At 48.4% G+C, this 115,343-nt stretch carries 102 protein-coding genes (2 of these 102 only partly in view); 58 read left to right on the top strand and 44 right to left on the bottom strand.

The window, feature by feature from the left end:
- Both MHB49_RS32400 and MHB49_RS32395 read left to right on the top strand, forming a co-directional pair.
- On the top strand, positions 1 to 913 hold the 3' portion of the coding sequence (locus MHB49_RS32400) for a winged helix-turn-helix domain-containing protein (RefSeq protein WP_405154333.1). Its footprint begins 269 nt before the window's first position; only the last 913 of its 1,182 coding nucleotides appear in the window; its start codon lies off the left edge, out of view; its stop codon occupies positions 911 to 913.
- Between the two features lie 72 nt (positions 914 to 985).
- Positions 986 to 2,326 carry an MFS transporter gene (locus MHB49_RS32395; RefSeq protein WP_405154332.1) on the top strand — a complete coding sequence of 447 codons (1,341 nt, stop codon included), beginning with the start codon at positions 986 to 988 and terminating at the stop codon, positions 2,324 to 2,326.
- A 161-nt stretch (positions 2,327 to 2,487) separates the two neighbouring features.
- Here MHB49_RS32395 and MHB49_RS32390 read toward each other — a convergent pair whose 3' ends face one another.
- Genes MHB49_RS32390 through MHB49_RS32375 form a run of 4 tightly spaced genes read right to left on the bottom strand, consistent with a single transcriptional unit; the run spans position 2,488 to position 6,764 of the window.
- Complete coding sequence (locus tag MHB49_RS32390) at positions 2,488 to 3,168, bottom strand: class I SAM-dependent methyltransferase (RefSeq protein ID WP_405154331.1); 681 nt, start codon at positions 3,166 to 3,168, stop codon at positions 2,488 to 2,490.
- A complete protein-coding gene (locus MHB49_RS32385; protein ID WP_405154330.1) occupies positions 3,165 to 4,592 on the bottom strand; it encodes a glycosyltransferase in 1,428 nt (475 codons plus the stop codon). The genes MHB49_RS32390 and MHB49_RS32385 overlap by 4 nt, the downstream gene beginning before the upstream one ends.
- Position 4,593: 1 nt before the next feature.
- Complete coding sequence (locus MHB49_RS32380) at positions 4,594 to 5,469, bottom strand: glycosyltransferase (RefSeq protein ID WP_405154329.1); 876 nt, start codon at positions 5,467 to 5,469, stop codon at positions 4,594 to 4,596.
- The gene (locus MHB49_RS32375; RefSeq protein ID WP_405154328.1) at positions 5,466 to 6,764 is read right to left on the bottom strand and encodes a tetratricopeptide repeat protein; all 1,299 of its coding nucleotides are present in this window, start codon (positions 6,762 to 6,764) and stop codon (positions 5,466 to 5,468) included. The genes MHB49_RS32380 and MHB49_RS32375 overlap by 4 nt, the downstream gene beginning before the upstream one ends.
- 430 nt (positions 6,765 to 7,194) lie before the next feature.
- Here MHB49_RS32375 and MHB49_RS32370 point away from each other — a divergent pair, with 430 nt between their 5' ends.
- From MHB49_RS32370 to MHB49_RS32355, 4 genes are read left to right on the top strand one after another with little or no spacing between them, the layout of a single operon-like run.
- Positions 7,195 to 8,610, top strand: a complete 1,416-nt coding sequence (locus MHB49_RS32370; protein WP_247899803.1) for a cytochrome ubiquinol oxidase subunit I — start codon at positions 7,195 to 7,197, stop codon at positions 8,608 to 8,610.
- Positions 8,594 to 9,610, top strand: coding sequence for a cytochrome d ubiquinol oxidase subunit II (gene cydB / locus MHB49_RS32365; protein WP_405157293.1), 1,017 nt, complete (start codon positions 8,594 to 8,596; stop codon positions 9,608 to 9,610). Before MHB49_RS32370 ends, cydB begins: the two co-directional genes overlap by 17 nt.
- 1 nt (position 9,611) lies before the next feature.
- Positions 9,612 to 11,483: a thiol reductant ABC exporter subunit CydD gene (cydD, locus tag MHB49_RS32360; protein WP_405154327.1), complete on the top strand. Its 1,872-nt coding sequence runs from the start codon at positions 9,612 to 9,614 to the stop codon at positions 11,481 to 11,483.
- A 1-nt stretch (position 11,484) separates the two neighbouring features.
- Entirely contained in the window at positions 11,485 to 13,443 is a 1,959-nt protein-coding gene (locus MHB49_RS32355; protein WP_405154326.1) for an amino acid ABC transporter ATP-binding/permease protein, read from the top strand.
- A gap of 197 nt (positions 13,444 to 13,640) precedes the next feature.
- Here the strand turns inward: MHB49_RS32355 and MHB49_RS32350 are convergent, their stop codons facing one another.
- The 4 genes from MHB49_RS32350 to MHB49_RS32335 all read right to left on the bottom strand — a co-directional run bounded on the left by MHB49_RS32350 (position 13,641) and on the right by MHB49_RS32335 (position 16,648).
- Complete coding sequence (locus MHB49_RS32350) at positions 13,641 to 14,600, bottom strand: MraY family glycosyltransferase (RefSeq protein ID WP_247899800.1); 960 nt, start codon at positions 14,598 to 14,600, stop codon at positions 13,641 to 13,643.
- Positions 14,601 to 14,705: 105 nt separating this feature from the next.
- Positions 14,706 to 15,323, bottom strand: coding sequence for a hypothetical protein (locus MHB49_RS32345; protein WP_405154325.1), 618 nt, complete (start codon positions 15,321 to 15,323; stop codon positions 14,706 to 14,708).
- Positions 15,324 to 15,384: 61 nt separating this feature from the next.
- Complete coding sequence (locus MHB49_RS32340) at positions 15,385 to 16,254, bottom strand: ATP-binding cassette domain-containing protein (protein ID WP_405154324.1); 870 nt, start codon at positions 16,252 to 16,254, stop codon at positions 15,385 to 15,387.
- Positions 16,255 to 16,261: 7 nt separating this feature from the next.
- Complete coding sequence (locus MHB49_RS32335) at positions 16,262 to 16,648, bottom strand: GntR family transcriptional regulator (protein ID WP_405154323.1); 387 nt, start codon at positions 16,646 to 16,648, stop codon at positions 16,262 to 16,264.
- Between the two features lie 250 nt (positions 16,649 to 16,898).
- Here MHB49_RS32335 and MHB49_RS32330 point away from each other — a divergent pair, with 250 nt between their 5' ends.
- Entirely contained in the window at positions 16,899 to 17,603 is a 705-nt protein-coding gene (locus tag MHB49_RS32330) for an ABC transporter ATP-binding protein (RefSeq protein ID WP_076287422.1), read from the top strand.
- Complete coding sequence (locus tag MHB49_RS32325; RefSeq protein ID WP_405157292.1) at positions 17,603 to 19,927, top strand: ABC transporter permease; 2,325 nt, start codon at positions 17,603 to 17,605, stop codon at positions 19,925 to 19,927. The genes MHB49_RS32330 and MHB49_RS32325 overlap by 1 nt, the downstream gene beginning before the upstream one ends.
- Before the next feature lie 316 nt (positions 19,928 to 20,243).
- Here MHB49_RS32325 and MHB49_RS32320 read toward each other — a convergent pair whose 3' ends face one another.
- The gene (locus MHB49_RS32320; RefSeq protein WP_405154322.1) at positions 20,244 to 21,059 is read right to left on the bottom strand and encodes a hypothetical protein; all 816 of its coding nucleotides are present in this window, start codon (positions 21,057 to 21,059) and stop codon (positions 20,244 to 20,246) included.
- 63 nt (positions 21,060 to 21,122) lie between these two features.
- Positions 21,123 to 21,440, bottom strand: coding sequence for an ArsR/SmtB family transcription factor (locus MHB49_RS32315; protein ID WP_405157291.1), 318 nt, complete (start codon positions 21,438 to 21,440; stop codon positions 21,123 to 21,125).
- A gap of 169 nt (positions 21,441 to 21,609) precedes the next feature.
- On the opposite strand from MHB49_RS32315, the gene MHB49_RS32310 reads away from it, so the two are divergent.
- Positions 21,610 to 21,738, top strand: a complete 129-nt coding sequence (locus tag MHB49_RS32310; protein ID WP_405154321.1) for a hypothetical protein — start codon at positions 21,610 to 21,612, stop codon at positions 21,736 to 21,738.
- Positions 21,739 to 22,002: 264 nt separating this feature from the next.
- On the opposite strand, the gene gntK is transcribed toward MHB49_RS32310, so the two are convergent.
- From gntK to MHB49_RS32290, 4 genes are all read right to left on the bottom strand, one after another.
- Positions 22,003 to 23,553: a gluconokinase gene (gene gntK / locus MHB49_RS32305; RefSeq protein WP_405154320.1), complete on the bottom strand. Its 1,551-nt coding sequence runs from the start codon at positions 23,551 to 23,553 to the stop codon at positions 22,003 to 22,005.
- 280 nt (positions 23,554 to 23,833) lie between these two features.
- Positions 23,834 to 24,661: a carbohydrate ABC transporter permease gene (locus MHB49_RS32300; RefSeq protein ID WP_405154319.1), complete on the bottom strand. Its 828-nt coding sequence runs from the start codon at positions 24,659 to 24,661 to the stop codon at positions 23,834 to 23,836.
- Positions 24,662 to 24,682: 21 nt separating this feature from the next.
- Positions 24,683 to 25,549, bottom strand: a complete 867-nt coding sequence (locus MHB49_RS32295) for a carbohydrate ABC transporter permease (protein ID WP_405157290.1) — start codon at positions 25,547 to 25,549, stop codon at positions 24,683 to 24,685.
- 129 nt (positions 25,550 to 25,678) lie between these two features.
- On the bottom strand, positions 25,679 to 26,953 hold the full coding sequence (locus MHB49_RS32290) for an ABC transporter substrate-binding protein (RefSeq protein WP_405154318.1): 1,275 nt from the start codon (positions 26,951 to 26,953) through the stop codon (positions 25,679 to 25,681).
- 443 nt (positions 26,954 to 27,396) lie between these two features.
- Here MHB49_RS32290 and MHB49_RS32285 point away from each other — a divergent pair, with 443 nt between their 5' ends.
- The 5 genes from MHB49_RS32285 to MHB49_RS32265 all read left to right on the top strand — a co-directional run bounded on the left by MHB49_RS32285 (position 27,397) and on the right by MHB49_RS32265 (position 33,629).
- The gene (locus tag MHB49_RS32285; protein WP_405154317.1) at positions 27,397 to 28,164 is read left to right on the top strand and encodes a GTP cyclohydrolase II; all 768 of its coding nucleotides are present in this window, start codon (positions 27,397 to 27,399) and stop codon (positions 28,162 to 28,164) included.
- 252 nt (positions 28,165 to 28,416) lie between these two features.
- A complete protein-coding gene (locus MHB49_RS32280) occupies positions 28,417 to 28,995 on the top strand; it encodes a glycerol-3-phosphate responsive antiterminator (RefSeq protein ID WP_405154316.1) in 579 nt (192 codons plus the stop codon).
- A 23-nt stretch (positions 28,996 to 29,018) separates the two neighbouring features.
- On the top strand, positions 29,019 to 30,506 hold the full coding sequence (glpK, locus tag MHB49_RS32275) for a glycerol kinase GlpK (RefSeq protein ID WP_405154315.1): 1,488 nt from the start codon (positions 29,019 to 29,021) through the stop codon (positions 30,504 to 30,506).
- Between the two features lie 391 nt (positions 30,507 to 30,897).
- A complete protein-coding gene (locus tag MHB49_RS32270) occupies positions 30,898 to 32,556 on the top strand; it encodes a glycerol-3-phosphate dehydrogenase/oxidase (RefSeq protein ID WP_405154314.1) in 1,659 nt (552 codons plus the stop codon).
- 68 nt (positions 32,557 to 32,624) lie between these two features.
- On the top strand, positions 32,625 to 33,629 hold the full coding sequence (locus MHB49_RS32265) for a Gfo/Idh/MocA family protein (protein ID WP_405154313.1): 1,005 nt from the start codon (positions 32,625 to 32,627) through the stop codon (positions 33,627 to 33,629).
- Positions 33,630 to 33,744: 115 nt separating this feature from the next.
- Here MHB49_RS32265 and MHB49_RS32260 read toward each other — a convergent pair whose 3' ends face one another.
- Positions 33,745 to 34,032 carry a helix-turn-helix domain-containing protein gene (locus MHB49_RS32260; RefSeq protein ID WP_247903338.1) on the bottom strand — a complete coding sequence of 96 codons (288 nt, stop codon included), beginning with the start codon at positions 34,030 to 34,032 and terminating at the stop codon, positions 33,745 to 33,747.
- A 416-nt stretch (positions 34,033 to 34,448) separates the two neighbouring features.
- Here MHB49_RS32260 and MHB49_RS32255 point away from each other — a divergent pair, with 416 nt between their 5' ends.
- The gene (locus MHB49_RS32255) at positions 34,449 to 34,835 is read left to right on the top strand and encodes a DoxX family protein (protein WP_405154312.1); all 387 of its coding nucleotides are present in this window, start codon (positions 34,449 to 34,451) and stop codon (positions 34,833 to 34,835) included.
- Positions 34,836 to 34,959: 124 nt separating this feature from the next.
- On the opposite strand, the gene MHB49_RS32250 is transcribed toward MHB49_RS32255, so the two are convergent.
- The 6 genes from MHB49_RS32250 to MHB49_RS32225 form a co-directional block, all read right to left on the bottom strand.
- A complete protein-coding gene (locus MHB49_RS32250) occupies positions 34,960 to 35,814 on the bottom strand; it encodes a DNA alkylation repair protein (protein ID WP_247899787.1) in 855 nt (284 codons plus the stop codon).
- 125 nt (positions 35,815 to 35,939) lie between these two features.
- Positions 35,940 to 36,230, bottom strand: a complete 291-nt coding sequence (locus tag MHB49_RS32245) for a helix-turn-helix domain-containing protein (RefSeq protein ID WP_405154311.1) — start codon at positions 36,228 to 36,230, stop codon at positions 35,940 to 35,942.
- Positions 36,227 to 36,475, bottom strand: a complete 249-nt coding sequence (locus MHB49_RS32240) for a Crp/Fnr family transcriptional regulator (RefSeq protein ID WP_405154310.1) — start codon at positions 36,473 to 36,475, stop codon at positions 36,227 to 36,229. The genes MHB49_RS32245 and MHB49_RS32240 overlap by 4 nt, the downstream gene beginning before the upstream one ends.
- A gap of 162 nt (positions 36,476 to 36,637) precedes the next feature.
- Positions 36,638 to 37,156, bottom strand: coding sequence for an AbrB/MazE/SpoVT family DNA-binding domain-containing protein (locus MHB49_RS32235; protein WP_315793927.1), 519 nt, complete (start codon positions 37,154 to 37,156; stop codon positions 36,638 to 36,640).
- A 105-nt stretch (positions 37,157 to 37,261) separates the two neighbouring features.
- Positions 37,262 to 37,942 carry a CidB/LrgB family autolysis modulator gene (locus MHB49_RS32230; RefSeq protein ID WP_405154309.1) on the bottom strand — a complete coding sequence of 227 codons (681 nt, stop codon included), beginning with the start codon at positions 37,940 to 37,942 and terminating at the stop codon, positions 37,262 to 37,264.
- Positions 37,939 to 38,310: a CidA/LrgA family protein gene (locus MHB49_RS32225; protein WP_405154308.1), complete on the bottom strand. Its 372-nt coding sequence runs from the start codon at positions 38,308 to 38,310 to the stop codon at positions 37,939 to 37,941. Before MHB49_RS32225 ends, MHB49_RS32230 begins: the two co-directional genes overlap by 4 nt.
- Positions 38,311 to 38,467: 157 nt before the next feature.
- Between MHB49_RS32225 and cidR the strand changes: the two genes are divergently transcribed.
- From cidR to MHB49_RS32205, 4 genes are all read left to right on the top strand, one after another.
- Positions 38,468 to 39,352, top strand: coding sequence for a cidABC operon transcriptional activator CidR (gene cidR, locus MHB49_RS32220; protein ID WP_405157289.1), 885 nt, complete (start codon positions 38,468 to 38,470; stop codon positions 39,350 to 39,352).
- 64 nt (positions 39,353 to 39,416) lie between these two features.
- Positions 39,417 to 40,274: a carbon-nitrogen hydrolase family protein gene (locus tag MHB49_RS32215; protein ID WP_405154307.1), complete on the top strand. Its 858-nt coding sequence runs from the start codon at positions 39,417 to 39,419 to the stop codon at positions 40,272 to 40,274.
- 73 nt (positions 40,275 to 40,347) lie between these two features.
- Positions 40,348 to 41,022 carry a GNAT family N-acetyltransferase gene (locus tag MHB49_RS32210; protein WP_405154306.1) on the top strand — a complete coding sequence of 225 codons (675 nt, stop codon included), beginning with the start codon at positions 40,348 to 40,350 and terminating at the stop codon, positions 41,020 to 41,022.
- A 45-nt stretch (positions 41,023 to 41,067) separates the two neighbouring features.
- Positions 41,068 to 41,739, top strand: a complete 672-nt coding sequence (locus MHB49_RS32205) for a GNAT family N-acetyltransferase (protein WP_405154305.1) — start codon at positions 41,068 to 41,070, stop codon at positions 41,737 to 41,739.
- Between the two features lie 503 nt (positions 41,740 to 42,242).
- Here the strand turns inward: MHB49_RS32205 and MHB49_RS32200 are convergent.
- Both MHB49_RS32200 and MHB49_RS32195 read right to left on the bottom strand, forming a co-directional pair.
- Entirely contained in the window at positions 42,243 to 44,231 is a 1,989-nt protein-coding gene (locus MHB49_RS32200) for an LTA synthase family protein (protein WP_405154304.1), read from the bottom strand.
- 312 nt (positions 44,232 to 44,543) lie between these two features.
- Positions 44,544 to 45,041: an antibiotic biosynthesis monooxygenase family protein gene (locus MHB49_RS32195; RefSeq protein WP_405154303.1), complete on the bottom strand. Its 498-nt coding sequence runs from the start codon at positions 45,039 to 45,041 to the stop codon at positions 44,544 to 44,546.
- Between the two features lie 138 nt (positions 45,042 to 45,179).
- Between MHB49_RS32195 and MHB49_RS32190 the strand changes: the two genes are divergently transcribed.
- The 3 genes from MHB49_RS32190 (at position 45,180) to MHB49_RS32180 (ending at position 49,963) form a co-directional block, all read left to right on the top strand.
- On the top strand, positions 45,180 to 47,501 hold the full coding sequence (locus tag MHB49_RS32190) for a helicase C-terminal domain-containing protein (RefSeq protein ID WP_405154302.1): 2,322 nt from the start codon (positions 45,180 to 45,182) through the stop codon (positions 47,499 to 47,501).
- Between the two features lie 166 nt (positions 47,502 to 47,667).
- Complete coding sequence (locus tag MHB49_RS32185) at positions 47,668 to 49,146, top strand: alpha-amylase (protein ID WP_405154301.1); 1,479 nt, start codon at positions 47,668 to 47,670, stop codon at positions 49,144 to 49,146.
- A gap of 202 nt (positions 49,147 to 49,348) precedes the next feature.
- On the top strand, positions 49,349 to 49,963 hold the full coding sequence (locus MHB49_RS32180; protein WP_405154300.1) for a hypothetical protein: 615 nt from the start codon (positions 49,349 to 49,351) through the stop codon (positions 49,961 to 49,963).
- Positions 49,964 to 50,050: 87 nt separating this feature from the next.
- Here MHB49_RS32180 and MHB49_RS32175 read toward each other — a convergent pair whose 3' ends face one another.
- Complete coding sequence (locus tag MHB49_RS32175) at positions 50,051 to 50,797, bottom strand: MBL fold metallo-hydrolase (RefSeq protein ID WP_405154299.1); 747 nt, start codon at positions 50,795 to 50,797, stop codon at positions 50,051 to 50,053.
- Between the two features lie 205 nt (positions 50,798 to 51,002).
- Here MHB49_RS32175 and uxaC point away from each other — a divergent pair, with 205 nt between their 5' ends.
- The 4 genes from uxaC to MHB49_RS32155 all read left to right on the top strand — a co-directional run bounded on the left by uxaC (position 51,003) and on the right by MHB49_RS32155 (position 56,798).
- Positions 51,003 to 52,445 (top strand): glucuronate isomerase, encoded by a 1,443-nt coding sequence (uxaC, locus tag MHB49_RS32170; RefSeq protein ID WP_405154298.1) that lies wholly within the window; start codon positions 51,003 to 51,005, stop codon positions 52,443 to 52,445.
- A 209-nt stretch (positions 52,446 to 52,654) separates the two neighbouring features.
- Positions 52,655 to 53,197 carry a MarR family winged helix-turn-helix transcriptional regulator gene (locus MHB49_RS32165; RefSeq protein ID WP_247899772.1) on the top strand — a complete coding sequence of 181 codons (543 nt, stop codon included), beginning with the start codon at positions 52,655 to 52,657 and terminating at the stop codon, positions 53,195 to 53,197.
- Positions 53,194 to 54,921 (top strand): ABC transporter ATP-binding protein, encoded by a 1,728-nt coding sequence (locus tag MHB49_RS32160; RefSeq protein ID WP_405154297.1) that lies wholly within the window; start codon positions 53,194 to 53,196, stop codon positions 54,919 to 54,921. The genes MHB49_RS32165 and MHB49_RS32160 overlap by 4 nt, the downstream gene beginning before the upstream one ends.
- A complete protein-coding gene (locus MHB49_RS32155) occupies positions 54,918 to 56,798 on the top strand; it encodes an ABC transporter ATP-binding protein (RefSeq protein WP_405154296.1) in 1,881 nt (626 codons plus the stop codon). Before MHB49_RS32160 ends, MHB49_RS32155 begins: the two co-directional genes overlap by 4 nt.
- Before the next feature lie 686 nt (positions 56,799 to 57,484).
- Here MHB49_RS32155 and MHB49_RS32150 read toward each other — a convergent pair.
- Positions 57,485 to 58,075 carry a hypothetical protein gene (locus MHB49_RS32150; RefSeq protein ID WP_405154295.1) on the bottom strand — a complete coding sequence of 197 codons (591 nt, stop codon included), beginning with the start codon at positions 58,073 to 58,075 and terminating at the stop codon, positions 57,485 to 57,487.
- A gap of 289 nt (positions 58,076 to 58,364) precedes the next feature.
- On the opposite strand from MHB49_RS32150, the gene MHB49_RS32145 reads away from it, so the two are divergent.
- The gene (locus MHB49_RS32145) at positions 58,365 to 59,576 is read left to right on the top strand and encodes a serpin family protein (RefSeq protein ID WP_405154294.1); all 1,212 of its coding nucleotides are present in this window, start codon (positions 58,365 to 58,367) and stop codon (positions 59,574 to 59,576) included.
- A 192-nt stretch (positions 59,577 to 59,768) separates the two neighbouring features.
- Here the strand turns inward: MHB49_RS32145 and MHB49_RS32140 are convergent, their stop codons facing one another.
- The gene (locus MHB49_RS32140; protein ID WP_405154293.1) at positions 59,769 to 60,368 is read right to left on the bottom strand and encodes a GNAT family N-acetyltransferase; all 600 of its coding nucleotides are present in this window, start codon (positions 60,366 to 60,368) and stop codon (positions 59,769 to 59,771) included.
- Between the two features lie 111 nt (positions 60,369 to 60,479).
- Here MHB49_RS32140 and MHB49_RS32135 point away from each other — a divergent pair, with 111 nt between their 5' ends.
- On the top strand, positions 60,480 to 61,961 hold the full coding sequence (locus tag MHB49_RS32135) for a PLP-dependent aminotransferase family protein (protein WP_405154292.1): 1,482 nt from the start codon (positions 60,480 to 60,482) through the stop codon (positions 61,959 to 61,961).
- Here the strand turns inward: MHB49_RS32135 and MHB49_RS32130 are convergent.
- A complete protein-coding gene (locus MHB49_RS32130; RefSeq protein ID WP_405154291.1) occupies positions 61,949 to 62,572 on the bottom strand; it encodes a TetR/AcrR family transcriptional regulator in 624 nt (207 codons plus the stop codon). The genes MHB49_RS32135 and MHB49_RS32130 overlap by 13 nt on opposite strands.
- Before the next feature lie 180 nt (positions 62,573 to 62,752).
- Here MHB49_RS32130 and MHB49_RS32125 point away from each other — a divergent pair, with 180 nt between their 5' ends.
- Both MHB49_RS32125 and MHB49_RS32120 read left to right on the top strand, forming a co-directional pair.
- Entirely contained in the window at positions 62,753 to 64,984 is a 2,232-nt protein-coding gene (locus MHB49_RS32125) for an MMPL family transporter (RefSeq protein ID WP_405154290.1), read from the top strand.
- A gap of 279 nt (positions 64,985 to 65,263) precedes the next feature.
- Positions 65,264 to 66,217: a nucleoside hydrolase gene (locus MHB49_RS32120; RefSeq protein WP_405154289.1), complete on the top strand. Its 954-nt coding sequence runs from the start codon at positions 65,264 to 65,266 to the stop codon at positions 66,215 to 66,217.
- A gap of 162 nt (positions 66,218 to 66,379) precedes the next feature.
- Here MHB49_RS32120 and MHB49_RS32115 read toward each other — a convergent pair whose 3' ends face one another.
- The 4 genes from MHB49_RS32115 to MHB49_RS32100 form a co-directional block, all read right to left on the bottom strand.
- Positions 66,380 to 68,098, bottom strand: a complete 1,719-nt coding sequence (locus MHB49_RS32115; RefSeq protein WP_405154288.1) for a methyl-accepting chemotaxis protein — start codon at positions 68,096 to 68,098, stop codon at positions 66,380 to 66,382.
- A gap of 195 nt (positions 68,099 to 68,293) precedes the next feature.
- Positions 68,294 to 69,052 carry a hypothetical protein gene (locus MHB49_RS32110; RefSeq protein WP_405154287.1) on the bottom strand — a complete coding sequence of 253 codons (759 nt, stop codon included), beginning with the start codon at positions 69,050 to 69,052 and terminating at the stop codon, positions 68,294 to 68,296.
- 85 nt (positions 69,053 to 69,137) lie between these two features.
- Complete coding sequence (locus MHB49_RS32105; protein WP_405154286.1) at positions 69,138 to 69,869, bottom strand: DUF3105 domain-containing protein; 732 nt, start codon at positions 69,867 to 69,869, stop codon at positions 69,138 to 69,140.
- 267 nt (positions 69,870 to 70,136) lie between these two features.
- On the bottom strand, positions 70,137 to 71,051 hold the full coding sequence (locus MHB49_RS32100; protein WP_405154285.1) for a hypothetical protein: 915 nt from the start codon (positions 71,049 to 71,051) through the stop codon (positions 70,137 to 70,139).
- Positions 71,052 to 71,364: 313 nt separating this feature from the next.
- Here MHB49_RS32100 and efeO point away from each other — a divergent pair, with 313 nt between their 5' ends.
- The 3 genes from efeO (at position 71,365) to MHB49_RS32085 (ending at position 75,725) form a co-directional block, all read left to right on the top strand.
- Positions 71,365 to 72,261, top strand: a complete 897-nt coding sequence (efeO, locus tag MHB49_RS32095) for an iron uptake system protein EfeO (RefSeq protein ID WP_405154284.1) — start codon at positions 71,365 to 71,367, stop codon at positions 72,259 to 72,261.
- Between the two features lie 4 nt (positions 72,262 to 72,265).
- Positions 72,266 to 73,546, top strand: coding sequence for an iron uptake transporter deferrochelatase/peroxidase subunit (gene efeB, locus MHB49_RS32090; protein WP_405154283.1), 1,281 nt, complete (start codon positions 72,266 to 72,268; stop codon positions 73,544 to 73,546).
- Positions 73,547 to 73,952: 406 nt separating this feature from the next.
- Positions 73,953 to 75,725, top strand: coding sequence for an FTR1 family protein (locus MHB49_RS32085; protein WP_405157288.1), 1,773 nt, complete (start codon positions 73,953 to 73,955; stop codon positions 75,723 to 75,725).
- Between the two features lie 172 nt (positions 75,726 to 75,897).
- Here MHB49_RS32085 and MHB49_RS32080 read toward each other — a convergent pair whose 3' ends face one another.
- Positions 75,898 to 76,959 carry a LacI family DNA-binding transcriptional regulator gene (locus tag MHB49_RS32080; protein WP_405154282.1) on the bottom strand — a complete coding sequence of 354 codons (1,062 nt, stop codon included), beginning with the start codon at positions 76,957 to 76,959 and terminating at the stop codon, positions 75,898 to 75,900.
- 505 nt (positions 76,960 to 77,464) lie between these two features.
- Between MHB49_RS32080 and MHB49_RS32075 the strand changes: the two genes are divergently transcribed.
- The 15 genes from MHB49_RS32075 to MHB49_RS32005 all read left to right on the top strand — a co-directional run bounded on the left by MHB49_RS32075 (position 77,465) and on the right by MHB49_RS32005 (position 96,884).
- Positions 77,465 to 78,358 carry a sugar ABC transporter permease gene (locus MHB49_RS32075; protein ID WP_247903336.1) on the top strand — a complete coding sequence of 298 codons (894 nt, stop codon included), beginning with the start codon at positions 77,465 to 77,467 and terminating at the stop codon, positions 78,356 to 78,358.
- Between the two features lie 16 nt (positions 78,359 to 78,374).
- Complete coding sequence (locus MHB49_RS32070; protein WP_062321441.1) at positions 78,375 to 79,256, top strand: carbohydrate ABC transporter permease; 882 nt, start codon at positions 78,375 to 78,377, stop codon at positions 79,254 to 79,256.
- Positions 79,257 to 79,330: 74 nt separating this feature from the next.
- Complete coding sequence (locus tag MHB49_RS32065) at positions 79,331 to 80,944, top strand: ABC transporter substrate-binding protein (RefSeq protein WP_405157287.1); 1,614 nt, start codon at positions 79,331 to 79,333, stop codon at positions 80,942 to 80,944.
- A gap of 102 nt (positions 80,945 to 81,046) precedes the next feature.
- Entirely contained in the window at positions 81,047 to 82,528 is a 1,482-nt protein-coding gene (locus MHB49_RS32060) for a glycoside hydrolase family 32 protein (protein ID WP_405154281.1), read from the top strand.
- A 19-nt stretch (positions 82,529 to 82,547) separates the two neighbouring features.
- Positions 82,548 to 83,438 carry an ROK family protein gene (locus MHB49_RS32055; RefSeq protein ID WP_405154280.1) on the top strand — a complete coding sequence of 297 codons (891 nt, stop codon included), beginning with the start codon at positions 82,548 to 82,550 and terminating at the stop codon, positions 83,436 to 83,438.
- A 283-nt stretch (positions 83,439 to 83,721) separates the two neighbouring features.
- Positions 83,722 to 87,390 carry a GH32 C-terminal domain-containing protein gene (locus MHB49_RS32050; protein WP_405154279.1) on the top strand — a complete coding sequence of 1,223 codons (3,669 nt, stop codon included), beginning with the start codon at positions 83,722 to 83,724 and terminating at the stop codon, positions 87,388 to 87,390.
- 201 nt (positions 87,391 to 87,591) lie between these two features.
- Entirely contained in the window at positions 87,592 to 87,936 is a 345-nt protein-coding gene (locus tag MHB49_RS32045) for a Na-translocating system protein MpsC family protein (protein ID WP_024632855.1), read from the top strand.
- Positions 87,937 to 88,446: 510 nt separating this feature from the next.
- Positions 88,447 to 89,517 carry an ABC transporter substrate-binding protein gene (locus MHB49_RS32040; protein ID WP_405157286.1) on the top strand — a complete coding sequence of 357 codons (1,071 nt, stop codon included), beginning with the start codon at positions 88,447 to 88,449 and terminating at the stop codon, positions 89,515 to 89,517.
- A gap of 109 nt (positions 89,518 to 89,626) precedes the next feature.
- A complete protein-coding gene (locus MHB49_RS32035) occupies positions 89,627 to 90,565 on the top strand; it encodes a nucleoside hydrolase (protein WP_405154278.1) in 939 nt (312 codons plus the stop codon).
- A gap of 200 nt (positions 90,566 to 90,765) precedes the next feature.
- A complete protein-coding gene (locus MHB49_RS32030) occupies positions 90,766 to 91,584 on the top strand; it encodes an ABC transporter permease (RefSeq protein ID WP_024632852.1) in 819 nt (272 codons plus the stop codon).
- Positions 91,585 to 91,588: 4 nt separating this feature from the next.
- The gene (locus MHB49_RS32025) at positions 91,589 to 92,380 is read left to right on the top strand and encodes an ABC transporter permease (RefSeq protein ID WP_024632851.1); all 792 of its coding nucleotides are present in this window, start codon (positions 91,589 to 91,591) and stop codon (positions 92,378 to 92,380) included.
- 18 nt (positions 92,381 to 92,398) lie between these two features.
- Positions 92,399 to 93,457: an ABC transporter ATP-binding protein gene (locus MHB49_RS32020; RefSeq protein WP_405154277.1), complete on the top strand. Its 1,059-nt coding sequence runs from the start codon at positions 92,399 to 92,401 to the stop codon at positions 93,455 to 93,457.
- A gap of 199 nt (positions 93,458 to 93,656) precedes the next feature.
- On the top strand, positions 93,657 to 95,423 hold the full coding sequence (locus tag MHB49_RS32015; protein ID WP_405154276.1) for an adenine deaminase: 1,767 nt from the start codon (positions 93,657 to 93,659) through the stop codon (positions 95,421 to 95,423).
- A gap of 510 nt (positions 95,424 to 95,933) precedes the next feature.
- Positions 95,934 to 96,674: a hypothetical protein gene (locus MHB49_RS32010; protein ID WP_405154275.1), complete on the top strand. Its 741-nt coding sequence runs from the start codon at positions 95,934 to 95,936 to the stop codon at positions 96,672 to 96,674.
- Between the two features lie 9 nt (positions 96,675 to 96,683).
- Positions 96,684 to 96,884: a hypothetical protein gene (locus MHB49_RS32005; RefSeq protein ID WP_379383983.1), complete on the top strand. Its 201-nt coding sequence runs from the start codon at positions 96,684 to 96,686 to the stop codon at positions 96,882 to 96,884.
- A gap of 158 nt (positions 96,885 to 97,042) precedes the next feature.
- Here the strand turns inward: MHB49_RS32005 and MHB49_RS32000 are convergent, their stop codons facing one another.
- A complete protein-coding gene (locus tag MHB49_RS32000; RefSeq protein WP_405154274.1) occupies positions 97,043 to 97,348 on the bottom strand; it encodes a hypothetical protein in 306 nt (101 codons plus the stop codon).
- Positions 97,349 to 97,496: 148 nt separating this feature from the next.
- Between MHB49_RS32000 and MHB49_RS31995 the strand changes: the two genes are divergently transcribed.
- From MHB49_RS31995 to MHB49_RS31980, 4 genes are all read left to right on the top strand, one after another.
- On the top strand, positions 97,497 to 98,234 hold the full coding sequence (locus MHB49_RS31995) for an HAD family hydrolase (RefSeq protein ID WP_405154273.1): 738 nt from the start codon (positions 97,497 to 97,499) through the stop codon (positions 98,232 to 98,234).
- 370 nt (positions 98,235 to 98,604) lie between these two features.
- Positions 98,605 to 99,084, top strand: coding sequence for a Dps family protein (locus MHB49_RS31990; protein WP_405154272.1), 480 nt, complete (start codon positions 98,605 to 98,607; stop codon positions 99,082 to 99,084).
- A gap of 128 nt (positions 99,085 to 99,212) precedes the next feature.
- Entirely contained in the window at positions 99,213 to 100,421 is a 1,209-nt protein-coding gene (locus MHB49_RS31985) for a nitric oxide synthase oxygenase (RefSeq protein ID WP_405154271.1), read from the top strand.
- A gap of 143 nt (positions 100,422 to 100,564) precedes the next feature.
- A complete protein-coding gene (locus MHB49_RS31980) occupies positions 100,565 to 101,035 on the top strand; it encodes an NUDIX hydrolase (protein ID WP_405154270.1) in 471 nt (156 codons plus the stop codon).
- A 37-nt stretch (positions 101,036 to 101,072) separates the two neighbouring features.
- On the opposite strand, the gene MHB49_RS31975 is transcribed toward MHB49_RS31980, so the two are convergent.
- Positions 101,073 to 102,344, bottom strand: coding sequence for an MFS transporter (locus MHB49_RS31975; RefSeq protein WP_405154269.1), 1,272 nt, complete (start codon positions 102,342 to 102,344; stop codon positions 101,073 to 101,075).
- Between the two features lie 257 nt (positions 102,345 to 102,601).
- Here MHB49_RS31975 and MHB49_RS31970 point away from each other — a divergent pair, with 257 nt between their 5' ends.
- From MHB49_RS31970 to MHB49_RS31955, 4 genes are read left to right on the top strand one after another with little or no spacing between them, the layout of a single operon-like run.
- Positions 102,602 to 103,711 (top strand): ABC transporter ATP-binding protein, encoded by a 1,110-nt coding sequence (locus tag MHB49_RS31970; RefSeq protein WP_247899742.1) that lies wholly within the window; start codon positions 102,602 to 102,604, stop codon positions 103,709 to 103,711.
- Positions 103,701 to 104,534, top strand: a complete 834-nt coding sequence (locus tag MHB49_RS31965; protein WP_405154268.1) for an ABC transporter permease — start codon at positions 103,701 to 103,703, stop codon at positions 104,532 to 104,534. The genes MHB49_RS31970 and MHB49_RS31965 overlap by 11 nt, the downstream gene beginning before the upstream one ends.
- Positions 104,509 to 105,315 (top strand): ABC transporter permease, encoded by an 807-nt coding sequence (locus MHB49_RS31960; protein ID WP_405154267.1) that lies wholly within the window; start codon positions 104,509 to 104,511, stop codon positions 105,313 to 105,315. The genes MHB49_RS31965 and MHB49_RS31960 overlap by 26 nt, the downstream gene beginning before the upstream one ends.
- The gene (locus MHB49_RS31955; protein WP_405154266.1) at positions 105,312 to 106,385 is read left to right on the top strand and encodes a PotD/PotF family extracellular solute-binding protein; all 1,074 of its coding nucleotides are present in this window, start codon (positions 105,312 to 105,314) and stop codon (positions 106,383 to 106,385) included. Before MHB49_RS31960 ends, MHB49_RS31955 begins: the two co-directional genes overlap by 4 nt.
- 579 nt (positions 106,386 to 106,964) lie before the next feature.
- Here MHB49_RS31955 and MHB49_RS31950 read toward each other — a convergent pair.
- The 5 genes from MHB49_RS31950 to MHB49_RS31930 form a co-directional block, all read right to left on the bottom strand.
- A complete protein-coding gene (locus MHB49_RS31950; RefSeq protein WP_247899738.1) occupies positions 106,965 to 107,465 on the bottom strand; it encodes a hypothetical protein in 501 nt (166 codons plus the stop codon).
- Positions 107,466 to 107,719: 254 nt separating this feature from the next.
- A complete protein-coding gene (locus MHB49_RS31945) occupies positions 107,720 to 108,721 on the bottom strand; it encodes a cation diffusion facilitator family transporter (protein WP_405154265.1) in 1,002 nt (333 codons plus the stop codon).
- 194 nt (positions 108,722 to 108,915) lie between these two features.
- Positions 108,916 to 109,512: an SMI1/KNR4 family protein gene (locus MHB49_RS31940; RefSeq protein ID WP_405154264.1), complete on the bottom strand. Its 597-nt coding sequence runs from the start codon at positions 109,510 to 109,512 to the stop codon at positions 108,916 to 108,918.
- A 250-nt stretch (positions 109,513 to 109,762) separates the two neighbouring features.
- Positions 109,763 to 110,533, bottom strand: a complete 771-nt coding sequence (locus MHB49_RS31935) for a dioxygenase (RefSeq protein ID WP_405154263.1) — start codon at positions 110,531 to 110,533, stop codon at positions 109,763 to 109,765.
- Positions 110,533 to 111,207, bottom strand: coding sequence for an alpha/beta hydrolase (locus MHB49_RS31930; protein WP_405154262.1), 675 nt, complete (start codon positions 111,205 to 111,207; stop codon positions 110,533 to 110,535). The genes MHB49_RS31935 and MHB49_RS31930 overlap by 1 nt, the downstream gene beginning before the upstream one ends.
- A 177-nt stretch (positions 111,208 to 111,384) precedes the next feature.
- Between MHB49_RS31930 and MHB49_RS31925 the strand changes: the two genes are divergently transcribed.
- Complete coding sequence (locus MHB49_RS31925) at positions 111,385 to 111,750, top strand: glyoxalase superfamily protein (protein ID WP_405154261.1); 366 nt, start codon at positions 111,385 to 111,387, stop codon at positions 111,748 to 111,750.
- Between the two features lie 42 nt (positions 111,751 to 111,792).
- Positions 111,793 to 112,341, top strand: coding sequence for a helix-turn-helix domain-containing protein (locus tag MHB49_RS31920; RefSeq protein WP_247899730.1), 549 nt, complete (start codon positions 111,793 to 111,795; stop codon positions 112,339 to 112,341).
- 94 nt (positions 112,342 to 112,435) lie between these two features.
- On the opposite strand, the gene MHB49_RS31915 is transcribed toward MHB49_RS31920, so the two are convergent.
- The 5 genes from MHB49_RS31915 to MHB49_RS31895 form a co-directional block, all read right to left on the bottom strand.
- Entirely contained in the window at positions 112,436 to 113,155 is a 720-nt protein-coding gene (locus tag MHB49_RS31915; RefSeq protein ID WP_090903393.1) for a 3-ketoacyl-ACP reductase, read from the bottom strand.
- Between the two features lie 87 nt (positions 113,156 to 113,242).
- Complete coding sequence (locus tag MHB49_RS31910; RefSeq protein ID WP_405154260.1) at positions 113,243 to 114,142, bottom strand: DUF4097 family beta strand repeat-containing protein; 900 nt, start codon at positions 114,140 to 114,142, stop codon at positions 113,243 to 113,245.
- A gap of 2 nt (positions 114,143 to 114,144) precedes the next feature.
- Positions 114,145 to 114,732: an HAAS signaling domain-containing protein gene (locus tag MHB49_RS31905; RefSeq protein WP_405154259.1), complete on the bottom strand. Its 588-nt coding sequence runs from the start codon at positions 114,730 to 114,732 to the stop codon at positions 114,145 to 114,147.
- Positions 114,725 to 115,054 carry a PadR family transcriptional regulator gene (locus MHB49_RS31900; protein ID WP_247899727.1) on the bottom strand — a complete coding sequence of 110 codons (330 nt, stop codon included), beginning with the start codon at positions 115,052 to 115,054 and terminating at the stop codon, positions 114,725 to 114,727. The genes MHB49_RS31905 and MHB49_RS31900 overlap by 8 nt, the downstream gene beginning before the upstream one ends.
- Before the next feature lie 275 nt (positions 115,055 to 115,329).
- On the bottom strand, positions 115,330 to 115,343 hold the end of the coding sequence (locus tag MHB49_RS31895) for an FAD-dependent oxidoreductase (protein WP_405154258.1). 1,531 nt of this gene lie beyond the right edge of the window; 14 of the gene's 1,545 nt are visible here — the last part of the coding sequence; its start codon lies beyond the right edge, outside the window — the gene reads right to left on this strand; the stop codon is at positions 115,330 to 115,332.

Genomic DNA, 115,343 nt, shown 5'->3' with positions numbered 1-115,343 from the left:
AATCATCCGATTGAATATTGCGATATTGCCTTCTAACCCTTCCACCCAAGACCAGGAGATGCGAGAAGTGATTCATGGATTGTTCCGCAAATATCATCTGTATGGGCAGGGGAAATCCATGCTCACGCTGCTTGATCAGCAAGAAGCCCTCGGCATTGAAATTGACCCATTTTATCAGTTGTATATCCACTTTATTAAGGGAGATCTGGAATGGCTGATTACAACGAAGGAAATTCCCTTTAAGGAACGGTTGTACTGGCTGCTGATTTTTACACATGCTCTGATTGAACCATCGGAGAGCTTGCCCTTGTACGAAAAGGCTTTGAATTCATCCGCATTGTCTGACGAGCAGCTTCGTGAACTTCGTATTCTGAACATTGTTGAAGTCTACGCAGAAGCGGGCCAGTATGAGCGAGGCAAGGCTCGACTTATTGAAACGTACCATGTGATGGAGAACGATGAACTGGTCCATTTCAAACTTCCGGTAAAGCTATCAGAATTGTATGTGGAACTGTGGGGTGGCAGCGGCGAAGCGGTAGAGGATCAGATAGCTGCTCTGCGTTCCGGATTGAAAGATGCACCATACTTGCGGGAAATTGGACGCTTTCAAGTTATGGAAGGCCTATGGCTGCTTAGACAAGGGAGAATTCGAGAGGCAGAGCCAAGAATGGACGATGGTCTGGACGTATTGAAAATGACATTGAACGCACCGCTATATCTCAATTCGGCCTACCAGATATTGTTGTTCATGGCACACCATCGGATAGAAGGGCGTCTTCGCACTAAATACTGTCAAGTCTATGCGGATATCTCCAAAAGTTACGGCGTGCCAGTGTATGGACAGCAAATTGTAGATGAAATCCGCACATTTTTATCCCCGTTTTCCCTATCATCTGATCTTCCTCTGATATAACACCCTTATGATTACAGCCAGGGAACATACAAGACAGCAGTAAGGCTGTAATCAGGGGAGGAAGTATAACGTATGACCGTCATTTCAAATGAACCCAATTCATCTTCCGTTCCGTCCAATGGCTCATCCAAAAGCCTGTGGACCAACATTCGCTTCATGCGCATGTTTATTGCATATGCGCTAGCTACCTTTGGAGATTGGTTTGATGCGCTTGCCATCCAGGTGATGGTCGCTTATCGTTGGGGTGCTGATCCACTGATCATTGCCCTTATTCCGGTATGTATGGCTGTTCCGGGTATCGTACTTGGATCGGTGGCAGGTGCACTGGCAGATCGGCTGCATAAGGTGAAAATCATGATGATATGTGATGTAATCACCGTTCTGCTAACGATTGGAATTCTGTTTGCGCCAAGTGCAGCATGGTTGCTTCCGCTTCTTGCTTTGAGAGCCATGATGGGGGTATTCCATGTTCCTGCGCAGCAGGCGCTCACACGTCAAGTAGTAGCAGAGGAACACCTGTTTCAGGCATCGTCACTGAACGGTTTTGTGAACCAATGCTCCAAAGTGGCCGGACCGCTGCTGGGTGCAGCCATTGTGGCCATATTTTCACCGCAGGTCTGTATTTTAATCAATGCTTGTACACGTTTGTTGTCCGGAGCCGTGTTATGGCCTTTACGGGGTCTAACCGAGAAATACGAACCGTCTGCATCAAATGGAAATACTTTGGAAGCTCCGGACACCGAGGAAACCCTATTCACCCAATGGCAGAAGGGCTGGCGTTTTATCCAGAGCAGCCGTACTCTTCTCAGTACAATTCTGTTTGGGTGTTTTGGGCTAATGGCGATCCTCATGATCGATTACCAGTTTACGACGCTGTTTCGGGAGATCAAACCGGGTAACGAAGCCCTGATTGGCTGGATGGGATCATCGGCGGGAGCAGGTGCAGTTGTTATCATTCTTCTATTGAATCGGCTTCCCCGAATTGGGTATGGTTGGGGGTTGGGTGGAGGATATGTGCTGATTGGTGCCGGAATTGCTGCGCTTGGCTGGGTCAGTTCCCAAACTTCCGAGCTATGGGTTATCATCTGGGGTTTGTGCATTGGGTTGGGCAATGGCTTGTTTATGGTGACGTTGAATTACCTGCTGCAAAAAGAAACCCCGCCTGCCTATGTAGGTCGTGTATTCGGTATTCAAAACTCGCTTTCCAGTGTTGTGCTGGTCGTTGCCCCACTTGCTGGTGGTGCCTTGATTCGGAGCGTAGGACCCAGTCCCACATTCCAATATATCGGCATGGCAACACTGACTATTGGTTTGGCAGGTATCATACTGCAACGGATCTTATGGGAGGCAAAACAACCCCATAGACTGGAGCCGACAGAAGAACTTGGAAAGGGATCGGTCCGACAACCATGATCAATGTTACGGTATCAACAGAATAGAACAAACAACAGCCGCTTTCGGTCATGATTCGAAAGCGGCTGTTTTCATGCGAGAGGATTGTGGAATTACGCCTCCCACCAGGCAAAGTAGGCAGTGGAGGTCAAAGAGTTGATCTTGATCGTTGATCCGTTCATTCATTCCAATGATTCTTTACGAATTACAGCACGAAAACAACGGATCGGCATGCCGTACATGTCAGACCAGATGGCATCCTCCGGTTCTTGCACGCTCAACTTGCCTTCAATGGTCAGTCCGGTGACAGCCATAATGGTCTCCAGCAGATCCGGACGCATTTCAGGCACATCAAACGTGGCAATCAACCGACCGTCCGGCTTCAGCACTCTGGCGAATTCACGAAAGGCCCGCAGCATCGTGCCTGTATCCAGATGTTCCAACACAGAGATGCAGAATACACTGTCAAACATCTCGGATTCATACGGAAGCTGAGCCAGATTGGCCTGCGCAAGATGCAGTCGGTCCAGGCTCAATTCCGGCAGGTCGCGTGCGGCCTGTTCACCAAAATCAGAAGCGATATCCAGACGGATCGCTTCTCTGGACAAAATACGCTCATCCCAATCACAGGCATGAACTTCCCGGCAGTGCTCTGCCAGCCAAAATTTGAATGGATGGGATATACCACAGGCGGCGTCGAGTACGACGTCTTCTTGACGTGCAAACTGGCGTGCCCATTCGTACTCGTACGGACGGCTCCACCACGCAGGATGCAGTGGAAAAACCAATGTATCCGTTTTGGGGTCGCCCTCCCGAATGTATCTTGATTCCGTGAAATCCGTTGCATTTGGCGTATCCATCATCCCCGAATTCCCTCCTTTAATCCTGCTTCTGCCAGAAAAGATTCCAATACCGTACTCCACCTGCGCCGCCAGTGGGATATATCGTAGGACAGCGCCGTCTCACGGGCATAGATTCCCAGCCGCTCCCGCTCCGCCCTGTCTTGAACGAGACGTACCAGCGCGGTTGTCAGCGCTTCTTCGCCTGGAGGTACCAGCAGCCCGTTAAAGCCATCCTGAATCAGATCATTCAGGCCGCCAACATTGGAAGCAATCACTGGTAGCCCACAGCTCATCGCCTCCAGACAGGCATAGGACGTTCCTTCCGAGAAGACGGTCGGGATCACGGCAATATCTGCCTGATGGTAGGCCTCCCGGATATCCCGAAAATCATACGTGTGGTGTTTAATGCGATTCGCATGGGGGTGCGTGCGATGCCAATAGCGAAAGGATCGGCCCACTGTGCTTCCCTCCACCAGCTCTCCGGCAAATTCGACCTCCAGATCAGGAAAGGCACCAAGCAGCCGATCGGCTGACAGCATCATCGGAATAATGCCTCGCTCCATGCTAATGCGGCGCGGATATAAAATGCGAAGTGGACGTGAAGGATTCACATGGATTGACGCCGTTGTATCATCGTCTTGCTTCAGGTATTCACCCGGCAGCTCATTTGGCTGACCAGCCCGACCTTGTCTTATAGCCCCGGAGTCCAGTTCCTCTGCAATTATTGTTACTTCTGATCTGTCCGCCCAGATTATGCCGTCTCCTTCGTTTCTTTCCTCGACCTTTGAAGCAGCATTCAAGCCCGAAATAACGGCTTCATTGTGGTTTTCCTGACTTGCAAGATCCTTCTTCCATGCTGCGAGCCACTCTTCTTCCTGTTCATGCTCAAACGTACGCCTTGGCGGTGCAGGCGTGAAGTAGGAGGTATCCACTGCATTGGGAATGAGTACAACCTGACCCGGATCGGTAAACGTACAAGCAGCACGGCAAAAGGTCTGAAAATGCGAATCCACCGACACGATGCGTACAAGTCCGTCCAAGGCCAGCTGAATATGTTCAGCGACGTGCTGCTTGGTTTCAAGCGGCATCGTGGGGCGATCCCAGTTGATCCCGTGGCAGATGCCGAGACTGCCTGGCTTGTAGGTAATGGGCTGCCATAGGCAGCTGGCATAGATTACAGGTCCCCGTGCTGCTGCAGCCATTCGGGCAAAGGCCTCGGGTACATCATTCATATCGTAGGCATACCCATATACATCGATCTGTTCCGTGCGGGTCTGAAATGCTTCAAAATAGGACAGTTGATGCACCTCTGGACTGTGTCCCAATCCGCGGATTACGCTGCACAAATCAAGGACGTAACGCTCCAGCCCGCCACCGAACACCCGGCTGAATTCCCGGTTATATCCATCGATGAAGCTGTGCGCCAATATACTGACCACGCCCATCTTACTGCTCCTCCTTCCATGGAACCAGTCGGGGCTCGGGATCAAGAATCGATTCATAGTGTTCCAGACTGCCCCACTCGCCGTGTGGATCAATTCGTTTGTAACGCAAATATTTCCGAACCCGATCCTCCAGACTTCCTGCCCAGCCAAGATGCTGAACCTTCAATTCGGTGCTGATTCCGGGCAATACAGTACAGGGCAAGGGAAGGCGAGGCACATGATGATTTTGCTGCGGGTAAAAATAGGGGTAACCGGGCATATAACGAACAAGGGAAGCGGTATGTCGACGGTGAAGCCCCCAAAGGTTATCCTCCCGATAATGGGTTCGTCCGCCCCACATATCGTAGAAGCGGAAAGCAATCCAGTCTGCATGTTCCTGATTAATCAGGGCGCGCATCGCTTTCTTGGCTTCCGTGCTGTATAACTCATCTGCATCCACCGAGAGCAGCCAATCTGGCGAGGTTCCGGCCGCTGCCTGCCACAGGGCATTACGCAATCGCCATTCCTCTGCAAATAACGGCTTTTCCAACACTTCCAGACGAACGACCTTTGGGTAGGCTCTGCATATACCGGGTGTTCCATCTGTGCTGGCATCGTCCACAATGACGATTTCATCCACGAATTCACTTAGATCGTCCAGCACTTCCTCCAGATATCGCCCGCGTTCGTTACGTACCTGAAGCATGGCGGTCAGCTTGTTGTTCTGACCCTTGCGAACCCGACGTATGGAGAAAGGCTCTCCGAGTTCGGGGCTTCTTGGTTCTGCCAGCAGAGAATCAGGCGTTTCGTTTGGGGTAGGCGTCGTTTCGGATCGTATATTCCTATGCACCATCGGTCCGTTCACATGTTGTCTGCGCTTCTTCGGGTCCAACATCATGGCACCTCCCCCAGCAATTGCTGGACGGCTTGATCCAACAGCTCCATCTCGACGATTCGCGCAAGAGCATCCTCATCCTCCAGTGCCGTCTCCAGAAATTGTCTCACCGCCCCATGACGTTCTCCACGCAGCGCCAGGGCCAGACCCGACAACTGACGATAACCCTGTCGGCTGGGGCTATCCTGAATATCCACTGCGTGCACCAAATCCAATGCGTCTTCCACACGCCCAGTCTCTTGATAGATACGAAATTTCCAATGTCGTGCCGTTTCGCCTCCGAGCTCATCCAGAATATGCAATGCATTTCCGTAATCATCATTCAGGTGCAGCAGTTCTGCCCGGACAAGCTGTTCCTCCCCGGCCTCCAGCCAGCGGCAGAGCTGTTCATAATGGTGACGTTCCTGTTCGTTGCCTGCGCTGATTCCATACACCTGTAACGCGTTCTCGATTTCCCCGGCCCTCGCATAAATCGCGGATAGGAATCGATAGTGGGAGCTTACACAATCCTTGCGCCCGTTTAATACGGCGTGGGAGAAGGCCTCCTTGAGTGAAGCGGCCGCTCTGGAATCCTCTAGCACATATTCATAGGCTGCCAGCAAAAAGGAAATCGTCTCATGCGCTCCAGCTTTGGACCGAAGCTGACGATAGAAGTCGGCCCGCACACTGCATTGCAGCGGGGTGACCGTATCCGGAACACCCGAGAGGGTCTGCCGCAGCGCTTGCAGGAATAGCAGTTCATAGTCCCGGAGAGGGACTTCAAGGTCATCCTTTTGCATGACACCAGCAGGGGAGGTATCCTCTCCATTCAGCCAGATGGCGCGTACACCCTGGAATACCAGCTTCATGTAGCGCGTTTCTGAAGTGGTGCCCACCAGATCGGCGATCCCGACCAGTCTTGAGATACAGCTCTCCCATAAGGGGGACTCCGCTTCTTCACCAACCGGTTCGGGAAGAAGTGCAATACAGAGCTCTGGATGGAGCGAGGCTGTGGCGGTCAGCCAGTAGGGATGGGCAACCACGGCAACCGTACGTGGCTCCTGCAGCAATTGTTCTGCTTCGGGAAGCGTGATAACGGTGATATTCGCAGGCATTTCCTCAGAGCGATCCAGGCTGCTGACATAGTAGACAGGCCCTTCCGCGACCATCAGAGCAGCGATGTCTGGGTAGGGAAAAGCAGACCATCCTCCCTTACGGGGGAAAAGAACATAACGAAAGGCAGGCAGGGCCGTACTTGATTGTTCTGCATCTACCCCTTGATGAGGCTCCAGGTCCGGGATCGGAGGAAGCTCTTCCATCGATGAATCACCTCCCTTGATTTGCATTTTTGTCCGTTCATGGATTGAAGCAGCACCATCTGAAAAATGCCGGATTGGCGCTGCTTTGAATGATATCAATGAATCCAATGATTCAATATGTAATGCCTTTTTTTGCCCAGCGTATTTTATGCCTGACACTAACATATGGGCGTTCCGTCCCAAACATGAGCATCTTCCGTGAATAGACGAAGCTGACAAGCCGAAAGATTAGGCTTAATTTTATCTATTGTGTGACCATCATCACTTTTTTTTGCTGTCATGGCAGGGTTTGTGATAATTGTCACATGTATAAAATAGTCTATCTGGCACAATACGTTCATCAAGCGTATTTGGCGGACAGACAGCGAAGGTGCAGCTTCCATGCCGAATACGACAAACTGCGATGTGAACAGAAAGAAGGGGTAACGGTATGGATCCGATTATGTTATCGCGTATCCAATATGCGCTCACAACGATTTTCCATTTCTTTTTTGTGCCGCTGTCTATCGGCCTGGTGCTGCTGGTAGCGATTATGGAGACGTTGTACGTAGTGAAAGGTAAGGAAGTCTACAAAACGATGGCCAAATTCTGGGGTAAGCTGTTCCTGATCAACTTCGCCGTCGGTGTGGTCACAGGTATTCTGCAAGAATTCCAGTTCGGTATGAACTGGTCGGAGTACTCCCGTTTTGTCGGGGATGTATTTGGTGCGCCACTGGCTGTGGAAGCCTTATTGGCGTTTTTTATGGAGTCTACCTTTATCGGACTCTGGATTTTCGGATGGGATCGCTTGTCCAAAAAAGTGCACTTGGCCTGTATTTGGCTGGTATTTGTCGGCACATTCCTGTCCGCGCTCTGGATTCTGGCAGCCAATTCATTCATGCAGCATCCGGTGGGCTTCGAGATTAATAATGGCCGAGCCGAGATGAATGATTTTTTTGCACTGATTACGAATGGTCAACTGCTGGTGGAGTTCCCGCACACGATCTTTGGTGCATTGATGACGGGTGCATTTGTGGTCACCGGGATTAGTGCCTACAAGCTGATGAAGAAGCAGGATGTAGAGATTTTCCGCAAATCGTTTAACATCGCTATCATTATTGGCCTGGTTTCCTCGCTGGGGGTTGCCTTCTCGGGTCACTTCCAGGCGCAATATTTGGTGGAAACCCAGCCGATGAAAATGGCCGCCAGTGAAGGGACATGGACGACGACGGAAGACCCTGCGCCATGGACAGTGGTGGCTGCTATCGATCCGGACAAACAGGAGAATTCCGGCGAAATCAAAATCCCCGGATTGCTCAGTTACCTGTCCTACAGCAAGTTCTCCGGCAGTGTCAAAGGCATGAAGGAACTGCAAGCCGAGTACGAACAAACATATGGACCAGGTGACTACATTCCACCGGTACGAACGACGTTCTGGAGCTTCCGCATCATGATTGCTGCGGGTGGATTAATGATTTTGCTGGCTGTATACGGTACATTCCTCGCATTGCGCCGGAAGTTGGAGGGAGCAGGCAAGTGGTTTATGCGTCTGATGGTGTTTGCCATTTCCCTGCCGTTTATAGCCAATACGTCGGGCTGGATTATGACTGAGGTGGGAAGGCAGCCGTGGACAGTATTCGGTTATATGACGACCGCAGCCGGGGTATCCCCGAACGTAAGCGCAGGACAGATTTTGTTCTCCACTATTGCTTTTACAGCAGCTTATACGGTTCTCGGCATTGTGATGGTCTATCTGTTCGTTCGTGAAATCAAGGCAGGACCGTACGCAGTCGAAAAGCCGGAGGAACATGATGAATCGGCCGATCCGTTCGGCGTGGATGGGGGTTATTCTGTTGTCACTAAGTGAGTTGTGGTTTTTGCTGATTGCCGTCCTGTTTGTTGGTTTTTTCTTTCTGGAAGGTTTTGATTTCGGTGTGGGCATGTCCACTGCGATTATCGGTAAAACGGATCGTGAACGCCGTACCCTGATCAACTCGATCGGTCCGTTCTGGGATGGCAATGAGGTCTGGCTGATCACGGCCGGAGGTGCCATGTTTGCAGCCTTCCCGCATTGGTATGCCACGCTGTTCAGCGGTTTTTATCTGCCGCTGGTTGTGGTGCTGCTGGCCTTGATCGGTCGCGGAGTAGCCTTTGAATTCCGCAGCAAGATGAGACATGAACGCTGGCGCAAAACATGGGACATCATCATCGTGGTCTCCAGTGCTTTACTGCCGTTCCTGTTCGGGGTTGTTTTCGCTACGTTGATGAAAGGCCTGCCCATTGATGGGCAGATGCAGCTTCGTCCAGGCTTCCTGGACATCGTTAATCCGTATACGGTGGTAGGCGGGTTGAGCGTGACATTGTTGTGTCTGGTGCATGGTTTGCTGTTTGCTTCATTGCGGACTGTCGGTGATCTCAGGGAGCGTGCCCTGAATACGGTCAAAAAACTGATGCTGCCGCTGGCCGCAATTCTCGCGGTCTACGCCGTAATGACATACTACATGACCGATGTATTTGCCGTACGCGGCTGGGCCCTCTGGATTATGGTTGTTTTGGGAGCTGTTTCATTGGGTTTGGCGACTTACTTTGTACGTCAGAAACGTGAAGCCTGGGCCTTCGGCATGACGGGAGCTGTTATTGCCATCGCGTTTGCCTCCGTGTTTATCGGTCTGTTTCCAAGGGTCATGGTGAGTTCAATGGGATCGGCATTTGACCTGACAGTCTACAATGCGGCATCCGGTGCATATTCGCTGAAAGTGATGACAATTGTGGCTTGTACGCTGCTTCCGTTTGTACTCGGCTATCAGATCTGGAGTTATTACATTTTCCGCAAACGTCTGAACGATCAGCATCACCTGGAGTACTGACATGGGACGGGGGCTGCTGAAGCTGCCGGGCATCCGGCCGGTACTGGTGCTGGCCTCAGCGCTGGTACTGTTGCAGGCGATGGCGATTATTATGCAGGCCAAATGGCTGGCACAGGCGATTACGGCATTGTTTGAAGGTTCGCCCGTAACGGAGCAGTACCCGGTACTGCTGTTGTTCCTGGCCGCGTTTGCCGCCCGTTATGCTCTGTCATTCTGGTTGCAGCTCATCGCTTCGCGGTACGCGGAGAAGACAGGAAACGATCTGCGCAGACAGATGGTTGAGCAGTGGTTTCGGCTGGGTCCGCGTTTTGCCAAAACGGAAGGAACAGGACATTTGGTAACGCTGGCACGTGAAGGAACAGCCCAGTATAAGACGTATTTGGAACTATTTGTTCCCCGCATGCTGGGGATGGGGTTCACGCCAATCGTTATTCTGTTCTATGTCTTCAAGCTGGATATGATGTCCGGGGTGATTTTGACGCTGACGCTGCCGATCCTGATTGTGTTTATGATTTTGGTGGGGTTGGCTGCAAAGCGTAAGATCGATGGACAATTCAAGTCGTACAAAGCGTTGGCGAACCATTTCGTAGATACGCTCCGTGGACTGGAAACACTCAAAACGTTGGGACAAAGCGGTAAGCATGGGGAAACGATCATTCGGGTCAGTCAGCGTTATCGCAAGGCTACGATGTCTACTCTGCGTATGGCTTTTCTGTCATCCTTCGCACTCGATTTCTTCACCATGCTGTCGGTGGCCTCAGTGGCCGTTGGCTTGGGGCTGCGTCTGACGGAAGGACATATGCTGCTTGGACCAGCGCTGACCGTACTTATTCTCGCGCCAGAATACTTTCTGCCTGTACGAATGGTTGGTGCGGATTACCACGCCACACTGGATGGCAAAGAGGCGGGGGAAGCGATCGGTCAGATGATTGAGCGTGGAAAATGGGCTGAACTTCGACAAAAGGAAGCGTACTTGACTGGGATCAAGCAGGATGAGGCAGAACAAAGCGGAGCATCCTCTTCAGCTGGACTTTCTTTTGGCCAAAAAGATAATTCTCCAGCCACGATCCGGGTGGTCTTGCATGAGATAAATGCCGGAAACGGCGTCGCTTCCTCGGTAAAACCCTTCTGGGGGGCAACCAGCAGACTCGCGCTCACCAATGTACAGGTGCGGCATGAGGAAGAGGGGCCTATTTCGCTGAATGATGTGACGTTCCAGATTAATGGTCTTGGCAAAGTTGGGATTATCGGAGCGAGCGGAGCGGGCAAATCCACCTTAATGGAAGTACTGGCAGGTTTCCAGCAGCTTACTTCAGGCCAGATGTTATACAACGGACAGCATTTGTCTCCTGAGATGATGGAAGAATGGCGAAAACAAACAGCGGCCATTCCGCAGCATCCTTATCTTTTCAGCGGAAGTCTGATGGATAATGTTCGGTTCTACAGGCCGGAAGCTTCAGACGCGGAGGTGGAGGAAGCCATTCGCGCAGCAGGTCTGCATAAGCTTGTTTCCTCTTTGCCGAATGGGTTGCAGGAGCGGATTGGGGCTGGAGGAAGGCAGTTCAGTGGCGGACAGGAGCAGCGGGTGGCTTTGGCCAGGGCTTTAATCAGTGCGCGCCCGATCCTGCTGCTGGATGAGCCGACTGCACATCTGGATGTGGAGACCGAATATGAACTGAAACAGACGATGCTGCCGCTGTTTGAGGGTAAGCTGGTGTTTCTGGCAACACATCGACTGCACTGGATGCCCCATATGGACCGAATTATTGTGATGGATGGAGGCACCGTTGCAGAGACAGGAACACATGAGGAATTGCTGGCTCGACAAGGTGTATATTATCAGATGATTCAGGCCCAGATGGAGGCGGTATGAGATGAAAGCCGGATACAAGCAGACAGAAACAGCCCATAGCGGGAGCGGAAAAAATAGCTGGATCACGCCATACGTGGCCCAGTACCGCTGGAGACTCATAGCAGTTATAGCGCTTGGGATATGCGCTGCGCTATGTGCTGTCCTGCTGCTCTTTACCTCCGGGTTCCTGATCTCCAAGTCTGCGCTCCGCCCTGAAAATATTTTGATGGTATATGTACCCATTGTGGGTGTTCGTGCATTTGGGATTTTCCGTGCCGTATTCCGATATATCGAACGTTTGGCCGGACATGATGCTGTACTGCGTGTACTCGCGGATCAGCGGGTGAAGCTGTATCGTATTTTGGAGCCGCAGGCGCTGTTTCTGCGTTCCCGCATGCAGACCGGGGACGTACTTGGTGCTCTCGCAGAGGACGTTGAACGACTGCAGGATATTTACCTGCGCACGGTATTTCCAGCGGTTACGGCACTCGTGATGTATGGTGGAGCTGTTGTGGCTTTTGGCAGCGTTGATCTGGGGTTTGCACTGTGGATGGGGTTGTATATGCTGTTTCTGGTTGCCGTGCTGCCTGTCACCTCCCTCCGCATGACATGGAAATTGCGGGTCAGACTGAAACGGGAAAATGCCAAGTTATACACTCGTCTGACAGATGGTGTACTTGGCCTCGGGGACTGGATAGCGAGTGGACGAGCCGAAGAATTTGTCCGGCACCAGGAAAAGAAAGAAGGACAGGCGGATCGTATTCGACTCCGCTTGCGGCAATGGACGCGCTGGCGTGATCTGGTTGCGCAGTGTGTGATTGGGCTGATGGTGGTATCCATGACTTTATGGGCGGGAAATGCGGCTTCTGCCGGGCAGCTGCCTGCGGTCATGATTGCTGCATTTGTGCTGGTGTTGTTTCCACTCACGGAAGCACTGCTGCCCGTAGGAGACGCGGTGGAGCATATCCCGCAGTATCGTGAATCGCTGGAGCGATTGCAGCGCTTGGAGGGTGAAGGGCATAAACTAGAACCGTCTGGAACCGAAGAAGCTAAAGCAGCAGCGGGGGCTAAAGAGGACATAACCTCAGGTATATCAGGCAGCAATCCAGCAGTTGGACCGCATGGACACCAGCTGGGTCCCCTGGAGCGTACGGAAAGTGCTTCGGATCGACGTATTCGCCTGCGCATTCCGCCCAGACTGCGAGCAGATATTCAGATCAAACAGGTGAGTTATCGGTATGTGGCAGATACCCCGTGTGCGGTGCAGGAGGTATCCCTTCACCTGCCCCAGGGTAAACGACTGGCGATTCTCGGACGCAGTGGCGGTGGAAAGTCAACTCTTTTGAAGCTGATTCAAGGTGCGTTGCTTCCATCCGCCGGGAACGTATTCATCAATGATCTTCCGGTACAGACGCTGGGCGAAGATATAACGGATGTTATTGCGGTGCTCAATCAAAGTCCGCATCTATTTGATACAACGGTAGCTAACAATCTGCGAATCGGCCGTCCACAGGCAACAGATGAGGAAATTAAGCGCGTGGCTGCGCAAGTAGGTCTATCCGACCTTATTGAATCTTTGCCGCAGGGGTATCATACTCCGATGCTGGAGACAGGGCTTCGCTTCTCCGGTGGAGAAAGACAGCGGATTGCGCTGGCCCGTGTGCTGCTTCGCGAAACGCCTGTCGTCATTTTCGATGAACCGATGGTCGGGCTTGATCCGGTGACGGAGCGAGCGCTCATGCGAACCATTTTGGACAGCATGCAGGGCAAAACGATGATCTGGGTCACCCATCACCTGATGGGAGCGGAACGGATGGACGAACTTATTTTCATGGAAAATGGACAGATTACCATGCAGGGTTCTCACGAACAATTGCTAGCCCGGGAAGAGCGTTATCGCCGCCTCGTTGAGCTTGACCGACCGGGTTGGGCAGAGGGGCAGCCACCTGCCGTTCCGCTGCCACCTGTAGCCTCAAGATAAGAGTGAATATAAGATGCAGGGCAGGACGTGTAATGAAAAGGCTAGAGGGTGAGGCCAGAGGTCTATGCAAGAAACGATAGCCTACCTTATTAAAAGGTTAGTTCGCATCACCAGCGACATAGCAAAGAGACGAGCCAAAGGATCAGGGGGCTCGTCTCTTTTGTTACAACCTTATGTTGTAACGTTTGTTTCTGATATTACATCTCCACCAGCATCAAAATAATGGATGAGAGGCAGAGGCAGGTACTGATGAGGTACAGGACGCCAACCACCTGTTTGTGATTCAGACCAGCACGCAGCAAGCGATAATGGGCTTGACTCGCATCTGCCTGATAGATGGCTTTGCCTTGGATGAAACGCTTGATGACCACAAAAATGTTGTCGAAGATCGGCACACCGAGTGCCAGGATCGGGATGAAAATGGACAGCATGGTAGCTTGTTTGAATGCACCGTCCAAGGCGATCACCGCCAGGATGAAGCCGAGAAATGTAGCCCCTGCATCGCCCATGAAAACCTTGGCGGGAGCTTTGTTATATTTCAGATAACCAAGGGTTACACCAACCAGCGTAATAGCCATGAGCGCAGAATCCGTTTGGCCCTTGGTCATTGCAACGATAAACAATGTAATGGCCGAGATAGCAGACAAACCGCCTGCCAGCCCATCCATGCCATCCGTGAAGTTAATGACTGTTGTCACACCGAAGATCCACAGGATCGTCAGAATGAATTGCAGCCAGACCGGGAGCATGATGTATTCGGAGTTGAAAGGGTTCACGAATCCAGTGAACGCAATACCGGAAGCAAATACGAGCACGGCCGCCGAGACCTGAATGATCATTTTAGGCAGGGCAGGGAAGTCTTTGCCTTTGGTTTTGTACCAGTCATCGATCGTACCAATCGTTAATAGAAGCATTCCGCCAGCGACCAGGGCCGCCGTTTCCCATGAAATTTCTTTCGTCAGAACAATGTATGTCAGGAAGAATCCGGTAAATATTGCGTAACTCGCCGTCAGTGGAATGGGCTGTCTGTGCAGTTTGCGCTCCACATCTTGCCGGGGCTTGTCCACAAAGTCGAGCCGATGAGCCAATCGACCAAGCGGCGGAATAAGCAGAACCACGACAGCAAAAGACAGCATAAAAGCCAGTATGTATACCATAAATTCGCTTGATTCACTCCAATCTACCCATTTCCCCCTATTATACGAGCTAAACAGGAAATCTGTCGATGTCATTATTGTAACCAAAGCTTCTACCCAGATAGTTTAGTATGTTCTCCCCTTGGTGAAAAACCAACCACCGGCCACGAACACGATGAAAAGCACAAGATTAAATCCAACGCCCTTGAGTAGTGAACTGTTGAATAACAATGCTTCAAAAAATGAAACAACATGAGCGCGTAGCGCAGGAATCGCTGTTCCGGTTGGAATCGCCACAATGAATAGCACCCACAGCAGCCAACCAACAAGGTGGTGGTAGCCGGAGATCAGCATGCTTAGGAGCGCCATCGTCATCAAATAAAAAATGGTTTGATAGAGAAAAGAACCTGCCACGCCAAAGTCATTCCAATGAAACGCTTCAATAAGATTTACGGTGTTTTTGTGGAGCACATTCACTTCAAGCATAGACCATAAAGAATTGAATAAAGCGATGGCCACTGCCCACACGGTATAAACGAATTGAAGCCCGAAAAAATATTGTTTCCGGCTTGCTCCTAAATGTACGATGCGGTTGTAATAGCTAAGCGGAAGTACGATTGCGAAAATGAGCAAAATAAGCAGCAGCAGGTTGCCATCCGCGATTCCTGTGTTTTGACTGCTGTCTATAAAGAGGCCAACAATGAATTCAGCCAACCTGCCAAGGAGGATTAAAATAATGACCATCCATATATAAATCCTCAATTGCAAATAGGTTGCCTTTAAATGAACGGTCAAAGCACCCAATTTAACGACCTCCTTCGATCAAATACGAAAAAAACTTCTGAAGCGTCAAATTTTCAATAGTTATGTCTAGTTTGCGGGCCTGCAGCCTGTCCTCATCGTTGAATTTTTCGTAGATGGCGGCAAGCTTTCCATGGCCGTAAGATTCTGTATGTAATACTCGCTTTCCTTTTGTGAACAAAGCTACGGCATCTGAATTTCCACGAATCAAATAAGCTGCCATCCGTATCCGATTCATCTCGTCATGAAGCAGGAGGGAGCCCTCATCAATGATATAGACTCTTTCTGCGATTGGGGCGATTTCATCAATCAAATGCGTAGAAAGTAAAATTGTACGGGGATGATTGGCGTAATCCTCCAAAAGTTCCTTGTAAAACCTTTCCCGCATCAATACATCAAGTCCAAGCACCGGTTCGTCGAATAATGTCAACGACGATCGGCTAGACAGACCGATGATGTTTCCTACGAGTGATTCTGTACCTCTTGAGAGCTGTTTGATTTTTCTGTTGGGATCAAGCTCAAACGTTTGAAGAAGCTTATGAGCAAACGTCCAGTCCCAATTGGGATAGAAATTTGCAGCGAACTGCAAAATCTCAATCAATCGGGCTCCTCCAAATAGCTTGTTATTCTCCCGTACGAAACAGCAATCTTCTGGAAGTGCTCCTTTACCCAGCCTTTTACCTCTTACCTCAATGCTGCCGTCGTTCGCGAGTAGTCCACCTGCTATGATGTTTAGCAAGGTTGTTTTGCCAGCGCCGTTTCGTCCGAGCAAGCCGTAAATAACGTTTTCCTCCAGCTGTATATCTAGATCCCGTAATGCGTAGGTTTGACCATATTTCTTATTTAATTTGTCACAACTCACCAAGATGCTCACAATGAAATCATTCCTTCCTTAATTGTTTAATCATCTCAATGATATCCTCGGTTGCCAGTTCAAGTTTGTCAGCTTCACAAATGAGATTGGACAGTAATTCCTTATGAAAACGATTTCTTCGCTTATTCTTAATCTTTTGTTTGGCATCAGACGAGACATACATGCCAAGCCCTCTTTTTTTATACAATATTTCTTCATTTACGAGCAGGCCAATTCCCTTCACAACAGTCGCTGGATTGATTTGAAAGAGCTGAGAAAACTGAGCAACGGAAAGAATTTGCTCGTCCTCTCGGTAAGTTCCGTTGAGAATATCGTCCTCAATGATATCTGCTACTTGTTGAAAAATTGGCTGCTTTTCGTCGAAAGTGACGCTCATTACCTCACCACTCAGCATTGTAGTTTGTTACACATCTAGCAGGAAAACATAACTTATATGCGAAAATTTGTCAATAAACAATCATTCTTAGGGGTAACTGATGATTTTTTTTACACAGAGTCCAGTTATTGACAATTGTTTGTAATGGAATTATAGTATGCTACATGAGTGACATACTCATACACTAACATACTTACATAAATAAAAATACACTTGCCAAAGGGAGCACCAGAAGTATGACAAATAAATAATGGGGAGAGAGAAATTTATGAAAACATTAATCGAATTTAAAAGCGTGACGAAAGAATACAAAATTGGCGAAGTGCCGATCAAGGCGCTGAACGGCGTTGACTTTTCCATTAACGAGGGCGAATTCGTTGTTGTTCTAGGTGCAAGCGGAGCAGGCAAAAGCACGATTCTGAATATACTTGGTGGCATGGATACGGCCACCTCGGGTAAAGTGACTGTTGGCGATAAGGATATTACTAGCTTCAACGAAAAGAAGCTTACGGGATATCGCGCCGAGAAGGTAGGTTTTGTCTTTCAATTCTATAACTTAATCCCCAATTTGAATGCTTTAGAGAACGTTGAATTCGCCACTGAAGTATGCAAAGACCATTTGGATGCCAAAGAGATATTAAATAAAGTCGGCTTGAAGAATCGGATAAAAAACTTCCCGTCTCAGCTCTCCGGAGGAGAACAGCAGCGAGTTGCAATAGCGCGTGCAGTTGCAAAGAACCCCTTGTTATTACTCTGCGATGAGCCGACTGGTGCATTAGATTATGTGACTGGTAAGTCCGTTTTGAAACTGCTTCAGGATTTGAACACGGAAACGAAAAAATGTGTTGTGTTGGTAACGCATAACTCCGCAATTGTGCCCATGGCGGATAAAATCATTCGGGTGAAAAGCGGAAAAATCGAAAGCGTAACGGTCAATGAGCATAAACAAAGCGTTGAAGGGATTGAGTGGTGATGAAATTACTAAAAAAATTGTTAAGGGATATCAAGCAAGCAATCGGTCAATTTCTGGCCTTTGTATTGGTTATCACCATAGGGGCCTTTTTCTACACGGGGCTGGTTACGTTAAGTGATAACCTTAGCTCTTATTCGAAGGATTACTTTCAAACCCATAATTTAAGTGACTTAAACGTTTACTACGACCAAGTTTCCAAGCAGGATATGTCGAAGTTGAGTGGAATTGAAGGGATAAAGAAGGTGGAGGGACGGTATACCTTTGATGCGACGCAATCATTTGGTGATACTAAAGCAACTTTAAAGATCCACTCCATCCCCGAAATCAATAGCATTAATACGCCTACTATAATTGAGGGCAGCATTCCGTCTCGCCAGGATCAAATCTTGCTTGATTCCCATTACGCCAAGGAACACCAGTACAGAGTCGGGGATCAACTGAAGTTAAGCGTTAATGACCAGGAAGTGCCATTCATCATTAGCGGCTTGGGCGAAAATGTGGAATATGCCAAAAAGAACGAAACCCAGGATCACAAAACTTCGGGATTTGCATATGTGACTGAAGCGGGAATTCCTCGAATCGCAGGTAACCTTTATTATAATGAGGTTTTGATTGACGCTGAAGAAGGGTACGATATAGACCGATTAGGCCAAAATGTTGAAGCGCAGTCTCAACAACTTTCTTATGTAAGTCAAATAAGTAAAGAGCGAACATTCAATTACTCGCAGCTTCAACAAACAGTCTATAACAATAAATTGATGAGCAAGGTTATTCCGCTGGTTCTCTTTATCATCGAAGCGATCATTCTCTTCCTCACCATGTCACGGATTATCGATTCGCAAAGGAACCAAGTAGGAATTATGAAGGCGTTAGGCGTGAAGAACAGCAGCATCATGCTACATTACATGGGTCTCCCGGTACTTGTCGGAATCATAGGTTCCATTCTTGGTTGTATCGTTTCGGCAATCATATTTGTTCCAATGATTGAGGCGTCGAATGCTAGATCTTACTCGTTGCCGAGCATAACCTTCTCCTTATCCCCCTTCTCGATCATTATGCCTATCCTGTTCTCGAGTGCATTCGGCATGATGGCATGTTACTTGAGCGGCATAGGTATCCTTCGAGAACATGCAGCACAGGCGATGAGGCCTAAACCGCCGAAGAAGATGAAAAAACTGCTCATTGAACGGCTGCCGAAAATGTGGGGACGTATTCCCTATAGCAATAAACTCATTTTGAGAAACATCTTTCTTAATAAGCAAAAGGCGATAGCAAGTTCCGTTGGTGTCGTTGTGAGCACGGTGCTGTTGATCACTGCGTTCGGGACACAAACGTCCTTACAAAGGGTGGCCGACCAGATCGAAGAGGTGAATACCTATGATCTGAAGGTTGAATACACGAGTGGGGCAGAGCTAGAAAAGGTGGAATTACCCACTGGGATTGAAAGCAGTTATTATCAATCGACCTTTCCTGTGGAATTCGCCAAGGGAGATGATCATGAGAATGCCACTCTAACCGTTACGCAGAAGGACAACGCACTTATCCAATTTTTCGACGGGAAAGATAATCCGATAACACTTATGGACAGCGGTGTGCTGGTACCAAAATCATATGCGGATCACTATAAGGTTGCGATAGGGGATACGATCCGAATTCGATTCACTGATCCTTCGTTTGCGAATAAAACGGTCGATATGAAGGTTGCACAAATATCTAATCAGTATTCCAATCCGTCTTTCTTTTGCTCTACAGCGTATCTGGAGAGTTTTGGGATCGACTACAACCCAACCACAATTCTAGTGAAAGCTAGCAATGCCACAGATCTTACTAACGTACGACAGTTCTTCGAACAAGACAATCTGGTAGATACAATCGCGGACAAGGATGATTTGAAAAAATCTGCACAATTTATTATGAAGCAGAATAGTTTTATCTTTATCATGTTTATCATTAGTGCTGTTATTCTTTCGTTTGGCGCCATCTACACCATATCCTCCATCAACATTTATGAAAGAAATCGCGAGCTGGCTACTCTTAAGGTATTGGGTTATCAAAAATATAAAATAAATAGACTTATCTTCTCTGAGAACATGATACTCACCACCTTTGCGGTCATTATAGCACTGCCGATCAGCGTATACATGTATTCCATTATCATTGAGGCGCTATCGAGTACCCATCAACAAATCCCAGATCAGATAAATATATTTGTTATGCTGATTTCAATCATGATTGCATTTTTGCTTACCACGCTCTCTAACTTGATGCTTCGGAGTAAGGTTTCCCGAATTAATATGATTGAATCGTTAAAAAGTTTAGAATAAACCGGGCAGGATGGCACGTCTAGTCCTTCATAGTGTAAATGCATAATCCATTAAATTAGTTTGTTTAAGACTGAATTAGGTAATAAAGAGTAAATTGTTTCAATTAAATAAAAACGAAAAGTGTGGATTGATTTCCACACTTAGTAAGTCGTCTTTCAAATATGTCTTGATCCTTGATGCTATCGGAAAATTATCGGTCAATTTTCAGTAAAACACTGCAAGCTTTCGAGCTACAGTGTTTTTTACTATACCCAGCTAAGTATTTGTTCGTCATTCATATAACCAGGTTTAAGCAGACCTAGAGCTGGTTAAGGGCTTAGAGTTTCTGGGGCAGATAGGAGCCAAAGAGGGAAATTGCCGTATCTGCTCTATAACCGTCATCGCCCTGCCAGGTTGCGGCAAAGTGGAAGTCGCTGTACCCGCCCCTGCTTTTTCGTGGCGTATCCTGCGGAACAAGCAGACCGGATGCACTCCAGATTTCGAGAATCGCGTCCCGTTCCTGTTTGCTGGATGGAAACAAGCCTTTCCAACGTTTTTCCAGTCCGCGTGCGCTCTCATGAGGCTCACAGGTCTGCGCAGCTTCAAGCATGCTCACAAGTATAGCGATGTCTGCGTCAGTCACTTCATAGTCGGCTTCCTTGCTAGCCAGCAGCAGATCCAGATCCATCAGGCAGTACAGCAGGTTATTATGGCGAACCCCGCCCCATTTCACCCGTTCAAAGTTCAATACGTTGAGATCAACGTCCGTATACGTTCTGTCCGATTGAAGTCGCAGGAAGTTACAATCCCCGCAGGAGCTGGTGTTGGCATGCAGTGCACGGCGTTCCTCGTAGGTATGCAAAGGCAGTTGTGACGTTAAAGCCCAGCTGGAAAGTGCGCTGCGCAGATACACTTTTTTGGTAGACAAACTGTGTAAAAATGCCGATACTACCCGTTGCTTGATGGAGTTGTCCTGATGAATCTTATGCAAACGTGCAACGATTTCATCATGGGTAATGGTCAGCGGATCGAACATAACACCTTTGCTTTTGGCATATTCAAAATCATCCCCAGAGAAGGGAGCAGACGCCGTTTTCCAGCCGCCGCTTCCCCAGAAGGTGCTGAGCAGAATTTTTGCCGCTTTTTTATCCAAGAAATCAGCCTCCTCTATACAATCCATAAGAAGATGTATCGCATGAATCAAGTTTAGTTTTCCTTAATGTGCATATTCCTCGTTTGTGTTCAAAATCATTTCAACAAGACCGGGAAAGCGGGTGTTCAAATCATCCTTTCGGAGAGAGTAAAAGTGTTGTTTGCCTTCAATGCGAGGCCGGATAAGGCCTGCTTCACGTAAGATTTTGATGTGATGGGACAACGTTGATTTGGAAATATGGTCTACTTCGAAGGCGGAACAGTTTTTCTCGCCAGAGCTGGCCAGACAGTGTGCAATTTTCATTCGTACCGGATCACCCAGTGCGTTGCAGACCATGGTCAAATTCAATTCCGAAGTCATAGGTATCATTGGCGTTTTCATATCTATGACGGTAGCATATTCGGCAATTCCTTTCAATGTTTGATTTTTTTCGAACTGATGGTTGTTCTTAGGGTGGAAAGTGTGGTACAGTTCATCTCGGTTATTAAGTTTGAAATTTTTCGAACTATAAGATGCAAAATCGGATGGTATACTTTTAGGAGGAATACGAATGAGCACAACAAGCACTACAACAATGTTAAACCATTATTTCCGTTTATTTGACGCTTCCCGTACAGACGAACGTGCGATGCAGGATCTATTGTCCCTGTTTATACCGGGCTATTTCCAACGAACCTGACACACCCTATTGGAGGGTATTCAGCATGATCCATTTTTTAACGAATCTCAGGCACGCTATTGCCCTGTATTTACAATTTACAGGCAGATATATGCTGCAATCAGCCAATATAAGATGGCTGAAGTTCGTTAGAATACTAAACCAAGCTGGAAACCCCTAATAAGGTGCGCACGGTTCGTTAGCGTACGGCGTTTGGCAGAAGGAAGGCGCGGTATGTGATGAGATGAATTCGCCCCTTGCCTACTTGCTCACCGCCTAATCCATTCACTTCTGCATCGTTTTATTCTGGAAAGCAGTGATATCGGCATACTCCTCTTCAAACTTGCGTGAGATGCGGATGAAAATTGGCAGCAGTTCGCGATAGATGCGAACGCTATCCGGGTCTGGCTGATGCCGATGCGTCGATCCGATCATGCCGGAGACGGCACTGAGGGAATCGATGCGGCCTAGGGCGTATAACCCCAGTACGGCTGCTCCGAGGCAGGAGCTCTCGATACTTTCGGGAATGATGACATCCTGGTCGAAAATATCAGCCATCATCTGTCGCCACAGCTCAGAGCGGGCAAATCCGCCCGTCGCCTGAATTTTTTTGGGACGTCCGATCTTTTCTTCAATCGCCAGCATGACGGTGTACAGGTTAAACAGCACACCTTCGAGAGCAGCGCGGATCATGTGCTCTTTCTTGTGATGCAGTGTCAGGCCGAAGAATGAACCGCGTGCATTCGGATTCCAGAGTGGAGCCCGCTCACCTGTCATGTATGGATGGAACAGCAGGCCTTCCGAGCCTGGAGGTACATTTTCAGCGACACGTGTCAATACTTCATACGGGTCAATCCCGAGTCGTTTCGCGGTCTCCACCTCGGATGCTGCAAACTCATCCCGAATCCACCGGAATATCACCCCGCCATTGTTGACCGGACCGCCAATCACCCATGCATCCTCCGTGAGCGCATAACAGAAGAAGCGTCCTTTCGGGTCGGTGACCGGCTTGTCCACGACGGTACGAATCGCTCCGCTGGTCCCTATGGTAACCGCTACGACACCTGGATCAATGGCGTTAACACCCAGATTAGAGAGCACACCGTCACTTGCCCCGATGACAAATGGCGTCGAATCCGCAATGCCCATCTCCTTGGCATACTCGGGATTCAAGCCTTTCTTAAGTACATGTGTCGTCGGCACAAGGCGAGACAGATGATCCGGAGTGATGCCTGCGACATGGAGAGCTTCCTCGTCCCAGTCGAGCTTTTCGAGATTCATCATTCCCGTGGCAGAGGCCATGGAGTGGTCAATTACATACTCGGAGAACAATTTATAAAAGACGTATTCTTTCATGGAAATAAATTTGTACGTCTGTTTGAACAGTTCCGGTTGATCTCGCGTCAGCCACATGATTTTGGTCAGAGGTGACATCGGATGAATCGGCGTACCGGTTCTCAAATAGATTTCGTGACCGTTCATTTCGGTTTTGAGCGCTTCCGTCCACTCGGCACTGCGATTGTCTGCCCAAGTCATCGCCCGCATCAGCGGTTTGCCGTGTTCATCCACAGGCAGAATGCTGTGCATGGCTGAACTGAACGATACAAACAAGATTTCATGCGGTTGGATACCCGCTTTGGAGGTCGCTTGTTTAACCGATTCGACTACCGCTTTGAAAATATCTTCCGCATCCTGCTCTGCAATCGCAGGAGTAGGGGTATACAGCGGGTAATCGGCACCGCCTTGAGCCACAATGGTTCCGTTCTCTTCAAACAGGACGGCCTTGGTGGAGGTGGTGCCGATATCTACGCCGATCATATAGGGTGAAGAAGCCATTTTGTCATCCCTCTTTCTTGAATATATAAGTGAATGAATGCTGTTACACGTTAACACTTCGAGTACAGATAGCCTTTTGATCGCCGTTATCCCCAAATTTCTTGATCCCTCTTCAAAGGGAGAAATTTGGTTATAAATGCGAACATTCCATTTCTTCAGGCCCTTTCTGTCCCCTCTGCGCACGTGGCGCTATTCATCCAACTTATATGGCATCTGGTATTTATCTATAGATAAGAATATCAGACTTGAGGGATGGATCAAAATGCACTATAAGCCAGATCTAATCCTTTACAGCTCCTGCGGCAATATCGGAGATAAACTGGCGGCTGATGAACAGGAACATCACAATCAGCGGAATTACTGCCAGCAGAGTACCTGCGATAACCATCGCGTAGTCCGTATTGTACAGTCCGTTCAATTGAGACAACGCAATCTGTAACGTATACTTTCGCGCATCTGTCAGGACGATCAGAGGCCAGAGATAATCATTCCATACGCCGATAAATGTGAACGCGCCAAGGAAGGCAAACGCAGGCCGCAGAATCGGCAATGCAACGTTCCAATAGAGCCGGAAAAAATTACAGCCGTCGATTCGTCCGGCATCCAGCAGGTCATTCGGTATGGACTCCGTGGCATATTGGCGAATCCAGAAGATGCCGAAGGCGTTCACCATGCCCGGAATAATGAGGGCTTTGAAGGAACCGACCCATCCGAACGTCGCCATAAGCACGAAGGAAGGCACCAGCGACAGCTGGGAAGGCACCATCATGGTGGCGAGCAGCAGGACGAAGAGCCATTTTTTACCCGGAAATTCAAACTTCGCAAACGCAAATCCCGCCAGTGAATCAAAAAACAGCACCAGTACCGTCACCAGGCCCGACACAAACAACGTATTTATGAATGCGCCCCAGAAGTCGATCTGCTGAAGCACCCGACTGACATTGTTCCACAGCTCGCCCCCGAACCACAGTCTGGGCGGGAATGTATAAATCTCGGACGTTGTCCGGGTGGACATTACAATCAGCCAATAGAACGGGAACATGGAAATGAGCATGCCCCCGATAAGACCGGTATACAACACCAGCGATTTGAGAGATTTTGACGTCATGAGCGCTCCCCCCTTGTCACATCAGGATGACTTGCCTTGAACGAGCTTCCAGTTCACAATCGAGAACAGGGCGATAATGAGGAACATGCCCCAGCCAACCGCAGCACCATAGCCGAAGTAGTTGTTAATAAACGATTCACGGTAAAGGTACAATACAATGGTCATCCCGGCTGCGCCTGCACCGCCATCGTTCCCCACGAGAATTTGAGGTTCGGTGAATAGCTGCATGCCGCCGATCGTTGATGTGATGACGGTGAACAGAATAACGGGACGCAGCATCGGAATCGTGATTCTGAAGAAAGACTGTATCCCGGATGCACCGTCAATCTTGGCAGCCTCGTACAATGTCTGGGGGATGCTCTGAAGTCCGGCCAAATAGATGACCGCATTGTATCCCGTCCAGCGCCAGACGACCATGGAGGAGATCGCTACCTTAATGCCCCATGGCGCATTAAGCCATTCCACCACGGGAAGGCCGACGGACTGTAGCAGATAGTTGAGGAAGCCGTAGTTGTTGGCAAACAGGGCACCGAAGATAATGGCGACGGCCACGATAGATGTCACGTTCGGCAAGAAATAGCCCACTCGAAACAGCGTACGGAACTTCACAAACGGCGCATGGAGCAAGAATGCAACAATCAGGGCAAAGAACAGCATCGGAATGGTGGAGTAAATCCAGATCATGAACGTGTTGCCCACCGCTTGCCAGAATTCAGCATCGGTCAGCATATATTTAAAATTGTTTAGTCCGTTATAGGTCATCACACCGATGCCATCCCATTTGTGGAAGGCCAGATATAAGGAAAATCCAATCGGAAACAGTCCAAACACGGCGAACAGAATGTAAAACGGGGAGATCGCCATATAGAGTGCACGATGTTCCCACATCCGGGATAAGAGTGATTTCTGCCGATCCAAATTCGGACTTACCTTTCCCGGATCCGGAGTGAGGCGAGGTTCGGTTACAGCCATATGAATTCCTCCTTTGCGGATTGCCATCTCATAAGCATGTCTGAATTAACGCTGTAACTCACGCTCAACACGGTGAACTGTATCGGGCCAGACCTGCTCCGGGTTGGCATTTTGCTTCGCAATATCATTCAGCCGCCGGGTAATAATGTTGTGCACCGAAGGGTATCGTTCGCCAAAGAAGGCTTCTGGCACATGCTGTGCCGATTCGGCAAATACAGGCCCTGTTGCCTGTCCGCCGAAGAAGGGTTCTTCTTCTTTCATCGCTGGTGTATCAAACACACCCGGTGCCGAAGGAAACAGGTTCAACGTCTTATACTGTTCAAGTTGGTTATCCGGGCTTTGCAGCCACTGGATGACTTCGAACGCTTCTTTTGGATGTTTGCTTGATTTCAAAATGGACAGGAATGATCCGCCGTTATTGCCGTCTCCGCCAGGAGCGCGGGTGACACGCCATTTGCCAGATGTATCCGGTGCGGCTTCCTGTAAGACCTGCTTCATCCAGACGGCGCCCACAAAGGAAGCAATCTCACCATTATTCATTGCTGCGTTCCAGCCTGGAGTCCAGCCATCTGCATTGGCGAGCAGCCCTTTTTGCTTGAAGGATACGGCGGTATCCCAGCTCTGCTTGACGAGTGGTGAATCCATGCCGATAAACGAGCCGTCCGGACGGAAATACCGTTCGGTGCCTTGCGATAACATTTGATTGTAAACGGTTCCAATATTGTCGGTTAGAAATACCTTGCCTCCGAATGTTTCCTTGATCTTTTCTCCAGCAGCAGAGTAGGCATCCCAGTTGTTGATCTGACGAGCCACTTCTTCAGGCTCAGAAGGCAATCCGGCTTCCTTAAACAGATCTGCACGGTAGAAGAGCGCGGTCGGTCCCGTATCCATGGGGAAACCGATCATCTGTCCGCCTGGTGTGACTCCTTGCTTCCATTTCCAATCCAGATATTGGTCTTCAACGTCACCTGCGCCGAGATCATACAGATTATAGAAACGGTCCTCGCTGGGGAAGAGCTCCATGATCCAATCGTTCAATGCGACAATGTCTGGCTCACCTGAGCGCGCAGCGAGTGTCGTTTTGAGTTTTGCCTTGAAATCACCACCGATTTTCTGGGCGGTGAGTTCAATATTGGGGAACTTTTCCTTGGCCTTGGCAATCAGCTTATCATCAATGGAACGGTTCCAGTACCATAATGTAAGCGTTACCTTTTTGTTGCTCGATGAATCGTTCTGTCCCGGCCAGATGGAGCATCCGCTCACCAGCATGACACAGACTAGCAGAATGGCTGTCCAGCATGTTCTTTTCCGGCGGATCATGTGATAACCCCCTCATCGTTAAGTTCGAGGCATGAAGTGCGATGGACTACAACATAAGTGTATGAGCAGTTTATAAACTCATACCCAATATTCTTGAAATGAAACACAAATTTGTGTCGGTTACGTATCATAAAATGATTAGTTACTTTAGAAACAAAAGTTACTTGACACAACATAATTTTTATTTTAAACTTGCTTACATAAAGTAACTAATGATAATGACAATAATATAGATAAGCATTTTGCATAATTCGATTCCCAACGCTAACGGGTACAAGATATAGACGAATAGGATCACTTCGACCTATATCTTGCTGATTAGAAATCGCTTTAAGGATTTATGCAAAATGCTCCGATACGTATGATATACAATCCAGTGATCCATTTTCGGTCTGGATGCGAATCAATTCATAACAAGATGGCTTAACAGGAGGAACTTACTAATGATTAATTCACATATTATTCAACTGCTTGCCCCCAAAATTCAGACCTTTCCGAGTGGAAAAGAATTCATTTACCTCGTTGGGCCGATTAAACTTCCGGTGAATCTGGATGGAGAGACACATACCTTCCAGTGGTACAGCTGGATGAAATCGGAGAAAGCCATGGAAAGCCGCGAGCTGATTGAATCTCTCGCCACTGCCGAACTGGCTGAACGTCAGCAATCGAGCGTATTGGTGTACGGTGACTTTGCCGAAGCACAGGAAGCGCTGATTCGGATGCACAGCATCTGTCATACAGGCGATATCTTCGGCAGCAAACGCTGTGACTGCGGCTTCCAGCTGGAGCAATCGATGAAGATGATTGCTGCCCACGGAGCAGGTGCACTGTTCTACTTGGCAAACCATGAGGGCCGTGGCATCGGTCTGTTCAGCAAAGCGATGGCGTATTTGTTGCAAGAGGAAGGTCTGGATACCGTTGATGCCAACCTGCAGCTTGGGTTTACAGACGATGCTCGTAATTATGATGATGCCATTGCGGTATTGCGTGCGCTTCGTTCGGCACCCGTTACATTGATCACCAACAATCCACGCAAGCTCGCCGCTTTGCAGGAGGCGGGACTGAATGTGGGTGGGCGTGTGCCACTGTGGGGGGATCGTTCGGCCTTCAATGAAAAATATTTGCAAACTAAAGTGAACCGTTCCGGTCACTTGGCAGAAAATGATGGATGGGTTGGCGGAGAAACCTTGCTTCCGCATGCTCAGGCTTAAAAGGTTGATTCTACTGATGGATCATTCAACATGATTTGCCATAAAGCCTGTTTTCACACTGTTTAATAGACAGCGCAGTTTAGCTGTTCATGTATGCTCCTTCTGGGGTATGCATGAACAGCTTTTTTGAGTTTAGAGAATGTGTCAGGTTCGATGTCGATTAATAATCATCTTGCAATCATGACTGTGCTTGCCGTTCACACCATGCGAACTATACAATATAGGCATCTGATTTATGCAGGAGGAACGAAGGTGCCATTTGAGGGACAGTATGTGTTACCGGCTGCCAAAAGCATGAAGCAGTTCGAAGCGATGATTGATAGCCCTTACACCTATGGGGTTATGCTTGATACCCACATTGCACAGCTGCACAGTGTGATGGAGGAAGCGCGGCGGCGTGACAAGAAAATATTGCTGCATGCCGATCTGGTACAGGGGCTGAAGAATGATGAATATGCTGCAGAGTATTTATGCCAGCATATTCGTCCGGCAGGACTGATTTCGACGCGAGCAGGTGTAATTCAGAAGGCAAAACAAAAAGGAATTACAGCCATTCAGCGCGTTTTTCTGCTGGATACGAATGCACTTGAGAAAAGTTATCTTTTGCTTTCGAAGACCCAGCCGGATTATATTGAGGTACTGCCTGGTGTTATCCCGCATATTATTGCAGAAGTATCCAGGCGGACAGGTGTACCCATCATTGCAGGTGGTTTGATTCGCTCAACGGAAGAGGTTGAACTGGCTTTGGACGCCGGAGCTACCGCAGTAACCACTTCCAACGTGGACCTGATTCGGCACTACAAGAACTCGCATACAGAATATAAGCGGTAATCCCACAACAGGAGGTTGTCTGTATGGAAAAATATATTATGGCCCTTGATCAGGGGACAACGAGTTCCCGGGCGATTCTATTTAACCGGAGCGGGGAGATTGTGCATATTGCACAGCAGGAATTTCCGCAGTACTTTCCCAAGCCGGGCTGGGTGGAGCAGAACGCCAATGAAATTTGGAGCTCCATTCTGGCAGTGATGGCTTCATGTCTGGCCGAAAGTGGAATCAAGCCGGTCCAGATTGCCGGCATCGGCATAACGAACCAGCGGGAAACGGTTGTCGTATGGGACAAAGAAAAGGGCCGGCCCATTTATAATGCCGTAGTCTGGCAATCCAGACAAACCGCTGAAATTTGTGATGAGTTGAAGGCGAAGGGACTGAATGACCTTTTTCATCTCAAAACAGGCCTGCTCATTGACCCTTACTTCTCGGGAACCAAAGTAAAGTGGATTCTGGATCATGTTCCTGGTGCCCGGGAGCGCGCAGAGAAGGGTGAACTCCTATTTGGTACGATCGACAGTTGGCTGATTTGGAAACTGAGCGGTGGTACACATGTCACCGATGTATCCAATGCTTCCCGCACTTTAATGTACAACATCTATGATCTGCAATGGGATGACGAATTGCTTCAGATTCTGGACATTCCCAAAGCAATGCTGCCGGAGGTGCGCGGTTCATCCGAGGTGTACGCCCATACGGTTGACTATCACTTCTTCGGTCATCGGATTCCGATTGCCGGAGCGGCAGGAGATCAGCAGTCGGCATTATTTGGCCAGGGCTGTTATACAAAGGGAAGCATGAAAAATACGTACGGCACTGGATGTTTTATGCTCATGAATACCGGAGAACAGCCTGTGCAATCGGATCACGGACTGATTACAACCATTGCCTGGGGAATGAATGGAAAGATTGAGTATGCGCTGGAAGGCAGCATTTTTGTCGCTGGTTCGGCAGTACAGTGGCTGCGTGACGGCTTAAGGATGCTTCGTTCCTCAAAGGATAGTGAGGACTATGCGGCACGTGTACCCTCTACAGACGGTGTTTATATGGTGCCTGCATTTGTGGGGCTGGGAAGCCCTTACTGGGACAGTGAAGTTAAGGGGGCAGTATTTGGCTTGACGCGAGGAACCACTAAAGAGCATTTTATCCGTGCAACGCTGGAAGCTCTGGCGTACCAGACCAGAGACGTGCTGGCGGCTATGGAATCCGATTCAGGTATTCCGGTGAATGCCTTGCGCGTGGATGGAGGAGCAGCGGCCAATGATTTTCTCATGCAGTTCCAGAGTGATATTCTGAATATTCCTGTTGAGCGTCCCAATGTGAACGAAACGACAGCATTGGGTGCGGCTTATCTGGCAGGACTTGCAGTAGGGTATTGGAATAGTGCAGATGAGTTGGGGAATCACGACAATACGGAGCGTGTCTTCCATCCGGTTATGGCTGAGGAAGAACGTACAGAACTGTATGCAGGGTGGCAGCGTGCAGTGAAGGCAGCGATGGTCTTCAAATGAGGGGATATTCCTCGAAATGGTCATTTGTACTTTTTCGTTAAAGTTCTACAATATATGATATTTATTGGTGGAAAATGATGCATGATTTACAGGGTTTATTTTCCTGGGGGAGAGAAAACATATACCCACTATAAGGAAAAATAAATGATTAGTGGATCAGTTTGAAATTCCATCCGCAGGTAGAACAACTTTTTGAAATTTTTTTGAATAATGTGTCATTTCAGGCCTTCACGCCGCCTTAAATGTGTGATAGGATTAAGTCACAAGTTAAAAAATGATGTCTGGAGATCGGGAGAGACCACGTACCGCTCAGCAATTGCTGCAGCGAATGACGTGGTCTTTTTTTGTGCTTTTGTGGGTAAAACAAAGGTAATGAATGGGAGGAATCGGGATGACAGCATCGTTCTCGGCGAAAAAGCGTACCGAATATCTGGACCGGATGGCGAATGCACATTTTGACATATTGATTATTGGCGGAGGGATCACGGGTGCCGGGATTGCGCTGGATGCAGCCTCCCGCGGATTAAAGACAGCATTGGTGGAAATGCAGGATTTTGCCTCAGGTACATCCAGTCGTTCGACCAAACTGGTGCATGGCGGTCTGCGGTATCTGAAGCAGTTTGAAGTGAAAATGGTGGCTGAGGTGGGACGGGAGCGAGCGGTGGTGTACGAGAATGGACCGCATGTGACGACACCCGAACCGATGCTGCTCCCCATCTATACGGCGGGTACCTTTGGCCGCTTCAGCACATCCATTGGCCTGATGGTGTATGACCGACTTGCCGGAGTAAAGCGTAGCGAGCGACGCAAAATGTTAAATGCCAGAGCTGTTTCAGATAGTGAGCCCCTGCTGCGCAAGAACGGACTGCTGGGTGGTGGACGCTATGTGGAGTATCGCACGGATGATGCCCGGCTTACCATGGAAGTGATGAAGGAAGCAGTACAGCGCGGTGCACAGGCCGTGAACTATGTAAAAGCAGCAGCATTCCTGAAGGAGAATGGGGTTATTACAGGCATTCAGGCAGTGGACCAGATCAGCGGACAATCATATGATTTGCGGGCAGCCAAAGTGATCAATGCTTCCGGTCCCTGGGTGGATGAGCTGCGGAAGATTGATGGTTCACGCCAAGGCAAAACGTTGCAGATGACAAAAGGCATTCATCTGGTATTCAACGGTACGCGTTTTCCGTTAAGGCAGGCGGTATATTTTGATACGTCGGATGGACGAATGGTCTTTGCTGTTCCACGGGATGGGAAAACCTATGTAGGAACCACAGATACCGTCTTCGAAGATGATCCCGCACACCCGTTAATCTCCGAGGCAGACCGGAATTATATCATTGATGCCGTAAACGGGATGTTTCCGGATGTACAAATTCGGGCAGAGGATGCGGAGTCCGGTTGGGCGGGGGTTCGTCCGTTGATTCATGAGGAAGGCAAGGGGCCTTCCGAAATTTCACGCAAGGATGAAGTATGGATAGGCCCTTCGGGGTTGATTACCATTGCCGGAGGCAAATTAACCGGGTACCGTAAAATGGCCGAGATGGTTGTTGATTTGGCTGCCCGCCAATTGGAGCAGGAGATGGGGATATCGATTGGACCATGTCTAACGAAAGAGATGCCAATCTCCGGAGGCCATGTTGGTGGTTCCGCCGGATTTGGTGCATATGCTGAACGCAAGATTAAGGACGGCATCGCACTTGGACTCGACCGATCTGCTGCGGAGCGATTAGCCCGCGTATATGGTTCCAATGTGGACGCACTGTACGAGCGGATGCCTGATCGCCGGGCAAAAGCTGAACTGCACGGCATGCCACAGGAGCTATTGCTGATGCTGAGCTACGCTATCGATGAGGAGATGACGATGACACCGGTAGACTTTTTTGTGCGACGTACCGGGGACCTTTTTTTCCGCATTGAGGAAGTCCGTCGATATAAGGTAGCGGTTATTCAATATATGGCTGAATGCATGGATTGGCCGGAGGAGCAGGCGACGAGGTTTGCGAATGAACTGGATCAGCTGCTCTTGGAAGCATCTGGCCAAATCTAATGCAGGATTTCGCATCTGGGGGTCGAATGGAACATGTAAGCGTGTAACAAGGAGAGGGGATTACATCTATGACTTTACAGATCGGAATCATTGGAACAGGTTGGTTCAGCAAGGTACATGCAGATATTCTGGCACGAATGGAAGGCGTTCGTGTAGCAGCTGTCTGCGGAACAGCGCTGGAGAAGGCGGAGGCCATGGCTTCTGTCTATGATGCTGTTGGCTACGGTGAACTTGAACATATGCTGGATGGTGAAAAGCTGGATGCAGTCTATATCTGTGTGCCCCCGATGTCTCATGGAACGATTGAAGCCGAATTGATACGTCGGGGTATCCCGTTCCTGGTGGAGAAGCCGCTGAGTACAGGCATGGATGTCCCTCGTCAGGTGCTGGATCAGGTACAAAGTTCAGGCTTATTGACATCAGTAGGTTACCATTTCCGTTATCAGGAGGCAGCACAGGTACTGAAAGAAGCGATGAAAGAGCAGACCGTCGGTATGGCGCTTGGGCGCTGGATGGGCGGAATGCCTGGAGTCGCCTGGTGGCGTCGCCAGGAAGGATCCGGGGGACAGTTTGTGGAACAGACGACCCATATCGTGGATTTGCTGAGGTATTGTGCTGGCGAAGTGACGGAGGTATATGCTGTAGCGGCTCAACGCAGCATGCATGAGAAGCATGAGCATGTCACGGTAGCCGATGTGGCGAATGTAACGCTCAAGCTGGAGAGTGGGGCTATCGCTAGCATTGCCAACACTTTCCTGCTGCCAGATGGCGAGGGCGGCGCAGGGCTCCAGTTCTACACGGATGCCGGAGTCTGGGATTGGACGCCTGAACGCCTTCTTCTGCCAAGTGCTGCCCCTCATGCGATGGCAGGTCTGGAGATTCCGGCAGGGCATAACCCGTATGAGCGGGAAAATGAAGCATTCATTCACGCCCTTCGTACAGGTGACCGCTCACGGATTTTATCCGATTATGCGGATGCCTGCCGTACTCAGGAGATTACAACGGCGGCATTGGTTTCGGCAGATTCCGGGCTACCGGTCCAGCTTAAACCCTCCAAGCATCTCTCGCATTAATCCATTTATGACATAACCAGAAATATAAACGAGTGAAAAAAACGCCTGCATCTGGACTGATCGGAAGATCAGTTCAATTCAGGCGTCTTTGTGTTGTACATGAATCAGAATCTGGCTACTTAGTAGACTGCTGCTGTTTCAACCAGTCTGAGGACCAGTTGTAAATCTGATTGATGACGGGTTCGATGGCTCTGCCTTTGGGCGTCAATTCATACTCGACACGAGGCGGAATTTCAGGATACATATGCCGGGTTACGATACCTTCCGTTTCCATTTCCTTCAGACGTTCGGATAACAACCGACCGCTAATCGCCATTTCTGCTTCCAGCTCTGTGAATCGTTTGGGTCCGGATAACAGTTGGTACATGATGAGCAGCACCCATTTCTTACCGATGATATCCATGGCTTGCGTAATGAGACAGGGATTTGGTGATTTTACTTTTCTCAGCTTCAACGTGTTCACCTCGATTCAATTAAGTATGGATGAATTTCCTCGTATATATAAAAGTGCGTGCCTTTCTGCCGCTCTGACCAAAGTAAGGGACAATGAAGTCAACATGTTACTACAAAATGTACTGTAACATACCTTTTGTATGTATTATACACTATTCGTCAAAAAATTACTTGAATAAATAATGTTATTATTATATACTCACTTCATAAAAGTAAGTTAATGATTATTAATATGTATAATATCAGCACATATCAATTTTGCAGTGCAAACTGCCCATTTTAAAAATAGAGTTACGTTGTAACTTTTACATAGATTGCTTTTTATACAACAGATGGATGACATTCATTTTCAGGAGGATTATACATATGAACAAAGGCATAAGATTTTTGGGGTATATTGCGTTGGTTGTGCTTGCAGGTGTATTTGTAATGGCAGGCTTTAACAAGGTTAGTGGGGCAGAGATGATGGTACAGACTTTCGAAGGTTTCTCCTATCCTACATGGACGATGTATCTCATTGGTGCAGTAGAGCTGCTCAGTGCGGTGGGTCTGTTGATTCCTCGAACTCGTATTCTGGCTTCGGGTGTACTGACGTTCATTCTGATTGGGGCTGTGGGGAGTCATCTAATTTACGGACAATACGCAGCTGTTCCTTTCCCGGCGGTGTTACTGGTTGCCAACATTGTCGTCCTGATTATGGGCATGCGTAAATTGGAGGCAGAAGAATTGGATACGGATCTGGTGCAGGTCTAAAAGATCGATTCAGAATGAACCGTAGCAATTAGTTATGACTGAGAAATACTAAAAAGATGACTACTGCAACGAGCGGTAGTCATCTTTTTAGTATCATAATGCCGAGGGTGTCCCATACAAGGGCTTAATACGGATTAGAGGTGAAAAGGCTTCGTTGACCACGTGTAATGATCCGCAGCGTATGCTGGGTATCCGATTGCTGAATCCAAGATTCACATATCTGACGAACCCAATCCGGGTTGGTTTTACCAGCGTCGTTTAACCAGTTGCTGACAGAGTCCTGCACATATTTATGAGCATCCGATTTTACATGGTTGAGTAGAGGCAGGGCCATTGCAGGGTTTACTTTTAACTCCTGTATATGTTTGGCCCACACACCGTGCGGTCTTATCGATTCTATGGCAAACCGTCGGATCAGCGGGTCAGGATCGATCACCCAGTCCATAAGCAGCATTAGCGCGTTGGATAATTCACCGGTAATTGGCTCCCGAACAGCCATCCAGGCAATCTCTCGTACACCAAAGTGGTGATCCGCTGCGAAGGGGCGGGTACGATCCAGCTTTTGAATCAGATTCAAACGGGAATCCAATCCGATGATATAGGCCGCCCAGCAGCGCACACTGTCTGAACGATGCTCCGCAAGGGAACGGAAGATGCGGGTTCGTTTCTTATCTCCCATTCGCTCCATAAGGTTGAGCCAATTTGCGGCGATGGTCGGGATAATTTTCATGATTCGCTGTTCATTCATCTGTATTAACTGCTCCGTGATCTCGCGGGTTTCGGCGTCCATTTCCAGTTCATGGGCAACCTGCTGAAAAAGGAGAATGTGATCGACAGCAAGCCACTCCGTCAGGTTTACCGATTCGATATGTCCAGATTGCAGCAGATTGCGGATGTGATCAGGAATGTCAGCCCCTTTACGGGCGCCTTTGCGTAGAAGAATGTCCTCAGGTATATCCAGGTCTGTTTTTTCATCCATCACCGTGCTCCTCCTTGTATATCAGCATTTATTATAATCCTTTGGGTTTATGCAAAATGCTGATATTGTATAGATTTATTCATCTACACGATACAATTAGCAGCAGAATAGAGATGTAATGCACCTTACAACTGGGTATGAATTCGGAATGATGTGGATAGTTCGTTGCGACGCACAGCAACGGATTTGAATCCGGTTCGAATGCGACCAATCCTTGCGAGATCTTGCAGGGTAACACTGACAGACTCACGCGTGGCTCCAGCCATCCAGGCAATTTCCTGGTGGGTCAGAGCAAGATTGATCCGGCAGAAGTCGTCTTCTTCCACCCATCCCATTTGATCAGCCAGCCGAGTAAGATTATGCATAATTTTGTCATGCAGGTTACCCAGGGCCAGCTTTTGTGTTAACTCACTCATTCCCTTGAACGTGTGCCGAGCGAAATACCGTTCATCTCCCCAAATACATTCCCTTCCTTCAAAATATCGAGTGTAAATTGTCTACCTTCTTCCGTTAATGTGTACAGGCGGATTGTTCCCTTTTTTACAAAATAGAAGCCCTCTGCATATGTATCCGGAGTCTGGATTAGTGTATTCTTGGGCATGGTTGTAATGGACGTCATGCTATCCATTTCAATCAGGTCTGCTTCTGACAAGGAGGACATGAGATTGAATTGTGATAAGTAGAGGAGTTTATCCATAACACTCCTTTCCGCTACGATAAGAATATAAAAAAAGAAGAACCCACGGAGTTCAAAGGGTTCTCTTGCAACGGGACTTCTTGAAACGGAAGGTCTCCTGATTATAAATAATCGAATAAATTCCTATTATAGTAGTTTTTTAAGTTGGGAGACGCGTCCTTGGCTAATGCCAAGCTTTTCCGCAATTTGCTGTTGAGCCAAACCGGGATTCTGTTCAACAATTTCCTTCATCTGTTGCAGCATGCGTGCCGTCTTGGGCCGCAGGTCCGGATACTCTTGGTTGGCAGCTGTAGCCCCTTCTTCCCAAGTGGGAGACGAGACTGTGGCGGATTCGGTAGCAGGACGCTCCACGGGTGCAGGAGCCTGTTTGTTCTGAGGAACGAACCATTCGGGAGTGTCATCCGGGTGTTTTAATTGAATTGCACAAGTCCGGCAGATGAATTGCTCTTTGAAATACATTTCCGTATCCACATCACCGCAAAACACACATAACGTTGATTTGTACTTTCTCAAAATCAACTCTTTCCCTTCAATGAAAAACTCGAGCGGATCGCCAATATGGATTTCCATCGTGTCCCGCATTTCTTTGGGAAGGACAATTCGTCCAAGGCGGTCCAGAGATCTCTTCATTCCGGTTCTTTTCATCGCATCTCCCCCGCAATATTCTCAATTAAAACCTGTCCTTATTGTAAGGAAGAAAGGGCTTTAATACAACAATAATATTTCAAATAAAAGGGATGTTTCCAGCTATTATGGGAAAATAAGTTTAGAAAGTATAGGTGCAACTGCTAATGTGAACAACGCAGCCAGTACCATGGAGATGCTGGAGATGGTTCCTGTCAGTGAACTGAGCTCAAAAGCCTTAGATGTGCCTGTTCCATGGGCACCGGTTCCAAGCAGCGTACCACGTGCAATCTCGCCATCAATACGCAGCATTTTTACAATGGATGGCCCCATAATCGCACCCAGCAGACCAGTCATGATGACAAAAACCGCGGTAACGGCCGGAATGCCTCCAATGGTAGCCGATACGTTCATAGCAATAGGGGTCGTGATCGATCTTGGGATCAGACTATGAATGAGTCCGGAGTCCAGGCGCAGCCATTTGGCGAGCAGGGCAGAAGAGAGGACTGCTACCACGGAGCCTGTCATTACGCTAAGGACGATCTCGGAAATATGTTTTTTGAGTACATGGAAAAACGTATAGAGCGGTATGGCGAAGGCCACCGTAGCCGGTTGAAGCAGCAGACTTAGCCATTTGCCACCACTGCTGTAGTCTGCGTAATCCGTGCCTGTTGTGAGCAGCACACCGACGACAAGAAGTGGCGTAATCAGCAGCGGAGACAGATACACTTTGGGCAGATTGCGATACATGCGTTTGGCGACCCAGTAAATACCGACGGTTAATAACAGGCAGAGAAATCCAATCATCCGGTGTGACGCTCCTTTCTTTTTGCTATTCGGGTGGCAACAAGGCCTGTGCAGGCCATGACCAGAAATGTGCTAAGCAGGACAATAAACAGAATTTGCAGTCCGTCTTGCTCCAGCATGGGCATGTAGTTCATAATGCCAACGGCTGACGGGATGAAAAACAGCAGCAGCTCACCGAGCAGCCAGGCAGCTCCAACTTCGATCCAGCGCAGCTTCACGACACGGGTCTGAAGCAAAATGAACAGTACGATCATGCCAAGTATGGAACCTGGTACAGGTAGATGGAGAGCACGGGCCAACTGGTCCATGAGCAGTGAAAAGGCCATCAAGAGCGCAACTTGCAAAATGCCAAGGCCCCATTTCTTCACTTCAATCCCTCCTTGTATAATGAACGTGATGATTTTGAATTGTTCATGAAAATGTTTCACTTGATATCACAAATTTTACATCGCATTCTTTCATGAGTAAAATGCATATTAAGAATGTTTACCATTCCATTTATCTATGAGAGATGGGGATCAAACGATGGATATCCGCCATTTGCAATATTTTCTGGAAGTCGCTCGGCAGCAGAGCTTCACCAAAGCGGCCGAAGTGCTGTTCATTACGCAACCGACCATTAGTAAAACCGTCAAAAGCTTGGAAGATGAATTGGGCGTAACGCTGCTGGATCGTTATGGCAAGAAGGTAGCACTGACGGATGCAGGGCATGTCTTTTTTCGGCAGGCGCTTGAGATTGAAAAGTCATTTCGCAGTTTGTCTTCCGAGCTGGACGACTTGATGAATCTGAAGAAAGGTCATCTGCGAATTGGTCTTCCACCGATGGTAGGGTCCAGCTTTTTCCCGATGATTATCGGTGAATTCCACAAAGCCTATCCGCAAGTGAGCATTCAGCTATTCGAGGACGGAGCCAAAAAAGTGGAGGCCGATGTCATCAGTGGTGCCCTGGATATTGGTGTTGCCGTTCTTCCAACGGTGGATGAACTGTTGGATCATTTTGTTTTTGTAAAAGAGAAGCTGAATCTGCTCGTACATCCTTCGCACCCGCTCGCGGGTAAAGACTCTGTCGCGCTGCGTGAACTGGAGCATGACTCATTTGTGCTGTTCCGGGAGGATTTTGCGCTGCATGATCGAATTATTGCCGCTTGTCAGCATGTGGGATTTCAACCTCGGGTAGTTTATGAGAGCTCCCAGTGGGATCTGCTCAGTGCGATGGTAGCGGCCAATCTGGGCGTGGCGTTGCTGCCAGAGACGATCTGCCGTGAGGTGGATCATATGCGTGTGCGCATTATACCCGTGATGGAGCCCGTAATTCCGTGGCAGCTCGGCATGATTTGGCGGAAGGATCGATATTTGTCCTTCGCTACCCGGGAGTGGATCAGTTTCACACAGTCCATGCTGAGTGAGTAAACTCTTTTGTTGACCCCGGATCGTTGTTACAATGGAAGCATAATTATAGTGGAGGTGTACGAACATGAAACTGCGGGTATCCGCTGTACAATACCAATTGCAGACAATCAGCTCGTTTGAGCAGTTCGCCGCTCAGGCTGAGCATTACATACGGACAGCGAGTGAATACGGAACCGAATTTGTGCTGTTTCCAGAATTTTTCACAACACAATTAATGTCCATTGGGGACAAACAAGGTAATGCGCTGACGATTGAGGATCTGCCGAACTTTACGGAGCAATATGAAAAACTGTTCACGTCACTTGCTGCCCAGTACAGCATGCACGTCATTGGGGGAACCCACGTCATTCGCCGTGAAGGGAAGCTGTTCAACACAGCCCACCTGTTCTATCCGGATGGTCGCATCGCGCGCCAGGACAAGATTCACATTACACCAACCGAAGTACAGGAATGGAATATGGCTCCCGGAGATGGACTTGAGGTATTCGACACGGATAAAGGCCGTATTGCCATGCTGACCTGTTACGATATTGAATTCCCGGAAATTGTACGGATGGCCAAAGCCAAAGGCGCTGACGTGATCTTCTGTCCTTCCTGTACAGACGATCGTCACGGATTCTACCGTGTGCGTTATACGAGTCATGCCCGCGCGGTGGAGAATCAGGTGTATGTTGTGTTAACCGGAACGGTGGGCAACTTGCCGACGGTTGATTTCATGCGTGCCAACTACGGACAGGCTGCGATTATTACACCGAATGATATCCCGTTCCCGCCACGTGGCATTCTGGCCGAGGGTGAGATTAACAATGATATGATCGTGACCGCCGATCTGGATCTGGACTTGTTGTATGAGGTGCGCGAACGTGGATCGGTAACGACCTGGCGTGACCGCCGCACTGATCTATATACCGATTGGGAGTAGCGAGCTACTTTTAAAACCGGAGCGAAACAGAACAGGAAATTCATATGTCAGTGGGAAGGGGCGACCCGGCAACATGTATACCAAAGAAATGCTGATTACCGACCCGGAGCGAAGTGGCAAAAGGGTAAAAGCAGTCGTTCGCAATTATGTTGCAGCCGACTTTGAGGAACTCATTCGCATTCAGGCGGAGAGTTTCCCTCCTCCTTATCCGGAAGAGCTGCTCTGGAGTCACGAGCAGCTCACCAGTCATGTGCAGCATTACCCGGAGGGTGCCATCTGTATTGAAGTGGATGGAGAATTGGCCGGATCGATGACTTCACTGCGGATGCAGTGGGACCCTGCACACCCGGCGAGTCATACCTGGGCCGAAGTTACAGATGACGGCTATATTCGCAACCACCAGTCAGATGGCAACACGCTGTATATTGTCGATCTCTGTGTTCGTCCAAAGTACCGTAAATGGGGACTGGCTCAGCTTATGATGCAGGCGATGTACCATCTTGTCATCGCACAGGGGATAGATCGGTTACTTGGAGCTGGCAGAATGCCAGGTTATCATCTGGTTGCAAACCAACTGTCTGCACAGGAATACCTAAACCAGGTGGCGGCGGGCGAGAGGCATGATCCGGTGATATCGTTCCTGCTTCGCTGTGGCCGCATGCCGGTTGGTGTGACCGCAGACTATCTGGACGATGAGGAATCCTGCAACTACGCTGCCCTGATGGAGTGGCGAAATCCGTTCAAATAAAAAATATCAAATGAAATACATCATCAATTGAGGAGGCATTTTTCCATGGAATTCACGCGCATTACATCCATCAACGATCCACTGTTTGCCCAGATGCACAAGCTGATGCAGGAGATCTTCCCGCCGGAAGAAGTGCTGGACTTCCCCCTGTGGGCAGAACCACTGGAAGATCCGGGTATTCGGGTGTTCGTGGCTGTGCATGAGGGACAGGTCGTTGGAGCGACAGAGTACCGTTATTACGAGGATTGGAACGTGGCCATGACGGACTTTACGATTATTAGTCGCGAAGGACTGGGGATCGGCAGTTTCCTGGCGAATCACCGCAAACGTGATCTGCAAAAGCTGGCTGCGGCAAACGGGAAAGAGCTGTTCGGCATGTTTGCCGAAATCTATAACCCTTATCTGAGTCAGGATCACGAGTTTGGCGGCATCAAGCCGATGGACCCGTATGTACGTCGTGAAGTATTGTCTCATCTGGGATACCAGCGTCTGGACTTCCCGTATGTTCATCCATCCTGGCAAGGGGACGGGGAAGCGGTTGGCGGCTTGGACCTGTGCTTTATGCCGGGTGATGAGTCGCTTGGTGAACTGCCGGCCAGTCTGGTGGCTGATTTCCTGAATCGATATTATGCGGTGCTACCGAACAAACCGCAAGAATGGCTTGCCATGGTAGAAAAATTGACTGCTCGCAAGTCGGTTCCACTACTGCCGTTGTAAAAGGGGAGCAGGACCGTCACAGGTGATTGTAATGTTCTGAGCAGCAATAAAACCAAGAAAAGGCCCGTTAATCAGACCGTGATCGGTTCTGTTTAATGGGCCTTTCCGTTTTCATTAAGGTTATTGCCCTAACGAATCTGAGGTGCCTTATTCAGGGATTTGAAACGTCTACCGAAATCTAAGAAACCTGAGACACGCTATATTAGAATAAACAGCTGTTTGCAGCGTTTTTTTGGGGTATTTTGGAAAATAACGTGTCTGATGTTCTTTACAATGTATAAAGAGGACCTAAAGGTCAAATAAGACGTCCCGAGTTCCTTAGAAAATCGTCTACCCATTCGCCTGGATCGGCAAGATCGTACCTCAGAGGGGCGGAACATTACTTGCGGTATGCTGACATCCTGACATCTAGCATTATATCGCTTACCTGAGTTTGAAGACATACCCTAGAGAATTAGTTCATTGTTAATAAAGCCTATAAACAAATATTTAACGATTAATTTTTATTTAACGCCTTTTCGATTTGGTAACTGACTCAGATAACTGTTGGACAAGTGGAGAAGATCCAGAGCCCGTTCGTACTGTTCCTTCGTAATATATTCGGAAGAGGTTGATTCCTCTTCAGGTGGTAGGGCAGATGCGGGCACGGACGATTCATCCTTCAGACTGTCCGGATTCGCCCCCTTCTTCTGATTAAGCTCTGCCGAAACGACATCCTGTCTCCCGGCATTCGCAAGAGAGTAATGGGTACCATCACCGTATCCCGTTTCAGGAACGAACAGTGAAGCATCATTCAGTACAGAACCGGAGGGCAGGTAATAGCGTTCTGGCAGCAGATTATTTCCCTCACGCAGCAAATCCTGCCCGAAATACAGTTGGTTCTGGAGAGAGACTCCGGTCAACCCGGCGATCGTTGGCAGAATATCCACCTGTCCTCCGATCTGTTCCAGCTGAGCTGTCGGCGTGATGCCAGGAGCCGTGACGATGAGTGGAATATTAATCATGTCCGCGGACGTGTACTCTCGACCGTAGATTTCCTGCATCAGCTTCTCATCAGTCTTATCCAGTGAGTAGATAGGCAGACCCAGATGGTCACCGTAAACGACCAGCACGCTATTTTCCCATAGTCCACGTTCCTTAAGTCCATCAATAAATTGTCCAACCGCCTGATCGGCATAATGCTGGGACACAAGATAATCCCCTGGCAACGTATTAACGTAGCGTTCCGGCAACGTCAGACTTTTCTTATCTTCTGGCAAATGGTAAGGATGGTGTGCAGACATGGATATGATTTGTGCATAGAAAGGTGACCCTGTGTCCTGCATGGCCTCGAGTTTATCCAGTGTCTTGCTGTACAGCACTTCATCCGATGCCGAGAAGGCGATGGAATCCTCTGTTCCGAAATAATTGATGTCATAATACTGGTCGAATCCAAGCGCTTTGTATAACTGATCGCGATTCCAGAAGTGCACATCATTCGTATGGAATGTGGCTGTCTGATAACCGTTCGCGGACATCAGTCTGGGCAGACTTGGCAACTCCTTATTGGCATAGACGGTAGTAGCAGCCCCGTTGGGCGGCGTGTAAAACGATGTATTTACCACAAACTCGGCATCCGACGTATTTCCCTGTCCGACTTGCTGATAAAAGTTCGGGAAATACAGACTTTGTCCCGCCAACTTATTCAAATTTGGGGTAACTTCTTGTCCGTCCACCTGCAATCCGATCAGGAAGTTCTGAAATGATTCGAGCTGAAGGACAATGACGTTGCGTCCTTTGGCTGCACCCTCCTTCACAACAGCGGGCAGTGCTGTCGTTTGTTTAATCTCGTCGACATGATTTTGATCGATTTGATCAAGGGGCACGGGTTTGTCAGGCCGATCAGCCAGGATGGTGTACGCTTCGTAACCGAGAATCCCCATCTGCTCTGCCTGTGTAATCTCGCTCATACTCGCCCGATTGGGGTATATGTTGAGCATGCACAGCACCATCGACAGAATCAGAATGACCGAGGCAATCCGTCTTCTGGCGCTTCGTTCAAGCGGCACTCTGCCTGGACGTTCAGTCCCGCCGAGCTTGATCCGCCGACGAATCAGAATCCCCGCGATAACCAGAATATCTGCAAAAATAAACAAGTAATACGGATCAAGCAAAGAGAACATGCTGCTCTTGACCGAGGTTACCTGATTAACCTGTGCGAGCGCGTGATAATTGACAATGACACCATAATATTTGTAATACATGATCGCTGCAAAGAAGATGCCCGATAACACCAGATTTAGTCCGAGATATAGCCACATCCGGCGTTTGGCTGCGAACCATTCAATCAGACAGAAGCAGATCCAGATCAGCGGCAGCTCTGTCAGCAGCGGTTTCCAGACGGGGATGTCATCGAAGATCACAATCCAGGCCAGAGAGCTTTTGATCATCATAATAACGGTGAATACTATAAACGGTCCGCTTAGAAACCGGGTGAGTGAATTGCGTGACAAGTTACCGCCTTCCTTCCTTTCCGAAGTTTCATTTAACAAGTATTATGCTATCTCATGGCGTGTCGTGTCAAAAAAAGAACCTAACTTCCAGTCAGCTCTCTTACCCGTAATTATTGTGGGAAAGCGGAGTAGCTTGAGGTCATTCTTCATAACCACGCATAATGAAAAAGCCCCTTCCGTTGAGAAAGAGACGAAAGGGGCTACCAGTTTGAAGACAAAAGATCGAATGGATACGCCCCAAAGCGTAATCACATTAATTTTGCAAATGTGCCACAAATCCTGGAGCATAATATCAGGCTTGCTCCTGTTTGTTTACTCTATGGTGAATGTCGTGACGAATGAAGGTCTTGGAAACATGTTGGGCTTCTGTGCGGTCAGCCCTTCACTACTGCTGCGGTTGCGGTGAGCATTGTTATAGGCTTGAGACTGCTGCCAGTTTTTGAAATGATCCTCGGACTGCCAAAGGGTAAGTACCACATACGTATCGTCCTTTAGCGGACGAAGCACACGAATGCCGACAAAGCCGGGTTCGTCTTCCACTTTGCGCGCACGATTCTTGAAACGTTCCTCGAAGTCATTCCGTCCATCCTCGGTTACGGGTATATTGTTCAGAACGGCATAACCGCCGCCTGTCCAGGAGCCTGCGGCATCAAAGGCCTCATACGCCGCTACATTATCATTGGGCTCAATGTTCATTAGACGTTCTGTCGATTCAATGGCCAAACGAACCTGTTCCTCGCTGCGCAAAGTCAGATGCGGATATGCAGCAAGTGCATCCGGAATCGGTGAAGGGACCAAATAGATATACATAGAAGATGCCTCCTTTTTTACGTACATTCTCCCCCAACATAGCATATGGGAAGGTGCGAGTCCAATCCGCTGATTGGCTGGTTTGAGCACCGCTTTTCGTGATAAAGTATAGAGACTACAATCAGAACGGGTGATCGCATGACAACCGCAATTCGAATATCAGTCAGGCCTTTGGTGGAATATGTGTACCGCAGCGGCAGCATCCGTCCAGGGTTTCGCACCAATGCATCGATGCAGGAGGGAACCCGGATACACCAGCGGGTGCAGAAGGATTACACAGAAGAGGATCTGAAAGAAGTGGTTCTCGAAGTGGAACTGCAGCATGGAGACTTGACCTACGTGGTGGAGGGGCGATGCGACGGGCTGATTCGTCTGGATGGTCAGCTGACGGTGGATGAGATCAAATCAACTGCAGGAAACCTGGACGATCTGGGCGACGGGGCTCCCATACACTGGGCACAGGCCATGATGTATGCCTATATGTACGCCGTTCAGCATGATGAACCCCGTATGCAGGTACAGCTTACATACGTGCACACCGTGACCAATGAAGAAAGACGGTTTCGGCGGATGCTGGAACGGCAGGAGCTTGAACAGTTTGCAGCAGAACTGGTGGCTGGCTACGCGCCATATGCAGAGATGATTGTGGCCTATGAAGAGAAGCGCGATATAAGTGTGCGAGAGCTGCCTTTTCCTTTTCGCAAATACAGAGAGGGACAGCGCAAGCTGGCAGGGGCCGTATACAAGACGATCCGTGAGGGACAGGGGCTGATGGCGAAGGCGCCAACAGGTATTGGCAAAACGATGTCCGTCCTGTTTCCCACGGTCAAGGCCATTGGTGAAGGAGAAGCCAAACGACTGTTCTATCTGACCGCAAGAACGACGACGCGAGTGGCGGCAGAAGAGGCTTTTGCCCGGATGCAGGCGGAAGGCCTGAAGATGCATGTCATCAGTCTGACCGCGAAGGACAAGATCTGTTTCAAGGAAGAGGAAGCCTGTGATACGGGACAGTGTGGCATGTGCGAAGGATATTATGACCGTATTAATGGGGCCGTGCTGGATATGCTGGAACATGAGACGTTAATGACACGCCCGGTTATTGAACAGTACGCGCGCAAGCATCGGGTATGTCCGTTTGAATTTTCACTGGATGCTGCGTATGCAGCCGATGCGGTGATCTGCGATTATAACTATATTTTCGATCCACGCATCTCGCTCAAACGCATGCTGGAGGAGCAAAAGCGCAAGACGGTATTGCTGGTCGATGAGGCACATAATCTGGTTGATCGGGGCCGGATGATGTTTTCGGCAGAGCTGGAGAAGGCCGTCTTTCTGGATGTCAAAAGGGCGTTCCAGACGCTGGGCAGCGGTGTGACCGCCGCCAAAGCCATCGCGGATCGTACGGGTGCCATCGATAAATACCTGATTACGCTTCGCAAAAATGGTGGGGATGAGGGCAAATTGCTGCAACAGGAGGCGCCGGAGGAACTGATTGAACTGCTGGAACCTTTTGTCATGGTTGCGGAGCAATGCCTTGTGGAAGGTGGCTCTGGAAATGCCGAGACGGATGAACTGCTGCTGGAAGCCTACTTTACCGCACAGAACTTCCTGCGTATTGCCAAGCTGTACGACGAACGCTTCATTACCTATGCGGAATGTGTGCGAAGCGAAGTACGAGTGAAGCTGTTCTGCCTTGATCCATCCGTGCTGCTGCGCCAGACGGCCAAAGGCTTCCGCTCCACCATTCATTTCTCTGCGACATTGTCACCCCTTGGCTATTACCGGGATATGCTAGGTGCGGAGGAAGAGGATTATACGCTGCGTATTCCTTCACCTTTCCAGCGGGAGCAGCTGGATGTGAGATTGCTGCCATTATCGATTCGCTATCGGGACCGTGAGCGTTCCAGACAGCCTATTGCCAATATGCTGCGCGAGTTGGTTGTCGAGTGGCCTCATAGCAACCTGCTTGTCTTTTTCCCATCCTATCCATATATGCGCGAAGTACATGGGACGTATATGGAACAGCCGGGCGAGGCAGAGGTCGTGATGCAGGAGCAGGGTATGAGCGAAGAGGAGCGGGAGGCGTTCCTGAACGCGTTCCAGCCGCATCCTGAACGAACACGATTGGTATTTGCCGTTATGGGCGGTGTATTTTCCGAGGGTGTCGATCTGCCGGGTGATCGTCTGAATGGAGTTGTGGTTGTCGGTGCCGGACTTCCCCAGATTGGTCTGGAGAACAACGTACTTCGCGATTATTATAGCCGGACAGGGCGCAACGGTTTCAATTATGCCTATGTTTTCCCCGGCATGAACAAGGTATTGCAGGCAGGCGGAAGGCTGATACGTACGGAAGAGGACAAGGGCGTGTTGGTGCTGGTCGACGATCGATTTACCGAGGAACCGTATCGTTCATTGCTGCCCGAAGAATGGCAGGACTACACACGAATTTCACCCCAATAACGATTTATAGCCAAGATGATCGCAGACTTTTTCAGCTTTCTTTGCTGTGTATGATTGAAGGATAGGCCGAAAAGGGTATTACTTGGATAGCATACGAAGAACGAACAAGGACCTAGAGATCCGTGCCGTGGTCTGCTTCGAAAGCAATCAAGGAGGTCGGTTGGGAATGAAGAGAAATCATACGATGATGCAGTTTTTTGAATGGCACCTGGCCGCAGACGGAAAACACTGGAAACGCTTGGCCGAAATGGCGCCAGAACTGAAATCCAAGGGAATAGATACGGTGTGGGTGCCTCCCGTGACCAAAGCCGTATCTGCCGAGGATACCGGTTATGGTGTATATGACCTGTATGATCTGGGTGAATTTGACCAGAAGGGCAGCGTGCGCACCAAATATGGCACCAAGCAGGAACTGATCGATGCCATCGCAGAGTGCCAGAAGAATGGCATTGGCGTCTATGTAGATCTGGTGATGAACCATAAGGCGGGTGCGGATGAGACGGAAGTCTTCAAGGTGATTGAGGTCGATCCCAATGACCGATTGAAGGAAATCTCCAAACCGTTTGAGATTGAGGGATGGACCAAATTCACATTTCCGGGCCGAGGGGATCAATACTCCTCTTTCAAATGGAACGCTGAACACTTCAATGGCACCGACTATGATGCCAAGGGAGAACGAAGCGGTGTGTTCCGCATTGCAGGGGAGAACAAAAACTGGAATCAGAATGTCGACGATGAGTTCGGCAACTATGACTACCTGATGTTCGCCAATATTGATTACAATCACCCGGATGTCCGGAAGGAAATGCTCCAATGGGGAAAATGGCTCATCGATACGCTGCAATGCAGCGGTTTTCGACTGGATGCGATCAAACATATCAACCACGAATTCATCAAGGAATTCGCTGCCGAGATGATTCGCAAACGCGGGCAGGATTTCTACATTGTGGGCGAGTTCTGGAACTCCAATCTGGATGCTTGCCGTGAATTTCTGGATACGGTGGATTATCAGATTGACCTGTTCGATGTGTCCCTGCATTATAAGCTTCATGAAGCCTCACTCGCTGGCCGGGATTTCGATCTTTCCAAAATTTTCGATGACACTCTGGTTCAGACACATCCAACACATGCCGTAACGTTTGTCGATAACCATGATTCCCAGCCGCATGAAGCGCTGGAATCCTGGGTGGGCGATTGGTTCAAGCCGAGCGCATATGCACTAACGCTACTGCGTCGTGACGGTTACCCGGTTGTTTTTTACGGGGATTATTACGGCATTGGTGGGCCCGAACCTGTCAAGGGCAAGAAAGAGATTCTGGATATTCTGATGTTAGCGCGTTACGACAAGGCCTATGGAGAGCAGGAAGATTACTTCGACCACGCGAACACGATTGGATGGGTACGCCGTGGGGTGGACGAAATCGAAGGCTCCGGTTGTGCAGTAGTTATCTCGAATGGTGATGATGGTGAGAAAAGGATGTTTGTTGGCGAACACCGTGCTGGCGAAGTGTGGACCGATCTGACACACAGTTGTGAAGACAGCATTACCATTGGGAAAGACGGATGGGCCACCTTTCATGTATGTGGCGGAGGCGTCTCCGTATGGGCTCTTCCGGATCAGGGTGAGGATTCTGCTGCTCAATAATACGTTGAGGGTCAGTGTAACTTCATATATCTTGTTAAACCATCTGGACTGGCGATCTATCTGCCAGCAGGTGGTTTTTTTTATATTAGGTGGAGTGAGTTTGTTCGTGTTATCCTTATATGGAATAATAAACCAACATAATGATTACTATTAAAATCGATTCGTGATTATTTTTGATAGATCATACCGAGGGGGAAATCGGGTGAGGAGATTAGTACAATTGGGGTTATGGCTGCTTGTCATGGCGGTTTGTCTGGGGGCTTGCAGTTTGGGGGCAAACAAAGGACCAAGGGGGGAACCGAAGCGAACGGATGATTATACGCTGAATACTGAGCGCAGGGATCTGACCCAGCGTTTGCAGAAAAATCCGGATTCCTTTCAGGAGCGATTGCCAGATAATTATAGCTTGACTGCTACTGTTAGAGTTAGTCATGAATCTGATCTGGACCGAATTGTATATGAGATTTCAGTTAAAGAGGCCCAGGTACCGATGGTCAATGTGATACAGTCTTTTACACTTGATCCATCCTTGATGAACAGCATTAACGCTATAGAGCTTTTTAACTCCAATGTGGGAAATACGCACGAGACGACCATGGGTCCTGGAAAAGAACCGTTAGGATTAAGTTTACTCAGAGATTATATTTTGAAGCCAAAAGCGGAGATTCATAGCAATATCATTCATACTTATCAGGATATGTATATCAAAATTTCTTACGGACCATATGATCAGCGAACGGAAGATTACGTTCATATGAAAGCTGAGCCATCTCCTGAAACCATTGAATATATGAAATCATGGAATGATGATGAATAGAAAGACAGCACCCGAAAAGCTCCTTCAAAGGAACCTGAATGGATGCTGCCTCTTTATTTTGGTGATAGATATAGTTCGAGTTGCGTACTACACTTCCAGTTCAAATGACTCCAGCGTACCTACCATTCTTAGATCATGCTCTTGGTTGAACTGTGTACGCTTGTCCGCATTGGCATATTCATCATGATAGTGCATTAGCACAGTTTTCTGTCTTACTTCGGCAGGCAGCTGTTGCAGATCCTTCAGTGAGGTATGTGATTTGATGATCAGATCATGCATATGACATTCGTGGAAAATGAGCTGTACGTCTGCAGCGGCCTGCTCGACCCGTTCCTGATCCAGCGTGCTGTCCGCGCTATAATAGAAATAAGGCTTTGCAAGAAGACCATTGCTGACCATGCCCGGCACGTGCTGTGTTCGGAAAGTCTCAAACGTCACGCCCCCCAGCTCAAATGTGCCTCCATCCGGTAAAGGTACGATATCGTAATAGTCGCTCATCGTGCGCTCCCCATCGGTTGTATAACGCATGCCAGGGGATAAAATATTCCATAACGGATCAACCAGTTCTTCATGGATATACAGGGTTGGCTTGCGGTCGCCCACAATCTGTGCATAATATCCAAGCATTTGTACTCCGTTAATATGATCTTCATGCAGATGGGTAATAAACACATTGTGAATATCTGTCATGGGAAAGCCGTATTCTTTCAATGCTTTTGCATTCGACTCTGGAAAATCAATTACCAGATGTGTATCTCCGAATTCGGCCAGCATACTGTTGTGATGTTGCTCCACGCTGAACATGTCTCCTGTACCGAGGAAAGTAATTTTCATTGAATTCATCTCCTTCTCATGATCTTCAAATCAGTATAATTGCCATTAAAAACAGTATACCTTGTTCCAGGATATATGCCTAAATCAACCTTTTGTGATAACGCTATCATTTTATATTGAACTTTGTGGGCAAACAGTGTAGCGTAAAGATTGGGAAGTGAACCCATATGAACGTAAACTCACCTAAAGGGAGCGTGCGAGGCGAATGAAATCTTTTCTGGATGAACAATTTTTACTGCATAATGAAACGGCAATCAAGTTATACGAAGATTATGCGAAAGACATGCCGATTATTGACTATCATTGCCATCTCAGTCCACAGGAAATCTACGAAAATAAAACTTTTGGCAATATTACAGAGGCCTGGTTATACGGTGATCACTACAAATGGCGGCTGATGCGCGCAAACGGAATTGAGGAGCAGTACATTACGGGTGGAGAAGGCGTAACGGATTACGATCGTTTTCTGGCGTATGCCAAAACCGTACCAATGATGATTGGTAACCCGCTGTACGCTTGGTCTCATCTGGAATTACAGCGTTATTTCGGTGTCTATGAAGTGTTGAATGAGAAAAGCGCCCCGGCGATCTGGGAAAAAGTAAATGCAAAGCTGAACAGTGACGGATTCGGTGCACGTGATCTCATTACCAAATCCAATGTCACCGTGGTATGCACAACGGATGATCCATGTGACTCCCTGGAATATCACCTGAAGATTCAGGAAATTGAAGGATTCGATACTGCTGTACTGCCTTCATTCCGTCCGGATAAAGGGCTGGAACTGAACCGCGATACATTCCCGGAATGGGTGGGCAAGCTATCACAGGCATCCGGCACGGCGATTTCCGATTATGATTCATTCCTTGCTGCACTTGAATCACGGGTAGAGTTCTTCCACTCCGTTGGAGGCCGTGTGTCTGACCATGCACTCGATTATGTACCTTTCGGTGTAGCTACACAGGAGGAAGCAGCGGCTATATTTGCCAAAGCTCTCGCTGGACAGAAGGTCAGTCGTGAGGAAGAGGACAAGTACAAGACGGTAACGTTGACTTTCCTCGGCAAATTGTACGCAGATCGGGGCTGGGTGATGCAGTTCCATATTAATGCTGCCCGCAACAATAACAGTCGGATGTTCGCACAGCTTGGCCCGGATACCGGATATGATGCGGTGAATGATACGCCACTTTCTTCAGCAGTCATCGGCCTGCTGGATGCACTTGATCAGGAGCAGGCGTTACCGAAAACAATCCTGTATTCCTTGAATCCTCGGGACAATGAAGTGCTTGCAGCGATTATCGGTAGTTTCCAGGGCGGGGGCATTCCAGGCAAAATTCAGCTTGGGGCAGCCTGGTGGTTTAATGATACGAAGGACGGTATGCTTGCTCAAATGAAGGCGCTGGCGAATGTGGGTCTAATCAGCCGTTTTGTCGGCATGCTGACCGATTCCCGCAGTTTCCTCTCCTACACAAGACATGAGTATTTCCGCCGTCTGGTCTGCAACCTCATCGGTGAATGGGCCGAACAGGGCGAGGTACCGCATGATATGGAACTGCTTGGACAGATCGTACAGGGCATTGCCTACAACAATGCGAAGGAGTATTTCCCTTTTGCGTCAGCGTTGAGAACTGTCTCTGCTTCGCAGTCCTGATTGGATATTTTGTTCAAAGAAAACGGAAACCGTGGCTATCGAGTCACGGTTTTTTTCTGTGAAATTGCGAATTGACTTTCAACTTTTGCAGGAATATACTTAGTATACCTAATTAATTGATTGGCTATTTAATTGCAATACTATTTAATAGATGTCCTATGGTGTTGCGTTATTAGGAAATGATAATGAAGGTAAGGGAGGGACAATCAATGACTGGCATAGATCCGGTTGCCCAGAAGCTTTTGTATTCCATTATGCAGTTTAATAAAGGCAAATGGAGGCAGCATAAACCACATGGGCGTAATCACAATGAAATTATGGTACTGGGCTGTTTGCTGCACGGCATGCATCCGGGAGAACGACTGAATTGGCAGGATAATCCCCCCAATTTCAATGATACGATACATTCAAATCATCCTGGACTGAAAGTGTCAGAGATCAGTGCTTTGCTGCGTGTGAAATCACCGACGATTACCCCTGTCATTCGGGGGCTTGAAGACGAAGGGCTGGTTGAACGAACTATGGACCCGGAGGATCGGCGCGCAGTTCGCATCACCATTACTGACGCAGGCCGTGAAATTATTCGGGCAGCTCATCAGGAACGTATGGAGATTTTTAACAAGCTCGTTAAACATCTGGGTGAGGATGACAGTCTTCAATTAGCCGAATTGTTGACCAGAGTGTATACCTTTTTTGATACGCGGGTTCCCCAGCAGTCCGAAGCACCTACACAAGGAGATGATAAGCCATGATGAAATTGTTTCGCATGCTTAAGCCTTACCGAGTCCCCATTTTTTTCATTTTAGGCTTGGTCTTGCTGCAATCGCTCGCTGAATTGTACCTGCCAACCTTGATGGCGGACATCGTCAATCATGGTATCGTCAAAGGCGATGTACCATACATCTGGCAGATTGGCGGCTGGATGCTGGTGATTGCTGTTGCGGGGACGGCCTGTTCCGTGACAGCCAGTTATCTTTCTTCCCGCACGGCAGGTGGATTTGCCAAGCAGCTGCGCAGCAGAGTGTTCCGCCATGTAGAGAACTTTTCGCTGCAGGAATTTGATAAATTGGGTACAGCGTCACTGATCACCCGTACGACAAACGATATTACGCAGGTTCAGAACGTATTAACGATGATGCTGCGCATGATGATTATGGCACCGATGATGTGTATCGGGGGTATCTTCATGGCTGTATCCCAGGATGCCAAATTATCGACCATTTTCCTGGTTGTCCTGCCTGTGCTGGCGGGAGCCATTGCATTAATTGGTGCGAAGGGTCTGCCTTTGTTCAAACAAATTCAGAAAAAACTCGATCGTCTCAACCTTGTTCTGCGTGAACAATTAACAGGGATTCGCGTGGTTCGTTCCTTTAATCGCGGGGAACATGAGCGTGTTCGCTTTAACGGAGCCAATACGGATCTGCGAGACGTTTCCATTAAAGTGAATGTGCTCATGGCTACATTGATGCCAGTCATGATGCTGGTTATGAACTTTTCGATGATTGCGATCCTTTATTTCGGTGGACAGCGTATTGACAGTGGAAATATGGACATTGGTTCATTGATCGCCTTTATTCAGTATGCAATGCAAATCATGTTTTCTCTCATTATGGTGTCCATTATCTTTGTCATGATTCCAAGAGCTTCGGCTTCGGCAGAACGGATCAACGAAGTATTGGATATGCATCCCGATCTTAGCAATCCAGAGCAGCCTCGTGATATGAAGTCGCTGCAAGGCACCATTGAATTCGATAACGTGACATTCCGTTATCCGGGTGCGGAAAATGCTGCGTTGTCAGGCATTTCATTTACGGCACGCCCAGGTGAAACCACTGCCATTATTGGGGGTACAGGCTCGGGGAAATCCACATTGCTCAGTCTCATTCCACGTTTCTATGATGTAACGGAGGGCAGTGTTCGAGTAAATGGGACAGATGTCCGTGAGCTGCGGCAGGAAGATCTGCGGGCCAAAATTGGATTTGTACCACAAAAAGCGGTGCTTTTCACCGGGACGATTGCGGAGAATATCCGCCATGGTAAGGATGACGCCACGATGGAGGAGATTGTTCAAGCCGCTCAAACCGCTCAGGCAGAGAACTTCATTACGGAGATGAAAGACGGTTACGACAGCGTTATTGCGCAGGGAGGTAACAACGTATCCGGTGGACAGAAGCAGCGTTTGTCCATTGCACGCGCACTGGTTCGCCGTCCGGAAGTATACATTTTTGATGACAGCTTCTCGGCTCTCGATTTCAAAACCGACGCCAAACTTCGTGCTGCCCTGAAGTCCGAAACGACTGAAGCAGCAGTTCTAATTGTGGCTCAGCGCGTAAGTACGGTTATGGATGCGGATCGTATTCTGGTTATGGATGAGGGACGAATTGTTGGTTCGGGAACACATAAAGAGCTGCTGGAGCACAATGAAGTGTATCGCGAGATTGTATCCTCCCAGCTGACAGAGGAGGAGATCGCATGAGTGAACGTACTGAACGCAAGTCGCCTCGTCCCCCTGGAGGGCCGGGTCATCCGGGAGGCGGAATGGGCATGCGGCCTCCCGTGGAGAAAGCAAAGGATTTCAAAGGTACCCTGCGGCGCCTGATCCGTTATCTTCAGCCCCACAGCTATCGTTTGCTGGGTGTGCTGGTCGCCGCAATTCTAAGTACCGTGTTCAGCATCATCAGTCCGAAGGTTATGGCGGAAGGAACAGATATTCTAAGCAAAGGTGCTATTGCCATCCTCCAGGGTGTGCAGGGTGCCGGTGTTGATTTTCCTGCCTTGATGAAAGTCTTGTATCTGCTTGTGGGGCTCTATCTGTTTAGTGCGGCCTTCATGTACATTCAGCAATACCTGATGGCTGGTGTCGCTCAGCGAGTTGTGTATGACATGCGTGAGCAAATCAGTGCCAAGGTGGGACGTCTGCCGCTGAAATATTTCGACTCCCGTACCCACGGGGAAACATTAAGCCGGGCGACAAACGATGTGGATAACATTAGTAACACGCTCCAGCAAAGTTTGGCGCAGTTCATTACGTCTGTGGTGACCATAGTCGGTGTGATCATCATGATGTTGACCATTAGTCCATGGATGACTCTCATTACTATTTTGACATTGCCATTGAGTGTAGTCGTTGTGATGCTGGTAGCATCCCGCTCGCAAAAACACTTTGCAGGCCAGCAGAAATCTCTTGGTGAATTGAATGGGCATGTTGAAGAAATGTATACGGGTCATAAAGTGGTGAAAGCTTTTGGCCGGGAAGAACAATCGGTACAGCAATTCGAGAAGGTTAATGAAGAACTGTATGAATCCGGCTGGAAAGCCCAGTTTATCTCGGGGATTATCATGCCGCTAATGAGCTTTGTTGGTAACCTTGGTTATGTGCTGATCTGTGTGGTCGGCGGGATCTTTGTTACGCGTGGTGCCATCTCCATCGGGGATATCCTTGCATTCACACAGTACTCTCGTCAGTTCACGCAGCCGATTAACCAGATTGCAAACATCTCAAATATCATTCAGTCCACCATCGCTTCGGCGGAACGGGTATTTGAATTGTTGGATGAAGAGGAAGAGGTTCCGGAGTCTTCGAAACCGGTACAATTGCAGCAGCCACAGGGTGCCGTTGCATTCCAAGGTGTGAATTTTGGATATAAAGCAGATGAGCTGCTCATTCAAAATATGAATATTGATGTAAAACCGGGACAGACGGTAGCCATTGTCGGACCGACTGGAGCGGGGAAAACAACGCTGATCAACCTCCTGATGCGTTTCTACGAAATTCAGGACGGCCAAATTACGATTGACGGCGTGAATATCGTGGACATGGAACGTGGTAAGCTGCGCAGCCTGTTTGGGATGGTGCTTCAGGACACATGGCTGTTCAACGGAACGATCCGTGACAACATTGCCTATGGACGGGAAGGTGCAACAGAAGAGGAAGTCATCAGAGCGGCCGATGCGGCCCATGCCGATCACTTCATTCGTACCTTACCTGATGGATATGACACGGTGCTGAATGAAGAAGCATCGAACATCTCCCAGGGTCAGAAACAATTGCTGACGATTGCAAGAGCGATTCTGGCGAATCCGGCCATTCTGATTCTGGATGAGGCAACGAGCAGTGTCGATACGCGGACCGAAGTGTTCATCCAGAAAGCAATGAATGATCTGATGAAGGATCGCACCAGCTTTGTCATTGCCCACAGATTGTCCACTATTCGCGGAGCCGACCTGATTCTTGTTATGGATCATGGTAACGTCATTGAGCAGGGCAATCATGAGGAACTGATGGCGAAACAGGGCTTCTATGCCGATCTGTACAACAGTCAGTTCACGGAGCAGCAGCCGCAGGCGATCTGATTGTTGGCAGCTTTAAAAAATAGCCGGGCACCCTTCGGGGATCCCGGCTATTCCTCGTGAATGGTGTGATGCAGGGCGAGAAGCAGTGTATCATGCGATGCAGTGTACGATGTCTCATCTCCCAACGCTAACGAATCGAGGGCACCTTATATCGGGGATTAGCGTGGAATGCCAGAGCTAACGAACTGGAGACACGCTAATCGCACGAAATTAGTAAAAAGCGGCGAAAGGGAGCACAGAATGAGGAAATAAAGCGTCTGAGGTTCGTTACACCACAGGAATGGTGGAAAATGGTGGAATTGGAGCAAATAGAGCGTGCTGGATTCGTTAAACTTTCATCCACATATCATCATCATACTGACACCCAGTTTCTTGGTGAAAAGTAGTACAACTTACCATTCACGAGAGAATGCTGAGTTGTACACGCTTTGGCTATAGATCACGATAAACTCAAGAAGATTATGGTTGCAACAACAGAGCAAAAGATACGATGCAGTCTAAAAGATAGTAACAACGAAAAGGGACGAAGCCATGTGAACCACTGCTGCGTCCTTTTTGTTGTCTAGGTTCTTCATCTTGTTCTCCATCTTATCCACATACGATGTTCCAAGAGTCTTATAAGATAGTCCGATTTGTCATATCGGCACTGTATAACCGAAATTATCACAAGTCATTTATTTAATTTCTTACTGATCGTTAGGCTCCTTCGCAGGTGCATCTGCGGTGTCGCTGGATGATGTCTTTATTTCCACTTTCCCGTCTTCGTTGGTCTCTTCAAGCGCAGAAGGTGCCAGCTCACCCGGTATCAATTCACGCTGCTCAATCATGCGTTTCACGACCTCATAACAGTCCTCGACATGTTTGTTGCCGACATACCGCATGGCTGTGAAGCTGAGCGCAGCAGCCAGTCCCTGACCTGCAAAAGGGACAAATTTAGCGACCGATTTGGTAGCTACACGTACTCCGACTCTTTTCAGCACCTGTACCACCAGCTCTTTGGTTACCATACGTCCGATGACTTTACTTCCAATGGACATGACGAATCCGTAGATCATGGATTTGGTTTCAGGGTCCATACCATCAAGCTGCTTTTGCGATAATCCAAATTTATTGTTAATGGCAGGCAGTAGCTGCATGAGCATTCCCACATCGGCCAGTACGTCTGTACCGGGAAGAGGAACGAGTGTTGAACCGGCGGAAGCGGTGGCTCTCTTTTTGACCATGGTACGGCATTCCTTGCGAACTTGCTCCAATTGTTCCAACGTTGCTGGAATCATAGGGAATCCCTCCATTCGTATATGGTATAGATTTAACCGTTTTGACTCGTTTTGAATGGTATTTTCTACAGTAGAAATTGGTGACCTTGGCATATGAGTGTAAAGTAACCTTTTTCCTCAACCGTACGTCTAGTAAAAAAAGGAAATCAGTTAATTTCTATGACGGGTATCTGTGTATTACGGATGAGGGGGAATTACGATGCATGCACGGTTAGGAGTATTACTGTTATTATGCTGTATAAGTGGGCTAATCATTACGAGTTGTTCAGCAAAGGGGGATCCGAACAAGATGCCATCCGATTCGAATCAGGAGCTATCCGAGGCAGAGAGAAATGCCGCATTGAAAGAGATTGAACCCGAAAGAGTCCAAGCGATGAACATGATGGGGCTGCACATCCTTCAACAGACAGGCGAAAAGGATCAGGATGATGGCAGTAATCTGCTGATCTCTCCTTACAGCATTGCGGCAGCGATGGGCATGGCTTATAACGGTAGCGTAGGTGAGACCAGGCGAGAGATGGCAGAGGTGATGGGCTGGTCAGGACTAGATATGGAGCGAGTGAATGCTTCTCAAGCAGCTTTACAGCAGTTGTTGACCCATCCGGGAAAAGGCATTGAGATCGGTATAGCGAACTCCATGTGGATGAAGCAAGGAATTCCGGTAGAGGAAAGCTACCAAACAACCGTACAGCAGACTTATGAAGCCGAGATCAGGACACTCAATGGACAACCATCACAAGCAAAGGAAGAGATCAATCAATGGGTGAAACAGCACACCGAAGGCATGATTCCAAGCTTGATGCAGGAGCCGCCCAACAGGGAAGCGCTGATGATTCTGGTGAACGCGATTGCATTCAATGGTAACTGGATGGATGAATTTGACCCGAAATACACGACGGACGACGAGTTTAAACCAACAAATGGAAAAGCTATACCTGTGCGGATGATGCATCAGACGAAGCAGTTCCAATACTCGGAAAATGAGGACTGGCAAGCGGTTAGGCTTCCTTACGGAGAAGGACAGATGCATCTGCTCGTCGTTTTGCCGCGAGAGGGACGTACGCTTGATGAGGTTCAGCAGCAGCTGCTGGATGACCCGAAACGGCTTGACCGTGACTCCGAATTTAGCCTCGTTGAGCTGTCCTTGCCGCGTTTTCGTGCGGAGTATGGCATGAACCTGAAAGAAACGTTGCAGCAGATGGGGATGGAAATGGCCTTTGACCCGTATGCCGCCAATTTTACGGGGATGATTTCTCCCGGCCCGAACTTGCAAGCATACATTGGTCAGGTGCTGCATCGTGCGGTGATGGAGGTGAGCGAGCAAGGTACCGTAGCTGCTGCTGCAACAATGGTGGGAATGGCGGCCGGAAGTGCACCGCCCACAGACCGGGTCAAGATGGAGGTCAATCGGCCATTCATGGTCGCTGTAGTAGATAAGGCTACAGATGCATGGGTATTTGCTGGATCTATTTATCACCCCGAACCGCTTGAGGACAATTAAGTGCAGTAAAATATTCCTTCCTAAACGTTAGTTTATGAGATGAATGTGCCGGAGGAAGACGATACGGATGTCGAATTGTATATGAAAACACCCGCTTAGCAGTTGGTGCTGGCGGGTCACACTGACTTTGCTGACCACGGATAGCTATTGATCCGCGGTTTTTTCTTTTTGAACGAGTAAATGGACGAATCGTTAGCTCCCTACGGATTGATTGCTAGCACTGCTGACGTGCCGCTCTCGGAATTCATTCTCCAGCATGCTCATCTGAATGGCATTGTGGTACTGATGATTGTAGTACAAGGCATCTCGCCGTACACCTTCGCGCTGAAATCCGAGCTTCTCATATGTACGAATCGCACGCTTATTAAAGGCATACACTTCAAGCTCGATTCGGTGCAGATTGCAGATGCCGAAGCCGTAGTCCAGCATAAGCAGCAATGCCTCGCTGCCATAACCTTTTCCTTGGTGCTCAGTATGATCAATGGCGATCCGGATGTGCGCACTCCGATTTTTGGTATGCATGTCCATCAGGGCAATTTCTCCGATGACTTCGTCATCCTCCTGCAAGGCAATCAGCAGCATCAAGCGAGAGTCATCCTGGGCCGCGTTTTCGATATAGCGTTCCACTTGGGTACGGGTGAAGCTGTTTTGTGTCCCAGTGAGTCTGCGCAGCTCGGCGTCAAACAATCCGGGGAAATAGGTATCAACGTCAGTCGATTCAAATGGACGCAGATAGATGCGCTTCGTTTCCAACAGGCGTGGAATGCGTGGAGATGGTGTTGGTTGAGACATGGGTTATTCCTCCTATGGGTTCAAGTCGTCATGTCATGAGTATAGCTGAATGCTGTATACTTCCAAATAGACAGTTTGGATAAATTCAACAGGACAGATGAGGTGCAAGTCATGAATCAATTGCCGAAACTGGATGGAAACGACAGCATCCCAATCTATGTACAGCTCTCGGATCACATCAAAAAGGAAATTATTCAGAGGGAACTGGTGGAGCATAGCAAATTGCCTTCTGTCCGCAAGTTGGCGGAGATGCTGGGCATAAGTACAACTCCCGTAGAATGGGCCTACCAACAATTAATCGCCGAAGGTTATGTATACAGTCAGCCGCGAAGAGGATATCGGGTACGCCCCATAACGGATCGTTATAGTGAAATTCAAATTCCAGTGGGAACCGAGCAAAAGGATATGCAAATTCATGAAGACCAACATCATGAACGAAAAATTGAGCGAAATGCCATTCGTACAACTAGAGTGGTCGAATTTGATTTTCACATGTCACGCAATGACTTTAGCCTGTTCCCGTTTGGCAAGTGGCACCAGTATGCGAATCGCATCTGGCGCGAAGAGGCAGAGGAATTATTGTTCTACGGTGATCCGCAGGGCGAGTGGGGCCTCCGATGTGAAATTGCCAATTATCTTGGACAGTTCAGGGGGATAACCTGCTCTCCGGAGCAGGTTGTTGTGGGTGCAGAGCAGCACTTGTTAATGTCTTTACTTGTTCAAACGTTGCTTCACATCGATGGACTGCAATCCATCGGGGTAGAGAATCCTGGCTATCGACTGCTTCCAGGTACATTTCGAAATTATGGTTATCAGGTGGTTCCAATCCCCCTAGACAATGAAGGGTTAGATATATCAGAACTGGATCGTGTGGGAGCTAAAATAGTAGGTGTTTCACCTTCGCACCAATTCCCTCTGGGCATGACCATGCCCATTGCCAGGAGATTGGCTTTGCTGGATTGGGCGGAGCGAACAGGGGCATACATCATAGAGGATGATTATGACGGCGAATTTCGGTATCATGGACGGCCTATTCCTTCCATGCAGGGTTTGCGAGAGGGCAGCAGGGTGATTTATATGGGCGGATTTTCGCAAGTTCTTGCTCCGGCATTATGTATTCACTATATGGTACTTCCCAAGGAGCTGATGGTACACTTTCGGAAAATGTACAAGACGATCCTGTTTGAACAGTCAGCTTCACGTCTTCATCAGCGCACTTTGGAAATGTTTATGCGCGAGGGAGAATTGGGTAAACACATCCGTAAAATGCGTAACGTTTATAAACGCAAACATGACTTGATCGTTCAGGCCATTCGGCAGTATTTCGGAGAAAAGGTTGAGATCATTGGTCAGAATGCAGGATTCCATCTGGTGCTCAGAATTGGTTCAACACAAACAGCCGCGGAGCTGGTGGCTGCGGCGTTAAGCGATGGTATACAGATTAGTTCAACAGAATACTTGTGGACGGATGGGAGTAAACCAGCAGATGGCAAAAGGGAATTCATTATAGGGTTTGCTGGTATTAAAGCGGAACGCATTGGTCCGGGTATTGCCGCATTGGCAAAAGCATGGAGAGATCTTTACGCTTTGTGAGCGGCTCCATCCAAAAATAAAGCGACCAGCTCACGTGCCAGCTCGGCAATCGTTGCATGCATGTCGCGCACGCCTTCACGGTTGGCCAGCATCAGCAAGGATGTAAATGCATGGGCAAGCAGCATCGGATTGGCAGATCGCAAATAACCGCTGTCCATCTCCCGCTTGAAGTGGGCGGCGAGGACTTCATAGATGCGGAGTTCGGCTTCCCGGATCTGGGCCAGCTGATCTTCATTCAGATAGGTATTTGCTTCACGCATCATGGTCTCTGTATCGACATGGGATTTTTGCATGCGTCCTTCTGCAACGTTCTCCAGCCGCTCTTGCAATGTGCCTGGTGCATCCATACGGAGTACTGTCTGCTGCATGCCCATGGCCATCATGCTGGTAATGGCGACGGTGAATAGCTGCGGTTTGCTGGAAAAATGATAATAGATTGATGCTTTGGTCACACCACATAGCGAGGCGATTTGCTGGAGAGAGACGGGCTCATATCCGTATTCCATAAATAGCCGCGAGGCGGTCATCAGTATTTTCGACTGGGCTGATGCCTGATCAGCACCAGCTTTGGGCCTGCCCGGCGAACGGGGAGGGTTCGTTTTTTTGCTCATGGTTGCATACCTCTTTACTTATTCATGTTGGCTGTACAAAAGTGTTCACAAAATTAGTATTTGCAATATTAACCTTCCGGTATATATAATTAAGTCAATTATACTATGACCCGTGGTTCATTTCTATATTTATCACATAAAAACGGCTTCATAGAACCAAAATAGGGAGATGAAGAGACAATGCAAGAAGGTTCGGGCTACGGCCGCTGGGTTGCCGGCAAACGAAGCAAATGGATTACACTGATGGTATGGATCATCATCGCGGTTGTTCTTGGTATGGTGTGGCCTGCTGTTGGTGACCGTGAAACGAATAACGCGCAGGATCTGAGTGACTCCAAGCCATCGGTGCAGGCGGCTGCGGTTGCCGAGAAAGAATTTCCCGGTGGAGAGGGACTTCCTGCTCTCATCGTCTGGCGTCAAGCCGGCGGGCTAACGGATGAACAGATTGAGAACATTCAAGCCCTAACCGAGCGACTGGATCAAGATCCGGTGGAGCAGCAGCAATCCGTGGTACCCCTATATCAGTTGCCGCCACAGGCTCTGAAAGGTCAGCTTTCGGAAGATGGAAGCACCTTGGTTATGCCGCTCTTTTTCAATCAGGAAGCAGATTCGGAACAGCTGAAGGAAGGCATTGAAGCGCTGGAACAGAAAACGAAAGACATCTTCGGTTCCAACCCGTTTGACGTTGACATTGATGATGCCAGCGCACTAAGTGCGAGGGTCACAGGTCCGGTTGGCATATCGATTGATGCAAGTGGGCTGTTCTCATCTGCGGATGTATCCTTGTTGATTGCAACCGTTGTTCTGGTACTTGTACTGCTGCTGTTGATCTACCGTTCACCTGTACTGGCGATTATCCCGATTATTGCAGTTGGGTTCGCTTATATGGTCACCAGCCCCATTCTCGGATTTATGGCGGATCAGGGGTGGATTACAGTGGACGCGCAGTCCATCTCGATTATGACGGTATTATTGTTCGGTGCAGGAACGGACTACTGCCTGTTCATGATCTCCAGATTCCGTCAGATTCTCTATCATGAGCCGGATAAAAAGAAAGCACTCTTCCAAGCGATTACCGGATCGTCCGGTGCGATTGCCATGAGTGGATTTACAGTCGTTGCGGCATTACTTGTGCTGCTGTTCGCAGAATATGGTGCCTATCACCGTTTTGCCGTACCATTCAGTTTATCCATCTTCATCATGTTTATTGCGAGCCTGACGCTGGTTCCGGCTTTGCTGGCGATCTTCGGTCGGGGCTCATTCTACCCGTTTGTACCGCGTACGCATGATATGGACGTGGAACGGGCGAAGAAAAAAGGCAAACCGGCGCCTGCGCCGCGTAAAATCAAGGAAAGCTGGATAGGCCGTACAGTAGTAACCAAACCTTGGACAGTTCTGGCGATTACGCTGGTGCTGCTGGGTGGACTGGCTGCTTTCTCAAGTCAAATCAAATTCACGTATGACCTGTTATCTTCGTTCCCGGAGAATGTGTCTTCTCGCGAAGGTTTCAAGGTCATTGGCGAACAGTTCTCGGAAGGTGAATTGGCTCCAGCCAAAGTAATTATCGATACCGAGGGCAAAGAAACGGATCTGAAACAGCGTCTGGAATCGCTGGATTACGTTAGCAAGGTGGGGGATGCCCAGCAGGGCGCCGAGAATGCAAACATTACCGCCTATGATGTAGAGTTCAATCTCAATCCATACTCCATGGAGGCAATGCAGCATATCCCGGATCTGCGGGCAGCGGCCGAACAGGCGTTAATTGACGCCGGGATTACAGGTGTGGACAGCCATGTCTGGATCGATGGTCAGACGGCTGAGCAGTATGATATCGAAGTCACCGGAGAGCGGGATGCAAGCATCATTATACCGGTGGTGATCGGAATGATTACGTTGCTGCTGCTGTTATACCTGCGTTCTGTTGTAGCGACGGCGTATTTGATTGCCACAGTAGTCCTGTCCTACTTCTCCGCACTGGGACTGGGCTGGCTTATTATTCACTATGGACTGGGCGCGGAGGCCATTCAGGGAGCGATTCCGCTGTATTCCTTCGTATTCCTCGTGGCGCTTGGTGAGGACTACAACATTTTCATGATCTCAAGCATCTGGCAAAAACGCAAAACGATGCCCCTTCGCCAAGCGATCAAGGAAGGTGTGGGTGAAACCGGATCTGTTATAACTTCCGCAGGTCTGATTCTTGCAGGTACGTTTGCCGTACTGGCAACCCTGCCGATTCAAGTGCTGGTGCAGTTCGGTATCATCACGGCTGCGGGCGTCCTGCTTGATACGTTCCTTGTTCGACCGTTCATGGTGCCAGCCATTACAACGCTGCTGGGCAAATGGGCTTTCTGGCCAGGCAAGTATATGCCTGTTGCAGAGAAAGCCAAAGACAATCAAAATCAATCCATGTAATCAATGGATGGATTCAAACAAGGACAGTGGGAAGTCGAGCCTACTGTCCTTATTTTTTTACCATTTTCATATTGGAGTGAAGGCTGCTCTGGGGATATGCTGAGATGGAATGGAGGAACTGTAAAATATCCGCAGAATGAGGCGTGTTTCCTGCTTTCTTTAGTTATGGAAGGTTTACGTGGCCAAGGGTTTTGGGACATAATAGAGGTAACGTCAGCCACAGGCAGACGGACGGGATGAACATCAATGGGACAACCAGGGGGAAGGATGAAAACAAGCATGACGAACCAACTTAATGTGTACTTTAACCATGACGGCGGCGTGGATGACCTCGTATCGCTGTTCATGCTTCTGCAAATGGACAATGTAAATGTAACCGGTGTATCGGTTATTCCGGCAGACGGATATTTGGAGCCAGCTACAGATGCCAGCCGTAAAATTATCGATCGCTTCGGCACATATTCCGTAGAGGTAGCGAAATCCAACTCCAGAGGGAAAAATCCATTTCCTGCGGCGTGGAGATTGCATTCCTTCTATGTAGATGCACTTCCTGTACTGAACGAGTCCGGCAAAATGGAAGCTCCTCTGTCTGCTGTTCCGGCTCACCAGCATCTGATTGAGAAAGTGCGCAGCACCGAAGGCAAAACGCTGCTTCTGTTCACAGGACCGCTGACGGACCTTGCGCGTGCATTGGACGAGGCACCAGACATTGAAGAGAAAATCGACAAGCTTGTATGGATGGGCGGTACGTTTGAAAAAGGGAACGTCGAAGAGCCTGAGCATGATGGTACAGCAGAATGGAACGTATTCTGGGACCCGGAAGCGGCTTACCGTGTATGGCAGAGCGGCATCCAGATTGATCTGGTAGCCCTGGAAAGCACAAACAAAGTACCTCTGACACCTGCTGTGCGTAACCGTTGGGCTGCAGAGCGTCGCTTCGAAGGCGTTGACTTCCTGGGGAACTGTTACGCAGGATGTCCGCCACTGGTGTACAGTGAAACGAATTCCACATACTATCTGTGGGATGTGTTGACTACGGCTTCTGTTGGACGTGAGGACATCGTGAAGAAGAAAACGGTGAATTGTATCGTGATCCCGGATGGTCCAAGCCAAGGCCGTACGGTGGAACAAGCAGACGGACGTCCAGTACAACTCGTGTATGATACCGATCCAGAAGCGTTTTTCACATACATGACCGATTTGGGCAAAAAAGCTGCTCCGCAGCGTTATTAATTCAGGCAGCCGCAAGGCCAGCCTTTATTAAAGGTACAACAATAAAAAGCCGCAGGCAGAGTGAACAGGAATGGGGTCACCCCCATGTTCCTGTTCCCTGCCTTGCGGCTTTTTGTATTCAACTGGTGGGCACCATTGACTGCCCACCATCTGCAATGGGATTTATATTTTGAATCGGCTTATCAATCCGTTCAATTCACTGGACAACACACGAAGAGACTCCGCAGATGTGCTCATCTCATCCATCGATTGCAGCTGACCACTGGTTGCAGCGGAAACTTCCTGGATGCTGGAAGAAGACTTACGCGAGATATGCTCCATGTCCTCAATGGAAGCCGACACTTCCTCTGCGCTGGCGGAGAGCTGCTCGGAAGCTGCGGACACTTCGTGCAGTCGTTCATTCATCGTTTCAATGCCCGAATGAATGGATGTGAACGAACGTCCTGCTTCCTGAACAACAGCAAGACCGGACTGTACTTCTAATGTACTGGCCGACATGTGCGAAGACAAAACGGCCGTCTGGCGCGTAATCTCGGCAATCAGTTCAGTCACATGCTGGGACGATTGCTCCGATTCCCCGGCAAGCTTTCGAACCTCGGAAGCAACGACAGCGAATCCGCTGCCATGTTCCCCGGCACGAGCAGCTTCAATGCTTGCATTCAATGCCAGCAGACTGGTCTGGAAAGCGATGCCCTTCATCATGTGGGCTACCGATTCAATTTTACTGGAGTATTGCGCCAGCTGGGAGGTGGATACTTCCATCTGGGCGTTGGCATGATGAATTTTGTCCATGCGGTCAATTGCCGTGTTGATGTTCGTCTGACCCTGTATCGCGTTATGGGTCGTTTCCTCGGATACATCAGCCACCATGGAGGATGAATTCGCAATATGCTGCATGCTTCGCGTGATCTCCTCCATCGCTACAGTGACTTCTCCTGCCCGTGCCACCTGCTCCGCAGCACCTTTGGCTGTGTGGTCTGTGTGCTCGGCAATGCGCTGGCTGGCTTCCGCTGTCGCCTGCGAGTGTCTGGACACCCCTTCGGCGGCTTGCAGCAAGGATTCAGAGCTTTTGCGAATGCCTGTCATGACATCACGGGTATCAGTCACCAGGTGTTTGAACTCCGAAGCCAATTGTCCAACCTCATCTTTCCGTCCAAGCTCGACATTAACGGTCAGATCACCTTTGCCGACCTCAGCAATGATTTTCTTCAATTTCACGAGAGGACGGGTTAAATAGTGGGCAAATCCATAGACCAGCAGAACACTAAGCAATACGATGACAAGGGCAGTCCAGATCATGGTCATCCGATTGCGTGACATTAGCTCGTAGACGGCGGTGGAGTCCAGGTCGGCACCAACGAGACCCAGCAGTTCCCCGTTGGCCCCGTGAATCGGCACATAGGCTGTAATTGTTGAGCCGTATTCATCCTGCGTCAGATCGCCCCGAAACGGTTCATTTTGTTCAAAAGCCAGCAGCATCCCTTCATAATGGTTCTCTTCAGGAGTCCCGTAAGGCGAGAAATCATCCTCTTCCACATCCGGTGCAGCGCCATCCACCACGTAATAATACGATGCAGTCCCGTTCTCTTCACGCTTACCAAGCGTGTACAGATACTTCAACCCATTGGCCTGACGAAGCTGGCTGAGTTGTTCACGCAATGTGTCGTAATACTCGGTTTGATCCTGTCCCGTACTTAGCGGCGCATACAGGGTGGTATCGATGGACTCCGCTGCCCGTTCAGCGACGGCCTGTGCCTGCATGCCCATCGATTGTTCAACCAGCTGTGCAGATGAGCGATACATCGTAATGCCAAGAACGGCTCCCGCCGCCAGCATAAGACAGGAAAAAAATAAAAAGATACGCATAAACAAACTGTTCATTAGTAGAAATGTTCCCCCTTGATATGTAGGACTGTTAGCCTTTCTCAATTGCATAAGAACGTATATGTATTCATTTCTATCTGAAATATCGGCATCGGGAGGGTAAAGAATTAGCTCCTGAATCAAGATGATCCGGGAGCTCTACTGGATGAGGCAGGGATTTTTTTCGGTCCCTAAAAAAATCGCGAAGGCTTTTTAAGGAATGGGCACTAGTTGGTCATCTTCAATCTTCCATTGTGACATCTCACCATTAGTCACTTCTGCTTTAAAAGTGTTTGATTCCTGGTCATACATCACTATAGCTGCATTCATGACTTCATTCAGATTTGCGCTTACCAGGTATTCCTTATCCATTTTATAGATGGATGTTTCCGCTGCTGTACCAATGGTAGCAACAATCTCCTTAATCCCGTCCTGATCTACATCAGCCTCTACAGTATGTGCTTCTATATGTAGCATCGTTGGGGGGGAAGTGCTGAGAGACACATAATTAGAAATTGGTGCATTAGCTCCAACAGAGCTGCTCACTTTAACGTAAGATTGACCCAAAACATCAACTGTACTTGTCGAATAGTCGCTGGCTCCTTCATACCCGATCTGTCCCATATCATAAGTTCCGTCTTTAGATTGAAGTGCAGCATAAATTTTCTCTACATCATCATTTTTTTTATAAGTAAAAACCTTGGACTCATCAACTGCTTGACTCTTCAATTGTTTAGATTGCTCTACTGCATTGATTTTGGTTAGTGGCTCGGCAGTTAAGGACGTTGTATACTTCAACTGAAACTGCTTTGCTTCTGGTGTTACTACATTGGCAGCAGGCTGCTCCGTTGCACGGGTAGTATTATTCGTTGGTGAAGGAGCATCTGAAGACGGGGGGCTGCATCCCGTAACAACTCCTAATAAGATTAAAGCTGTTACTGTTTTTTTCATTAAAAACCAACCCGCTTTCATTTTTGCTTGGATCTTGGACACAGATTTCAAGCATTATTGTCTCGTCTTTCTAGACGATAACAATCACATATTTGTTGTTAAATAATTACATCGTCCCGCCACCCTGACGGATGGAGGCAGGAATCTTCTCTGGTCCCTGATTAATATATTTATTAATAAAAGTGCCTATTTTGGCATCATCGAATTGGTCAAGCTTCATCGTTTTGGTCCATGCCGTCACAACGACCTCACTGCCCTCAGGGATGTCCTTGTTCGGCACAACGAGTATACCTGATCCAGCTTTGCGGAACTTGGCAAGGTATTTCAGATGCTCCTTCAGCTCATCACTTGCATTCTCACGGTAATAAATGATGATATCTCCATGCTCCAGATTATGTACCAGGTATGGATAGCCGGGGAAATCCGTGTAAAATCCAAACTTGATATCATGCGGGTTATGCGGTCCCGACGTCGGGATGGTCATCTCATATTGAATCGGCTCTTCCGTATGATCGGCTCCGTAGTATTTATCGTCAGTCACGTTGATCGCAGCACCAGCGTTCAAATCCGCAACATCATACTTGGTAAGTGCGCCCTGCATGAAGAAAAGAACAAACGCAATGATCGACACCCCCAGTAGTGCATGTGCCCCCAGGCGAATGGATCGGGTTTTCTTTTTAATCACAGCTCGTTCATTCTTCTTCATATGTGCCAGTACAGACTTCTGGGTGCGTGAAGACCAGATATAAGCTGCAATGGAGAGCAATAGAACGACTGCACCGACGATAAGCCACAGGTAGGATGTTCCTGCTTCGTGCTCCATTTGCATATGATTCATATTCATGTCCATATCGATATCCTCTACCTTCTTTAATAAAATGGATGCAGCGTAACACTACATATCGTAGTGTTAATGGCAATAGGGAAAGTCCAGTAAGTATGGAGTGTTTCTCGCCTCCAAACCTTACGTAAAAAAGAACATACCATTTACACTACACATTATAGTGTATGGAACGCAATGAGTGCAATCTGCTAACGCTTCAAACAAAAAAAGACCCTCCTCGCATAGCAGGGAGAGCCTTCGTCAAAGCTTTTGAACTAGATACTACATACGACCGTATGGAGAAAACATCAGGCTAATCAATCCAATGATCATTGTGGCCAGCAAACGATACAGAATATAGAACAAGACAACGTTGGCAATCAGGACGCTGTACATGCTGTCAATGGCCGCTTTGGTACGATTCAGCGGATACTGGAACAGCACCGCGTTAAGAGATACAAAGATAATCACATACGAGACGACGAGGAAGAAGATGGCGATGGAATACGAGATAACAATAAACAGATTCGCCAGAACAAGCGACACTACAGCAGGTACGAGTAATGTACCAAACTGGGCAACCAACGTTTTGGGACGGAACGTTATCTTCTCAATCTTCAATATGGCATAGATCAAGGCGATAGCTGCGACCAAGGAAATGGCGGTGAACAACAGCGGTCTGATAAACCCGCCAATGAATAGTCCGTCCATTTCCATCCGGCCGAATGTAATCAAAAAGTATGTAGAAGATAGAATTGCAATCAGAGCCATCGTTAACCAGCCGTTAAGCGAATGCTGTTCACCAACGGTTTTCATGGTTTGATAAGGACGGGTGAGTACGCTAAGGAAATAGGATAGATACTGTCTGCTAACTTCTTTGGCTTGCTGAACTTTCTCATTTTGTACAATGTTGTTCCACTGATTGGTGTTGTTATCTCCCGAAGACGACTGACCCTCTGTACTGGAAAAGTCGGGTGTGTGCTGTCCAGGTCTGGGAGCAGAAGATGTGTTGGATGAGATGGGAGTGTGAGAAGGTGTCGCCTGTGTGCTCGACCAACGGGTATATTCGGGTTCGGCAGCAGCGGATTGTTGATCCTGAGCGGTATCTGCATTAGGGGAGGATGGGGTTAGATTCGAGCCGCACCTCTCGCAAAAACTGGCATTTCCATTTTCATGATTACATACTGGGCATTTCATGACATGAGCCTCCAATTTGATAAATTAAGAACATGTAGACATTTTGTCTCATTTTAAAGGGTGATGACGAAGTTTGTCTATGTTTTCAGTCGAATTAATATCCGGTATTTTCCACTTGAGTATGCAGTTAAACGTGTCCCATATTTTCATATTGACATAAGTATGCGACGGAATTATGATGTCATTACCGAAATTGATAATCATTATCATTGTGACTATCATTTAATGAACGTTAATCGAAGGGTTTGTACTCATCGACATGCCATGTGCAATGTACAGGCAAATCATTTTAACCAATAGGGAGTGTATCGTGTTGAAAAAAATATTGGCATTGCCGGCCGTTGTGCTGGCAACTTCGGTTTTACTCGCCGCTTGCGGCAATAATGAAGCTGCTTCAGACAATCAGACAGAGACGCCTGCTGCCCAAAGCGAAAATCAAACTTCCACAGAAACCACGGGTGCAGCAAATCAGGAAGCGACTGAGAGTGATTATACAACCGCAGTAGATGGCTATCGCGCGTTTGCAATTGAGCAGATCGATGAATTCGTAAAGCAAACGGAGAAGTTCACGGATGCTGTGAAAGCTGGTGATCTGGAGACTGCCAAATCATTATATGCACCAGCTCGTATGTATTATGAACGCATTGAACCGGTAGCCGAGGCACTTGGGGATCTGGACCCGAATATCGATGCACGCGACGGAGATGTGGAGGCTGCCGACTGGCGTGGATTCCACCGGATTGAGAAGGCACTTTGGGAAGACAAGACGACCGAAGGCATGACTGACTTTGCGGATACCTTGTTGAGTGATGCAAAGCTCCTGCGTGCCAAAGTCGAGACGATGGACATCGATGCGAGTCTGATGGTAACAGGTGCGGTAGAACTGCTGAATGAGGTTTCCTCCAGCAAGGTAACGGGTGAAGAAGAACGTTATTCCCATACCGATCTGTATGATTTTGCAGCGAATGTGGAAGGGGCACGCGAGATTTATAACCTGCTCAAGGATGATCTGGCTGCCAAAGACAAAGATCTGGACCAGCAGATTGCGGACCGATTCGATGCGCTCGAGAAAGAGCTTGCTCCATTCAAGGATGGAGACGGGTACGTTTCCTATGAGAAGCTGAAGGATGAGGACGTAAAGAAGCTGAGTCAGAACCTGGATGCATTGGCTGAGCCACTGTCAAACATGGGACAAGTACTGGGAGTGTAGACCAATGACTGAACAGAAGAAGGATTCGCTGAAAAAGCCGTTGTCACGGCGTGAAATGTTGAAGTTGACCGGCGTAGCCGGATTGGGTCTGCTCTTGGGCGGAGGCGGTGCCAGCGGTCTGATGGCGCTGGGCCGCAAAAGCAGTCCGGGGGCGTTGGATGTGAATGTGAACACGCGGGACAAAGGACTGCCCTTCTATGGTAAGCACCAATCGGGCATTGTTACACCGGCTCAGGATTTTATCTGCTTTGCCGCCTTTGATGTGACGGCGGGAAGTGCAGATGATCTTCGCCGTCTGTTCAAGAACTGGACAGCGGCTGCCGCTGCCATGGCCGCCGGAGAGATGATTGGCGAACATAATGCCACGCTGAATACGCCGCCTACTGATACGGGTGAAGCGGCAGGCCTGACACCGTCACGGACCACGTTGACGTTTGGTGTGGGGCCCTCTTTGTTTGACGGGCGCTTCGGGCTGCAGGGCCGGAAGCCCAAGGGCCTGCGCGATCTGCCGGCATTCACCGGAGATGCGCTGGACCCGCAGTGGTGTGGTGGCGACCTATGCGTGCAAGTCTGCGCAGACGATATGCAGGTCGCCTTCCATGCTATTCGCAATCTCGCGCGCATCGCACGCGGGCATGCGGTATTGCGCTGGACGCAGGAAGGCTTCCAGCGCACAGGCCGAGCTGACCCTGCCGGTGGAACACCGCGCAACTTGCTCGGCTTCAAGGATGGCACCGGCAATCCGGATACCACGGATGCGGTGCTGATGGACCAGACCGTCTGGGTGCAGCCTGCTGACGGTCCGGGGTGGATGGCCGGCGGCAGCTATATGGCCGTCCGCCGGGTTCGCATGCGTGTGGAGGTGTGGGACCGCTCCACACTGAAGGATCAGGAGGCGACGTTTGGACGCCACCGGGACAGCGGAGCGCCGCTCGGCAGCCGCGGCGAGTTCGATCCGGTAGATCTGAAGGCCAAGTCCGCTGATGGGCAGCCTGTCATTCCGGCAACGTCACATCTGCGTCTCGCCAAGGGGGACGGCAGTCAGCAGATTTTACGCCGCTCCTACTCGTATTCGAGTGGACTTGATGCCAAGACCGGACAGTTGGATGCAGGTTTGCTGTTCATTAGCTATCAACGGGACATGGAGAAGCAGTTTATACCGATTCAGGAACGACTGGCAAAGAACGACAAGCTGAATGAATATACCGTGCACACGGGCAGTGCTGTATTTGCCTGTTTCCCCGGAATTACGAATGGCGGATATATTGGGGACACCTTAATTTAATAAATAGTTATATAGATTGAACTAAACATTTACACGAGAACGTAGAGGACAGAAATAACCTGAAGAAGCGGAGCTAAAAGCTTTCTGAAAGAAAGCTGCATCGGAAGCATTCACCTCGCCTTTATCCCTGGATTTTACCTTCTGAAAAGGATATCAAAAAAATCTGGGGATAACAGCGATCGGAAGGTTGTTCTGTCATCGGAGTGGCAAGTGTAAATAATCTTTAGTTCAATCTATATAGACGACAATGAACGGTTTCAGAGGAATGGAGAGGATGACAATGATGGGCAGGATCGCAGATCGGAAGGCGCAGAAGCAACGGCTGTACAAAGGAAGGTTGATGCGCTCCTTGCTGATGCTGCTGGTGTTCCTGATGGTGGGGTCCGGGGTGATTCGTTTGCCGGGCATGGCACATGCTTCTGGTGAAGGGCTCCAAAATAATGAGCAGTCTGTGCAAAAACAACTGGATAGTCTATTGCCACCTGTGGGGAGTGCCTTGGTTGAAGCGGGACAGGGCAAGTTGGAAGAAGCCACGGAGGACGTCGCCGAATTCCGGCAACTGTGGGATGATGCCAGCACATTCGTGCCGGAGCAGAACGCAGATCAGGTGGCGACAGCCGTAAGTAGTGTAGGTGATGCCTTATCCAAAGCAGAACAGGCGCTGTCTGGCCATGATTCTGATGCTGCCAAGAAAGCACTGGCCGATCTGGCCCGTGCGACTAATCAGTATATTGAGGCATTTCAGGGTGCGGAAGAGAGCAGCGACGCAGGTCGTAAAGCGGCTGGAAAGCTATTGCCGGACGCTCGTAAAAGCTTGAGTGCAATGGAACAGGGGGATTGGACCCAGGCAGAACTTGCCTATAAACGGATTGTTACAGCCTGGAAAGGCACCGAAGCTCCGATCCGTCAGGATCATTTTGGCGTATACAGCCAGCTGGAGAAAGACATCAGCCTGGTTCGCATTGCAATGCAAGCCGAACCTCGCAAGGAAGAACAGGCGACACAGCGTATGCAGGACCTGGTCACATTACTCACAGACTACAGTGCAGGGACGCTCAAGGAAGGGGAAGTTGAGGATGTAGCAGCATCTTCAGGTGCTTCTTCATTATCCGACCTGCTGAAATTGTTGGAGCAAATACAGCAGCAGATTCAAGCAGGGGATACCACTTCGGCCGCAACGGGATTGGAGCAGTTCATCGTGGCTTGGCCTTTGGTTGAAGGTCAGGTGCAGATATCATCTCCCGCTTCATATACGGCCATTGAGAATGAAATGGCGGAAGCATCCGGATATGTCGTCTCCAATCCACCAAATACAGCGAAGGCAGCAGAGGTTGTATCCCGCATGATCGATCGTCTGGAGCCGTTAACGGCCACCACCTCATACACGGCATGGGATGCAGCCTTGATTTTGCTTCGCGAAGGCTTGGAAGCCATTCTGGTCCTGTCTGCATTGCTGGCTTATGCCAAGAAGAGTGGAGAGACTGCGGCCCGGCGCTGGATCTGGGCGGGAGCCGGTAGTGGTCTGCTGCTCAGCGCGGCGCTGGCCGTTGTACTGTCACTGACCCTGGCAGTGGCATCGTCAGGCAGCACACGTGAGATGATTGAGGGGTATACGGGGTTAGCTGCCGTTGTACTGATGTTGACGGTCGGACAATGGATGCATAGCAAATCGAATACCCGCTCCTGGAATAGCTATGTACAGCGACAAGTGGGAGGTGCACTGGCCCGGGGAAGTCTGTGGTCACTCTTCGCTGTGGCGGGCCTCGCCATCTTGCGTGAAGGTGCGGAGACTGCGATCTTTTATATCGGCATGGCGCCTGCAATTGAGACCTCGCAGATGTTAATCGGTATGGGGGGAGCGCTGCTCATCCTGATTATATTAGCTGTGGCGATCATTCAGTTCAGTGTACGCCTGCCTGTACGTTGGTTTTTCCTGACCGCTACGCTGCTGATTTATTATCTGGTATTCCGTTTCCTTGGAGAGAGCATACACTCCCTTCAAGTCTCGGCAACCCTTGGGGCTCATGTCGCACCGAATCTACCGACGATTGGCTGGCTTGGCATGTATCCGACATGGGAGACGTTTATCCCACAACTCGTTGTGCTGATCTTTATGATCTTCAATCTGATTCGTACAGAGGTACGTTCAGCCAAAGGAGCATCCAAGGCATCTGTTTAGCACGGAGTTACGAATTCTGGTTAAAGGGGCGTCCTGTTCGCATCATATAGTGACTTCCATCATTAAAGGGTATCTATAAGCCCCTATTTAAAAAACCGTATCCTTCACGATTTATTCTGCGTGAAAGATACGGCTTTTCATTTTTTTAGAGGTCTATGAGCTATGAGATAGGTTAAACAGTCTGCGGATTGACCCCCATTAGTGTGGGTGTGGACTCCCGTATGATCGGTTTGGTTACGATATGCGAGATCTGATAAGGCTGTGACGGGTTGTCAATCCGGGACAACAGCATCTCCGCAGCTTTGATGCCCATCTCGTTGCTATAAATATGAACAGTCGTTAATGCAGGCTCAATAATTCTGGACTCAGGCGCGTTATCGAATCCGCAGATGACAATATCCTGCGGTACAGTAACATTCCTCGCTCGCAATGCTCTGATCAGATCGACTGCGATAAAGTCATTGGCACATACATACGCATCAGGCAGCGACTTCAACTCTGCCACTCGCTCGTTGATCCAGCCAGGTTTTGAAAAGAACAGGCGGTCATCATCCACAATACATTCGGATAGATCGACCTGCAGCCCCGCTTCCAGCATGGCCCGCTGATATCCTACCCAACGTTCATTGAAGCTTTTGCAATGATTGTAATCCCCAGCAAATCCAATATGGTTGCAGCCGCTCTCAATTAATTTTCTGGTTAACTGATACGTGCTGTGCTCGTTCTCCATGAGCAGCAAATCTGCATGAAATTCCGGATAACAGATGTCGGAAGCGCAATCAATGAAGATCGTGGGAATCCCGAGATCGGTAATAAGCTGAGTATATTTGAGATTGAACAATTCAATGCAGATGATACCGTCCACGTTGGACATATCAAAATTGTTGGGAAGTGTAAGTGAATCCTGATCAACCTCTCGAACGATATGGATGGAGAGGTTGTACCCCTCTGCACTGATTCTTTTCTCCAAACCGCTGATTAACATCGAACCAAAGTGGGATGTATTGGGCAGGTTTTCCGTTAACAGGGCGATATTGCTTGGAGCTTTGGTTAGAACATGCTCATTTTCCATATAGGCAAACTGTTTATATTTAAGTTCAATTGCTTTTTTAATGACACGATTACGTGTCTCATCCGGGATATTTCCGCTATCATTCAAGGCTTTGGAAGCGGTATTCCGGGAGATGCCCAAAGCATCCGCGATGTCCTGTATCGTGACTTTTTCTTTTGCCATCTAGTGCTTCACCTCTAATGATCAATAGTCGTCCATAGTATTATCTTAGTCAAATGTATAATAGATCGGAACAAATAGCAATCTCAATTTTACATATGCACAATTTAGTTTACATTTTTGAGTCGTTTTCTGCACCCTTAATAGGTATTCGGAAATTCCGTTACAAGTGATGACCATTGCGAGATACCCTATTATCTATACAAACAAAGGCAAATTAAAGGGTTGTGAATAAACGTTTTATACGCAATTCTATGCAATCACAGATCTGAAAAACACACAAAGTGTTACCAAATGCACAATTATTTTTTACATAATGTATTGACTAATGCCTAGATTACCTGCTAAATTGTAAATTATTAAATGAGCAATTGTAAATATTGAAAGCCCTTACTACAAACAATTGTCAACTTCAGGAATGAACGGAGGTCATGTGTTGGATAACACGGTGAATACCAAAAAGGGTACAGGAAGGGCGTTGAAAGAGAGGACATCAACCAGTCACAAGATGCAGCAGTTCAAAAAGAATTATTTTTTGTACTTGTTACTCGCACCAGCTCTGATCCTGACCCTTATCTTCAAATACATCCCGATGTACGGAGCGATTATTGCATTTAAGGATTTTAGTCCGATTAAAGGCATCATGGGCAGCGAGTGGGTAGGCTTGAAGCATTTTGAGAAGTTTTTGGCTTCACCCAATTTTGATGTCATTTTTATGAATACGCTTAAACTCAGCTTTTTTGGATTGATATTCAGCTTTCCGGTACCGATCCTGCTTGCTCTCATGCTCAATCAGGTACGTAAAGCCGGAGTGAAGAAAAATATTCAATTGTTTCTGTATGCCCCCAACTTCATCTCGGTTGTTGTCGTTGTGGGTATGCTGTTCATCTTTCTATCGCCGACAGGGCCGATTAACCAATTCGCCACGTGGATTACCGGTCAGCCAATCATGTTCATGTCGGAGCCGGAATATTTCCGCTGGATATACATTTTGTCGGATATCTGGACTGGAGCGGGCTGGGCTTCCATCATCTATGTCGCGGCTTTGGCCAATGTCGATCCGGAACTGCACAATGCAGCCAACCTGGATGGAGCGAATCTCATTCAGCGTATTCGCCACATCGATCTTCCGACGATCCGACCGATTATGGCCATCGTATTTATTCTTGCTGCTGGCGGGATCATGTCGATTGGATTTGAGAAGGCCTACCTAATGCAGACGTCCATGAACCTGCCTTCCTCCGAAATCATTGCCACGTATGTGTACAAGGTGGGTTTACAGTCCGGGGATTACGCATACTCTGCCGCGGTAGGATTGTTCAACTCGGTCATCAATGTCATTTTGCTGGTTACGGTGAATCTGATTGTGAAGAAATTGAATGAAGGCGAAGGCCTCTATTAGGAAAGGAGAGTCATCCATGGTAGTCAAACATACGGGGCTGGATCGTCTGATCCTCACACTGAACGCCATCTTTCTCACCTGTGCTGTATTGGTGGTGGTTGTCCCCTTGATTTACATCGTTGTGGCCTCATTCATGGACCCGACGGTGCTGCTGAACCGCGGACTATCCTTCAATGTATCCGACTGGAGTCTGGATGGATATCAGATGATTTTGTCCAATCCGGCCATGATTCGAGGGTTTGCGAATGCGGTGCTGTACTCGGTTTCCTTTGCACTTGTGACGGTGACCGTCTCCATATTTGCAGGGTATGCCTTGTCTGATGAAAGGCTGGCAGGGCGAGGATTCTTCATGATTATTTTTATCATTACGATGTTCTTTGGTGGCGGTTTGATCCCTACCTATTTGCTTGTTCGTAATCTCGGCATGCTGGACACGGTGTGGGCTATTATCATCCCTGGCGCAGTCAACGTCTGGAACATCATTCTCTCCAGAACCTTTTTCAAAGGTGTACCGCGAGAACTGAAAGAAGCCGCTAATGTGGATGGTGCCTCCGAGATGAAGATTTTCTTCCAGATCGTCATTCCGCTATCAAAACCCATCATTTTTGTACTTGCATTGTACGCGTTTGTAGGGCAGTGGAATTCCTATTTTGACGCCATGATCTATCTGGATAATCCGAACCTTCACCCTTTACAGCTCGTTTTGCGTTCCATTCTGATTCAGAACCAGGCTGCTCCGGGCATGATCAGTGATCAGCTTGCGATGGCGGAGCTGAAACGTCTCTCGGAAATGATCAAATATTCAGCCATTGTCATTTCGAGTCTGCCACTTATCATCATGTATCCGTTCTTTCAGAAGTATTTCGAAAAAGGTGTCATGGTAGGTTCACTCAAATAGTGAGCAGCCTGAGATACAGCACGTTTGACCCACTATAAATGGAAAAGTTTGACCCAACACAATCCACGGAGGTCATGATCATGAAAAAAGTGAAAAAGTCCAGAAAAGCCGTTACAACGGCATCCATCTCCATGTTGTCAGCCATGCTCCTGCTCTCAGCGTGTGGCGGGGGAGGAGGCGGTGCTGCAAGTGAAGCCCAGTCACCTGATGGCAAAGTGACATTGAATTTTATAACACAAAGTTCTCCGCTGGCCCCTGCTGACCCGAACGAGAAACTGATTAACAAGAGACTCGAAGAGAAAACCAACGTGCATATCAACTGGAAGAACTATACGAGTGATGTGTTTGCAGAAAAAAGAAACTTGGCGGTAGCCAGCGGTGATTTGCCGGATGCCATTTTTGACGCAGGTTATGGGGATTATGATCTCCTGAAACTGGCGAAGGATGGAGCCATCATTCCACTGGAGGACATGATTGAGCAGTACATGCCGAACCTGCAAAAGGTGTTGGAGGAAGCTCCTGAATACAAGAGCATGATTACGGCTCCAGACGGACATATTTATTCCTTTCCCTGGATTGAGGAGCTCGGAAGTGGCAAGCAGCGCATACAGGCGGTTGATGACTTGCCTTGGATCAACGTGGAGTGGCTGAACAAGCTTGGACTGAAGATGCCAACAACAACCGAAGAACTGAAACAAGTGCTGATTGCGTTCAAAACCCAGGACCCAAACGGCAATGGCAAGGCTGACGAAATTCCATTGTCCTTCATTAACAAGCCGGGTGGAGAAGATCTGACATTTCTATTTGCAGCTTTTGGACTCGGGGAGAACTGGGACCACACTGTGGTGACCAACGATGGAAAAGTGGTCTTCACGGCAGCGGATGAAGGATACAAGGAAGCGGTCAAATACATTCACGAACTGGTTCAGGAAGGTCTTGTGGATGTGGAAGCCTATCAGCAGGATTGGAATACGTATCTGGCCAAAGGCAAAGACAACAAGTATGGCATGTACTTCACTTGGGATAAGGCCAACATTACAGGAATGAATGATACCTATGATATTCTGCCTCCGGTTGCCGGGCCTAATGGAGAGATTAATGTCGCACGTACAAACGGTATCGGTCTAGACCGGGGACGAATGGTTGTTACGAGCAGCAACAAAAATCTGGAATCCACAGCGAAGTGGGTGGACCAATTGTACGATCCGCTCCAATCGGTGCAGAACAACTGGGGTACTTATGGCGATGAAACACAGCAGAATATTTTTGAATTCGATGAAGCCAAAGGCATGCTGAAGCATCTTCCGTTGGAAGGCGCTGCACCTGTCGAGCTCAGACAGAAAACGAGCATTGCAGGACCGCTGGCCATTCTCGACAGTTACTATGACAAATACACAACCAAACCGGAAGATGCTGCATGGCGTATGGCACTGCTTGATAAATATATGGTTCCACACATGAAAGCAGAAAACGTCTATCCAAGTGTATTCTTCTCGATCGATGAACTCGACCGCCTCTCCACCATTGAGACTGATCTGTTCGCCTATGTGCTGCGTATGCGTACGGAATGGTATCAGAACGGGAAGATCGATCAGGAGTGGGATGCTTATCTGAAAGAGCTGGATCGTCTTGGACTGCAAGAATGGCTTCAGATTAAACAAGCAGGATATGACCGCAATACCAAATAAAACAAACTGAATGAGGGGACTCTGCACTGCACGGCAGCAAGTTGCCCGAGAAAAGGAGTGAGTCTCCCCCATCATCAGTTTGATTCAAAGGAGTAAATCAAAATGTCTACCATTTCAACAACCGATTACCGGGGCGTCTATCACTTCTCACCCAAGAAAAATTGGATGAATGACCCTAATGGCATGGTATTTTTCAAAGGGGAGTATCACTTGTTCTATCAACATCATCCGTTTGGCACAACATGGGGACCAATGCATTGGGGACACGCATTGACCAAGGATCTGGTTACCTGGGAAGAACTCCCTGTGGCATTGGCGCCGGATGAACATGGCACGATATTCTCCGGCAGTGCTGTGGTGGACTGGAACAATACGTCCGGATTCTTTGACGATGAGCCAGGGCTTGTGGCCATATTCACCCATCATCAGGAGGTGCCAAACGATCATCCTATTCAGCGGCAGAGCCTCGCGTATAGCAAGGATAGCGGAAGAACATGGACGAAATATGAGGGCAATCCGGTACTGGAACATGAGTCATTCGTAGATTTCCGTGATCCCAAAGTGTTCTGGCATGAGCAGACCAAGGAATGGATTATGATTATCGCTAGTGGTCAAACGGTGTGTCTGTACCATTCTCCCGATCTGAAGGATTGGACATTGGGCAGTGAATTCGGTGCCGGGATCGGTTCGCATGATGGCGTCTGGGAGTGTCCTGATCTGTTCCCGCTAGCCGTGGATGGAGATGCGAGCCAGGAGAAATGGGTGATGCTCGTCAGCATTGGTGCAGATCCGGCCTTCAAGGAAGGCTCCAGAACGCAATACTTTACTGGAGATTTTAATGGGGTCACATTTGTTCCTGATAAAGCTTCCCATACCATACGCTGGCTTGATCATGGTCGGGATAACTACGCAGGGGTCAGTTGGTCTGACATTCCGGCAGAAGACGGCAGACGCCTGTTTATGGGATGGATGAGCAACTGGATGTATGCCAATCAGACACCAACCGAAGGATACCGCGGCGCGATGACCATTGCGAGAGAGCTGACATTGGAGACAAGGGACGGAGAAATCCTGCTAGTTCAGCGTCCTGCGCGGGAGCTGGAGCAAGCCCGGACGCCGGTACTGTCCTTACAGGATGCATCCATCAGCCAGGTGAGTGAGCAGTTGAACACCTTACGCCTTGTAAACTATGAGATTCATGCGGAATGGGCTTCTGATCAATCTGTTCAATTTGCATTACGAACTGGCGCGGACAACGAAACGCTCGTCGGTGTGGACGTTAGCCGGAATGAAGTGTACGTCGATCGAAGTCGATCAGGTATCAGCAGTTTCCATGAACATTTCCTAGGTCGCCACGGAGCTGAATTGAAAGCGGCGGATGGCAACCAACATCTGCGTATCTTTGTGGATTGCTCATCCGTAGAGGTATTTGCCAATGATGGGCAGGCGGTTATTACCGATCTGATCTATCCGGATGCGGGTGCTAATGGAATCTCTGCTCAGTCCGAAAATAAGCATTTGGTATTTTCCTCGTTCCATATCTACGAGCTATCTCCTGTCCAAGCTGAAGGCCAATCGGAATGAGCGCAAGGGGGACAGTCAGATGCGTATAGGAGCCGTGGAAGCGGGTGGAACGAAGTTTGTATGTGGTATAGGCAACGAGCAAGGGAAAATTGAAGATTGGTGCAGCTTTCCAACAGAACATCCAGAGACAACACTGGCGAAGGTCATCGACTATTTCAGGGACAAAGGATTGGCGGCGATCGGGATTGGCTCCTTTGGTCCGATTGATCTGCAACCGGATAGTCCGACCTATGGTTACATTACGACAACACCCAAGCCAGGGTGGAAAAACTGTAATGTTATTGGAACATTGAAACGTGAATTCCCGATTCCCTTCGGATGGGATACGGATGTGAATGCAGCAGCCCTTGGAGAAGTCACTTGGGGAGCAGCGCAAGGGCTGGAAAACTGTGTGTATTATACGATCGGCACAGGTGTGGGGATTGGACTTGTGGCAGGAGGCCAACGTGTGCATGGATTGTTGCATCCAGAGGGTGGACACATCCGCACGAGACGACATCCGGATGATCATTTTGCGGGATTATGTCCGTATCATGGCGATTGCCTGGAAGGGATGGCTGCGGGACCAGCCATTCAGGCCCGCTGGCAGAGACCGGGCAGCGAGCTGTCGGCAGACCACCCGGCATGGGAGATTGAATCCTTTTACATTGCGGAGTCCATCACAACGGCCATTCTGCTTCATTCCCCGCAAAAGGTCATCTTGGGCGGAGGGGTGATGCAGCAAAGTCATCTATTCCCCATGATCCGGGATCAGGTTGTGCGGAATCTGAATGGTTATGTGAATGCAGCCCCAATAACGCAGCATATCGACCAATATATTGTCCAGCCTGGATTGGGCCAGCACGCAGGGCTATGCGGTGCCCTCGCATTGGGTTTAGAAGCATTGCAGCATGAAACATATGCTTTATAGTATTTGATATTTATGGACGTCCCAGAGGGACGGATGCATGTTCACTTATTTTGCTAAGAGACTGCACCGTCCTTTGTGGGATTTTTTGTCTCATCTACTATTACGAAAAGAGGGAATGCTCATGAAATTCATCTTCCGATCTATCGGTTGTGTTCTATTATCATGTGTCCTTGGATCTTCTTCTGTTGGAGCATACTCCACAGCATCTGTTAAGGAGACAAATGCCTCGCAAAGGATAGAGCAGACCTCCAAGGAATCAGCAAAACAGGGGGAGACGGTTCAAATGTTAACCAAAGTGTCTAAGGCAATAACGAATTTGTCAGATTGGACATTGCAAGGTAGAGGCAATCTGGAAGATACGGATGAAGGACTTCGTCTGACTTCGGACGCCGGGGAGAATGTGATGGCCATATCGGCCACACGAGCCGATAATTTTATCTATGAAGCTGATTTGATGATTCAGGATATGAAAGCGGATACGAGTCTTATTTTTCGATCCAATGATACAGGCTGGGCTTCATATATGCTGCAGGTGGTTCCCCATGCTGGTGTGATACGTCTAAGAGATGCCAGTGGACAGCCGGGAACGTTAAATGTGGAACATAAAGCAAACCTGGAATCTGGAGGCATCTATCATCTGAAAGTCAAAGCGGACGGGGAGCGCCTTCAGGTCTATTGGGATAATCGGTATGACCCGGTGATTGATGTGAAGGACAGTGCGTACTCGACAGGAGAATTGGGGCTTCATGTGTGGGATGGGTCGGCTTTGTTCCAGAATGTGCAGGTTAGCATCATGAATGGCAACATGGGCCAACCGATTAGCAGCACAGGCGAATGGCAGCCCGATTTGAAAGGATATAAAGGGAAAGCAAACGTGCAGGGGAAAGGAAGGGTCATTTACAAGAAAGCGGCATCTGATTTTGTATATGAAGGGAATATATCTCTAGCTAATACCAGTACCTCAGCAGCGCTGTTATTCAGGGCAAATGCAGATGGAACGAAGGGATATGAAGCAGCCCTGATTCGGGAAGGAGAAGAAGTTCGGGTACAACTTCGAAAAGCGGACGGTACTGTGCTCGCCAGCTCAAATCGCAAGGTTCCAAGTCAACCGGGAGCAAGGCACCACATTGAAGTTGTCGCCTCGGGCAGCTTGATTCAGGTCTATGTGGATGGGTACACGCCTGCGGCTGTTGAGGTCACAGATAAAAGCTACGCGAATGGAAATGCTGGACTTGTCGTTCAACAAGGCATGGCTTATTTTCAGGATATCTATGTGACGGAAGAGTCGGTGTATTACAAGGAAAATTATCGTCCCCAATACCACTATTCTCCGATTCGGGGATCGGCAAGTGATCCAAACGGGCTGGTCTATTACGAAGGAGAATATCATCTGTTTCATCAGGATGGAGGCACATGGGCTCATGCAGTCAGTTCTGATCTTATACATTGGAAGCGTTTACCTATTGCTTTGCCCTGGAATGATCAGGGCCATGTATGGTCGGGATCAGCAATTGCTGATCTGAATAATGCCTCCGGTCTGTTCACGGATTCGGGCGAAAAAGGTCTGATTGCGTACTACACTTCCTATCATCCAGATAAACCTGGTGGCAATCAGCGTATCGGCCTCGCCTATAGTACTGATCAAGGCCGGAATTGGCAATACGCCAAAGATCGTCCGATTGTCATTGAGAATCCGGGCAAGAATGGTGATGATCCGGGAAGCTGGGATTTCCGTGATCCGAAGGTCGTCCGGGATGAAGATCACAACCGTTGGGTGATGGTGGTGTCCGGCGGGGATCACATCCGGTTCTTTACTTCAACCAATCTGCTCGATTGGACCTTAACCGATAACTTCGGATATGGCGATTATGTTCGAGGTGGTGTGTGGGAGTGTCCCGATCTGATTCAGCTGCCTGTAGATGGAACGGGTCAACGTAAGTGGGTGCTAATGATCAGTACAGGGGCCAATCCGAAGACCCAAGGGTCAGATGCGGAATATTTTGTAGGCCAGCTAACCGCTGATGGGAAATTCCTGAACGATCATCCGGCTGGGCAAGTGTTGAGAACGGACTTCGGTAAGGAGTTCTACGCATCGATGTCCTTTGCGAATATGCCGGATCAGCGGAAAGTCATGCTTGCATGGATGACGAACTGGGATTATCCGTTTGAATTCCCAACTTCCTCATGGAAAGGACAACTGACCATACCGAGAGAAGTCTCTCTTCGAACCACGGATGAAGGCGTACGTTTGGTGCAAACACCAATCACTGAACTCCAGACACTGCGGCATAACCTGTATAGTGCACAGCAAATGGTGGTGGGACCAAAAACAAAAAATCCGCTTGATGGCCTAACGGCAGGGGCGTATGAGATTGAAGCTGAAGTGGAAATTCCGGCTAATAGCTCTGTAACCGAGTTTGGTTTTCAACTGCGTCAGAGGGAGGAGCAGAAAACCACAGTGGGGTACAGAGTGGATAAGCAGAGCATGTCCGTGGATCGTACTGCTTCAGGTGATATGAGCTTCTCGGACTTATTTACCAAGGTCCACGAGGCCCCGTTAAAACCGGAAAATCGAAAGGTGAAGCTGCGCATATTTGTTGATGAATCCTCCGTTGAGGTCTTTGGTAATGATGGCAAGGTGGTCTTCTCGGATGTCATTTTTCCAGATCCGGCGGGAAGGGCAATGGCTTTTTATAGCCTTGGTGGGGAAGTGAAGGTGAGCTCCATGAAGGTGTACGCCTTGGATAACATTTGGAGAAAGAGCACTTCCTCCAAGTCTCAGGTTATTGCAGATATACAAAGAAGAACGGCGAATGTTGGGCAGACACAAACGCTGTACGCCACGGTGGAAGGCAGACCCGGAAAAGGCGTCACTCAAGCGTTGAAATGGAAGGTAAGCAATCCTAAAGTGGTGCAAATCATTCATTCGGATCAAACGAAAGCGACGGTTCGAGCTGTAGGTGGAGGCGAAGCAGTGGTAACGGTATCAACGGCAGACGGCAAAGCTTCTGCCCACATACCGATAACGGTATCCAGTGGCATATTCCATACCAACTTGTCCGGCTGGAAGTCGGATAAATCATCTGCCCAATGGCTTATTTCCAAACAAGGCATACAGGGCAACTATAGTGGAGATACACAATATATCGCACAGGAAACGGCAGGGGATTTTCAATATGATGCTGATCTGACGCTGGGAGCACAGGGTGGAGCAGGGTCTATTGTATTCCGTGCAAGTGAGGATGGACGAAGCGGCTACTATTTGAATATGGACCCAAACCTGAAGTCCATCCGACTATTTTATAAAGTGAATGGAAAAATCGAAAATCGACAGGTACTTGCTCAAATCCCGAGATTCGTTCGTAAAGATCATACGTATCACATCCGGATTCAGGCGAACGGTCCTCGAATTCAGGTTGATGTAGATGGTGAGCGAATTCTGGATCTTCAGGATGGAACGTTTGCCGAAGGACATTTTGGACTTCATGTGTTCGGTGGGAATGCGTCTTTCCAGAATGTGAATGCAATCCATAGGAAGAACGCAGAATTGGAGCAGGTGATGATTCATAACGCAGGACGTCCCGTTGCGTTGCAGGCTGTTCCATCTGAAGCAGGAGAAGTGATAAGAGTTGCCGACGAGGCAGAGAGTGCGAGTAAAGGCTTCAAATGGGTACTTGTACCGACAGGCGATGATTCCGGCTCTTACTCCATTCGAACCTTGAGTGGAATGTCTCTTGATTGGGATGTAGGACAGAATCGCATTCAGCTCTATTCGTATCTTGGTTATGCGAATCAACGCTGGAACATTTCAAAGAATGAGGACGGGACGATGCGCATTACAAGTTCTCATAACGGGAAAGCACTTGGCATATCCGAGGATGGGGCTGAGCTGGTAATGGATGAGTATCGTCAAGAGAATGAGTATCAAAAGTGGGTTATTAAGCAACAATAATAGAGAAAAGGGGTGCAGTTATCTCCAAGCACGCTCACGGTGAACATTTACGAATTGTTATCGTTAGTTTACCTATCGTTCGCTTTTATGTGTTATTTGCATGTTAACTATATCTTTTGGGTTGCCTAAAATCGTAGATATATGTATAATCAATCGTGTTAACACGTCGAACGTACGGTAGTAAATGATGTGGGTGAGTTCATGGAACTGCTGGACAGCAATGAGAGCAAGAAGAAGATGTGCCAGTATTATAACGAAATTTCGAAGGAACTGTTCGGCTTTGGCACCACTCTCCTGAGAGTGACCATTGATCAGAACATTGTGACCTTCTACGCGAAGCACCGACGTTCACCGCGCTCTGACGCCCTGGAAGGGGAGGCCCCCGGCTTGAAGCTGGAAGTGGACTTCCGCATGTCTGTCTTGTATAAGAAGAAATTCAGGGAGAAGTTGGAGCAGCACATGGGTTTGCCAATCGAAGCTGTATTACGGGATTATGATGCGTCCACACAGTGGGCCATTACGAATGTGATTTTGGAACAAGCATAGGATGGATCGACTGGTTCGATTCATGCGTTGTACGTGGTTCCCGTTCATACTTCTAATTCCGAACAAACAATTTCATATGATGGCGTCTGTCTTCGGATTGATTCTGAAGCAGAAACCGATGATGTACCGGCAGCGGGTGTCGCTTTCCTTTGTTTACGAAGAAAAGTGTTCTTGTTTATACAAGAATGCTTTTCTTTTTGTTTTTTTAAGTTGAACTATATAAGCCCAACTAACAAAGATTTACACTGGCACTCCGATGACAGAACAACCTTCCGATCGCTGTTATTCCCATATTTCTTTGATTGTATTTAGAAAAGGTGAAATCCGGGAATAGGCGTATGCTTCCGAAGTAGCTTTCTTTCAGAAAGCTTTCAGGCGAACGCTTCGCTTCTACAGGTTTTTTCTGTCCTCTACGTTATTGTGTAAAATTTTTAGTTGAGAATATCAAGCTAGTTCAACTTAATGGTTTGGGTTGTTAAATCACACATATCAGGGGGAATCAGGATCATGATGAAAAAGTGGATTAGCGGTTTGGCGGCAGTGGCAATGACATCGGTATTACTTGCAGGATGCGGCAGCAGCACAGAGAACGCAGCAGGAGGATCAGGCAGTGGAGGCACGGCGCCAACCAAACTGGTCATTTCCACTTGGGGCTTCTCGGAAGATTTCTTTAATGAAGAAGTATTCGGTCCATTTGAAAAAGAACATAATGTAGACATCGTGCTTGAAGTGGGCAACAACGCTGAGCGTTTGAACAAAATCCGCCAAGGAACATCCAATGTCGATGTGATTTATTTGTCTGATTACTATGCACAGCAAGGTATTGATGAAGGTTTGTTTGAGAAAATCGACCGTTCCAAAATTCCGAATGTGAATGATATTTATGATATTGCCAAAGCACCGCTTGGCGAAGATTACGGCCCGGCCTACACGGTTGGACAGCTCGGAATCGCTTATAACCCGGACCTCGTTTCCAAAGAAGTCACTTCATGGGCTGATCTGTGGGACCCGGCTTTTGCCAATAACCTGACGATTCCGAATATTACGGCAACAGCAGGCCCGATGGTCTTGGATGCAGCATCCCGTGTAGCCGGAAATGATACGTTTAATGAAGATGCAGCATTTGCGGAGCTGAAAAAATTAAGCGGTAATGTGGTTAAATTTTACACACAAACTTCCGAATTCGTGAACATGTTCTCCCAGGAAGAGATTGCTGGCGGACCAATTATGGAAATGTACTTCAAGGATCTGAAAGCGGCAGTGCCAAATGCGAAGTTTGTTACACCTAGCGAAGGTGCGTATGCAGTCATGAATACGATCAACGTTGTAAAAGGCAGCAAAAACAAAGAACTCGCTGAAGAATTCATCAACTGGCAGTTGAGCCAGGATGTACAAACCAAATCCGCTAAAGCTAAAGTGGATTCCCCGGTAAATACGAAGGTTGAATTGAATGCCGAAGAAGCTGAGGGCGTAACGTATGGTGCGGACGTCGTTGGCAAGCTGAACAAGCTGGATATGGAATTTGTGAATCAACAGGCTAAAGCATGGACAGATCGTTGGAACCGCGAGATTGCACAATAAGCGTAACTTGCGTTTGAACGATAATGACGGATAGCAGTAATGATATGAATTGTTCGACAAACAACATTTGCAGCAAGCACCCATTTAACGGCAAAGGAGTTGGGAATGTATGAGTGAAACAGGAAATCGCATCATTCTGGATGTGGATACTGGTATTGATGATGCGCTGGCAATCTTGCTGGCCGTCAAAAGTCGGAAGCTGGACATTCTCGGAATTACCACAGTCTGTGGGAACGTATCGCTCCAGCAGGCAACGGATAATACATGCAAAATTCTCGAGCTGGCAGGAGCGCCCTCCATTCCGGTCATTGCCGGAGCAGCTGGCCCTCTCACGCGCAAGTCTCATTATGAACACCGGGTACACGGACAAGACGGATTGGGCGGTGCGCTGCCTGATCCGGCCGTGTCCAAGCAGGCGGATGAAGGTTTTGCCCCGGAATTTATCGTTGAACAAGCGAAGTTGTACCCAGGCGAATTAACACTCATTATGACTGCGCCGTTAACGAATCTGGCGCTGGCTCTGATGAAGTGTCCTGAGCTGCCTGCATTATTGAAGGAAGTCATCTTCATGGGTGGCGTCGTTCGTGGACATGGCAATGTTACACCTACTGCGGAGTACAACACGTACGCCGATCCCGAAGCCGCACGCATTGTCATGCATGCAGGTTTCGAGAAGCTGACGCAGGTTGGCTTGGATGTTACCCGTCAAACGCTGCTGAACGAAGAAGCCATCGGACGATTGACTAATCCGGTATTGCGCGATTACGTCGCACAGAGCACGGAGATTTACATCAAGCGGTATGAAGAAATGAACGGAATACGCGCATGTGCCCTGCATGATCCACTGGCCGTTGGCGTCGCTCTTGCCCCGGAACTGGTTGGACGCAAAGCGTATTACGTCGATGTAGAGACAGCCAGCCGCCTGTGCGATGGCCAGATGGTGTGTGACTTCCAAAACCGTTTGGGCGAACAACCCAACACATTGGTATGCGAAACGGTAGATGCCGAAGCATTCCTTGAGTTGTTTATTAATGCTTTAAACTCTTAATTGCTCGACCCAATAAGATATTTATACGATTGCGGAGAGTGCAGAACCGATCTGGAGAAGCGAAGCGTTCCCCTTTATCCCCCGATTTTCTCCATTGATAAGGAATTCAGAAAAATCGGGGGATAACAGGGATCGAAGGACGGTACTGCAATCGGAGTATCCGAGTATAAATCTCTAATTCTTATGTCAGGAGTACCGCGATGAAGAAATCAGTATACTGGCTATTGCTGCCAGGATTCATATTTTTGGCGGCATTTATGATCATTCCGATTGTCCTGACGATCGGATCGACATTTTTTCAGGAAAACTCCTTCACGTTTGAAGGATACATGCATTTTTTCAGAGACCCTTACTTTTTGAAAATACTGCTAACGACGCTGCAAGTCAGCGTGGTCACCACCATCGTTTGCGTGGTGCTCGGATTCCCGACAGCTTATTATATCTCACGAAAAGCGCCGCGCCGCAAAGGCATTCTGCTCGCGCTGGCCATCTTCCCACTGCTAACGAGCCCGGTTGTGCGCTCGTTTAGCTGGATGATTATTCTCGGACGCAAAGGGCTGATCAACAACGCCCTCGTTGGGCTTGGTATCGTGGATAAGCCGTTGGATATTCTGTACACGCCGGCAGCCATGATGATTGGTTTGACCCATCTGTTCCTGCCCCTCATGATCATTTCCCTGGTCGGTGTCCTTGAGAACATTGACGGTGATCTGCTTAAGGCAGCCCAGAGTCTGGGTGCATCACGCTTCACGGCATTCCGCCGGGTGGTATTCCCGCTGGCTGTGCCAGGTCTCGTGATCGGTGCCGTACTTGTTTTTGTCGGAAGCCTGACGGCTTATACGACGCCTGCACTATTGGGAGGCAAACAGCGCGTCATTGCGACGTTCCTTTATCAGAACGCCATGACCCTGAACGACTGGTATCTGGCCTCGGTCGTTGCCGCGATTATGATTGTCATTACGTTTGTCGTGGTCGGTGTCATGAACAAAATGGCCAAAACTTTAAATCCGAAGGGGTAGACATATGCGGGAGAAACATATCGGGCTGGGCCTGTTCAGTCTGCTGGTCTTTATCTTTCTGCTGGGCCCGCTTCTGATCATCTCGGTGACTTCGTTTGAACCGGGGACGGTACTCAAATTTCCGCCGGAGGGCTTCTCCCTCCGCTGGTACGAGAATATTTTCAATACAGGCGGTTTCCTCCGCACGTTCCAGACGTCCATCATCATTTCCTTGCTTGGGAATTTGTTGGCGCTGTTGCTCGGGGTTCCGGCTGCGTATGCACTTAGTCGTTACGATTTCAAAGGCAAGTCCGTGCTGAATGCATTGTTCCTGTCTCCGGTACTCATTCCGGGAATCGTGCTTGGTTTTACATTGATGAAATACCTGATCGTGATCTATCATCTGCCGATGTATCTGGGTCTGCTGATCGGTCACACGATTATTATGCTTCCATTTATCATTCGCGTTATCGCATCGAGTCTGTCGAGCTTTGATTTTGCAGTGGAAGAAGCAGCCCTGAGTCTCGGCGCAGGACGGGTGAGAACGTTCTTCCAGATCGTGCTGCCCAACATTCGCTCAGGCATTCTCGCGGCGGTGCTGATTGCCTTTTTGGAGTCGTTCAACAACGTGGACATTTCCGTGTTTATGACCGGACCAGGGGTAAGCACATTGCCAATTCAGATGCTGACCTATGTAGAAAATTATTTTGACCCAACCATTGCAGCCATTTCCGTGCTCTTGATGGTATTGACTGGACTTTTAATGTTCGTGATCGAACGGATCATGGGCGGATTCTCATACTTTACTAAACGTTAATTGGAGGCGCAGAACGCTATGGCATTGCTGACATTGGATCGCGTATCGGTGGCTTACGATAACCAGACGATCCTGAAGGATTTTCAATTGGAGCTGGAAAAAGGTAAGCTGCTCTCCCTGCTCGGACCGAGCGGTTGCGGCAAAACAACTACGCTGCGCCTCATCGCCGGATTCCTGGAAGCAACACAGGGCAAGTTTATGTTCGGCGGCAAGGATTATACGAAAGTTCCGGTAAACAAGCGGAATTTCGGATTTGTATTTCAGAGTTATGCGCTGTTCCCGCATCTGTCAGTCTATGACAACGTGGCCTTCGGCCTGCGGATGCGCAAGGTAAAGGACAAGGATATTTCGTCACGTGTGATGCGCATCCTTGAAGTGGTGAACCTGATCGGGTTTGAGAAACGTTTTCCGACAGAACTGTCTGGTGGTCAGCGTCAGCGTGTGGCGATTGCCCGCGCACTGGTCATTGAACCGGATTTGCTGTTGTTCGACGAACCACTCAGTAACCTGGATGCCAACCTGAGACTCAACATGCGGGTGGAGATCCGCCGCATTCAGCAGGAACTGGGCATTACGACGCTTTATGTCTCTCATGACCAGGAGGAGTGCTTCTCCATCTCGGATCAGGTTGCCATTATGAACAAAGGCGTAGTCGAGCAGCTCGACCGCCCGGAGACGATTTTTAAATACCCGGCCACAGAATTTGTTGCCCAATTTATCGGCTTCCATAATTTTATCGAGTTTGCTGAGCGTAGTGATGCAGGAGATGAGATCACGCTGAAAGCAGGGGGACGTTTGTTCACCGCAACAGCGCATCCCGGAACGGCACGTCCCGGTGCACGCAAAGGTGCGATTCGCCCGGATGATCTGATGGTTAGTGGAGATACCTCTGGGGACTTGGCTAATGCTTTGCCAGGGATAATCAAAGTAAGCACATACCTTGGACGCAGCTATCAGTACGTCATTGAGACAGAACTCGGCGACTTCACGGCCAATCAGGAGATGGAGACACCTTATCTCAGCGGACAGCGAGTGAATCTGATTTTCCCGCAGGATAAACTTGTCCTTGTGGAATAGCAGCAGGAAGCAGAAGCAGCAAAAGAGGCATTTTATCAGCTCAATCCAGACGGCGCATTACAGTGTACTGAAGGGGAAACAAGTGATATTGGTGCGAGATGCCATATATCCAAAATGGCTTTCTCCATTCACTATGGCTGGTTGTAAACGACCGCTCTGGATCGCTGTGAAATGCTCATGAAGAAGGAGATTATGCCCCATGCGTGCAGATCAACTAATTAAGAATGTACATGTGTATAACAGTTATTATAAACGATTTGAAATGAACAACGTGGCTGTATTGGACGGCAGATTTATGTATGTTGGTCCAGACGGTCCGGAGATAATTGAAGCCGATGAAGTGATTGATGCACGTGGACGTTACATGATTCCGGGTCTTATTGATATTCATCTGCACATTGAGAGTACGATGGTTACACCGGCAACCTTTTCCCATGGCTTGATCCGCTGCGGGGTAACGTCCATTGTGGCGGAACCGCATGAGATGGCGAATGTGTTTGGGCTGGAAGGTGTGCAGGAGATGATGTCGGCCAGCCGCGAAACAACGGTGGACATGTTCTATGCCATTCCAAGCTCCGTTCCGGCGACGCCAATGGAAACAACGGGTGGTTCAATCGAAATCGAAGACATGGATGTGCTGCTGTCTACAGGAGAGATCATCTGTCTGGGTGAGATCATGAACTATGTGGACGTCATCCGTGATCCGGAATGCAAGACGAACCAGATCCTTCAGCATATTCGCAAAAACTATCCCGATCTTGTGATCGAAGGTCATACACCGAAATTGCTTGGGTTGGATCTGCACCGACTGATCTATGCTGGCGTGGATTCCGATCATACGCATCAGAGTATTGAGGGCTTGCAGGCGCGAATTGCAGCAGGCATGTTCATTGAGATTCAGGAAAAATCGATGACGCCAGAAGTTATGGAATACCTGATTCAGCATGATGTCGCTCAGCATTTCTGCTTCGTAACGGACGATGTTATGCCTGATTCACTGGTGGAACGGGGGCATCTGGATCATATCGTGCGTAAAGCCATTCGGATGGGGATGCGCCCTGAAGATGCAATTTATGCAGCAACCTCAACCCCGGCATCTCGTATGAAAATGACTGATCGCGGCAGCATTGCCCCAGGTAAAGTGGCGGATTATGTGCTGCTGTCCAACTTAGATACACTTGCAGTAGAGCAGGTATACAAAAATGGCCGTAAAGCTTATGACGACTACGAACCGTACAAGCAGGACCGGATTAGTGGACAGTTCCCACCTCACTTTTACAAGAGCGTGCAGTTGGATCTGCTGGGAGCTGAGGATTTCGCAATTCGTTTGTCAGATCCGAAGGTTAGTGGGCAAAGTGAAGCATCGGCCTCAGACGCGCAGTTATCTGAAAATGGTCTAAATAACTGCCGGGTTATGATGGTGAAGGATGGTTCAACCTTTGTGGAGGAGCATATTGCACAGGTTCAGGCTGCAAATGGTGAACTGCTCTGGGAAGAGAGCGAATATGGACAGATCGCGACCTTTGAACGTTATGGTGTGAACGGTAATCGGGCACATGGTCTGATTGGTGGAGACACGATTAAGCGTGGTGCTATTGCGACAACATATTCACATGATAACCACAACCTATTGGTCGTAGGGCGCAATCGTGAAGATATGATCTTGGCAGCTAACACGGTAATTTCGAGCCAAGGTGGGTTCTGTGTGGTGGAAGACGGCAAAGTGTTGTCCCATCTCGAACTCCCTGTGGGTGGCATTCTGACGGAGGAACCGCTGGCGGTCGTGTCACACCAAGTGAAAGAGCTGCGTGCAGCGATGTTGTCTCTTGGTTATGTGCACTATAATCCGATTATGTCGATCAGTACCCATTCTCTGGCGGTAAGTCCGGCTCTGAAAATTACGGATCACGGTCTGATTGATGTAAATGCAGGCAAGGTTGTACCGTTGATCGTGGAATCGTGTTAATTATAAAAAATGGCGACACCCCATTTCACAACCATCATGTTGTGAGACGGGGTGTTTTTTTATGTATACCTTTAGAGACGGATTTTCTTACTTAGTATGTGAATTTGTTTCTACGGTGTGTCGTCCATATAGGTAGTTATTCTAACTTTTTGGATTATTTTACAAAATAATGGATAAAAAAAGTAACTATTTTCCTTTTTGGGTGTCTATATATGTGAGGGAAATCCTCAACACTGGTTATAAGGAGCGTGAATGTTATTAAAATTTAATAAGACTTGGTTAATTGGGGTACGTTTGCCCTAAGCTTCAGCTTAATGGGCAACTTGTCAGGAGAGCAACTCATGGCAGGAAAATAAATCCAAATTCAAGCCTAGCAGCATTCAGTTCTATAATACACTCCCAGGTACGCCGGACAACGAGAAGAAAAAGCCCTCATTGACTTGCAGATGCTATCGAACTGGTATCTAAGTAATTGCATACAGATGGTATCAATCTTGAAGAGGAAATGTTATGACGAAATATTATAAAATAGGAGTTTTTTTTATTATGTTAAAGGCGAAAAAGGTCTTTTTGCCAGTATTAATGATTTTGTCTATTTTCTGTTTAAGTTTATCTCCAAATTTGAGTGTTACAGCACAAGCGGATAACAGCCAAGATTTTGCTGTAGTTATAGGTAATGAAGCCAAGGAATTGATCGATGCAACGCTACATGGAGTAGAAGCAGGTGAAATTGAGAATATCGCCCCTGTGTCTGCTTTTGATTTGGGAAAATCGAGTGTGTACACGGTTGGCGGTGGAGTTACGGTTGTTACAGTTCCTTTGCATGGGGATTATAGCCTTCCCAGTAACGTAACAGTATTCTTCGATGAGGATAATACCGTATTGCAGACAAATGAACTGTTGGTGACCAAGAATGAGACAGGAAACTTCCGAGTTGAGACGTATTTGAATGGATCAGTTGTTAAATCCGTGGACACTGACAGACCTTATATCACAGATGAAGAAATGCTTGCAGAAGAGCCAGTTAACTCTGGAATTCAACCGCAGAGCGTAGGCGCAGTGGCAGGTTGTCTTGGAGCAGTGCTTGGCATTGGTGGTACGGCGGCTTATATTATTGCGGTTGCGTGCGGTGGTTCGTGTGCAGTACCGACACCAGTGACTGCTCCGATATGTGCTGCATGTATTGGTGCATATGCAGTTCTTGGTGCTGGTGGTATCGCTGGAGCAGTAGCTTGTTTCAATTACCTGTGAGGTGATTCGATGAACAAGATTTTAGCGTTCTCGATTTTGGGAATGGGTTTAACTGGTGCCGTTTTAATCATCTCAATTGCTCTGTTGTTTAACCCCCCAATAGGAAGTGTGTTGAAGATGGTTACTGCTGCTTCAACATTATCTTTTATTATATTTGCTGTCTCGGCTTTGGTATTTCGACGGCGATTAGATGATGAAACAAGAGAGTAATATAGTTATACTTCCTCAATTTAGGACGAATGATTTCCAGTAGCAATCCTAACAATGTTTCTACTCAAGAAAAAAAGCATCTCCTTCAGGAGATGCTTTTATTTTCTGCTTATCTTCAGAAAATAATGAAAGATATCTCCTCTAACATGCATTCTCCCCTATAAGCACCCATGCCAGAAAATAGAATCTTCTGTTTTAAAATATATATAGTTTGTTTCTATTAAGCTGTGTCCGGCTCTAACCTCAAATATCTTACTAATACCCTTGATCATCTCGTAAACCTGATCAATTTTTTTTAAAAGATTTGCCGATTCATTTTCTTCCAGCTCCCTGGCTTTACACCATAACTGATTAAAGAGCATCAGATCCGCACAGTGGCTTTCAATACCTTGGTTTTCCATAACAGTCCAATATAGTTCTACATCTGCCGCATCCTCTTGCCAATAGACTTCTATAATGGGCATAAACCGTTCTGCAAGTCCGTTGAAGTATAGGATTAAAAACTAACGGAAGAGATCCTACAAGTAATTCATTTCTTGGACGGGGCAAATGGAAACATATATATTAGTAGAGAGAATGTTTAGAGCAACGGCAGGAGGATAAGCAACGATTATGGAAATAACAAATGCTACTAAAGCCATCTTTTTCGATGTAGACGATACCTTGTATGACCACTTGCAACCACTGAAAGGAGCACTACAGGAGGTTCTTGGTTTACCAGATGATTTCCCATACGCTGAGGCGTACCATCGCTTCCGTTATTATAGCGACTGGCTGTCTGCCCAAGAAGATTTGTCGGCTGTACCCGAACCGGAAGCGGTGGAACGGATGCGTCATCGCAGATTTGAGCTGACCTTGGCCGAATTTGGATTACATCTGCATTCGGGGCAGGCTGAAGAACTGCAAGCACAATATTTGAGTAGACAGTTTCAGATCCAACCCTTTGAGGGGGCATATGAACTTATTCGAACACTTCTTGCAGAAGGGCATATGGTAGGGTTAATTACCAACGGAGAAGGAAAACATCAGCAGCGGAAGCTCGAAGCGTTGGATGTATTCAGTCTTATTTCCGAGGAACGGATTTTCATATCGGGTACACTTGGTTACGCCAAGCCGGATCGCAGATTATTTGAGCATGTAAGCAGGCAGACGGGATCGGATTCCGGTTCCAGTTATTACATCGGCGATTCCTGGCGCAATGATGTTATCGGTGCAGTGGATGCCGGATGGAAAGTGATCTGGTTCAACCATCGTGGTGCTTTGCCAGAATCAGAGCATCAGCCTCATCACGTTGCGCGCAGTTATGAAGAGGTAAGCCGTATTCTTACATCCGAGTTGGTTCATCAATAAAGAGTGCTCATATGCGATATGATGTTTTCAGGCTTGATACAGCCCGGTTTCCTCATGGGGGATCAGGGCTGTTTTTGTTGTTGCATGTTGTTTACAAAGGGTGGGTGAGGATTGTCATTGTGCATCAGTGAAAATTGAGGTATAGATACTGTGTGTAGAGGTGTCATAGGAGGTTTTCACATAGGCCAAAGATGAAGCTCGGCTTCATGGAATCTTCATTCGAAAGAATAGGCTAAAGCCTTCACAACGGATTTGGGTAGTGTTATAATTAAAACAAGATTTAGATTAAGTCTAAATTAAATAAACGAAAACAAGTTAAATTACGTTATCAAATTCAAAACTATATCGTATTCGAGAGGGGATAAATTCCATGAGCACAATCCAAACTAGAAACAACACTTTTGCAAACCATACCACTGAACTTCAAGATGTCCTGAACCGCCAGATCGCAGGTTGGTCTGTACTGTACACTAAACTGCACCATTTCCACTGGTATGTGAAAGGTCCTCATTTCTTCACACTGCATGCCAAATTCGAAGAGTTGTATAACATGGCTACAGCGAATATGGACGAAGCCGCAGAACGCCTATTAGCCATTGGTGGACGCCCGGTCGCAACGATGGCTGAGCAACTGCGGTTGTCACCTGTTGAGGAAGCACAGGGACAGTTGTCGGCTGAAAAAATGGTAGAAACCGTAGTTGCTGATCTGCAAGCGATGGTGGGTGTTATTAACCAGGGTATCCAGGAAGCAGGTAAAGCTGAGGATAATGCAACCGAAGATATGCTGATTGGATTCACTGCTGCCTTGGATAAAGAGGTCTGGATGTTAAACGCATTTCTGGGCAAATAATCTAGGTTACCCTGCATCCTGAACAACGATATGTAGAGTCCGTGAACAAAGTGCCCGTTCGCTTACAAATCCGGTGTGCTTGCCGTATAATGATGGCATTCGAGATGTATAGATTGGTGGAATGAATAATGCGGACAGACCTGGATGAACTGCGGGATGAAGCTGAACGGTTTATATATAGATGTTATGAAGAGCTGGGCCATTCGCGTGAAGACGCGCAGGCCCGGCTTGTTGCCGTTTTGAACGAGATTGAGCACACAGGCACCTATGTACATACTGCAGATGAATTGGAGCATGGCTGTAAAATGGCATGGCGGAACAGCAATCGCTGCATCGGGCGGCTATTCTGGGATAAACTGCGCATCGTGGATGCACGTCATGCAGATACGGTTGGGACGGCAGCAGATGCTGTGATGACGCACATCAGAGCGGCTTCCAACAAAGGCAAGATCATTCCGATGATTACGATCCTTCCACCGGATGGACCAAATGGAGCCCCCGTGCGGATATGGAATCATCAGTTGATCCGTTATGCCGGATATGAGACGACGGAAGGCATTGTAGGTGACCCTGCATCCGTTGAGCTAACGAAGACGGCAATATCGCTTGGCTGGCAGGGGGAAGGCACCCCTTATGATGTGCTGCCATTGATTATCCAGGCTCAGGGACAAGCTCCGGAGTGGTATCCTGTGCCCGAGGAAGACATCGTGGAAGTGAGGATTGAACACCCGGAGCGTCCCGAGATTGCCGAACTGGACATGCGCTGGTACGGTGTACCGATGATTGCCGATATGCGGCTGGAGATTGGCGGCATATCTTACCCCGCAGCGCCGTTTAACGGTTGGTATATGGGGACCGAGATCGGAGCCCGTAATCTGGCGGACACGTTTCGTTATAACAAGCTGCCTGCGGTAGCAGCAGCGCTGGGACTGAATACGTCGAGTGAAACGACTTTGTGGAAGGATCGAGCTCTGGTAGAGCTGAATGTAGCTGTGCTGCATTCATTCAAGAAAGCAGGCGTTAGCATTGTGGATCACCACACAGCGGCAGCGCAATTTGCACTGTTTGAGCAGCGGGAGGAGAAGGCCGGGCGCGAGCTGACAGGTGATTGGGTTTGGCTGATTCCGCCGGTGTCGCCGGCGACGACGCATATTTTTCACAGTTCATACCGCAATGAGATTGTGAAGCCCAATTTTTTTCGTCAGGATCAGGCGTTTACTCTTGCTGGGAACCTATCTGGAGTAACAATGGAGAACAGTGAAGAACAGAATACAGTGCGAGAGGATCATCAGCCTCAGGGGGAGAACCCACCAATGAAATGCCCGTTTGCACACTGATGTGCGGGCGGGTTGTTTTTTGCTGTGTTTTCATCAAAGCACGGACTCTAAAATAGGAAGAAAAGCAGAAGATTGTTTCTCTATATGGAAATGAATTGCACTTCTATAATAAGGATCATGACTTAATATAGGAGGCCTATCCTATGGGCTATATTGAATCGCTTCGAGAAATGGTTGGCAATGCACCCGTTATTCTGGTGAGACCGAGTATTTTGATATTGAATAAATTAGGTGAAATTTTGTTGGTTCGACATGTGGATCATACCTGGGGAGTACCGGGTGGGTTTATGGAGTTGGGTGAATCGGTGGAAGAGTCTGCGATGCGAGAGGTCAAAGAAGAAATTGGAATACAGATCAAGAAACTTGTGCTATACGGTGTTTTTTCCGGGAAAGAGTTATATACGAAATTAAGAAATGGACATGAATATTATAATGTGGTCATTGGTTATATTTGCACGGAGTACGAAGGCGAATTGAAGCCCGATGGGGTGGAAGTTCTTGAAGCGAAGTTTTACAAGCCGACGGAATTGCCAGAGAACACAGACCCTTATTTAAAAAGTAAAATCGAAGAAAATGCGTTACATATTGCAACTTTATTAGGAGTAAATAAATGAATGGAGGCTGCCCACGGGTGTGGGCAGTCTTGTGCGTTTACACTCGTTTCGATCTGTAACGGCTGCGCATCACTGCCTGAACGGCAATGGCGGCAGCGATCAGAAGCAGATTGAAGACAAACACGGTATACAGCGATCCATGCTCTACGAGCAGCGCAGCAATCAGCGGGGATACGATGGAACCGATCTCTGCCGCAGAGACAATTTTGCCTATGACGGAGCTCCTACCTTCGTCCGGGATATGATCCCCGATATGAGCAAAGAACGAATCCATGTAACATGCACCGCCTACACCGCCGATCAGCATGCCTACGTAAACCAGCACATATGAAGATGTGCTCAGAAAAACCACCACTTCGATACCAATCATCAGCATGCCGAACATGCAGAGCAGCAGCCGATCACCCATTCGATCAGACAGGTAACCTGCCACCGGGGCAGCCGCAAGTGTGGAGATCCCGGCTACGGTAAAGGCAAGACTGGTCGCAAACGGGTCCCACTGCATGATATGAGCGGCATACAGCGCAAAATAAGTCAGAAACACGGCATAGGCGCTCATCTCCAGAAAATGCACCGCACCGTAGCCAATCAGTTGCTGCCGCCTGGTAAGTCCGGTGGACGGTTCTGGAATGGTTGAGCTAGGCGTATCATTTACTGGAGAAGCTGTATAATCGGCAGGCGTTTGCGTTGGTTTGGCATCCGTTGGAGACTCGCTTAAGTCGTGGCCGTCCGCCACATTTTCGGATACAGGATTGGACTTTCCTGCTGTCTTCATCCCCATTGCCGCAATCACAGCCATCAGGCAGCACACGGTAACGAGTAAAAAAGGCACCGATAACGGCCAATGCAACGAGAGCCAGCCGCTGATGACCGGACCCAGCACCATGCCCCCGCCTTCACTGCTGCTGATATAACCGTTGTACAGCCCCCGGTTGTCGACATTCCCCTCATCCCCGATGATGGAACGCACGACGACGGTAAGTCCGGTAGAAGCGAGCCCTTGCAGCAGCCGCAGCAGACCGAATACTAATGCGGCAGAAGATACAGCGAAACCGCCCATACATACAGCGAGCAGCAGCAGCATAGCAATAAGTGCCCGCTTGCCCCCAATTTTCCGATAGAGTGCCGCAGCGGGCACCCCGCCAATCACTTTGCCGACATAAAAGAGTGCAAAAATAACCCCCATCATCCAGCCAGACAGGCCGAACTCCTCAATAAACAAAGGGAATAGGGGCAGAATCATGAAGCCGCCCATCTGACTAAGAAAACAAATGATCATCAGCAAGGGCAGATTACGGCGAATATCCACCAACAGGACTCCTTTCACATGGCTTAATTCCGAAATCCTCATGAAATCGCTCTACATGGATGCGTAGATATCGACATATACCCGTAATGTATGCTGTATTTGTGAGAATAAGAAGAAATAACACACAGCGTTTACATCAAAACCATTGCGGATATAGCTGAATCATATATAATAGATGGGATTTGTAATGAAGCATGCTTGAAAAGAAGTGTACAGGCTCAAGGTATACCTCAAGTTTAAAGGGGGCGAAATGAAGCATGTCAGAACAACAACCGATTATCCGGTTCGACCGGGTGACCCAGCAATACGATCAGGATGAAGCCGTATTGAAGGAAGTCAGCTTCGAGATTGAGCGGGGTAAATTTTATACGCTACTCGGCCCGTCAGGCTGCGGGAAAACAACGATATTGCGCCTGATCGCCGGCTTTGCGGAGCCGACACAGGGCAGTATTTATTTTAACGGTGCACTGATTAACCAAGTGCCGGCTCACCAGCGGCAGGTGAATACCGTATTTCAGGATTACGCGTTATTTCCACATTTGAACGTATTTGAGAACGTCGCTTTTGGTTTGCGGATCAAAAAAATGAAAACCGCTGAAATTCGCGGCAAAGTGTTGGAAGCACTCAAGTTCGTCAATCTCTCCGGTTATGAAAACCGTGAAATTGGCGAGATGTCCGGCGGACAACGGCAGCGTGTCGCGATTGCACGGGCAATTGTGAATGAACCCGAGATTTTGCTGCTGGACGAGCCTTTGTCGGCGCTCGATCTGAAGCTGCGCACCGAAATGCAGTATGAGCTGCGCGAGCTGCAACAGCGACTGGGCATTACGTTTATTTTTGTCACGCATGACCAGGAAGAAGCCTTGGCGATGTCGGATGAAATCTTTGTCCTGAACGGCGGCGTCATTCAGCAGAGCGGCACGCCAAATGATATCTATGATGAGCCGATTAACCGTTTTGTGGCGGACTTCATCGGTGAATCGAACATTGTATCCGGCAAAATGAAGCAGGACTTTGTGGTAGAGTTCGCTGGCGCACAGTACGAGTGTGTCGATCAGGGATTGCAGCGGGACGAGCCTGTGGAGATAGTGATTCGTCCAGAGGACATGGAGATTACAACCGAGGAACAGGGCAAGATGAAAGTCAATGTGGATTCCCAGTTGTTCCGTGGGGTGCATTACGAAATATCGACCTACGATGATGCGGGTAATGAGTGGCTGGTGCATTCCACGAAGAAAGCCGTCGTAGGCGCTCGTATTGGACTGTATTTTGACCCGGAAGCCATCCACGTCATGCGCTTTAACGAGACGGAAGAAGAGTTCGACAAACGTCTGGAAGCCTACCAAGAGGCCGTTCATGCAGACTAAGGCGAGTACACGCAATGCGTATCTGATTCCATATGTATTATGGATGGTGTTGTTTGTAGTTGCTCCGGTTCTGCTGGTGGTGTATTACTCGTTCTTCGATGTGGAGGGCCATTTTACGCTGGGTAACTATGCCCGGTTCTTTACACCGGTGTACATGCAGATGACCCTGAGCTCGTTCTGGTATGCATTTCTGATCACAGTGTTCTCGCTGTTGGTCTCGTATCCGACGGCGTATTTACTGACTCGTACAAAGCACAAGCAGCTGTGGCTGCTGCTTATTATTTTGCCAAGCTGGATCAATCTGTTGTTAAAAGCGTACGCCTTTATCGGCCTGTTTGGCACGTATGGCTTGACCAATTCCCTGCTTGAAGTGGTGGGCATTGGCACGAAACAGATTCTGTTCACCGATTTTAGCTTTATCTTTGTCTCGGTGTACATCTTCATTCCGTTTATGATCCTGCCGATCTTCAACGCGCTGGAAGAGATGAATCCGTCGCTGATCTACGCAGCACGGGATCTCGGGGCATCGTCCTGGCTGACGTTCCGTCGGGTCATCTTCCCGCTGACGCTTAGCGGAGTGAAATCCGGCTGTCAGGCTGTATTTATTCCGGCGCTATCCTTGTTCATGATTACCCGCCTTATTGCGGGGAACCGGGTAATTACGCTGGGAACAGCGATTGAGCAGCATTTTCTCGTCACCCAGGACTGGGGGATGGGTTCGACGATTGCCGTCTTTTTGATTATTGCGATGGCAATCATTATGTTCCTGACTGGATCAGGCAAGAAGGAGGTGCGTAATGGGAAGAAACGGAAAGCTGTCTAACGTCTATCTGGCCGTTGTATTCGCTATACTGTACGCACCGATTGCGTATCTGATCTTCTATTCCTTCAACAGTGGCGGACATATGCGCGGCTTCGAAGGGTTTACATTGGAATGGTACAGGGAAGTGTTTGCCGATACCCGGCTGCTGATCATTGTACTCAATACGTTTATTATTGCGCTCCTGTCCTCGGCGATCTCGACGATGCTCGGTGTGGCAGGGGCACTGGCGATCTACCATGTGCGGCGCAAACGGACCAAGAATACGCTGCTGTCACTCAATAACGTGCTGATTGTTAGTCCAGATGTCATCATTGGTGCATCCTTTCTGATTCTGTTCACCATGATTGGCATCAAGCTTGGATTCACTTCGGTACTGTTGTCTCATATTGCATTCAGCGTGCCGATTGTCGTGATTATGGTACTGCCAAAGCTTCAGGAGATGAGCCCAACCTTGATGGATGCGGCGCGCGATCTGGGTGCTGGATCATGGCAGGTTCTGACCCGCGTCGTGCTTCCATACGTCAAACCGGGTATTTTTGCCGGATTCTTCATGGCGTTGACGTACTCGCTAGATGACTTTGCGGTAACCTTCTTTGTTACGGGGAACGGTTATTCCACGCTTTCTGTGGAGATTTATTCCAGAGCAAGGCAGGGTGTGTCATTGTCCATCAATGCGCTGTCTACGCTGCTGTTCCTGCTTACGGTGCTGCTGGTTGTTGGGTATTACTTCATTAACCGCCGTGCCGCGAAGACGCCTGCGGGAAGGGGGCTGCGTCCATGAAGCAACTGGTTCGGACATTTGCAATTGTATTTGTGGCAGCCTTTGCCCTGATGATCCTCGCTTCGTATCTGAACAAAAGTCAGGGGTATTCCGGCGGAAACACGCTGACCATTTATAACTGGGGCGATTATATCGATCCTGATTTGCTGAAGGAATTTGAGCAAGAGACCGGAATCAAGGTGATCTATCAGACGTTTGACTCGAATGAGGCGATGTTAACCAAGATTGAGCAGGGCGGAACGACGTTCGATGTGGCAATTCCTTCTGAATATGCGATTAGCAAAATGAAAGAAGAAAATCTGCTCGTTCCACTCGATCATAGCAAGCTGCCCAATCTGAGTAACATCGACCAACAGTTTATGGACCTGTCCTTTGATGAGGGGAACAAGTACTCCATCCCTTACTTCTGGGGAACGGTGGGTATTGTGTACAATCCTGAGCTGGTCGATGGGTTAACGTTTGAGAGCTGGAATGACCTGTGGGACCCACGTTTGAAAAATCAAATCCTGCTGCTCGACGGTGCCCGTGAAGTCATCGGCATGGGGCTGAACAGCCTTGGGTATTCACTGAACGATACGAATGAAGACCATCTGCAGGAAGCTTTGAAGAAACTGTCCACCCTCACGCCTAACGTCAGAGCCATTGTCGGGGACGAGATCAAAATGCTGCTGGCGAACGAAGAAGCGGCGGTTGGACTCGTATGGTCCGGGGATGCGTCGGAAATTATGGATGAGAATGATAAGCTGGATTATGTGGTTCCTGAGGAAGGCTCGAACCTTTGGTTCGATAACATGGTTATTCCGAAGACTGCAAGTAATATTGAAGGTGCTCATCAGTTCATCAACTTCATGCTGGACCCGGATCATGCAGCTCGTAATGCCGAGTATGTCGGGTATTCCACACCGAACGCCGAAGCATTAAAGCTGCTGCCAGAGGATATTTCGGAGGATGAACGATTTTATCCAGATGAGACACTGACAGGCAAGCTGGAGGTCTACGATAATCTGGGCAAAAAAATGCTTTCGCATTATAACGATTTGTTCCTCGAATTTAAAATGCATAGCAAATAGGTAATATTCAATTGAGATGTATCGGATGAACATGGCGTTCCGTGTAACGTCCAACGCGCTAACGAATCTACCGCACCTTATTGGGCTGATTTCCGAGGTTTACGAATGCTAACGAACTCCAGCGAAGCTATTCTTTATAAAAATGGTGTTTAAACGGTAATAAGCCGCTGCTTAGACAGAATAGCGTCTCTCTGATTCGTTAAAACTCCAATGGGAACAAATGACCGCCAATTGCGTGTGTACAGTTCATTAGAATTCGTTAGATCTGAAACAAAATAAATAGGGGTGCAGCTCGTCATTTCAATTGAATGACGAGCCGCACCCCTTTATGTTTTACCCTGCCTCAGAGCAAACAGCTAAGGTAGGTTGTCTTGTCTCTGTTTACACGTTAACGGAGGGGACAGAACAAACGAAGGAAGCGAAGCGTTCGCCTAAAAGCTTTCTGAAAGAAAGCTACTTCGGAAGCATACGCTTATCCCCGGATTTTCCCATTTAAGATGGGATTCAAAAAAATCTGGGGATAACAGCGATCCGAAGTTGTTCTGTCACCGCAGTGGTCTAGTGTAAACGACATAAGATTTACATGCGCTTTTTGCGACCCACAATGATCCAGGCCCCGCCCATAATCAGCACAATCGCCACGAACGGCTGGACAAAGGACAGGCTGTTCAACATCGTGCCTATCGACATGACGGAGAAGAATAACAGTGAGATTACCGTCAGGATGTTGATCGGAATCAGCAGCCATTTGTTACGGCCACCAAACCAATACAATTCAAACAGACCTACCGCTACCGCAAGAATGAAGCCAGGCCACATCGTGCCCCAGTTACCAAAGAGCATGGCGATCTGGCTGACAATACCTGCCGTAAGCAAGATGCCCCCGGGAACCAGCAATCCGACCCCTCTGCCAATCATGGAGAAGTACAGCCAGTGGAAGAACAGCCCCAGCGGAATCACAAATAAGGTGGGCCAGAACGTGGCAAAGATTGTACCCGGACCGAGTGAACCTCCCTGGTTCAAAATCAGGTACACGCCCAGCAAAATAAGCACAGGCGCAAGGATGGTGCGTTTAGCCATGATATCTCTCCTTTTCAATACAAGATCAATTCCCGAACGGTTGTATGTAGAGCAACTACTTTCGTTATTCACAGCATACCATGAATTAGAAAAGTTGATCCTCCGTCTTTGGAGTTAAAGTGAACCTAGACCAAAGTCTAGGTAGGCATGGTTTGAGAAACTATACTCTGTTGATGAGTGTGTAGTTGAACATGCTGAAAACCCACTCTGTTGAGAGTAGGTTTTGTCATTCTTTTTATCCAAACCGAAGCATATTATTTCACCACATCCGAATGCTTCTTACCCCAGCTGTTCACGCCATCATCCTCGATAATGGAGATGGCCGCATCGGCGATGTCGGGATCGGTCATTAACTTCTCCTGAATACGGAACTTGATATCATCTGCATCGGCAAGGCTCAATCCTTTGGTCAGCTCAATCAGACCCTCGACGTGGTAATATCGGCCTTCCTGAATAATGCGCATCATCTGGATATCTGCAACATGAGAGTCTGCCAGAATGGTCTGGGATACTTTATCCTCAACATCCTGTGGAGCCGCTACACCAATCAGTCCGATCATATTGTCATAGCCGACACGGAAAGCGACAGCGATCATCAGACATCCGATAATGGTCGTCACGATTCCATCGAGCAATGCAAAATTGGTCAGTGCAATGACGACGACAGAGACCAGTGCAAGTGTAGCACCGAGTACCGCTACAATATCTTCGTAAAATACAAGCCGTGTTGGCGGTGCGGCGCGTCCTACATTTTTGATCGCAGCAGGGAACAGGGCGAGGCCTGACGCTTTGGGCGCACGTGCTTCGTGTAGAATTTCTTTCATCGCTTTAATCAAAATGGCTCCATCGATCACAATGTTAAGCACCAGCACGGCGATGTTAATCCAGATACCGCCGGAATGAGCAGCCGGATGCAGTAACAAGTGAATCCCTTCATGGATCGTTTCATACGCCATAATGGTAACAACGATAACGGCAATCATACAGAAAATGTTGATGACTCGCCCGAATCCGGTCGGAAAGCGGCGTGTAGGTTTTTTCTCGGACAATACACTTCCGACAAAGACAAACCCTTGGTTGATGGCATCGGCCAAAGAGTGCATCGCCGAGGCGAACATGGCGCCACTGCCACTGAATAGAAAGGCTCCTCCTTTGCACAGTGCAAGTACGGCGTTTCCTGCCATCGCTACAGCCGAGGATGTGTTTCCCTTTTTGACGAGAGACATTAAGCTCTCAGACTTTGGTTGTTCAGCCACTTCGAATGTTCCTCCCAGATAAATGTGATAGATGCAGAAAAGGGCAATCCATAATTAAAGCTTGGTCACTTCCACTAAATGTTATTATAGCTTGCTTTACAACTCCCAGCATTATGCAAAAAAGGTCATATCATCATATGAATGATGTAATTCATAGGAAGTTGGGGATTTGAGCTTGGATACGTCCCTAGGAATCAGTATTCAATGGCCTCCAGAGCGCGCAAATTTCGGTTGGATTGTTCCAAAAGCTCCGTAAATGTTCCAGCCACGTAATATACAAAATCCGGATCATGGATGTACATAATAATCTGCCCATACGTACCTTGCTCCGTCGGATCAAAGTCGAACATCAGACACAGAGATCCACCTCCAAGCATGCCAAACGTAATCCATTTCTTTTGAAACAGATACGGTTTGATTCGGGGATCAAGCTCACGGATCTCTTCTTCGGTATAATAATCATCCAAGCGGTTCTCCACCAGCGTGGAATGCCCCTTTTGAATCTTTTCCAGAGATAATAGGTAAAATGGCTCGGTTTCTCGTCCCTCCTCAAGGCTTGGATACAATACTTTAAAGCCATAACCACTCCCATTTTTACGTTTATAAAATGCACGGAAATCAGAAGGTAAACGAATACCGTGTTCCTGCTCGAATGCGTCGAGCTGCTCATTCGTCACGCCTGCAAACTTGCGGTATGCCGTGAGCAGCTCCCGGTTTTCCTCATCTTGTACCTTCTCCTCCAGTAAAATATCCAGTTCATCCATCAATTCATATATACGCTGTTCTGGCATCCAATTCCCCTCCGTATGAGCTATTGAGACATTATGGTGAGTGATCTGTGAGCAAATTTCATCCCATATTATAGTTATAGTCCGGAAAAGCAAACAAGAAACTTGAGTCCTTGTCTCGCATGCTCCGATGGCCTCATCATTTCAAAGGCGGTTTTTGCATAATCAGCACAACTAGTTACATCCATAAATAAAGCGTGGGCCACAGGGAGATCCTGTAACCCACGCTAAATTTATTATCTACGAGTCCTCTTTAATCAAACTTCCAACAGGACAGGCTCAGGTTGCCATACTGATAGGCTTTGAACAGGAGTGATGCCTGCTTGTTCTGATCTCCTGCACCCATGGCGAGCAGCAATGGTACAAAATGCTCTGGCGTAGGTACAGCCGCCTGGGCTGAGGGTGCCAGCTTGTCATAGGCGAAGAGGGACGCTGTATCCCAGCTCACCAGCTTGTCATGCAGCCAGTTGTCAAACGCCATGGCCCAGGGGTCGACGCCTGCGCTGTCCCAGTTTAATTGACGCAGGTTGTGTACCGTCCCACCGCTGCCAATGACGAGAACATCCTGCTCACGCAAAGCAGCCAGCGCTTGTCCTACCTGATACTGCTGTTCATTGGACAGATAACGGTTCACAGACAACGCAACGACCGGAATGTCGGCATTTGGATAGAGCAGGCGAAGAACAACCCATGCACCGTGGTCCAGACCACGAGTGGAGTCGCTTTCGACCGGAATACCGGCATTGGCGAACAGGCGATGAATTTCCGCTGTGGTCTCTTCATGCCCTTGTGCCGGATATTTGATCTGATACAGCTCGGGCTGGAAGCCGCCGAAATCATAGATGGTCTCGTAATTGGCTACTGAAGAAACCAATTGAGTTGTAGATTCCCAGTGAGCAGAGAACAATACGATTGCTTTGGGTTTTGGCAGTTCCTGTCCAAGTTTTTGCAGGAATTCAGTATATGCATTTTCCTCCAGTGCGAGTGATGGTGCACCGTGAGCGATAAACAGGGATGGCATCATTATGAATTCAGTCCTTTCAGGTCTTCGGGAGCCAGCTTGGCATCCTTCCGAAGCCATTGTTGAAATTGTTGATATAGGTCGGGGGTGACTTGGTGTCCACCGTGATATGGAACATACGTAACGTTATTGGTGTGTTGGTAGAAGAAGTTGGAATTATCCTCGCCGAGCTGCAGCGGGAAGAGATGATCCTGGTCACCGTGCGATATAAAAACAGATAACTCTGAATCGGGCTGTATCTTATATTCGTCTTTCACAAATTGCGGAATGTAACCACTCATGGCTACAATTCCCTTAATTGCATCTCCCATGATCAGCGAGAGTGTCATTGCCATAATGGCTCCCTGACTGAATCCGGCGATATAACGCCGTGCGGGATCAATGGCATATTTGGCGGACAAATCAACGATTAGCTGTTGTAGTCCTTGAACAGAGGCATCGAACAGCTCGCGGACAGGGTTGCCAATGCTTTTAATTTGAAAATAGGCATAACCGCTCCCCTGAACAATGGGCCCTCTTACTGCGATGATAATAAAATCGGATTGAAGAGGCTCCATTAAGCGAAGCATATCCTGTTCATCCGAACCCATGCCATGCAGGGCAAAGATAACGGGATATTGTTGTTCTGTATTGTAATCGGAAGGAAGCCGGACCTCGTAAGTCAATGAATAACTCAATGCAATCACCACCTGTTAAGAAATGTGTAATTGAAATAAAGTTCACTAATATGAAATTAATATTCTTATTTATGAACAAAATCTATCATGATTCCATTGTAGGGTCAATATTTTTTTTGTATTATGAAAATATGTTCCGTATAAGTAATCTATATTACTCCCAAGGACGTGATCATTATGCTTAAAGGAATCGTGCCCATTCTGAGAATCTTTGATGAAAACAAGGCGAAGGAGTTCTACCTGGAATATTTGGGTTTTCGATTGGATTGGGAACATCGGTTTGAACCAGATTTACCGTTATATATGCAGGTATCTCTGGATTCCATTCAATTACACTTATCTGAACACCATGGCGATTGTACGCCTGGAGCAGCTTTACGAATAGAAACGGATGCGCTTGATGCATTATGTGAGGTGCTCAATCGGAAAAAGTACAAGCATTCCAGACCGGGCATTACCGACACGCCGTGGAATCTAAGGGAAATGACAGTGATTGATCCGTTTGGCAACCGGATTGTTTTTTATGAACCTAACGCAGAATAGGTTGGGTATTGGATATACAGATCATAGGGGGAGGATTGCAATATGGATATTGGCCTAGCCATTCGTACGATCCGCAAACAAAAACAGATCACCATTATGCAATTGTGTGAGGGTACGGGGCTGTCCAAAGGGTTTATCAGCAACGTGGAAAATAATAAAACATCACCGTCCATCGCCACGCTCGAAAGTATCGCGGATTATCTGGAAGTGCCACTGCCATACTTGCTGTTGTCACCGGAGCAGCGGATGAATGTGGTGCGCAAGGATGAGCGCAAGGAGACTACTGCCGGAAGCGGGCAGATTAAGGTACAGCATCTAACGGCCAAGGGAGCCATGCGCATGTCCATTGTGGAGCTGCCAGCGGGTGCGTCGACAGGAGTCAATAAGCACGCCGGAGAAGAAAGTCATCTGGTTCTGCAAGGCCGAATTCGCGCAGAGCAGTGTGAGGATGTAGAGATTCTGGAAGCGGGGGATTCGTTCAGCTGGAATGCCATCGTTCCTCATGAAGTCACCAATATTGGGGAGGAGCCCGCGGTGGTGCTGATCGCTGTATCCAAGGAGCTGGATTTGGATCGTTTATGGAATGCATAAAAGGACGGTTCCCAAAGTGATGAACATAACGATGGGAATCGTCCTTTTATTATTGCTGACGAACTGACACAGTCTCCTGTTCGACTACTTCTGCTTACTGAGGATTAGTTGTCCAGATGCCAGCAGCTTTGACAAATACACGATCCGACAGCTTGAGCGTCGCCAAAGCCAGTTCAGCTACATCTTCCGCTTGCATCATGCGGTCTTCGTCTCCAACTTTCAGTCCGGCATTCGTTGCCAGTTCCGTGTTCACTGTGCTTGGTGTTAGCGCCGTAACCCGGATATTGGATTTGCGAACTTCCTGCATCAGGGATTCGGTCATGCCGAGCAGCGCGAATTTGGAAGCACAATAAGCAGAGCCGGTAGCGAATCCACGCTCGCCTGCGGTGGAAGCGATATTGATAATGCTGCCGCTGCTTTCCTTGATCATGCTTGGCAGCACAGCACGAGTTACGTAGTATGTACCCATGACATTAACATGCAGGATGCGTTCCCATTCTTCCGGGTCCATGTCCAGCAGTGTACCGAAGCTTGCAATGCCTGCATTGTTGATCAGAATATCTACCGCACCAAGCTCCATCTCAATCGCAGCCACAGCTGCTTCAGCCTGGGTGCGATCGGAGATATCAGCAATGGCACTGGTTACTTTTACACCGTATTCCTGGCTCAGTGATTGCTGGAGAGCCTCCAGATCGGAGGCCGTCCGAGCGATAAGTCCGAGATGTACACCTTCCTTGGCAAGTGCTTCAGCAATGGCACGGCCAATACCTTTACCGGCGCCAGTGATGACCGCCGTTTTATTTTTAAGTTCCATGTGGGTAACTCCTCCTTAGAATTGGACTAGCATTTAATTATACTATATTACCCACAGTTCGAATATTTGCTTCATTATGACTTAACATTATTGTTTGATCTTTATGCTTCCGGAAGTGGTACGGGCTTTGATGACATCACGGCTTACCATTGGGGAATCAGGTATATTTACATCACCCGAAGTAGCCTGTGCATCGTAAATGCCGTCAAAATCGGGCGCTGCTTGTATGGAAATATCTCCTGACTGTCCCGATACATCCATTGGACCGGAAACTTCTTGCTCGATCTTCACACTGCCGGAAGTGAATTTAACATCTGCCGCACCGTTCAATTGCGTAATTTTGGTATCTCCCGATTGTACACTGCGAGTCACATCACCATTTATGCCATTCAACGTGAAACTTCCGGAAGTTTGTTTTACTTCCATGTCTCCCGCAATTGCCGCAGCTTTAATGTCTCCTGAAGTTAGATCCAGTTGAATGGTTGGTACTGTAATGTCCTGGAGATGGATACTTCCAGACGTATTGTTAATATCCAAGGTATTGGCATGCAGACCCTCCAGGTCCAGATCACTGGAAGAAGAGACGATGTTGACTTCATCCAGCTGATGTCCTTCTGGCAGAGCAACCGTAATCTTTTGCCGTAGATCATTCCAGTAAAGGGTGAAAAATTGCAAACGCATGCGTTCCTTCTGAGACAACGTAAAGGTTCCATTCGAAAGCGTGGCCTGTTCAAAAGCTTCAATGGTGGCCTGGTCCCACTTGCCATCCACTTCAATGTAGCCATTGGAATCGGGACTTACGATGAATTCAACATCTGCACTGAAGTTGGCATTCATCATGATATTGTGCAGCTCATCATTTTTGAATTCCCAACGTTTGGAGTAGTCCTCTCTTTGGTCTCCGAACTCAACTCCGTATATGGAGGTTCCAAGCAAACCGATGCCGATACATAGTATCGCTAGAGCGATCCATTTTTTGGTGCTCATGATTAGACATCTCCTTTCATCGTCTTTTGATTCCATCTTATATACTGAAGAGTAATTAACTTAAAGGCTTTAAAAACCGATTTGGTCGCAAGGGCGAATAGAATGCCTATCCCGAATACTCCAATTGAAACAAACAATTCAGAATACTCGAAATGGTCGAGATATAAGAAATCCACTGCAGCAGCGACCGGGGCTAATACCAGCAGCGACAGACTGGCAATCGTGAGCCATACCGACCACAGAGTCAACCCTAGTGGAATCGCGAGTATGATGTTCAGGAAAAAAAGTCCGATTGCCGTGAAGAAGTTGCGAGCAGCGCGATTTCCCCTTTGCTGCGGACGCATTTCTTCAAATGTTGGTGCATAGAACGGATCAGATCCTGGCGTCTGTGCATCATACCGATAACCGAGTGCTTCTTTTGCAATCTCGACCGGATGCCCCAGTTCCCTGGCAATTTCTTCTTCCGGTCTTCCTTCCCTTAATCCCATCTCAAAATGCTGTTCATAATCAGCGAGCAACTCTGCCCGTTCCAGCGGGTCCATCGGTCTTAGATGAACCTCCATTGCCTGCATGAATTGTTGTTTATTCATTGGGGGTACCTTCCTCTATAAGATTTGCGACACTGCGCACAAAACTATTCCATTCATTCGTAAGGGTCTTCATATAGTCACGGCCGGTATCAGACAATTTGTAATATTTACGCGGCGGACCTTCACTGGATTCCTGCAGGTAAGTTGTACAATAGCCGTCATTGACCAATCTTCGCAAAAGGGGATACAGCGCACCTTCCGCCACTTCAATATGTTGGGATATCGCCTGAGCCAGTTCGTAGCCATAACGATCCTGGCGGTTGATCAGAACAAGCACGCATAGCTCCAGCACCCCTTTTTTGAATTGAATATTCGCATTCACTTGGGTTCCTCCTTATTGCTCTATCCAATCACTAGTGTGTATTGTTCAGTAGTTATGAATTCATCATAGCATCCGGTACTATTTAATGCAAGGTAGTGATTTTAAAATAGTTCCTTGTCACGATGTACCTCTAAGTTGAACTAACTCCTTTATCTCTATAACTCAATCTATAGATCAGCATACGCAAAACCCGGATCGGGTGCTTCCGTCTGAGGACGGATTCCGATCCGGGTCTATGGGATGAAGATGTATAACGATAGGCGCTGCAGCTTTTGTTATTCCTGTGCTT

Origin of the sequence: Paenibacillus sp. FSL K6-0108, assembly GCF_045040695.1 — a bacterium.
GTDB lineage: Bacteria > Bacillota > Bacilli > Paenibacillales > Paenibacillaceae > Paenibacillus > Paenibacillus pabuli_B.
Note: the sequence above shows the minus strand (reverse complement) of the source record. Positions and strands in the feature narration are given on the sequence as shown.

Coding starts and splice junctions, on each gene's coding strand:
- MHB49_RS32395 (WP_405154332.1), top strand. CDS start 986: ATGACCGTCATTTCAAATGAACCCAATTCATCTTCCGTTCCGTCCAAT.
- MHB49_RS32390 (WP_405154331.1), bottom strand. CDS start 3,168: ATGATGGATACGCCAAATGCAACGGATTTCACGGAATCAAGATACATT.
- MHB49_RS32385 (WP_405154330.1), bottom strand. CDS start 4,592: ATGGGCGTGGTCAGTATATTGGCGCACAGCTTCATCGATGGATATAAC.
- MHB49_RS32380 (WP_405154329.1), bottom strand. CDS start 5,469: ATGATGTTGGACCCGAAGAAGCGCAGACAACATGTGAACGGACCGATG.
- MHB49_RS32375 (WP_405154328.1), bottom strand. CDS start 6,764: ATGGAAGAGCTTCCTCCGATCCCGGACCTGGAGCCTCATCAAGGGGTA.
- MHB49_RS32370 (WP_247899803.1), top strand. CDS start 7,195: ATGGATCCGATTATGTTATCGCGTATCCAATATGCGCTCACAACGATT.
- cydD (WP_405154327.1), top strand. CDS start 9,612: ATGGGACGGGGGCTGCTGAAGCTGCCGGGCATCCGGCCGGTACTGGTG.
- MHB49_RS32355 (WP_405154326.1), top strand. CDS start 11,485: ATGAAAGCCGGATACAAGCAGACAGAAACAGCCCATAGCGGGAGCGGA.
- MHB49_RS32350 (WP_247899800.1), bottom strand. CDS start 14,600: ATGGTATACATACTGGCTTTTATGCTGTCTTTTGCTGTCGTGGTTCTG.
- MHB49_RS32345 (WP_405154325.1), bottom strand. CDS start 15,323: ATGGTCATTATTTTAATCCTCCTTGGCAGGTTGGCTGAATTCATTGTT.
- MHB49_RS32335 (WP_405154323.1), bottom strand. CDS start 16,648: ATGCTGAGTGGTGAGGTAATGAGCGTCACTTTCGACGAAAAGCAGCCA.
- MHB49_RS32330 (WP_076287422.1), top strand. CDS start 16,899: ATGAAAACATTAATCGAATTTAAAAGCGTGACGAAAGAATACAAAATT.
- MHB49_RS32325 (WP_405157292.1), top strand. CDS start 17,603: ATGAAATTACTAAAAAAATTGTTAAGGGATATCAAGCAAGCAATCGGT.
- MHB49_RS32315 (WP_405157291.1), bottom strand. CDS start 21,440: ATGAAAACGCCAATGATACCTATGACTTCGGAATTGAATTTGACCATG.
- MHB49_RS32310 (WP_405154321.1), top strand. CDS start 21,610: ATGAGCACAACAAGCACTACAACAATGTTAAACCATTATTTCCGTTTA.
- gntK (WP_405154320.1), bottom strand. CDS start 23,553: ATGGCTTCTTCACCCTATATGATCGGCGTAGATATCGGCACCACCTCC.
- MHB49_RS32300 (WP_405154319.1), bottom strand. CDS start 24,661: ATGACGTCAAAATCTCTCAAATCGCTGGTGTTGTATACCGGTCTTATC.
- MHB49_RS32295 (WP_405157290.1), bottom strand. CDS start 25,549: ATGTGGGAACATCGTGCACTCTATATGGCGATCTCCCCGTTTTACATT.
- MHB49_RS32290 (WP_405154318.1), bottom strand. CDS start 26,953: ATGATCCGCCGGAAAAGAACATGCTGGACAGCCATTCTGCTAGTCTGT.
- MHB49_RS32285 (WP_405154317.1), top strand. CDS start 27,397: ATGATTAATTCACATATTATTCAACTGCTTGCCCCCAAAATTCAGACC.
- glpK (WP_405154315.1), top strand. CDS start 29,019: ATGGAAAAATATATTATGGCCCTTGATCAGGGGACAACGAGTTCCCGG.
- MHB49_RS32270 (WP_405154314.1), top strand. CDS start 30,898: ATGACAGCATCGTTCTCGGCGAAAAAGCGTACCGAATATCTGGACCGG.
- MHB49_RS32265 (WP_405154313.1), top strand. CDS start 32,625: ATGACTTTACAGATCGGAATCATTGGAACAGGTTGGTTCAGCAAGGTA.
- MHB49_RS32260 (WP_247903338.1), bottom strand. CDS start 34,032: ATGGATATCATCGGTAAGAAATGGGTGCTGCTCATCATGTACCAACTG.
- MHB49_RS32255 (WP_405154312.1), top strand. CDS start 34,449: ATGAACAAAGGCATAAGATTTTTGGGGTATATTGCGTTGGTTGTGCTT.
- MHB49_RS32250 (WP_247899787.1), bottom strand. CDS start 35,814: ATGGATGAAAAAACAGACCTGGATATACCTGAGGACATTCTTCTACGC.
- MHB49_RS32245 (WP_405154311.1), bottom strand. CDS start 36,230: ATGAGTGAGTTAACACAAAAGCTGGCCCTGGGTAACCTGCATGACAAA.
- MHB49_RS32240 (WP_405154310.1), bottom strand. CDS start 36,475: ATGTCCTCCTTGTCAGAAGCAGACCTGATTGAAATGGATAGCATGACG.
- MHB49_RS32235 (WP_315793927.1), bottom strand. CDS start 37,156: ATGAAAAGAACCGGAATGAAGAGATCTCTGGACCGCCTTGGACGAATT.
- MHB49_RS32230 (WP_405154309.1), bottom strand. CDS start 37,942: ATGATTGGATTTCTCTGCCTGTTATTAACCGTCGGTATTTACTGGGTC.
- cidR (WP_405157289.1), top strand. CDS start 38,468: ATGGATATCCGCCATTTGCAATATTTTCTGGAAGTCGCTCGGCAGCAG.
- MHB49_RS32215 (WP_405154307.1), top strand. CDS start 39,417: ATGAAACTGCGGGTATCCGCTGTACAATACCAATTGCAGACAATCAGC.
- MHB49_RS32210 (WP_405154306.1), top strand. CDS start 40,348: ATGTATACCAAAGAAATGCTGATTACCGACCCGGAGCGAAGTGGCAAA.
- MHB49_RS32205 (WP_405154305.1), top strand. CDS start 41,068: ATGGAATTCACGCGCATTACATCCATCAACGATCCACTGTTTGCCCAG.
- MHB49_RS32195 (WP_405154303.1), bottom strand. CDS start 45,041: ATGTATATCTATTTGGTCCCTTCACCGATTCCGGATGCACTTGCTGCA.
- MHB49_RS32190 (WP_405154302.1), top strand. CDS start 45,180: ATGACAACCGCAATTCGAATATCAGTCAGGCCTTTGGTGGAATATGTG.
- MHB49_RS32185 (WP_405154301.1), top strand. CDS start 47,668: ATGAAGAGAAATCATACGATGATGCAGTTTTTTGAATGGCACCTGGCC.
- MHB49_RS32175 (WP_405154299.1), bottom strand. CDS start 50,797: ATGAAAATTACTTTCCTCGGTACAGGAGACATGTTCAGCGTGGAGCAA.
- uxaC (WP_405154298.1), top strand. CDS start 51,003: ATGAAATCTTTTCTGGATGAACAATTTTTACTGCATAATGAAACGGCA.
- MHB49_RS32165 (WP_247899772.1), top strand. CDS start 52,655: ATGACTGGCATAGATCCGGTTGCCCAGAAGCTTTTGTATTCCATTATG.
- MHB49_RS32160 (WP_405154297.1), top strand. CDS start 53,194: ATGATGAAATTGTTTCGCATGCTTAAGCCTTACCGAGTCCCCATTTTT.
- MHB49_RS32155 (WP_405154296.1), top strand. CDS start 54,918: ATGAGTGAACGTACTGAACGCAAGTCGCCTCGTCCCCCTGGAGGGCCG.
- MHB49_RS32150 (WP_405154295.1), bottom strand. CDS start 58,075: ATGATTCCAGCAACGTTGGAACAATTGGAGCAAGTTCGCAAGGAATGC.
- MHB49_RS32145 (WP_405154294.1), top strand. CDS start 58,365: ATGCCATCCGATTCGAATCAGGAGCTATCCGAGGCAGAGAGAAATGCC.
- MHB49_RS32140 (WP_405154293.1), bottom strand. CDS start 60,368: ATGTCTCAACCAACACCATCTCCACGCATTCCACGCCTGTTGGAAACG.
- MHB49_RS32135 (WP_405154292.1), top strand. CDS start 60,480: ATGAATCAATTGCCGAAACTGGATGGAAACGACAGCATCCCAATCTAT.
- MHB49_RS32130 (WP_405154291.1), bottom strand. CDS start 62,572: ATGAGCAAAAAAACGAACCCTCCCCGTTCGCCGGGCAGGCCCAAAGCT.
- MHB49_RS32125 (WP_405154290.1), top strand. CDS start 62,753: ATGCAAGAAGGTTCGGGCTACGGCCGCTGGGTTGCCGGCAAACGAAGC.
- MHB49_RS32120 (WP_405154289.1), top strand. CDS start 65,264: ATGACGAACCAACTTAATGTGTACTTTAACCATGACGGCGGCGTGGAT.
- MHB49_RS32115 (WP_405154288.1), bottom strand. CDS start 68,098: ATGAACAGTTTGTTTATGCGTATCTTTTTATTTTTTTCCTGTCTTATG.
- MHB49_RS32110 (WP_405154287.1), bottom strand. CDS start 69,052: ATGAAAGCGGGTTGGTTTTTAATGAAAAAAACAGTAACAGCTTTAATC.
- MHB49_RS32105 (WP_405154286.1), bottom strand. CDS start 69,869: ATGAATCATATGCAAATGGAGCACGAAGCAGGAACATCCTACCTGTGG.
- MHB49_RS32100 (WP_405154285.1), bottom strand. CDS start 71,051: ATGAAATGCCCAGTATGTAATCATGAAAATGGAAATGCCAGTTTTTGC.
- efeB (WP_405154283.1), top strand. CDS start 72,266: ATGACTGAACAGAAGAAGGATTCGCTGAAAAAGCCGTTGTCACGGCGT.
- MHB49_RS32085 (WP_405157288.1), top strand. CDS start 73,953: ATGGCACATGCTTCTGGTGAAGGGCTCCAAAATAATGAGCAGTCTGTG.
- MHB49_RS32080 (WP_405154282.1), bottom strand. CDS start 76,959: ATGGCAAAAGAAAAAGTCACGATACAGGACATCGCGGATGCTTTGGGC.
- MHB49_RS32075 (WP_247903336.1), top strand. CDS start 77,465: ATGCAGCAGTTCAAAAAGAATTATTTTTTGTACTTGTTACTCGCACCA.
- MHB49_RS32070 (WP_062321441.1), top strand. CDS start 78,375: ATGGTAGTCAAACATACGGGGCTGGATCGTCTGATCCTCACACTGAAC.
- MHB49_RS32065 (WP_405157287.1), top strand. CDS start 79,331: ATGATCATGAAAAAAGTGAAAAAGTCCAGAAAAGCCGTTACAACGGCA.
- MHB49_RS32060 (WP_405154281.1), top strand. CDS start 81,047: ATGTCTACCATTTCAACAACCGATTACCGGGGCGTCTATCACTTCTCA.
- MHB49_RS32055 (WP_405154280.1), top strand. CDS start 82,548: ATGCGTATAGGAGCCGTGGAAGCGGGTGGAACGAAGTTTGTATGTGGT.
- MHB49_RS32050 (WP_405154279.1), top strand. CDS start 83,722: ATGTTAACCAAAGTGTCTAAGGCAATAACGAATTTGTCAGATTGGACA.
- MHB49_RS32045 (WP_024632855.1), top strand. CDS start 87,592: ATGGAACTGCTGGACAGCAATGAGAGCAAGAAGAAGATGTGCCAGTAT.
- MHB49_RS32040 (WP_405157286.1), top strand. CDS start 88,447: ATGAAAAAGTGGATTAGCGGTTTGGCGGCAGTGGCAATGACATCGGTA.
- MHB49_RS32035 (WP_405154278.1), top strand. CDS start 89,627: ATGAGTGAAACAGGAAATCGCATCATTCTGGATGTGGATACTGGTATT.
- MHB49_RS32030 (WP_024632852.1), top strand. CDS start 90,766: ATGAAGAAATCAGTATACTGGCTATTGCTGCCAGGATTCATATTTTTG.
- MHB49_RS32025 (WP_024632851.1), top strand. CDS start 91,589: ATGCGGGAGAAACATATCGGGCTGGGCCTGTTCAGTCTGCTGGTCTTT.
- MHB49_RS32020 (WP_405154277.1), top strand. CDS start 92,399: ATGGCATTGCTGACATTGGATCGCGTATCGGTGGCTTACGATAACCAG.
- MHB49_RS32015 (WP_405154276.1), top strand. CDS start 93,657: ATGCGTGCAGATCAACTAATTAAGAATGTACATGTGTATAACAGTTAT.
- MHB49_RS32010 (WP_405154275.1), top strand. CDS start 95,934: ATGACGAAATATTATAAAATAGGAGTTTTTTTTATTATGTTAAAGGCG.
- MHB49_RS32005 (WP_379383983.1), top strand. CDS start 96,684: ATGAACAAGATTTTAGCGTTCTCGATTTTGGGAATGGGTTTAACTGGT.
- MHB49_RS32000 (WP_405154274.1), bottom strand. CDS start 97,348: ATGCCCATTATAGAAGTCTATTGGCAAGAGGATGCGGCAGATGTAGAA.
- MHB49_RS31995 (WP_405154273.1), top strand. CDS start 97,497: ATGGAAATAACAAATGCTACTAAAGCCATCTTTTTCGATGTAGACGAT.
- MHB49_RS31990 (WP_405154272.1), top strand. CDS start 98,605: ATGAGCACAATCCAAACTAGAAACAACACTTTTGCAAACCATACCACT.
- MHB49_RS31985 (WP_405154271.1), top strand. CDS start 99,213: ATGCGGACAGACCTGGATGAACTGCGGGATGAAGCTGAACGGTTTATA.
- MHB49_RS31980 (WP_405154270.1), top strand. CDS start 100,565: ATGGGCTATATTGAATCGCTTCGAGAAATGGTTGGCAATGCACCCGTT.
- MHB49_RS31970 (WP_247899742.1), top strand. CDS start 102,602: ATGTCAGAACAACAACCGATTATCCGGTTCGACCGGGTGACCCAGCAA.
- MHB49_RS31965 (WP_405154268.1), top strand. CDS start 103,701: ATGCAGACTAAGGCGAGTACACGCAATGCGTATCTGATTCCATATGTA.
- MHB49_RS31960 (WP_405154267.1), top strand. CDS start 104,509: ATGGGAAGAAACGGAAAGCTGTCTAACGTCTATCTGGCCGTTGTATTC.
- MHB49_RS31955 (WP_405154266.1), top strand. CDS start 105,312: ATGAAGCAACTGGTTCGGACATTTGCAATTGTATTTGTGGCAGCCTTT.
- MHB49_RS31950 (WP_247899738.1), bottom strand. CDS start 107,465: ATGGCTAAACGCACCATCCTTGCGCCTGTGCTTATTTTGCTGGGCGTG.
- MHB49_RS31940 (WP_405154264.1), bottom strand. CDS start 109,512: ATGCCAGAACAGCGTATATATGAATTGATGGATGAACTGGATATTTTA.
- MHB49_RS31935 (WP_405154263.1), bottom strand. CDS start 110,533: ATGATGCCATCCCTGTTTATCGCTCACGGTGCACCATCACTCGCACTG.
- MHB49_RS31925 (WP_405154261.1), top strand. CDS start 111,385: ATGCTTAAAGGAATCGTGCCCATTCTGAGAATCTTTGATGAAAACAAG.
- MHB49_RS31920 (WP_247899730.1), top strand. CDS start 111,793: ATGGATATTGGCCTAGCCATTCGTACGATCCGCAAACAAAAACAGATC.
- MHB49_RS31915 (WP_090903393.1), bottom strand. CDS start 113,155: ATGGAACTTAAAAATAAAACGGCGGTCATCACTGGCGCCGGTAAAGGT.
- MHB49_RS31910 (WP_405154260.1), bottom strand. CDS start 114,142: ATGAGCACCAAAAAATGGATCGCTCTAGCGATACTATGTATCGGCATC.
- MHB49_RS31905 (WP_405154259.1), bottom strand. CDS start 114,732: ATGAATAAACAACAATTCATGCAGGCAATGGAGGTTCATCTAAGACCG.